This window comes from Polynucleobacter sp. MWH-Creno-3A4 (assembly GCF_018881885.1).
Classification (GTDB): domain Bacteria; phylum Pseudomonadota; class Gammaproteobacteria; order Burkholderiales; family Burkholderiaceae; genus Polynucleobacter.
Genome location: NZ_JACXSA010000001.1, coordinates 288,357 through 401,725, shown reverse-complemented (window position 1 = coordinate 401,725; position 113,369 = coordinate 288,357). Strand labels below are relative to the sequence as shown.

The following is a 113,369-nucleotide window of genomic DNA, read 5'->3' as shown; positions in this document are numbered from 1 at the left end:
TGATGGCAAGTGTGTTTCACACACGGTTACCTTGCCAAATGGTGTTCGTAAATCTGTTGGTGTCGTATTACCGAGCACTCTGCGTTTTGATCTCAGCACTAAAGAGGTTATGGAAGTAGTTGATGGCAATGCATTTGTCAGTATTAATGGTGCACCAGAACAAGAATTTAAAGCGGGGCAGAGCTGGGAGGTAGAAAAGGGCGGTTACTTCATCATTAGGGCTGAGCAGCCAGTGCACTATGTTTGCCACTTTGAATAAACCCAGCGGCATTGAAAACAAAACGCAGACCTCGGTCTGCGTTTTTTATTGGACAAGGGGCTTATCGCTTGGGCAGTCCTGTAATCACCGTGCCAGGGGTGAGTGTACGCTCAGCAAACCATTGAGCATTCATCTCTAGAGCGTAACGGATAGCCGCTTTAGGGCAATGATTATTAGTTGTATTGGCTTGCATCTCCTCAATGTTCACAATCTTGCCATCGTCTGCAATGAATGCAATCGATAGGGGAATCTTGGTGTTATTCATCCAAAAGCAATGACCAGCTTTTTGTTCAAAGATAAAAAGCATTCCAGAATTTATTGGCATGCTCGTGCGATTCATTAAACCTATTTCTCTAGCTTGCGGTGTATCCGCAATTTCTGCTTGGATGCGATAGATCCCTGTTTTTAATTCAAGGCTTGGTAATCCTGTATTGACTTGCCCTAGAACGATTGCTGGGAGTATGAATAAGGCGGCTAGAAAAAGCTTTTGAGCTAAATATTTTTTTGTATGCATGAATGAGATTTTATGTGATGCAAATTGCGGGCGAAAAAAAACCCAGGAACGAATCCTGGGTTTTCCATAATGATCTAAGGACTATTAAGCCGCTTGGATATTGGTAGCTTGCTTGCCTTTAGGGCCTTGGGTAATGTCAAACGTTACCTTTTGGTTTTCCTTGAGGGTTTTGAACCCAGGCATAGTAATTGCGCTGAAATGCGCGAACAACTCTTCTTCACCATCATCAGGTTTGATAAAGCCAAAACCTTTTGCATCATTGAACCACTTAACAATTCCGGTCGCCATGCGAACTCCATTACATAAACTTAAAACAACCGTGATGAGGGTAAATACTTTTTAATCAGTCTCGCTCCACAACACGCCTAAATAGAACCTCTTTTGAAGCCTACCCCCCGATTGTTTGCCCTTTTTCTAGGGGTGTCAAGGAGTTATATGGGTCTACCCCCCTATAAACACCCCTTTTTTTACAGAAAAATGCCCCAATATGGGTTAAAGAGAGGTTTTTGCTGGTTTTTCACCACAAGACCTTAGTAAATTAAAGTTTAGATATCTGTGTTTAGAATGTTTCTCATGAGCCGCACACCGAAAAATCCCACTACTGGCGTACCAGCCAATCCCTATGTTGAGGACACCATTCTTCTCGAAAAGCAGGCCGAGAAGGTTAAAGCTCCCTCGATGTACAAAGTTTTGCTATTGAATGACGATTACACCCCAATGGAATTTGTAGTGATGGTCATTCAGGAGTATTTTAATAAGGATCATGAGACAGCTACTCGCATCATGTTGCAAGTTCATTTAGTTGGTAAAGGCATCTGCGGGGTATTTACTCGCGATGTTGCGGCTACGAAGGTGCATCAAGTTATTGAACTCTCCCGCGAAGCGGGCCACCCACTACAGTGCACTATGGAGGAAGCATGATTGCCCAAGAATTAGAAGTAAGTTTGCACATGGCGTTTGTTGACGCAAGGGCATCGCGACATGAGTTCATTACGGTCGAACATTTATTGGCCGCGTTGCTAGACAATGCAACCGCTGTTGAGGTGCTCAAAGCCTGCGCTGTGAATATCGCAGAGTTGCGTACTCAGCTGAAAAATTTTATTAATGACAACACCCCAGTTGTTCCCGGTAATGATGAGGTTGACACTCAACCCACACTCGGATTTCAGCGGGTGATTCAACGTGCCATCATGCACGTCCAATCCACTTCCAATGGCAAGAAAGAAGTGACGGGCGCTAATGTGTTGGTTGCTATCTTTGGTGAAAAAGATTCGCATGCGGTGTATTTCTTGCAGCAGCAAGGCGTTACTCGCTTAGATGTGGTGAATTTCATCAGCCATGGCGTTCGCAAAGATCAAGCTGAGCATGTTAAGCCCGCAGATGTTGCACAAGAAGCTGAAGAGGGTGCCTCATCTGGCAAAGAAAGCCCCTTAGATCAATACACCCAAAATCTCAATGCGTTGGCTCGTCAAGGCAAGATTGATCCCTTGATTGGGCGTGAAGGCGAAGTTGAGCGGGTGATTCAGGTGCTATGCCGTCGTCGGAAGAATAATCCGCTATTGGTGGGTGAGGCCGGTGTTGGTAAAACCGCTATTGCAGAGGGTCTTGCATGGCGCATCGTCAAGGGGGACGTCCCTGAAATCTTGGCTAATGCTACTGTCTATTCTTTAGATATGGGCGCTTTGCTTGCGGGTACTAAATACCGTGGTGATTTTGAGCAACGCCTCAAGAGCGTTCTCAAGTCTCTCAAGGACCATGCGCATGGCGTTCTATTTATCGATGAGATCCATACGTTGATCGGTGCTGGTGCTGCATCGGGCGGAACTTTAGATGCAAGTAATTTGCTAAAGCCAGCTTTGTCCAATGGCCAACTCAAATGCATTGGCGCAACTACCTTTACTGAATATCGTGGAATCTTTGAAAAAGATGCAGCTTTATCGCGTCGTTTCCAAAAGGTAGATGTTGTTGAGCCAACTGTTGATCAAACGGTGCAAATTCTACGTGGACTCAAATCTCGCTTTGAGGAACACCATAGTGTCAAATATGCTGCCGGTGCTCTAGTGGCAGCAGCAGAGCTCTCGGCACGTTACATTAACGATCGCCATTTGCCTGACAAGGCAATTGATGTCATTGATGAGGCAGGTGCTGCACAGCGCATCTTGCCGAAGTCCAAGCAAAAGAAAACCATTGGACGTCCAGAGATTGAAGAGATTGTTGCCAAGATTGCTCGTATACCGCCTCAGTCCGTCACTGTGGATGATCGCAGCAAGTTGCAAACCTTAGATCGTGATATCAAGAGTGTCGTATTTGGTCAAGATCCCGCAATAGAGGCTTTAGCAAGCGCAATTAAGATGACCCGCGCTGGTCTTGGCAAGATTGACCGTCCAATTGGTTCGTTCTTGTTCTCTGGCCCCACTGGCGTTGGTAAAACAGAGGTTGCAAAGCAGCTTGCCTACATCCTAGGAATTGAGTTGTTGCGTTTTGATATGTCAGAGTACATGGAGCGCCATGCAGTAAGTCGTCTGATTGGTGCACCCCCAGGATATGTTGGCTTTGACCAAGGCGGTTTATTAACTGAGGCTGTGAATAAAAAGCCCCACTGCGTTCTCTTGCTTGATGAAATTGAAAAGGCCCATCCGGATATTTTCAATATTCTCTTGCAGGTGATGGACCATGGCACATTGACTGATAACAATGGTCGTAAGACTGATTTCCGAAACGTCATCATCATCATGACTACTAACGCTGGTGCAGAGGCAATGCAGAAGTCAACCATTGGCTTCACTAATGCACGTGAGTCGGGTGATGAGATGGCCGACATTAAGAAGTTCTTCACTCCTGAGTTCCGCAATCGTCTGGATGCCATCGTCTCCTTTAAAGCACTCGATGAAACTATCATCATGCGGGTGGTCGACAAGTTCTTAATGCAACTAGAGGAACAATTACATGAGAAGAAAGTCGACGCTACTTTTAGTCCAGCATTGCGCGCTCATCTGGCTAAGCATGGCTTTGATCCATTGATGGGCGCTCGTCCTATGCAGCGGATTATTCAAGACACTGTTCGCAAAGCGCTCGCCGATGAGTTACTTTTCGGCAAATTGGCTCAAGGCGGTCATGTGGCTGTTGATATTGATGCTGATGGTAAAGTCCATCTAGATTTTGATGCACCAGTATTGCCGGGTAAAGCGGCTAAAGCCGATGTGGTTCCAGCAGAAGAAATTTAAACAACACAGAATTATTGATAAAAGGAAAATATGTCACATCACGATAAATTACTGGATGCTTTTGAGGTTTATAAGGCGGAGCATGAAAAGTTCGAAGGCAAAGGGATTAAAGCTTCCGCAACTCGAGCACGCAAAGCCTTACAAGAGATCGCTGGCTCTTGCAAAGAGCGTCGTAAAGAAATTACTGCTGAAAAAGAGTCACGTGAAGGTGCTGGTGCAGGAATGTCGCAAGATGCTGCTCGTAAAGCGCATATCCGCAAGTAAAATTTGAGCTGAATTTTGTTGAATAAAAAAGCCACCCGCGGGTGGCTTTTTCTTTTCTAGGTACTTGATAGTTTAGGCTCGTCCTGTGCTACCAAAGCCACCTGCGCCACGACTGCTCTCAGCGAACTCTTCAACAACTTTGAGCTCTACTTGTTGCACTGGCATCACAACTAATTGGGCAAGGCGCTCCATGGGCTCTAGTTTGAATGCACTTGAACCACGGTTCCAGGTGCTCACCATCAGTTGACCCTGATAGTCAGAGTCGATTAATCCAACCAAGTTACCCAAGACAATCCCATGCTTATGGCCCAGACCCGAGCGGGGAAGAATAAATGCGGCATAGGCTGGATCTTCAACATAAATCGCTAGACCAGTAGGAACGAGAACAGTTTGGCCTGGCGCGATTTCAATGGCTTCATCAATACAGGCGCGCAAATCAAGTCCGGCGCTTCCTGGGGTGCCATAAGTTGGCAACTGATCGCGCATACGTTCATCGAGAATTTTGACTTGAAGGGCTTGCATGGTATTTCCTGAAACGTAGAGAGTAAATAAAGATGGTTTGGGTTAAATCTTTTTGGCGACCAGTTGAATGAGCTGACGTGCTAACTGAAGTTTTTCGGCTTTCGCAATTTTCTTGCTGCCAGCGTCATCCACCACAAGTAACTCATTGAGATCGCTGCCAAAGGTATCTGGGCCAATATTGCCAACAACCATTGGAATGCCTTTGCGCTTTCGCTTTTCGCTCGCATGGGCTTCCAAATCTGTGGATTCTGCTGCAAAGCCCACGCAATACGGATAGGGCTTACCGTTTTTTGTCTTTACAGCTTTAGCAACATCCATGAGGATATCGGGGTTAGCGATAAATTCGATGTTGGGCGCCTCTTTGCCTTGTCGTTTAATTTTTTCTTTAGCGGGTTTTGCAATGCCCCAATCAGCTACAGCAGCTACAGCAAAAAATATATCGAAATCTGTTGCATTCATGGTGGCAGCATGCATTTCTTTTGCGCTCGTTACGTTGGTGCGGGTGATTTTGCCGCTTGCCTCCAATGGGGTCTCCAAACTGCAAGGCCCAGCAATCAAATGAACTTGTGCGCCAGCTTCTAAAGCGGCACGTGCAATAGCAAAACCCATTTTGCCCGAGCTGTGGTTTGTAATGCCACGTACTGGATCAATTGCTTCAAAAGTAGGGCCAGCAGTAATGAGGACTTTCTTGCCTGCTAAAGATTTTTTCTGAAAGAATGCAATGACTTGTTCAGCAAGTTCTGAGGGCTCAAGCATGCGACCCATACCGACTTCACCACAAGCCTGAAATCCACTGGCTGGCCCGAGCAGCCCAACCCCATCATCATGAAGTCGCTGCGCGCTTCTTTGGGTAGCGGCATGCTCCCACATTTGTTTGTTCATTGCTGGTGCAATTAATAGCGGACAGTCTCTGGCTAAACACAGAGTACTCAGCAAGTCGTCTGCTAAACCCAAGGAAATTTTTGCCATCAGGTCAGCACTTGCAGGCGCAATCACAATGGCATCTGCCGAGCGCGATAACTCAATGTGAGCCATATTGTTCGGAATGGTGCTATCCCATTGGCTTGTATAGACAGGATTTCCAGTAAGCGCCTGCATTGTGACGGGGGTCACAAATTGGGTAGCAGCCTCTGTCATGACCACCTGAACAGAAGCGCCTTCTTGAATCAGAAGTCGTGCAAGCTCAGGCGTTTTATATGCTGCAATTCCGCCGGAGATGCCAAGAAGGATTTTCTTATTTAAAAGTGATTGCATGGCGCCAGCTTAATGGGATTGTGAGGATTTGCCAAATGACTTACGCAATTCGCCAAAAATGATGAGTACTGCACCTATGCAAATAGCACTATCAGCAATATTAAAGGCCGGCCAACGCCAATTGGCGTAATGAAAATCTATAAAGTCAATCACGGCACCACACATGAGGCGATCTAGGACATTACCTAGCGCTCCCCCCAGGATTAGACTGAGGGCCCAGCATAGTAATTTGTCGTTTTGGTTTTTACGTAGCAGCCAAATGATGTAGGCGCAGGCAATGAGCCCGAGGATGGTAAAGAACCAACGTTGCCAACCAGAGCCTTGAGCCAAGAAAGAGAAAGCTGCCCCTGGATTAAAAAGTAGCAACCAATTCAGAAAAGGGAGTACTTGCTCTGGTACGCCTAGTTGCAAATGGCTCAATGCCTGCCATTTTGTAATTTGATCAATAAACAACGTTAGCGTTGCAATGGTCATGTAGCGAAGAAAGGTGGGGCTCATCAGATTCTGCACATCAAGCAAAGAGACGATGATCGCCATTACCAAAGAGGTTGCTAATACAGCGACTACAGAGATCAGGGTGATCAGCATTGCTGCCAACATCTTTGGTGTGATGCCAGCAACGGCCACACTTTTTATATTGACTACCGCGCACTAGAACTTCTAAGCCGCCATTACTCAGTTCAATATTGGCGCTAGAAGTGATAGTGACAAAACGCAAATCATCATTGAGTGAGTGAAGGATTGCGAAATCTACATCCCCCAATTTAATGGTCAACTCCGCTTGCAAGGATGAACCTACATTGCCAGCTTCGCGTTCGATTTCAATTGCTTTGGTCACTTCAGAACGAATTTCGCGAATACGATTCCATTTGGCGAGTAATTCATCTGCGTGTTGAATTTCAGGAAAGCTAGCAAACTCTTCCATAAAAATGGACTCTGCCTGATTACCTGACATATGTGGGAATGATTGCCATGCTTCTTCTGCTGTGAAAGAGAGGAATGGCGCAAGCCACTTTAAAAGATTGCGAGTGATATGAAATAAGGCATTTTGTGCAGCGCGACGATCTGGAGAGTTCGGAGCACTGGTGTAGAGGCGATCTTTCAGAATATCTAAATAGAATCCCCCTAAATCTTCTGAGCAAAATGAAACCATACGTGCTACTGCTGGATGGAATTCATAAGCTTTGTAGTGGGCTTCGATGTCGCCTTGTAGGTGACTAGCGAGAGCTACTGCATAACGATCAATCTCGAGCCATTGATCAACAGGCATGGCATGCTTGCTTGGATCAAAGTCAGAAAGATTGGCCAGTAGGAAACGCAAGGTATTGCGGATCCGGCGATAGCTTTCAGTAACACGCTTAAGAATCTCATCAGAGATGGTCATTTCGCCAGAGTAGTCAGTCGAAGCTACCCAAAGACGAATAATTTCCGCTCCGAGCTTATCAGCTACCTGTTGGGGTGCAATCACATTACCTACTGACTTACTCATCTTGCGACCTTGGCCATCAACGGTAAAGCCATGGGTCAGCAGGGCCTTATAGGGAGGCTTGCCATCGAGCATCGCACCAGTAAGGAGTGATGAATGGAACCACCCACGGTGTTGATCTGAACCCTCTAGATATAAATCAGCCAGGCGGCCTTGAGGGGTTTGGGCTTCAGCCGTTAGCAATTCATCACGATGTGAGCCACGAATGACATGCCAGTGTGTTGTGCCTGAATCAAACCAGACGTCTAGCGTATCGCGATTCTTTTCGTATTGATTAGCCTCATCACCAAGTAACTCTGCTACTTCAAGTTTTTGCCAAGCTTCGATACCATCTTTTTCTACTCGCTTAGCCACCTCTTCTAGTAATTCCACAGTGCGGGGGTGTGGGTCACCTGTTTCTTTGTGAACAAAGAAAGCCATCGGTACACCCCACTGACGTTGACGTGACAATGTCCAGTCAGGACGGTTGGCAATCATGCTGTGTAAGCGTTGTTTGCCCCAGCTAGGGAAGAACTCAGTACTCTCAATGCCTGCTAGAGCAGTCTCTCGCAAACTTGCTTTGCCATCAGATGGCTTTTTATCCATACTCGCAAACCACTGTGAAGTGGCGCGATAAATAATGGGTGATTTATGGCGCCAGCAATGCATGTATGAGTGGGTATAGGTTTTATCATGCAACAAACTGCCAGCCTCACGCATTGCCTCCACGATCTTGGGATTGGCTTTCCAGATATATTCGTTTGCAAACAGTGGTAACCAAGAGGCATAAACCCCATTGCCCATCACTGGATTGAGAATATCTTTGTCGTCTAGTTGATTGGCTTTGCAAGACTTAAAGTCTTCCTCGCCATAAGCGGGCGCAGAGTGCACGATGCCTGTGCCTGTATCCAGCGTGACATACTCAGCGGGATAGATAGGTGAAAGTCGTTTATAGCCCTCATGCAATGAAGCTAGTGGATGCCAGAAAGAAATATTTGCTAGCTGTGCTCCTTGGCAGGTGGCAATCACATTGCCCTCTAAGCCATAATCTTGCAAACAGGTTTCAACACGATCTTTTGCCAAAATCAATAACTTATCGCCAACATCCACCAAGGCGTAAGTGAGCTCAGGATGCACATTCATCGCTTGATTTGCAGGAATGGTCCAAGGTGTTGTGGTCCAAATCACGATTTGACCAGGCTTATTGGGTAACTCAGTCAGGCCAAAGGCTTTAGCAAGTAGCGGACGCTGCGCATCATCAAAGGCAAAACCGACATCGACTGTTGGATCAGTCTTGTCCTGGTATTCCACTTCAGCCTCCGCCAAAGCAGAGCCGCAATCAAAACACCAGTTCACGGGTTTTAAGCCGCGGAAGACGTAGCCCTTTTCCCAGATCTTGCCGAGTGCGCGGATTTCATCAGCCTCATTCCGATAATTCATGGTGAGGTAGGGGTTATTCCAGTCGCCGAGCACCCCTAGGCGCTCAAAATCCTTTTTCTGCTTATCTACTTGAACTTGGGCGTAGGCACGAGCCTTAGCCTGGACTTCAGCGGTTGGCAGATTCTTGCCAAACTCTTTTTCAATCTGAATTTCAATTGGCATACCGTGGCAATCCCAGCCGGGAACATAGACGGCATCAAAGCCCATAAGCCAACGAGACTTCACAATCATGTCCTTCAAAATCTTGTTGACCGCATGACCAATATGAATATCACCATTCGCATATGGAGGACCATCATGCAAAATAAACTTCGTTTGATTGGCATGTGCTGCACGAATCTTCTCGTAAAGTTTATTTTTCTGCCACTGTGCAACCCATTGCGGTTCACGCTTGGCTAAATCTCCACGCATCGGAAATGAAGTGTCTAGCAGGTTGACGGGATAGGTGTTTTCTTTTTCAGACATATGCTTTTTTCTGGAAATAATTTCTGGCGTGCTTTGCATCTGCTGCAATGGCTTTTGTAAGAGCGTCGAGGTCATCATACTTGGCCTCGTCACGAATTTTTTCTAAGAGTTCTACGGTAATAATTTTTCCGTAGACATCTGCGTTGTAATCAAAAATATGGGTTTCTAGCAATACCCTGCCTTCATCTTCCACTGTCGGCCTAACGCCTAGGCTGGCTACGGCCGGCAGGGGCTGATCGCCTAATCCTAATACCCGAGCAGTGAAGATTCCTGTAGTCGCAGGTTTGCGATGATGCAGATGATTTGCTACTGCAAGGTTCAGTGTTGGAAAGCCGAGCTTACGTCCTAGTTGTTGTCCGTGAATGACATGACCAGAAATTCCATAAGGGCGACCTAATAATTTTTCTGCTTGACGCATATCGCCACTCGCAAGCGCGGTACGCAAAGCTGAGCTAGAAATACGTTCGCCATCTTCCAAGATGGTTTGAATGCTGGATACTTCAAAGCCGTACTGTTTGCCGGCCGCTTTCAGGGTTTCAAAATTACCTGCACGTTTTGCACCATAGCAAAAATCATCGCCAATCAAAATCCATTTGGCGTTTAGGCGCTTGACAATAATTTCTGAAACAAATTCTTCGGGTGTTAGTCGCGCAAAAGCAGAGTTAAAGTGTTCCACCACTACTTGGTCGATTCCAAGTTCTGATAGGGTTGCCAATTTATCTCGCAGGTTCAAAATTCGGGGAGGCGCTTCTTCGGGTGAAAAGAATTCTTTCGGGTGAGGCTCAAAGGTCATCACACAACTAACGAGGTCTCGAGTTTTGGCGCCCTCAACTAACTGCTTGAGCAGGGCGCGATGACCCCTGTGCACCCCATCGAAATTACCGATGGTTAGGGCACAAGCAGGTCCTGCAGAAAACTGGGTCGGGCCACGGAATACGTTCACAAAATCGCTTTCAGGGTAGCCATCAATTATATTGTGGGCATGCTTTCTATCGTTACCTTAATCTCTGGCCGCGGATCCAATTTCGAGGCCATCGTCAAAACGGCTCAAAAAGAGCAATGGCCGGTCAAATTTGTGGGGGTGATTGCGAATCACTCTGCGGCTAAAGGCCTTGATTTTGCTCGCTCCCAAGGCATTCCGGGTTTTGTGATCGAGCACAAGGAGCATGCCACCCGCGAGTCCTTTGATGCTGCCTTAATGCAGAAAATTGATGAGTTAGGGGCCGATTTAGTGGTTTTGGCGGGCTTTATGAGAATTCTGACTCCAGGCTTTATTCGTCACTTTGAGGGTCGTTTGATCAATATCCACCCAGCGCTTTTGCCTGCTTTCCCTGGGTTGCATACCCACGAGAGAGCTTTGGAGGCTGGTGTGAAGGAGCATGGGGCTACAGTGCACTTTGTGACCGAGGGGGTAGATGAGGGCCCGATTATTTGTCAGGCTGCCGTTCCAGTTCTAGAAGGTGACGATGCAGATACTTTGGCCGCGCGTGTTTTAAGTGCGGAGCATCAGATTTACCCGCGGGCCGTAAAATGGTTCCTTGATGGACGATTGCGAATAGAAGGTAATCAAGTGAAGTTACAACCCCCCGAGTCGCAATTTTTTAAACTATGAGTGCAGAACGCCCCCCACGTAAATCTGGCAACAGATTAGCACCGCACAAAAGTTACGCAGCGAAAACTAAAGATCCTCTGCGTCGCTCCGAGCGACGCAATGCTAGTGGCAATTTAATTGCACCTGAAGGTCAAAAGAATTTCTCGAATGCCAAGGCTCTTCCTCAACATGCTATTCATCTAGAGAGATTGCTGCCTGAGTTACTTAGTTTTGAGCAACCTGCAGATCGTGTAGTGAGTCGTTATTTTCGAGCCGAGCCACAACTTGGAAATCGCGATCGCGCATTAATTGCTGAGAGTGCGTTTGCCATTCTCCGTCGTAAAAATGAATTCTCCCAGTTTGCGGTAAGCGGAGAAGGCTCTCAGGCTAGACGCTTAGCCCTATTGGGTTTGCTGTCCGCTTTATCTGAGGGTGGTTTAGGTTCAGCGAACCGCGCGGAGAGTGCGATTGCGGATTTGGCGCACGTACTGAAATCTGGCGAATATGAATGGTTGCAACGTTTTCCTACGGTTGATCCTGCAGCATTGAATCCACTTGTGCGCAACAATTTGCCAGAGTGGCTATGGGATGCATTTGGAAAATATCCTGGTGAAGAAACACGTGAAGAGCTAGCTAAATCATTAATGCATCCTGCGCTCCTAGATTTGCGTGCCAACACGATGAAAACCAATCGCGAAGAATTACTCGCGCAAATGAACGCATTGGGCGGTCGATATCAAGCTATTCCAACTCCGTATGCACCTGATGGTGTGCGCATCATGGGTAAGCCTGCTTTGCAAAATACAGTTGGCTTTAAAGCCGGCATGTTTGAGGTGCAAGATGAGGGCAGTCAGCTTTTAGCTTACTTGCTTGCGCCAAAGCGTGGCGAGATGGTGGTTGACTTTTGTGCAGGTGCCGGAGGCAAAACACTTGCGATTGGCGCCTTGATGCGCTCAACTGGACGCCTCTATGCCTTTGATACATCCGAGCGTCGTTTGGCGAATTTGAAGCCAAGGCAGGCCCGTAGCGGCCTTTCTAACGTTCACCCAGTATGGATTGATAGCGAGAACGATGCCAAGATCAAGCGCTTGGCTGGGAAGATTGATCGGGTTTTGGTAGATGCCCCTTGCAGTGGCATGGGTACCCTACGCCGCAATCCTGACCTGAAATGGCGTCAAACCCCCGAAGGCGTCTTGGAGCTCAATCAAAAGCAAATGAGTATTCTGTCCTCAGCTGCTCGCTTACTAAAGCCTGGTGGCCGCTTGGTTTATGCCACCTGCAGTCTCTTACCCCAGGAAAATCAAGCGATTGCAGAAGATTTCCTCAATAAACATCCTGAATTTGAGGCCGTTCCAGCTGCTGAGGTTCTTAAACCATTGTTTCCAAAGGATAAATTGCCTTTAGGATGCTCTTCAGATAATCCATGGTGGCAACTTTGGCCACATATTCATGGCACAGATGGCTTTTTTGGAGCTGTTTTTCAGAAAAAAGGTACTAAATCTGAAAAGTCAGAAAAGCCCAAATCTGAAGAGTTAACGAAAGATAAGGTCAAAAAGACCTAAAAAGCATTAAAATAAGAGCTAATACTACTTTAGGACTTACTTTTGAATACAGTTTCTGGTTTGGATTTGTTTCTGCATTGGCTTGCTAATGGCTACTTAGATTGGTCATGGTGGCAGATTGCTCTGTTTACCTTGATAGCTACTCATATCACTATTGCCTCAGTAACCATCTTCTTACACCGCTGCCAGGCCCACCGAGCGCTTGAATTACACCCGCTTGCAGCCCATTGCTTCCGTTTTTGGCTCTGGCTCACTACTGGCATGGTTACCAAGGAATGGGCCTCTATTCATCGCAAGCATCATGCCAAATGTGAAACTGTGGATGATCCACATAGCCCGCAAATTTTGGGGATTGGCACAGTCCTTTCTCGCGGGGCAGAGCTCTATAAAAATGAAGCTGCAAACCAGGAGACATTAGAAAAGTTTGGCCATGGCACTCCGGATGACTGGGTGGAGCGCAATATCTATTCCAAGTTTTCTTGGCAGGGTGTAGCCCTGATGCTCATTATTGATGTATTTTTATTTGGGGGCATTGGCCTGACTGTTTGGGCAGTGCAGATGTTATGGATTCCAATTACTGCAGCTGGCGTTATTAATGGCATTGGTCACTATTGGGGATATCGCAACTTTGATTGTGAAGATGCCTCAACCAATATTTTCCCTTGGGGAATTTTGATTGGAGGTGAAGAGTTGCACAACAATCATCACACCTTTGCAACAAGCGCCAAACTTTCTAATAAATGGTATGAGTTTGATATTGGTTGGCTCTACATTCAGATGATGGCTCTAGTTGGCTTGGCAACAGTGAAAAAGACTTCGCCTAAACCTGTGCTTAGTGATTTGCGTCCAGCCGATCAAAATACATTGGAGGCCATCATTGCCAATCGTTATGAAATTATGGCTCGCTACAGCAAGACACTGCGCAATTTTTTCAGCAATGAAGTGCAACATATGCAAGTTCTCGCAGCGCATTTAACTGATGCCAGAACATGGTTGTCTAAGGATGAGTCTCGTTTAAGTGAGGAAGAGAAATCCAAGCTGGAGGAGCTGATGGCAAGCAATGCTCAGCTGCGCAAGATGATTGAGATGCGTCGGGATCTACAGGCAATCTGGGGGCGCTCTAGTGCCACGAGAGAGCAATTACTCTCACAGTTACACGCTTGGTGTCAGCGTGCTGAAGATAGCGGCTTAAGCAGTTTGCGCGAGTTCTCATTGAGATTGCGTCGCTACGCTTAAGCGGCCAGAATGCAGTAAGTATTTAAGGCAATAAAAAACCCGCAACTAAGCGGGTTTTTTATTTGCTGGAAGTAAATTACTTCAGCTTTGTTTCTTTATAAGCAACGTGCTTGCGAATGGTTGGATCGAATTTCATGATCTCCATTTTTTCAGGCTTTGTACGCTTGTTTTTTGATGTTGTGTAAAAGTGACCAGTACCAGCTGATGACTCTAACTTGATTTTTTCTCTGCCGCCTTTAGCCATTTCTGTGCTCCTTAAATTTCGCCGCGTGCACGGAGATCAGACAACACAGCATCAATACCGTTCTTGTCGATTACGCGCAAACCAGCATTGGTTAAGCGCAAGCTAATCCAACGGTTTTCAGATTCAACCCAGAAACGACGGTTTTGCAGGTTAGGCAAAAAGCGACGCTTCGTTTTATTGTTTGCATGGGATACATTGTTGCCAACCATCGGCTTCTTCCCAGTGACTTGGCAAACTTTTGCCATGACATAACTCCATTAATTGCGAAAAAAGAAGATTGTATCAGTCCTAGCCTATTTTGGGCTAGTCCTAAATGCCTTTTCCGATGGGGTTTGGGATTCAAGATGGTCATAAATCCCCCTATTCTCTCTATAAGTTAGTGATTACTACCTTTAATTGTCAATATTCATCAGGCCAGAGTCGGAAAATGAGAAAAATCCACTACCACTGACGATGCAGTGGTCTAAAAGGGGAATATCCACCAATTGCAAAGCATTCATGAGGGTTTTGGTGAGCTCTTGATCGGAGTTGCTCGGCAATGGATTGCCACTAGGGTGGTTGTGGGCGACGATGAGGGCACTGGCATTTCTGGCAAGGGCTTCCTTCAGGATTTCTCGGGGGTAGACCGTGGTGTGGGTAATAGAGCCTCTGAAGAGCTCTTGGCACTCAATTAAATGAAGGCGTGAGTCTAAGTAGAGGCATAGAAAGACTTCGTGAGGTAAGCGGCCAATCTTAGCCTGCAAGAATTCCCTGACATGACTAGGCGAGGAAAATATGCCGTCCTCCGACAAGCCCTCCTCAAGACTGCGTTTGACTAGCTCGTATGCAGCTTGAATCTGGGCCCATTTAGATAATCCCATGCCATGGATGCGGGTGAAATCTTCACGGGTGCATGCTAGGAGCCGTGGCAAGCTGCCAAAGTGATGGAGCAAGTCTTTGGCTAGGGCTACAGCACTTTTCCCCTTAACTCCCACCCGTAAAAATATTGCCAGTAGCTCTGCATCTGAGAGAGCTTCCGCCCCTAGGTGGCGCAACTTTTCGCGGGGCTGCTCACTTTTTGGCCAAGCTGTAATTGGGGAATTCACTACAGGCACGGGCCTAGATACAATCACCTTATGACTAAGCTTACTGTTTTGCCCAATTCCTACTTGACCCTCAACTACCGGCTCACTTTGCCTAATGGGGATGATTACATCAATACTTTTGTTGACCGTCCTGCGACGGTTTTGATGGGTTCTGGACAATTTGCTCCCTGCTTTGAAAAAGTGTTGTTGGGACTAGAGGTTGGTGAGAAAAAAAGTGCACTACTTGCGCCAGAAGAAAGTTTTGGCGAGCGTAAAGAAGATTTGGTGCAATGGGTTTCCTTGAAGGCGCTCAAAGAGGGGCGCGATGATGACATCGAATTTAATCCAGGCGATGTCATTGAGTTCAATGCTCCGGGCGGTGCGCAATATGCAGGCGTGTTGCAATCGATTGATGAAGAGGGGGCATGGTTTGACTTTAATCATCCTTTGGCCGGAAGACCGGTGACATTCGAAGCAGAAATTGTGGCTATTCTGTAAATCATGAGTACTTCAGATAACGCTGAAATTTTGATGGCTCAACCCCGCGGTTTTTGTGCGGGTGTTGATCGCGCAATCAATATCGTGAACGAGGCGCTGACGCGTTTTGGAGCGCCGATCTATGTACGTCATGAAATCGTACATAACGCTTATGTGGTGAATGAACTGCGCGAAAAGGGCGCAGTTTTTGTTGAGGAGTTGCGTGAGGTTCCTAAAGGCGGCATTGTTGTCTTTAGTGCTCACGGCGTTTCTCAAGAGGTTCGTAAGGATGCCCAAGACCGTGGCTTGCAGGTATACGACGCTACCTGCCCTTTGGTTACCAAAGTGCATCTTGAAGTAGTGAAGATGTGCAAAGAAGGCTTTACGGTTCTGATGATTGGTCATGCTGGTCATCCTGAGGTTGAAGGCACCATGGGGCAAGTCAAGGAAGGTGTATTTCTGATTGAAAAAGTTGGTGATGTTGATTCACTATCTTTCCCAAGCGGTGAAAAAATTGCCTTCGTGACACAAACCACACTATCAGTTGATGAAACCAAAGAAATTGTTGAGGCACTTACTAAAAAATTTCCCAATATTGTTCAGCCACGTAAGCAAGATATTTGTTATGCAACACAGAATCGGCAAGATGCTGTGAAATTTATGGCACCCCAAGTCGAGCTGGTTATTGTGGTTGGTAGTGCGACAAGCTCAAACTCTAATCGTTTGCGGGAGTTATCTGAAAAGCTTGGTGTTCCCTCTTACATGGTGGATGCACCAGAGCAACTAAAGCCTGAATGGTTCGCCGGTAAAAAGCGGGTTGGATTAACGGCAGGCGCTTCAGCGCCCGAAAGCTTGGCGCAAGCCATCGTTGCTCGTATTCAAGAATTTGGCCCCCGGCAGGTAAGGGCGCTTGATGGGGTAGTGGAAGACGTTACCTTCTCCCTGCCCAAAAATTTAGTTGGGTAGGACTTAGTCTACTTGCTTGAGTAGTTCGCGTAGCATGCTGCACATTAGGCGAATTTCATCATCGCTCACATTGAGGGCTGGCATAAAACGTAATAAGTTTGGTCTTGGTGAATTAATGAGGAGGCCCTCAGGGTTGCGCTCACGAGCAAGCTCCACAAGTTTTGGGCCAACATCTTTGCCCAGCATGAGGGCGCGTAACAAACCTTCGCCACGTTCACCTTCAAGCTGAAATTCTGCGCAGAGCTTTAACAACTCGGATTGCAGCAATGTTCCTTTAGCTTTAACGCTGCCTAAGAATCCTGGGGCCAATAGCTGCTCAATAACGCTGATGCCCACTGCCGTCATGAGTGGGTTACCGTTATAGGTGCCGCCCTGATCTCCGGGTACAAAGCAAGCTACTGCATCGGTGGCCAGCAGGGCGGAGAGTGGCACACCTCCGCCGATACCTTTACCTAAAGTCATAATATCTGGCTCAATACCAAACAGTTGATAGGCAAAGAGACTGCCTGTACGACCACAACCAGCTTGTACCTCATCAACAATTAAGAGAATATTGTTTTCTTGGGTGAACTTGCGCAGCTCCTGCATAAATTCTTTAGTCGCAGGGATTACGCCGCCTTCGCCTTGCACTGGCTCAAGCATGACTGCAACTGTTTTATCAGTTACCAGCTTTTTAACGGACTCTAAATCATTTAAATCTGCTTTTGGGAAGCCGGCAACTTGTGGGGCAAACATCGTATCCCAACCAGGCTTACCAGAGGCGCTCATCGTGGCTAAGGTACGACCATGAAAGCTGTGATCAAAGGTAATGATTTCAAAAGCACCATTTTTATTAAGCTGGCCCCACTTGCGAGCAAGCTTAATAGCACCTTCATTTGCCTCGGCGCCACTATTAGCAAAGAAAACTTTATCAAAGCAACTATTGTTTGTTAATAGATTGGATAAACCAATCATCGGCTCGTTGTAAAACGCAGGACTGGGATTCATCAGCTTTTTGGCTTGTGCATTTAGCGCTGCAATCATGCCAGCGTTACTGTGACCCAAACAATTGACCGCCCAACCTTGCAAGAAATCTAAATAACGTTTGCCATTGTTGTCTGTCATCCACGAGCCATTGCCTTCCACCATTACCAATTCTGGGCGTTGGGTAATAAACATCACTGAGTGGGTATCGATATCGTGGGCTGGCTTATTCATGTGAGTTAAAAGAATTGGGTTGTCAAAAGTAGTTTCTATTATCTAACGATAACCAATTTAGTTCTTAGCTAAATCCGCAGCATTGGTGAAGGAATCAGCAAAGAATTCTTCCTCAGGTAGGTGACACTGGGATGAAAAATCTGCCCGAGCAGCATTCACCATCACTGGGGCGCCACAGGCATATACCTGAAAGTCATTCATATTGGGGTGGTCAGCCATGACCGCCTGATGAACAAACCCGCTGCGGCCCAGCCAGGCATCTTCGGGTAAGGCGTCCGAAATCACGGGTACGTAGCTAAAGCCTGTAATTTCCTTTTCCCAGGTCTTGCATAAGGCATCCAAATACAGATCGCTTAGACGACGCCCACCCCAATAGAGATGAATTGGGCGTTGAATTTTCTTGGATTGCATTTGCTCAATGATGGATTTAATTGGCGCAAATCCAGTGCCTGCAGCAACAAAGATGATGGGTTTCTGAGAGTCCTCGCGCAAGAAGAAGCTGCCCAAGGGGCCTTCAAAGCGCAAAATATCTTTTTCTTTTAAGGCGGGAGTAACTGCAGCAAATACAAAATCAGTAAAGAGGCCGCCAGGTAAGTGACGAATGTGTAACTCTAAGGGGCCTTCCTGAGCTGGCGCATTCGCAATGGAGTAAGCACGTCGCTGGCCATCTTTCAGTAAAAATTCTAGGTACTGCCCCGCTAAGAACTGGAAGCGTTCCGCAGCCGGTAACTGTAGCTTGAGAATAGCGACATCACTTGTGGGCCTCTCAATGCTATTGACTCGACAGGGTACTTTTCGAATGGCGATATCACCTGCGCCCTGAACTTCTCGGGCTTCAATCAGTAGGTCGGAGTGGGGGTGAGCGCAGCAAAATAGGGTGCTGCCTGTGGTTTCATCCGCCTTACTGAGCGCACTTTCACTATGCTGGCCGTGAGTGACATGGCCCTCTACGATCTTCCCTTTGCAAGAGCCACATGCGCCATTTTTACAACCATAGGGCAGGTTAATCCCTTGACGCAGAGCTGCCTCCAAAAGTGTTTCATCTTGGCTAACCGTAAATTGTTTGCCGCTCGTTTTGAGCGTAACCTGGAAAGACACTCTCATTCCTTTCAATAAATCGTTACGATGTTACCTATGCAATCTTTTAGCAAACCTTCTATCCTCATTATTGGCTGTGGCGACATTGGCATGCGAGTGGCACAACAATTGTCCCGTAGTCATCGAGTGTTTGCTTTAACGTCTTCGAAAAATCGCTTTCAGGAGCTGAGGGATGTTGGCGCGATTCCAATTTGGGGTGATCTAGATAAGCCAGAGACACTTTGGCGACTGTCTGGATTGGCGCAAACGGTAATCCATTTAGCGCCACCTCAAAATCAAGGGAATCGTGATTATCGAACCCGCAACCTGTTGAGAATTTTAGCCCAAGGCTCTAATGCTGTCAGACGCTTCATCTATATCAGCACCACTGGTGTTTATGGTGACCACAAGGGTGCAAAAGTCAGCGAAACCACGCCAGTGAGTCCTGAGAGTGAGCGAGCGTATAGAAGGGTTGACGCAGAGCGAGTGTTGCGTTTGTGGGCGCCAGCACATGGAGTGACCTTGACGATTTTGCGTGTCCCAGGAATTTACGCAGCTAATCGTTTGCCAATTGAGCGTCTGCAGTCGCAGACTCCAGCCCTGCTTCCCGAAGAGGACGCTTATTCTAATCACATCCATAGTGATGATCTCGCCAGATTAATTTGTGCGACTGTGTATCACGGCAAACCACAACGAATTATTAATGCTTGTGATGGCTGTGAAACTAAAATGGGTGATTACTTCGATGAAGTGGCTGATGCATATGGCTTGGGCAGGCCGTCCCGCAAGCCAGCTAGTGAGCTGCAGAAATTGGTGAGTCCAATGCTGTGGTCATTTATGCGGGAATCAAGACGCGTAACCAATACTCGATTACACGAGTTGAAAACTCCGCTACGTTATCCCAGCGTAGCGGATTTTCTGAAGACTACTTCCAAGAATCCTTGAGGCCAACTGTCCGATTAAAAACGGGCTTGCCTGGTTTGGAGTCTGTTTTATCAACAACGAAGTAGCCATGACGTTCAAACTGAAAGCGATCTTCGGCTTTGACATCTTTCATGCAAGGCTCTAAATATGCGGCAATAGTTTCTTTGGAGCTTGGGTTAATGGCATCTAAGAAATTCTTATCGCCACTATCCGGATGTGGATCGGTAAAGAGGTGATCATAGAGGCGGACTTCAGTTGGGATCGCTTCAGCAGCGCTAATCCAATGAATATTGCCCTTAACCTTGTAATTATTTGAGCCGGGGGTGCCGCTCTTACTATCTGGGAAGTAGGCCACATTCACTTGGGTGACATTACCTTGGGCATCGGTCTCAAAACCAGTACATTCAACTACAAACCCGTGGCGCAAACGAACGCGGCTACCAGGTTGGTCACCGATCGGTGGATAGAGTCTAAAGAAACCTTTAATAGGTTCTTTCATAAAGTCATCAGCCTCAATCCACAGCTCACGCGTGAAATGAAATTCACGATTGCCCCATTCGGGGTGTTGAGGATGGCGTGGCGCAGAGCAAGACTCTTGAGTCGCAGCATCAAAGTTTTCAACCACCAGTTTGAGTGGCTTTAATACCGCAGTCGCACGCGGTGCTCTAGCCTCGAGGTCATCGCGCAAGGCTTGATCTAAAGTACTCATATCAATCCAACTATCTGCTTTTGAAACGCCAATGCGTTCGCAGAATAGGCGGATGCTCTCTGGGGTGTAACCGCGACGACGGATACCAACAATAGTTGGCATCCGTGGATCATCCCAACCATCAACATGCTTTTCTTCGACCAACTGCAATAACTTACGCTTACTGGTGATGGTGTAAGTCAGATTAAGCCGTGCAAATTCATATTGATGCGGTACAGGATCTTTGAAGACGCCCAATTCTTTCAGGGAGCTCACAATCCAGTCATATAGCGGGCGATTGTTCTCAAACTCAAGCGTGCAAATCGAGTGAGATACGTTCTCCAGGGCGTCAGAGATGCAATGGGTGAAGTCATAAAGGGGATAGATGCACCATTTATCACCAGTCCGGTGATGCTCGGTATGGCGAATGCGGTAGACCACAGGGTCACGCATCACAATATTTGGATGGGCCATATCAATTTTCAGGCGCAGAACATGTTCGCCATCTTTAAATTTGCCATCGCGCATCTCGCGGAATAAGGACAAATTTTCTTCAGGAGTACGATCCCGATAAGGACTATTTTTTCCTGGCTGACCAAAGTTGCCACGATTAGAGTGAATATCATCAGCGCTTTGGCTATCTACATAAGCTTTACCATTCTGAATCAGAATTTCTGCAAACTCGTAGAGGCGATCAAAGTAGTCACTAGCATGATAGAGGTGTGTACCCCAATCAAAACCAAGCCATTTAACAGCATCCAAAATACTATCCGCGTACTCAACATCTTCTTTAACGGGGTTAGTATCATCAAGACGCATATTGCAGCGCGCTCCACCAGCTAGATTGTTGTAATCAGCAGCGAGACCGAAATTAAGGCAAATACTTTTTGCATGACCAATATGTAAGTAGCCGTTTGGTTCTGGCGGAAAACGAGTGATGATGGCTGGAATGGCTTCACCAGCTAAATTGCTACGCTTGTCAAATGCTCCACTTGCTAAGTCATGATCAATGATCTGACGTAAGAAGTTAGAAGGTTCAGCAATGACACTTGCTGGAGCTTTAGAAGGTTTGCTATCTTGGGACATAGTCACATTGTAGAGAAAACCCCCGTCCCATAAAGAAAAAGCCCGCAAACTGCTGCGGGCTTGTTTCTGCAGAGGGTCAGAATCAATCTTCTACGAATGCTTCTTCGCGAGTCTTCTTCACTGCTGGTAGGGCCACAATCACAACCAAAAGGGCTGCTGCAATGAGCAATCCTAGGGAGAGTGGACGGGTTACAAAGGTGGAGAAGTCGCCACGAGATAACAAGAGCGCGCGGCGGAAATTCTCTTCCATCATGGGTCCGAGTACGAAGCCCAACAGCAATGGAGGGGGTTCGCAACCAAGCTTGAAGAAAAGATAACCAATCAGACCAAATGCAGCAGTGACGTATACATCGAATACAGTGTTATTGACTGTATAAACGCCGATACAACAGAACACCAAAATTGCTGGATACATGAAGCGATATGGAATCTTCAGGAGTTTTACCCAGATCCCGATCAAGGGTAGGTTCAGGAGAATCAGCATCACGTTGCCAATCCACATGGAAGCAATCAGGCCCCAGAACAATGCTGGGTTGCTCGTCATCACCTGTGGACCCGGCTGAATGTTGTGGATAGTCATCGCGCCAACCATCAAGGCCATCACGGCATTCGGTGGGATACCGAGTGTGAGCAGAGGAATGAATGAAGTTTGTGCAGCGGCGTTATTGGCTGATTCAGGACCAGCAACCCCCTCAATGGCGCCGTGACCAAATTCATGGCTGTACTTGGATGATTTTTTTTCTACAGAGTAGGCGCCAAATGCTGCTAGTGCTGCACCGCCGCCAGGTAGGATGCCCAAGATGGAGCCAATCGTTGTGCCACGCAAGATAGATGGAATCATGCGCTTCACATCTTGCTTGGTTGGGATCATGGTCGTCATCTTATTTAAGAAGCCCTCATCCTCATCCTTTTTCTCAAGGTTGCTCATGATCTCGGCGAAGCCAAAGACACCCATTGCAACCGCTACGAAGCCAATGCCATCACTGAGCTCTGGGATGTCAAAAGCGTAGCGCGATACACCAGAATTTACGTCGGTACCGATCAAGCCCATTAGTAAGCCAAGCACAATCATACCAATTGCTTTTACTAAGGAGCCCGAGGCCAATACCACCGCACCGATAAGGCCTAAAACCATGAGCGAGAAGTACTCGGCAGGGCCAAACTTAAAGGCGAGTTGTGAGAGCGGGGCAGCAAAAGCAGCTAAAACGAGCGTTGCTACGCAACCAGCAAAGAATGAGCCCATGCCGGCAGTAAAGAGTGCAACACCAGCACGACCATTCCGTGCCATTTGGTAGCCATCGATCGCAGTGACCACCGACGACGTCTCCCCCGGGATATTCAGAAGAATTGCAGTAGTTGAACCACCGTATTGAGAGCCGTAATAAATACCAGCCAACATAATTAATGCAGCGATTGGAGGAAGTGCATAGGTTGCTGGCAAGAGCATGGCAATTGTGGCAATTGGACCAAGACCAGGCAAAACGCCAATGAGCGTTCCTAAGACGCAGCCAATCAAGCAATACAAAAGATTTTGTAAGGTAAACGCGGTTTCAAAACCGAGACCTAAATTAGCAAATAAATCCATTTTTAGAGTCCCTGTCTATTATTGTTGTAGGAATATAGGTAGAAGTGGGAACTGAAGTTTCAGGCCCAACACGAAAACCGAGTAAGTAAAGACGACTAGAAAAGTAGCATTGACTAAAGTGCCTTTCCAGTGGAACTCATGACTAGCGCTTGCAGATACAAACACCAAAGCAAAGACAGCCACAATAAAGCCCATAGTTGGCAAAAGAATTCCGTACAAAATAACTGAGCCGGTAATCAAGCCAATCACCTTCCAATTAAATGGGGGGATTTTCTCAATGGCAGCCTTGGCGCCAAGAGACTTAATCAAGATTAAAAGGCCAAGAGCAGTCATGACTAGGCCAAGCCAAAATGGGAAATATCCAGGCCCCATTTTTGCAGCTGTACCCATTGGATACTGGGTCGCCATAAAGGTAAAAAAGAGGCCAATGACCATGTACATTAGGCCAGCCCCAAAATCTTTTTGGTTGCGGATTTTCAAGTTGCGCTCCTGGTTGTCGACTTATAAGCCGATTTTATTAATGTTCAGGGATTGTAAGGCAGGAAAAGGCTATGGGGCCTAGCGTTTGCCCTAGGCTGGTGCCGATGCGATAATTGTTGGCATGAAAGTCTCCCAAATTCGCCAGGCTTACCTGGATTTCTTTGCCCAAAAAGGCCATCAAATTGTTCCGTCTAGCCCCGTAGTCCCCGGGGATGACCCTACCCTGTTATTTACCAACGCGGGCATGAATCAGTTTAAGGATGTGTTTTTAGGTTTTGACAAACGCTCCTATCAGCGGGCTACGACTGCCCAAAAATGTATTCGAGCAGGCGGAAAGCACAATGACTTAGATAACGTTGGATATACCGCTCGCCATCATACTTTTTTTGAGATGCTGGGCAATTTTTCGTTTGGTGACTATTTTAAGAAAGACGCCATTCAATTTGCTTGGGATTTATTGACTCAAGTATTCAAGCTACCCAAAGAAAAACTCTTGGTCACCGTTTACGCGGAAGACGACGAAGCCTATGCAATTTGGAAAGACCAAATTGGCGTACCTGCCGATCGGATCATTCGCATTGGAGATAACAAAGGTGCACGGTATGCATCTGACAATTTCTGGATGATGGGTGACACTGGTCCATGTGGACCTTGTACTGAAATTTTTTATGACCACGGTGAACATATTCCAGGCGGCCCCCCTGGCAGTCCCGAGGAAGATGGCGATCGCTTCATTGAAATTTGGAACAACGTCTTCATGCAGTTCAATCGTGATGAGGCTGGCGTCATGCATCCACTGCCTAAGCCAAGCGTGGATACTGGAATGGGCCTGGAGCGTATTGCAGCTGTCTTGCAGCATGTGCACTCAAATTACGAAATCGACCTCTTTGTCAATCTGATCAAGGCCTCAAAAGAGGCTGTAGATACGGCGGGCGGTGAGAATTGTGATGCTCAGAGTCCCTCACTCAAGGTCATTGCTGACCATATTCGTGCCTGTAGTTTTATAGTTGTTGATGGCGTAATTCCTGGTAATGCTGGTCGTGGTTATGTATTGCGTCGCATTGCACGTCGCGCAATTCGGCATGGGTATAAGTTAGGGGCTCGCAAACCATTCTTTTATCAACTAGTTCCCGCACTCGTAAAAGAGATGGGTGATGCCTATCCTGAATTGCGTGCAGCACAAGATAAGGTTAGCGAAGTTCTCAAGCAAGAAGAAGAGCGTTTCTTCCAGACCATTGCGAATGGCATGGAAATTTTAGATGGTGCATTAGCTGGTGGCGCCAAAGTAGTTGATGGTGAAACAGCATTCCGCTTGCACGATACTTTCGGATTTCCTTTGGATTTAACCGCAGACGTCTGTCGTGAGCGTGGCGTCACTGTAGATGCAGAAGGGTTTGAAGTAGCAATGCAAAAGCAGCGTGATCAAGCGCGTGCAGCTGGCAAGTTCAAAGTAGCTCAGGGCCTCGATTACAAAGGGACGCCTACCCAGTTTCATGGCTATGACACTCTCAAGCATGAGGGCGCCAAAGTGATGGCTCTTTACGTCGATGGATCTGCAGTGCAATCGGTCAAAGCTGGCGATGTGGCTGTGATCGTTCTTGATAATACCCCCTTCTACGCAGAATCTGGCGGCCAGGTGGGTGATCAAGGCGAGCTTCGCAACGAGACCGTCCGTTTTGCAGTTGAAGATACCTTCAAGATCCAGGCGGATGTATTTGGACATCAGGGTGAAGTTCTTGAGGGTGAACTCAAGGTTGGCGATAGTCTAAATGCGCTTGTGGATATTCAGCAGAGAACAGATACCATGCGCAATCACAGCGCTACTCATATCTTGCACAAAGCCTTGCGTGAAGTTTTGGGTGAGCATGTGCAACAAAAGGGCTCATTGGTAGATGCTAGCAAAACCCGTTTTGACTTTACACACAATGCACCTATCACTGCTGAGCAAATTCGTAAAATCGAAGAGATCGTGAATCAAGAGATTCTGGAGAACACCGCCACTTCAGGCAAGGTCATGTCTTTAGAGGATGCTCAAAAGACTGGCGCCATGATGCTCTTTGGTGAGAAATATGGCGATGAGGTGCGAGTATTGGAAATCGGTACTTCGAAGGAGTTGTGTGGCGGCACCCACGTCTCTCGTACCGGCGATATTGGTAGTTTGAAGATTGTTTCTGAGGGCGGCGTAGCTGCTGGCATCCGTCGTGTCGAGGCGGTTACCGGAAACAATGCCTTGAAGTTCTTGCAGAGCATGGAAGACAAAATCAATGAAGCTGCCGCTATTCTCAAAACGCATCCAGGCGATTTGGTGAATCGCGTTGCACAGTTGCAAGAGAGTTTGCGTCAAGCTGAGCGCGAATTAGAAAAAGTGAACTCTAAGTTGGCGGCTAGTCAGGGTGACGAATTGGCAGGACAAGCGATTGATATCAATGGCATCAAAGTATTGGCAGCACGTTTGGACGGTGCTGATGCAGGAGTCCTGCGTGAAACTATGGATGCGCTCAAGAGTAAATTGAAAACAGCAGCGATTGTCTTGGCATCAGTACAGGGCGATAAAGTCAGTCTAATTGCTGGCGTCACTGCAGACTCAATCGGCAAAGTAAAAGCAGGCGATTTGGTGAACTTCGTGGCTCAGCAGGTTGGCGGTAAGGGCGGCGGCAAGCCAGAAATGGCCATGGCCGGTGGAAATGATCCTAGTAAATTAGGCGCTGCACTAGATGCTGTCAAAGATTGGGTAGCTAGTAAATGAGTGATGCAATTGTATTTAATGTAGAAGTGGATGCCATTGGCATGAACTGTCCATTACCGATTCTGCGGACTAAAAAGGCCTTAGCAACGATGCAGTCTGGAGAGGTATTGAAAGTAAAGGCAACAGATGCTGGTGCTGCCCATGACTTCCCTGCATTTGCCAAGCAAACTGGCAATGAACTGATTGCCAGTGCCTCTGAAGGTAATGTTCTAGTGTTCTTCTTGAAGCGAAGATAGAGCTTAGACTAGAGAGCGACTCTTTAAGTAAGCAGCGAAGTCGCTTGCCACTTCTGGGTGACGTAGAGCAAACTCAACTGATGCCTTAAGGTAGCCAAGCTTGCTGCCACAGTCATAACGCACACCCTCATACTCATAAGCAAAGACAGGTTCTTGTTTGAGCAGAGCGGCAATAGCATCTGTGAGCTGAATTTCACCACCGGCACCCGGTTTGAGATTGCGAATATGACTAAAAATATCTGAAGAAAGTACATAGCGTCCCACTACCGCTAAATTCGAGGGAGCGTCTTTAGGCTGAGGTTTCTCAACAATGCCATCAAGACGATAGATGCCTTTGGCAACCTCGGAACCTGAGACGATGCCATAGGAACCGCTCTTGGCAGGATCGATTTTTTCTACGGCAATAACAGAGCCATTTTGCTCTTCAAATACCTTCAGCATTTGTTTTAAAACAGGCGGCTGTCCATCTAATAAGTCATCTGCAAGAATGATGGCAAATGGCTCATCACGCACGAGTTTTTCAGCACATAAAACAGCATGACCAAGACCAAGAGCCTCAGGTTGTCGGACATAAACGCAATCAACATGGCTTGGTTTGACGCTACGAACAATTTCTAGAAGGGCCTGTTTATTCTTTGCCTCTAACTCTGCCTCAAGCTCATATGCTTTATCAAAGTGATCTTCAATTGCCCTTTTGCTGCGACCGGTTACGAAAATCATTTCAGTAATCCCGGCTGCAATCGCTTCTTCTACCGCATATTGAATAAGCGGCTTATCAACCACATTGAGCATCTCTTTAGGGCTTGCTTTAGTGGCTGGTAAAAAACGAGTGCCTAAACCCGCAACAGGGAAGACTGCTTTAGTAACAGCTTTAGTGGTCAATGGCATAAGGATTCCAATCGCTCAGGATTTGCTAAGGTTTTATTTCAGACGCTCTAATTGTGCAACAAGCTTCTCATGATTTTGTTCAAAACCAGCAAGACGCTGTTTTTCTTGGGCTACAACGTCCGCTGGCGCTCTGGCAACGAAGCTTTCATTACCCAGTTTGCTGCGAGCTTTGGTGATTTCATTAGCTAGACGCTCAATTTCCTTGCCAAGGCGAACGCGTTCAGCGCCTACGTCTACCTCAATTTTGAGAAGAAGCTTCAGATCGCCCACGAGTGCCATTGGTGCATCTGGCGCATCTTTTTCTAAAGCAGACTCGTCTTGATAGATTTTGACTTCAGATAATTTAGCTAGTGCGAGTAAATATGGGGTAACTTTTTGTAGGAAGGCTTCTGGCCCACTAATCCAGAGTGGTACTTTTTGACCTGGGGGGACCTGCATTTCGCCACGCAGGTTTCTGCAGGCGTCGACAATCGCTTTGATTTGTGCCACCCATGCTTCGCTTTGTTCATCGATCTTATCTGCTTGAGCAACTGGGTATGGTTGCAGTGCGATGCTTTGCTTTTCTTGTTTGGCTAAATCTTTTCCAGATTTAGGGCCAACAGTTTGCCAAAGCGTTTCAGTGATAAATGGAATCAGTGGATGCGCCATCCGCAAGATAGTTTCAAGCGCACGCAACAAGGTGCGGCGAGTTGCGCGTTGTTGTGCTGGGGTTCCAGTTTGCAGTTGTACCTTTGCTAACTCTAAGTACCAATCACAATACTCATCCCAAACAAATTGGTAGATGCTGCTCGCAATATTGTCAAAGCGATAGTTTTCAAAACCTTTGGCTACTTCGGCTTCAGTTCTTTGCAGTTGAGAAACAATCCAGCGGTCTGCTGGTGAGAAATCCAGGTAGCCATCCGGGCCACACTGTTTGTCGCACGGAGCAAAACCATTGTCTTCATCGCTACCTGGGCAGTTCATGAGAACAAAGCGTGTTGCATTCCAGAGCTTGTTGCAGAAGTTGCGATAGCCCTCGCAGCGTTTTTGATCAAAATTAATGTTGCGACCGAGTGAGGCGAGGGATGCAAAGGTAAAGCGCAACGCATCTGTACCAAATGCCGGAATACCCTCGGGAAATTCTTTTTTTGTTTTTTTACTAATACTTTCAGCTTGCTTTGGATTCATCAAGCCTGTAGTTCGCTTACTAACTAAATCATCAATCTGAATACCGTCGATCAAGTCAATCGGATCCAAGGTATTGCCCTTGGACTTACTCATCTTTTGGCCCTCGGCATCACGCACAAGACCATGAACATAGACCGTATGAAATGGCACCTTGCCAGTGAAGTGGCAAGTCATCATCACCATGCGTGCCACCCAGAAGAAGATGATGTCAAAGCCCGTTACCAACACTGATGAAGGTAAGAAGTGATTGAGCGCAGGTGTTTCTTCTGGCCAACCTAATGAGCTAAATGGGACGAGTGCAGAGCTAAACCAAGTATCCAAAACATCTGGGTCGCGGTTGAGCTTGCCGGTATAGCCTGCAGCTGCAGCCTTTGTCTTGGCTTCTTCCTCTGAACGAGCTACGAAGATTTGACCGTCATCGCCATACCAAGCAGGGATTTGGTGACCCCACCAGAGTTGACGAGAAATGCACCAGTCCTGAATATTTTCTAGCCACTGTGTGTAGGTATTGATCCAATTTTCTGGAACAAGTTTGATATCACCTTTTGTCACGGCATCTAATGCAGCACCAGCAATTGATGAACCGGGTTGATATTGGTTATCTGGGCTAGGCTTAGACATTGCCACAAACCACTGATCAGTGAGCATGGGCTCAATAATGGTTTGGGTGCGATCACCACGAGGTACCATCAGTTTATGTGGCTGTACTTTTTCTAATAAACCAGCGGCATCCAAATCAGCAACAACTTGTTTGCGAGCAGCAAAACGCTCCATGCCCTGGTAGGCGGCAGGTGCATTCTCATTAATCTTGGCGTCCAATGTCAGAATATTGATCATTGGTAATTGATGACGTTGACCTACTGCATAGTCATTAAAGTCATGCGCAGGGGTAACCTTAACTACACCAGTACCAAAGTTCAGATCAACATAATCATCTGCAATGATCGGAATTGGACGATTGCATAAGGGTAAGTTGACTGATTTTCCAATCAGATGCTTATAACGCTCATCTTCTGGGTTCACCATCACCGCAACGTCACCCAGCAGGGTCTCCGGGCGAGTGGTGGCAACGGTTAGATGACCAGAGCCATCGGTCAGTGGATAACGGATATGCCACATCGAGCCATCTTCTTCTTCGCTGACCACTTCTAGGTCCGATACAGCGGTACCCAACACAGGATCCCAGTTCACCAAGCGTTTGCCGCGATAAATCAAGCCCTGCTCATGCAAGCGCACAAATACTTCCACTACTGCTTTGGACATCTTGCTGTCCATGGTGAAATATTCTTTACCCCAATCGATTGAAGCGCCTAAGCGACGAATTTGTCTGGTAATCGTATTGCCGGAAGTTTCTTTCCACTGCCAAACTTTTTCTAAAAACTTTTCACGACCTAAGTCATGGCGAGAAACTTTTTGCGCATCGAGCTGACGCTCAACCACAATTTGAGTGGCAATACCTGCATGGTCAGTTCCAGGAACCCATAAAGTATTTTTGCCAGACATACGGGCGTGTCGAACTAGACCATCCATGATGGTTTGGTTAAAAGCATGTCCCATGTGGAGGGTGCCCGTCACATTTGGCGGCGGGAGCTGAATAGAAAAATTCTCCTTGCCCTCAAGCATCGTTGCATTGGCAATTCCCCGGCTTTCCCACTCTGGACCCCAGTAGGCTTCTATTGGGGCGGGTTCATAGGATTTAGCGAGCTCATCTACTGAACTGGTCGCTGGTGAATTAGGGGTATTTGAGGCATTTGGCATAAGAGGCAAATTATAATTGGGGCGATGTACTCAGACTTGCTCGCCAACCTTAATCCCGAACAGCGCGAGGCAGTGACCCTTCCTCCCGTAAATGAAGATGGCCAGGCCCAGTCAGCCTTGATTTTGGCTGGAGCGGGAAGTGGCAAGACCCGCGTCCTGACTACCCGGATCGCCTGGTTGATTCAGACTGGCCAAGTTTCCCCAATAGGGGTCTTGGCAGTGACTTTCACGAATAAGGCCGCTAAAGAGATGATGGTGCGCTTAAGTGCGATGTTGCCTATCAACACCAGGGGGATGTGGATTGGCACTTTCCATGGCCTCTGTAATCGTTTATTGCGGGCTCACCATAAAGAAGCTGGCTTACCATCCACTTTCCAAATTCTGGATACCCAAGATCAGCTATCGGCAATCAAGCGTCTTTTAAAAGGCTTGAAGGTTGATGATGAAAAGTATCCAGCTAAGCAGCTGCAGTACTTTATTGCTCACGCTAAAGAGCGTGGCCAACGTGCCAAGGATTTAGCGATTGGAGATGACTTTCAGGCAAAGATGGCGCAACTGTATGCGGCCTATGATGAGCAGTGTCAGCGTGAAGGAGTGGTAGATTTTGCAGAACTTCTCTTGCGTAGCTATGAACTCCTCAAACATAGCGAAGCCATTCGCACGCATTATCAAGAGCGCTTTCGGCACATCTTGATCGATGAGTTTCAAGACACTAATGCTTTGCAGTACGCTTGGTTAAAACTACTTTCAGGCCATGATGCTAGTCGTGTCAATTTGAGTGGGGCAGGAAGCAGCTCGGTATTCGCGGTTGGTGACGATGATCAAAGTATTTATGCTTTCCGAGGCGCAGACGTCGAGAATATGCGTCTCTATGAAAAACAATTTCATCCTATGTTGGTCAAGCTGGAGCAAAACTATCGCTCGCATGGCCATATTCTAGATACCGCAAATCACTTGATTGCCAACAACTCAGAACGTCTTGGTAAAAACCTCAGAACAGATGCAGGTCATGGTGAACCAGTCCGTATTTTTGATGCGCCCAGCGATCATGCCGAAGCAGCTTGGCTAGTTGATGAAATTAAAGCACTGGTAAATAGCGGAATTAAGCGTACTGAAATCGCCCTCTTATATCGTAGCAATGCACAGTCACGCATCATCGAACATGCACTATTTTCAGCTGCTATTCCATACCGCGTGTATGGCGGATTGCGATTCTTCGAGCGCGCAGAAATTAAGCATGCTCTTGCTTATCTACGACTTCTTGAAAATCCAAACGATGACACCTCATTCTCGCGGGTTGTGAATTTCCCAACGCGGGGTATCGGCGCAAGATCTATCGAAGCTTTGCAAGACGCTGCCAGAAGTCAGCAATCGTCTTTGTATACGGCTGCTTCATCCTTGGAAGGTAAGGCAGGAGCTGCGCTTGGCGGTTTTGTGCGCTTGGTGGATCATATGCGAGAAGCCACCCGACATAACACCTTGCCTGAGACAGTCGAGTTTGTGATTCAGCATAGCGGCTTAATTCAGCACTATTTATCTGAGCGCGAGGGTCAAGATCGTGTTGAAAACTTACAAGAATTAATCAATGCAGCAACGGCATTTATTGCGGAAGAGGGTTATGGCCAAGATGCTGTCGCAGCGATGCTGCCTGGTGAGAATGCGCCTGGTGTCGTCGAAGTCTCACCATTAGCCGCCTTTCTGTCCCATGCTTCACTAGAGGCTGGTGATAACCAGGCACAAGCCGGTCAAGATGCAGTGCAATTGATGACTGTGCATTCTGCAAAAGGCTTAGAGTTCACATCCGTCTTTATTACCGGGCTTGAGGAGGGATTATTTCCTCATGAAAATAGTGTGAATGAGCAAAATGGTTTAGAGGAAGAGCGGCGTCTGATGTATGTCGCGATCACACGTGCCAAAGAGCGTCTGTATCTCTCACATACCCAGTCACGTATGTTGCATGGACAAGTTCGCTACAACATGCCATCACGTTTTCTAGAAGAACTGCCCGCCGACTCCCTAAAGTGGCTCACCCCAAAAGCAAAAGACGCCCGTTGGGGCGGTAGTAATAGAGGGGGATCTACCTGGCAAGACGGTTACACGCGACAGCGGGAGTATGAGTCAAATGACTTTTTTGATTCGGGTAGTGAACAAAGGCCAGTCAAACGAGTGGGCTCTGCTGCAATGGAGGTTAAGCGTTTAGCATCTCCACCGCGTGGTAATTATCCATTTAAGATTGGTCAAAATGTATTTCACACAAAGTTTGGTGAAGGACGCGTGACCGGTTTAGAAGGAGTAGATGCTGATGCGCGCGCTCAAGTTAGTTTTAAACGCCATGGCGTGAAATGGCTACAACTGAGTATTGCAAAGCTTGCGGCTATTGACTGATAGTCACCAGGTCTTCGGTAAAGCAAGCTTTCCAAGTTGCATAGAATGAGCAGTGCATGACTGTTAAGCCCGCCATGGAAATTGGCGCAATGATGAACGATGCAACTTGCCCCAGATCGATAGCATCAAAAATCATTCCCACTGTCAGTGGGATAGCCACTAGAACTGCAGCCCAGATCGCCAGATAGATAGAAAAAGCTGCCTTATTCGTCCAACAGGCTAAGAAGCTAGAGAAGAGAGACTGTGCAATCGACATATCAGCCCATGCTACGAGTACAGGGGAAAACCACATCAACATGGCCACAGGAATATACAGAATAGCCCCAAAGAAAAGTACCCAATAAATCTGGCGAAGAGCTTCTGGGGTGATAACTTGATCACTCGTCATGAGCGGTAGCAGTAACTCAAAATCTACCAAGAGACTCAAGGCAAAGCTGAGAAGTAGTATTAGGGCTGCATAGACTAAGCCCAGTTGGAGCATGCGTCGACGCACTAAGCTACCAGACCTAAGGGCAATTAAATACACTGCTGGACTAATACGTTCTTTCTGAATTGCTTGGCGGCATGCTGTCATAAAACCCACCGCTAAAGTGGGTGTTAGTAGCAAAACAGCGAATACACCAATCACTGGCACCATCACTGCTAACTGCGCAACAAACACATACATAAAGACCAGCATGAGAAAGCCGAGGGGATTTTGTTTAAAAAGCCAAATACCCTGTTTTATCCAGGTATAGCCTTCACTTGAAGTGACGGAATTGAGTTTCATAATGAGCGGCGGCTAAGAAGAATGCGTTCAAAGTGGGCTGGATCATGAGGCGTTAACATTTGCGCATCTCTTGGGAGATAAAAATCCCAAAGACGGGATACCCAAAAGCGCAGTGCTGCAGCACGTACCATCAATGTCCAGCTAGCCTGTTCTTCTCTGGTTAGCGGGCGAACTGCTTGATAGGCCTTCATCAGTGCATCAAAGCGAGCAGGGTCTAAATCTTGTTTGTTGTCTGCGAGACACCAATCATTCACGGTTACTGCTAAGTCAAATAACCACTTGTCCGTACCTGCAAAATAGAAATCAAAGAAGCCGCCCAATTGATCTTGTGAGGTATCTGAGGATCCTTTGGGATCGAATAACACGTTGTCACGAAAAAGATCGCAGTGGCTGGCCCCTTGCGGAAGTCCATCATATGCTGCGGAGCTAAAAAATGCTTCTTGTGCAGCGAGCTCGTGTGTCAGTAAATCTTTTTGTGATCCATTTAAATGAGGCAATACCAAAGGAATGGTTTGTTGCCACCAGCCTAGACTGCGCAGATTCTCCTGGGTTTTTGGAAAATCTTTTCCAGCTAAATGCATCTTGGCCAACATCTCACCAACCATGGCGCAGTGTTTTGCTTCTGGCTCAAGTCTTGATAATCCTGGCAGCTTGCTAACAATTGCGGCCGGTTTACCTTTCAGTGAAAATAAAATTTGACCTTGACGGTTCTCAATCGGCTTAGGGACTGGAATGCCCTGGTTAGCCAAATGGCGCATGAATTCAAGGTAGTAAGGGAGTTGCTCGGCAGTGAGTCTTTCAAAAATGGTGAGAACATATTCTTGTTTTTCACCATCCTTGAGAGTGTCTAGGAAGAAGTTGGAGTTTTCAATTCCACCATGGATGCCGCGTATTCCTGTTGCTTCCCCAATATTGAATTCTTGTGAGATCCACGGTGAGATCTCAGCAAGTTCAATCGGAGTAAATACAGCCATGAAGCAACAGATTCTTATTGAATTGGAATGCTGATACTTGGCACGCTCAACAGAGAGCCATCACTAGATGGTGGTCCAGGCATGACAGAGTCAGGTGGAGACATCTCATAGGTGGTGTATTTTGTTTTTACCTGAACCTGGGTTGGGCTGTTGGCATCTTTATATTCAGTGACTTCGGTGCCACGGTCATTCTTATACTGATAGCTAGGTTTGCGAGTTTGCGGACCTTCTGCGAGGCCTGTTGGACTCACCGCAGGGGCCAACGGCTGGTTATTGATGCGGTTCAGTTCCGAGGTGCTCAAGGCCTGGCTGTTATTCTGAGCTTGTGCGGGCGTCATTCCTAGAAGTGCAAAAACCATGAAAAAGCTCATCAGAGCAAGGTTTTGATTGAGGGCGTGGCCAATTAAGTTAGTAAGAGCATGCATCATTTTTCACCTTTTTAAGCCTATTCTCGGGCGGTTCCCTAACCAGTCCTGTAGGCAATTCACAACTAGATTGTACGATTGCGGTATGACTAAACATAGACTCTTATTGGTAGACGGTTCTAGCTACCTCTACCGTGCCTTTCACGCCATGCCAGACCTGAGAAATGGGGCTGGGGAGCCTACTGGGGCTATCTATGGCATGGTCAATATGATGCGGCGCGCCAGATCAGAGCTGAAGGCAGACCATATTGCCTGTGTTTTTGATGCCAAAGGCAAGACTTTTAGGGATGAGATGTATTCCGAGTACAAGGCCCATCGCTCTCCAATGCCTGAGGATCTGGTCAAACAAATCGAGCCTATTCATGCGATTGTGAAGGCCTTGGGTTGGCCAGTTTTAATGGTGTCTGGTGTAGAGGCCGATGACGTCATTGGCACTTTGGCCTGTCAAGCCACAGAAGCAGGTTGGGAAACCATCATCTCGACTGGTGATAAAGATTTAGCGCAATTGGTCAATCCATCAGTGACTCTCATTAATACCATGACGAACGAGAAGTTGGACATCAATGGAGTCATTGAGAAGTTTGGCGTCCCACCTGAGCGTATTGTGGATTACCTTTCCGTTATTGGTGATGCAGTAGATAACGTACCCGGCGTTCCAAAGGCTGGACCAAAGACTGCAAACAAGTGGTTAGCTGAGTTTGGCGATCTTGATAACTTAATGGCCAATGCAGATCAAGTCAAAGGTGTAGTGGGGGAAAATCTACGCGCCTCTTTAACGTGGTTACCACAAGCACGTCAACTCATTACCGTGAAAACGGATTGTGATTTATCTCCGTATTTACCAGGTCTAGATGATCTTCATGCAAAGTCTGAAGATGCGACTTTGCTGCGTGAATTATTTGAGCGTTATGCATTTAAAACTTGGCTACGCGATGTAGAAAAGCAGCTCACAGAGCCAGCTGATGGGGATTCTAGGCCGGCTCCTAGTTTCGATTTAGCTGGCACGCCGATTGCCGCTGCAGGCACAGATGGAAAGATTCCCGCTAAAAGATCTACAGATATTGCAAGTGCACCAACAAAAGAAATTTCCCAGGAAGTGAGAGATTTACAAGGCGCTGTTGAAAAACATTATGAATGTATTGTTGATGAAGCCGGTTTAGAAAAGTGGATGCAGAAAATTGCATCTGCAGAACTTACTGCGGTAGATACAGAAACAACCAGTCTTGATGCTTTAGCAGCAGAACTCGTGGGAATTTCTTTATCAGTGAAGCCCGGTGAAGCTTGTTACATTCCCGTGGCACATCGTAATGGTGAAGTGCAATTGGATCGTGCTAAGGTACTTGCTCGTATGAAGCCTTGGTTAGAAAGTAAATCGAATTTAAAGGTAGGGCAAAACTTAAAATACGACAGCCATATTTTCGCAAACTATGGCATTACCTTAAATGGCATTGCATTCGATACCTTACTGGAATCTTATGTGTTGGAGTCTCACCTGCCACACAATATGGATAGCTTGGCTGAGCGCCATTTGGGGATGAAGACTATTCGTTATGAAGAGGTCTGCGGGAAGGGCGTGCATCAAATTGGATTTGATCAAGTAGACCTGAAAATTGCGACAGACTATGCGGCTGAGGATGCTGACATTACATTGCGCTTACATTTGGCACTATGGCCGCAGATTCAGGAAAATCCTGGTTTGCTATACATCTATGAAAAGATTGAAATGCCTGCAATGCGCGTCTTGGGCATCATGGAGCGCAATGGTATTCGGATTGATTCAGCCTTACTGGCTCAGCAGGGTCAGCAAGTGGGCAAACGCCTTCTAGCGCTCGAGGGAGAGATTCATCAACTAGCAGGACAACCCTTCAATATTCAATCGCCGAAGCAAATCGCCGAAATTCTATTTGGTCAGCTCGAATTACCGGTGATTAAAAAAACCCCTTCGGGCGCACCTTCAACTGACGAAGAGGTGCTGCAAAAGTTAGCTGAAGACTATCCATTGCCAGCCCGCATTTTGGACTATCGCAGCTTAGCCAAGTTGATGTCTACCTATATTGAGAAATTGCCGCGAATGGCCGATCCTAAGACGGGGCGCGTCCATACCAATTTTTCTCAAGCCACTGCGGTTACAGGGCGCCTCGCATCTAGCGATCCTAATTTACAGAACATTCCGGTACGTACTGAAGAGGGTCGTCGTATTCGTGAGGCATTTGTACCCGCAGATGGTTGTAAGTTGCTTTCAGCTGACTACTCTCAAATTGAATTGCGCATCATGGCGCATATTGCTGAAGATGAAAATTTATTGGCAGCCTTTAGGGATGGCAAGGATGTTCACCAAGCCACTGCAGCAGAGATTTTCGGTGTTCCATTGGATGAAGTCAGTTCTGAGCAGCGGCGTTACGCCAAGGTGATTAACTTTGGCCTTATCTATGGCATGAGTGCATTTGGTTTGGCTGGTAATTTAGGCATTGAGCGCTCTGCCGCACAAAACTATATTGCCAAATATTTTGATCGTTATCCAGGAGTAGCTCAATACATGGAGCGAACCCGTCTAGAGGCTCGTGAGAATGGTTACGTAGAGACGGTCTTTGGGCGACGCCTGTGGTTGCCAGAGATTAAGGGCTCCAACGGCCCACGTCGGCAAGGTGCCGAGCGAGCTGCGATTAATGCGCCGATGCAAGGTACTGCTGCAGATTTGATTAAGCTGGCGATGATTGCAGTGGAGGATTGGTTAGAAAAAGAACAGTTGAAAACTAAATTGCTTCTGCAGGTTCATGATGAATTGGTATTAGATGTCCCTGTGGATGAAATTGATCTAGTGAAATCAAAATTACCTGGGTTGATGTGCAATGTTGCCCAGCTGAAAGTGCCTTTGCTAGTGAGCATTGGGATTGGCGATAATTGGGAAGAAGCACATTAGAAAAGCAAGGAGACAAGAATGACGGAAAATATACAAAAGAGTCGCAGAGGCTTCATTAAAACTTCAGCACTGGGGGCAACTGCTCTGGGCGTTGGGTTTGTATCAGCATCTGAGCCGGTATTGGCGGCTGCCATTGAGACTGATTTCAATGGCCTTAAAGCGGGCGAGCAAATGATTCCAGTGGGCAGCTTTCAGATGCCTGCCTATGTATCACGCCCTCAAAATGCAAAAGGATCTTTGCCCATCATTATTGTGGTGAGTGAAATCTTTGGCGTTCACGAATATATTGCCGACGTCACACGTCGTTTTGCAAAGCTTGGTTATCTTGCAATTGCCCCAGAGTTTTTTGCTCGTGCGGGTGACCCCAATACTTATGGAACGATTGCTGAAATCTTTACCAACATTATTTCTAAAACCCCCGATTCACAGGTATTGAATGATCTTCAGGCTGCTTTAGTGTGGGCGGGAAAGAATGGCGGAGACCTCAAAAGAGTTGGCGTAACGGGATTTTGTTGGGGCGGTCGGATTACCTGGTTATCGGCAACATTGCCTCAAGTTCGGGCTGGTGTTGCTTGGTACGGTCGCTTGATTGGAGAGAAGACTGAGGGTAATCCTCGTCATCCCGTGGATATTGCCGCCGATTTAAAGGCACCAGTGCTTGGTTTGTATGGTGCTGCTGATACTGGTATTTCTTTAGAGAGTATTGAGCAGATGAAAGCTGCTCTAGCCCAAGCTGCACCTAAAAATCCAGCCGCTAAAGCATCGCTATTTGAGGTGTACCCAGATGCTCCACATGCATTTCATGCTGACTATCGTGCCTCTTACCGTGAGGGTCCAGCAAAAGATGGCTGGGAAAAGTGCCTTGCTTGGTTTAAGAAAAATGGTGTAGCTTAGTCCCCATGTCAGTTCTACAAAGCATTCTCTTGGTTACCGCACTAGCAGGCACTGCTAGTGTATTAGTGGCAGCTAGCTTCTCTTTATCCATGTTATCGAAGATGGTGAATAACATGGTGAGTTTGTCGGTGGGTATTTTGCTGGCCACTGCTTTGCTTCACTCCTTACCAGAAGCGTTCACCATGGAGGGTGCAAAACCTCAGCTTCTATTTGCGACCTTGCTAGCGGGCTTATTAGGTTTTTTCTTGCTCGAAAAAATTGCTCTATTGCGTCATGATCACCACCATGAAGGCGATGGCCATCATCATCATCACGGACATGATGCTGAGAATGCAGGGCGTAGCGGCTGGATGATTTTGGTAGGGGATGGCATTCATAATTTTGTTGATGGCATCTTGATTGCCGCGGCATTTATGGCTGACTTTCATATTGGCTTCTTCACTGCGATTGCCATCATTGCCCATGAGATTCCCCAAGAGATTGGCGACTTTATAGTGCTGCTAAATGCTGGTTTTTCTAGGGCACGGGCTTTGCTGTACAACCTAATTTCCGGTCTATCAGCGGTGCTTGGTGGGGTGTTGGCATACTTCTTTTTGGAGAAGGCGCATGCAGCAATGCCCTATTTACTCGTGATTGCTTCTAGTAGCTTTATCTATATTGCAGTAAGCGATTTAATTCCGCAAATGCATCGGCGCCCTCATTGGGTAGAGTCCTTGCGTCAGATTATTTTGATTGCATGCGGTGTAGGATTTGTCATCCTACTGTCTGTCCTGCGCTAAGGCTATTTATAGCTCAACCGGTCTACTCGGATCGGAACACCACTCACTCCAGCTGCCAGCATAGAGTCGAGAACCTTTTAATCCAGCAATTTCCATTGCTAACAAATTATGACAAGCAGTAACGCCTGAGCCGCATTGATGAATCACTTCAGAAGGTTTTCTAGTGCCAAGTGCTTCTACAAAGTTTTTAAATAGTTGTTCTGGTGCTTTGAATGCGGTTGCAGAAAGATTGTTTTTAAAGAAGTAATTGATAGCGCCAGGAATATGTCCACCGACCGGATCTAAAGTTTCATTCTGACCATGAAAGCGATCACTGGCTCTTGCATCAAGCACCAGATTTTTCTGAGGCTCTAGATTGTTGACAACTTCATCGACTAGGACCAAGCCAACGTAAGGCATCGGCTCGATCGATTGCTGACTTGGAGTAGCTTTGCGAGGAATGCTGCCCATGGGACCATTCCAGGCATCTAAGCCGCCGTCTAAGACGCGAACATTGGCGTGGCCAGTTGCTTTAAGCATCCACCAAAGGCGGCTTGCATAGACGGAACCTTGTTTATCGTATGCCACTACTAAGGTGTTTGAACTCATACCTAAGCGGGTTTTGGTTTTTGCCCAAGCTTCGGGTGAGGGTAGCGGGTGCCGACCATTACTACCAGATTTGATTCCAGACAAGTCTTGATCGAGATCGACATAAATCGCCCCGGGAATATGACTTTCTTCATAAGCTTTTCTGCCGGCTTCTGGATTGACTAAATCAAAGCGGCAATCACAGAGCAATACATTCTCGCCACTATTGAGGATTTCTTCTAACTGGTTTGCGGTAATTAGAGGAGACATGTGGCTTCCTATTGGTGGGCGAGACGTTATGGAGATCTTACTGAATTATGCGCCCTGAAAGTTCATCACGCGACGGTACCATTCATGAAAATGTTGCATGCCATCTTCCATTGGGCTTTGATAAGGCCCAACCTCGTTAATACCGCGGGCATAGAGGGCGGCACGACCTTGATCCATGCGCTCGCCAATTTCATCATCTTCAATACAAGTTTCCATATAGGCAGCCCGCTCTGACTCCACGAACTCCCGCTCAAATAGCGCGATTTCTTCGGGATAGTAGAACTCAACAATATTGCGAGTCTTGTTAGGGCCCATGGGGTGCAAAGTGGAGACGCAGAGAACGCCTGGATACCACTCCACCATCACATTGGGGTAGTAGGTCAGCCAGATAGCGCCGTGACGCGGGGCTTTACCATCAAATTGACGCAAGACTGCTTCATGCCAATTGCGATAAGTTGGCGAGCCTGGGGTTTGCAAGTCCTTATGAATGCCAACCGTTTGTACGCTGTGCCAATCCCCGAATTCCCAATGCAAGTCTTCACAAGAAACAAACTTACCTAGACCAGGATGAAACGGCACTACATGGTAGTCCTCAAGGTAAACCTCGATAAACGTTTTCCAGTTGTAATTGCAGTCATGTACCTCAACATGGTCGAGCATGTAACCATCAAATTTCAGGTCATCAGCAACACCAAGTTTGGCAAGATCGTTTCGTACATCACGGGGACCTTCAAATAAAAGTCCTTGCCAATTTTGCAGAGGAGATTTGCCTAAATTGAGACAAGGCTTGTCTTCAAAATGGGGCGCACCTAATAACTGGCCATTTAAATCGTAAGTCCAGCGATGCAGAGGGCAAACAATATTGTCTGCCTTGCCTTTGCCATTGAGCATGCGTGCTTGACGATGACGGCAAACATTAGAAAGCAGTTCAACGCCCGATTCATTGCGAACCAGAATGCGACCTTCATTCTCTGCGCTTAATGTTTGATAGGAACCAATTTCTGGCACCATGAGTTCGTGGCCAACATAGCCAGGACCCTGCTTAAATAGCAGTTCAATTTCCCGCTGATATAAATCAGCGTCAAAATATGCCGAAACCGGCAGTTGTAAGTTGGACGGCGCAAGCTTCTGCGCGGTAGCCAGATTAGTCATTCTCCCCACCCCCGAAAACGTCAGCCGAAGCTAAGCGGAATAACCAATCCAACCATCGACGGATCGATATTGGAAAGGAAGGGGTGGATTATACCCATCTGAGTGGCATAACGCTTTAATATGTAGGGCTATCCGTACAGGAAACACCAAGGAAATCGCTTATGCCCAGCAAAAAGTCAGAAACTCAAAAACCCGGTCTTGAGGTCCAAATTGACCCGGATTTGCGCTATGAGCAGGCTGTTAAGGAGCTTGAAAAGCTGATTTCGGACATGGAGTCAGGTAAGTTTTCCTTGGAGGAGACTTTATTGGCCTATCAACGCGGAGCTGCACTACTAAAGCACTGCCAAGGCGTGCTGGCCCAAGTTGAACAACAAGTGCGTGTTTTTGAGGCTGAATGAGCCCGGATTATCAATTTCAGGATTGGGTGCAATCGCACTCTGCGCGAACTGAGGCGGCATTAGACAGCCTGCTGGATTCTGCGCAAACAACGCCTAGTCGTTTGCATGAAGCAATGCGTTATGCAGCGCAGGGGGGTGGTAAGCGTATTCGACCCTTATTAGTTTACGCAGCAGGTTCGCTTGGGAATGCTCAAGCAGAAGTATTGGATGCTGCAGCAGCAGCCATTGAATGTATCCATGCCTATTCATTGGTGCATGATGATTTGCCTTGCATGGACGATGATGATTTACGTCGTGGTCGTCCTACTGTGCACAAAGCTTTTGATGAAGCAACAGCACTACTCGTTGGCGACGCATTGCAGACACGTGCTTTTGAGATTCTTGCTCAAGCACCCTGCGATGCTGGTACCCGCTTACGCATGATTACTGCGCTAGCAGCTGCATCGGGTTCACGTGGTATGGCTGGCGGTCAAGCCATCGACTTAGAAAGCGTTGGTAAAAAACTCGATCTTGCTGGCTTAAAGCAGATGCATGCATTAAAGACCGGCGCGCTTCTCTTTTGTGCTGTGGAGTTGGGTGGAATTGCAGCCCATCTTAATCAGGCCCAAATGATTCAATTACAAAACTATTCAGCAGCGCTAGGTTTAGCCTTTCAGATTGTTGATGATGTCTTAGATGCAACTGCGGATAGTCAAACCTTAGGTAAAACAGCAGGTAAAGACGCTGCTAACGCAAAGCCCACCTATGTGACCTTGATGGGTTTAGACTATGCACAGAAGCAAGCACAGGAGCTGCAGGTCGCTGCGCTTGCGAGCTTAGATCATTTTGGCAATCAGGCACAGGCCTTAAAAGATTTAGCTCTACTGGTGGTCAATAGAGGCAAATGAGCGAAATCAAAATAGATGAAATACCCCGAATGACTTTAGATTCCATTAACTCTCCGCAAGACTTAAAAAAACTCAGCCGCGAAGAGCTACCAGCTCTGGCTGATGAGTTGCGCCAGTTTGTGTTGGATTCTGTATCGAAGACTGGTGGGCACCTTTCTTCCAATCTGGGCACAGTAGAGTTATCGATTGCATTACATTATGTTTTTGACACGCCAGACGATCGCATTGTGTGGGATGTTGGTCATCAAAGTTATCCACACAAAATTCTGACTGGTCGTCGGGAACGCATGAATACCCTGCGTCAGTTCAAAGGCTTATCAGGATTTCCACATCGTGCTGAAAGCGAGTTTGATGCATTTGGTACTGGCCATTCATCGACTAGTATCTCTGCCGCCATGGGAATGGCTAGGGCCTTCCAAACCAAAGGTGAACGGCATGTGGCCGTTGCGGTCATTGGCGATAGCGCGATGACTGGTGGCATGGCATTTGAGGCAATGAACAACGCAGGTGTCTACGATGATTTACCGCTCGTTGTGATTCTCAATGACAACGATATGTCGATCTCGCCAGCCGTGGGCGCGCTGAATCGTCACTTAGCCAGATTGCTCAGTGGCAATATTTACTCCGCAACGAAAAAGGGTATCGATAGCGTGCTCTCGATTGCTCCACCTCTTCGAGAATTTGCAAAACGTCTTGAAGATCATGCCAAAGGCATGGTTTCACCATCAACGATCTTCCAAGAGTTTGGGTTTAATTATTTTGGTCCAATCGATGGTCATGATTTAGATGCTTTGGTGCCCATGTTGCAAAACGTGCGGCGTTTAGCGCTGGAGGGCCGTGGCCCACAGTTCTTGCATGTTGTGACCAAAAAAGGCCAGGGGTATGAGTTGGCAGAAGCGGATCCCGTCTTGTATCACGGACCAAGCAAATTTAACCCTGAAGAAGGCGTGAAAAAAGCTGCCGTCACCAAGAAAACCTTTACGCAAGTATTTGGTGAGTGGTTATGCGATATGGCTCATGCCGATCCATTGCTTGTCGGAATTACACCAGCCATGCGCGAAGGCTCTGGCTTGGTAGAGTTTGAGCAGAAGTTTCCAAAACGTTACTACGACGTTGGCATTGCTGAGCAGCATGCAGTCACCTTTGCTGCGGGTATGGCTTGCGAAGGCATGAAGCCAGTCGTAGCAATCTATTCCACCTTCTTGCAGCGTGCTTACGATCAACTCATTCATGATGTGGCATTGCAAGATCTACCAGTATTGTTTGCTTTAGACCGCGCTGGTCTCGTAGGCGCTGATGGTGCAACCCATGCTGGCGCGTATGACATTCCTTTCTTGCGCTGTATTCCAAATATGTTGGTGATGACGCCTGCGGATGAGGCAGAGTGCCGAGATTTATTGACGACTGCATTTCATCAACCACACCCCAGCGCGGTTCGTTACCCAAGGGGTGCTGGAATCGGTGCTATTCCTTCTAAAGAGTTGCGCACCCTGCCACTGGGTAAAGGCGAGATTCGACGTAAATCAACTGCATCTGCAGGACAGCGCGTTGCCATCTTGGCGTTTGGTACTTTGTTGTATCCCGCATTAGAAGTTGCAGAGAGTATTGACGCAAGTGTTGCCAATATGCGTTTTGTCAAACCACTAGATGTTGATCTGATTAAAGTTTTAGCGGCTGATCACGATTATTTTGTGACGATTGAAGACGGGGCGATTGCAGGCGGTGCCGGTAGTGCGTGCCTTGAAGCTTTATCGAATCTCGGTATTAACAAACCCCTTTTGCAATTAGGTCTTCCCGATCAATTTATTGAGCATGGCGATTACGCCTTGCTCATGAGCAAGTGTGGCTTGGATGCAGAGGGCATTCGTAATGCTATTGGGCGTCGTTTTCCTGCAATAGCAGCATTAAATTCGGTGGTTTCAGGCAAATAAGCCCGTTTTGCTTGAAAATAGAGCCATGAATGACATGAATCCCGCATTTTTAAAAGCCAGCGCCATGCCGGATGTGCAATCCACCTTGGATGAGCGTGCCTTGCCAATCGAGCAAGTAGGTATTCGCGGTGTACGTCATCCCCTAACCATTCGGAGTGCAACAGGGAACTTTCCCTCAGTAGGTACTTTTGAGATGGATGTGGCATTACCAGCTCATGTCAAAGGTACACACATGTCGCGTTTTATGGCCTTGCTACAAAAGCAAGACCATGCTGTTGATAGCACTACCGTTGTAGCACTTGTAAAAGAAATGTTGCCTTTGCTCGACGCTAAAGAAGGTCATGTGCAATTTACTTATACGCACTTCGTAAAAAAAGCTGCCCCAGTATCTGGTGTTGAAAGCTTGATGGATTATGAAGTGACTTGGATGGCTACTGCCAAACAAAATACAGCTGGTAGTACCGATGTTGAATTGGGTTTACGTGCACAAGTACCAGTGATGAGTTTATGTCCTTGCTCTAAAGAGATCTCTGAGTTTGGCGCTCACAACCAACGTTCACATGTCACGATGACGGTAGTCCTAGATTCACAAACCAAAATGACGGTTGAAGATTTGGTTGCTGCTGCAGAAAGCGAAGCATCTAGTGAGTTGTGGGGTTTACTCAAGCGCCCTGATGAGAAGTGGGTAACGGAGCACTCTTATAGCAATCCTAAGTTTGTCGAAGACTTGGTGCGCGATGTAGCTGGCAAGCTGAAGGCTGATGAGCGAATTCGTTCTTTTGTGGTTGAGGCTGAAAACTTTGAGTCTATTCATAACCACAGCGCTTTTGCGCGCATTAGTCACCAGAAGTAAACCCTTTTTTCTCCTCATTACTTGAGGTTATTGCTCTCCAAATCCCAGCGGGGTTTGATATCAAAGGCTCCAGAAGTTGTGGAGCCATTATTTTTGGCAAGCATCCGTAATGCTCCAGCAAAAGCAATCATCACGCCATTGTCAGTGCATAACTCGAGTGGGGGATAGTGCACTTCGAAGTGATTCTTGAGCGCTTTGTCATTGAGAGCGTTACGCAATTGCAAGTTTGCGCCTACGCCACCCGCAAGTACTAAATGTTTACAAGTAGTTTGCTTGAGTGCTTTTTCAGATTTACTCACTAAGACTGCAACGATGGCATCCACAAAACTTCGTGCCAGATCTGCATGAAATTGTGCGACTTCAATTGCATCTACTGTTTTTTGCTGTTCAAACTTTTTCACTTGATTGAGAACAGCAGTTTTTAATCCAGAGAAGGAAAAATCTAAATCACCAGAGTGCAGCATCGGTTTAGGTAAGTCAAATATTCCGACGCGCCCCTTTTCTGCTAATTTAGAAATCGCAGCGCCACCGGGGTAATCAAGACCTAATAGCTTGGCAGTCTTATCAAATGCTTCGCCTGCGGCATCGTCTAAGGTTTCGCCCAAGAGTTCATATTGGCCTATGCAAGAGACTTTCATCAGCTGGGTATGACCCCCAGAAACCAAAAGGGCAATAAAAGGAAATTGGGGGGCGGTTTGTCCTAAAAGCGGGGAAAGTAGATGTCCCTCGAGGTGATGAACCCCAATCGAGGGCAAATTAAGGCCTTGAGCCAGGGATTTGGCAAAGGCGCTGCCGACGAGGAGGGCGCCAGCCAATCCAGGCCCCTGAGTGAAGGCCACAGCATCAATATCTGTCAATTTGAGGCCAGATTTGGCCAAAGATTCATCCAAAAGGGGCAAAACACGGCGAATGTGGTCACGGGAGGCGAGCTCAGGTACGACACCCCCATAATCCCGGTGCATGGCGATTTGAGAGTGCAAACCTTGGCCCAGAATGCCCTTAAAGGCAGGTTTTCCCTCTTCCCAGGGGGTCGTGTTGTATAAAGCCACCCCGGTCTCGTCACAAGAAGTTTCTATGCCTAAAACAATCATTTTTTCGCTTGGTCGTGCTAGAATCGCAATTCAGTTAATTTTTTCGATATCTATCGAGCATATACGAGTTAAATAAGTATGACTACAGTCCGCCTCCGCGAAAACGAACCATTTGAAGTGGCATTGCGCCGTTTCAAGCGCACCATTGAAAAAAATGGTCTTTTGACAGACTTGCGTGCCCGCGAGTTTTACGAGAAGCCAACGGCTGAGCGTAAGCGTAAAAAGGCTGCCGCTGCTAAACGCCATTACAAGCGTATTCGCAGCCAAATGTTGCCTAAGAAGCTTTACTAATAGAATTTAAAGCTCTCCTCACCGAGAAGCTTTGAAACCCGCTGACGGTGAAACGCAGCGGGTTTTTGCTTTTTAATTGCCTGGTACATTCAACATTAGGAACAATGCAATGAGTCTGAAAGATCAAATTACCGAAGATATGAAAAATGCAATGCGTGCTAAAGAGACAGCACGTCTAGGCACCATTCGCCTATTGTTGGCTGCAATCAAGCAGCGTGAGGTGGATGATCGCATTGTGCTTGATGATGCAGCGATTATTGCCACTATTGAAAAAATGATTAAGCAACGCAAAGACTCTATTTCTCAGTTTGAAAAAGCAGGGCGTGATGATTTGGTGGCGATTGAAGCTGCTGAGATGGTAATTTTGCAAGATTACATGCCCGCTCAAATGTCTGATGCTGAGGTAGAGGCAGCAGTGGCTGCAGCGGTTGCGACTACTGGCGCAGCAGGCCCTCAAGATATGGGTAAGGTGATTGGTGTTCTCAAGGCTCAATTGGCTGGTAAGGCTGATATGGGTAAGGTTTCTGGCCTGGTAAAAGCTGCGCTCGCAAAATAAGAGAACTCATCGCATACTCCTAGCCTTATGGCGCTCATTCCACAATCCTTCATTGCCGATCTTTTAAATCGGGTTGACATCGTTGATGTGGTTGGGCAACACGTAAAGTTAAAAAAGGCAGGCGCAAACTATCAAGGTTTGTGTCCCTTTCATTCAGAGAAGTCTCCATCTTTTTCCGTATCACCCACTAAGCAGTTCTATCACTGCTTTGGTTGTGGCGCACATGGCTCAGCTATCAGTTTCATGATGGAGTATTCAGGCCTCGGTTATGTCGATGCGATTGAAGATCTTGCGAGATCTGCGGGTTTAGATGTGCCACGCGAAGAGCGCACCGCTAATGATGTGGCAAGACAGCAGCAGGCAATGGCCCTAAGTGAGGTGATGAGTTCAGCAGCAGATTGGTATCGTCAGCAACTGAAGGGCAGTACTCGTGCAGTTGAATACTTAAAAGGCCGCGGTCTTACTGGCGAAATCGCTAAACGCTATGGACTCGGTTATGCACCAGATGGTTGGCAAGGTCTTGAGGCGGTATTTGGTCCATACACCAACGATGAGGTCGCTAAGACCTTGGTGGAAGGTGGCCTAGTGATTCAGGGGGAGCAGTCTGAAGGCGCTTCTGCAGATAAACACCCGGTAAAACGCTACGATCGTTTCCGTGATCGAGTGATGTTCCCAATTCGCAATCCCAAGGGTCAAACGATAGGCTTTGGCGGCCGTATTCTCGATCAGGGTGAACCTAAGTATTTAAATTCTCCAGAGACACCACTATTCTCAAAGGGCAACACGCTTTATGGCTTGTTTGAAGCCAGACAAGCGATTCGTTCGCAAGAATATGTTCTAGTGTGTGAAGGCTATATGGATGTTGTCGCCTTGGCGCAATTGGGTTTTCCAAATGCAGTGGCCACGCTTGGCACGGCATGTACTGCAAATCATGTGCGGATGCTTTTACGTCAAACCGATAAAGTCGTGTTTTCCTTTGATGGCGACTCAGCAGGTCAGCGCGCCGCTCAGCGCGCCTTAGAAGCTTGCTTGCCACTCATGTCAGACGATAAAGAAATTCGCTTCTTATTTTTACCAACTGAACATGACCCAGATAGTTATGTTCGTGCTTACGGTGCACCCGCTTTTGAAAAAGTCATTAAAGAAGCTATGTCACTTTCAAGCTTCTTCTTTAAGGTAGTCAGTGAGGATCATGAGTTAACGACTCCAGAGGGCCGAGCCCATACCCATCATGCGGCCAAGCCTCTATTACTCTCAATGCCACCAATTGCGTTGCGTACTCAGATCCTGCGTGAACTGGCGATTCGCACCAATACTACGCCTGCAGAACTTGAGGCTTTTTGTGGCTTAACTGTAGCCCCTGCGCCAGCGCCAAGCACTTACTCAAGTAATGCGGGAAGACCACAAAATAGTTTTGTAAATTCAGGCAATCGCGCGCAAGGTGCACCATGGCAAGCATCTAAAGGTTCTGCCAAAAGAGTTGCCACACAAAATATTGAGCCACCAAAAGCCCCAATGGATTTGGCTGAGCAAATGTTGCGTGTCTTAATTCAATTCCCGCATTTGGGAAAAGCACTTGATGCTAATCAGCGGGCTCTTGCATTGAAAGCGGCTGAACAACGATCAAGCAAAGCACTAGACCTCATGCAAGATTTATTAGTGCAATGTGATCTTGTGGAGTTGGTCCAGGGTGAGAACGGCAAACCTGCGATTGTTGGTGCAGGTGCATTTGCCATGTTTCAAGATCAACTTTCAAGAAGCGCCTTAGCCCCACTTTATGAAGTGCTCAGAAAGCGGGTGATGGACTCAGATCTGGATCTAGAGGGCGCAACTGCAGATCTAGAGGGCGCCTTTAAAAAGCTAGAGCTTTCTCAGCTCAAACAAGAAATGACGGAAATTGCCCAAAAGATCGCTGGGAGCGCTGCCAATGAGCAAGATCGAGCGAGATATCGGGAATTGGGTGAAAAGCTGAAATTCTCCTAAGAATTTACTGAAGCATCCCTAGAAATTCTCTGAAATTACCCCATATTTAATACTATTAGGGGCTAAAAAAAGTCGGAATCGACTATAATCCTCTGTTCCCAAGAAAAAAATGAATTAATTCAGCCACTTGCGCTTTATTTTGATGAAATTTGGGGTAAGTGAGTTACGGGGCTGTACTTAATCAGTCGATATCTATAACAGTAATGTGAGTAAGTGCTAATCAATGCCTAATACCAAGACCAAAAAACCAGTTAAACCAGCAACAAAGGCGCCAGCTAAGCCAGCTGCCAAAACAGTTGCTAAGCCAGCCGCTAAATCTACCAGTAAGCCAGTAGCTAAAAAAGTTGCGGCTAAGCCAGTAGCAAAAACCAAGGTCATTGCTAAGCCAGCAAAAGCCCCAGTTAAAACTACAAAAGCACCTGCTAAGCCAGTAGCTAAAAAGGTGGTAGCTAAGCCAGTGGCAAAAACCAAGGCCATTGCTAAGCCAGCAAAAGCCCCAGTTAAAACTGCAAAAGCACCTGCTAAGCCAGTAGCCAAAAAAGTTGCGGCTAAGCCAGTAGCAAAAACTAAAGTGCTTGCCAGGACTGTAAAGGCAGCCAAGCCAGTTGCTAAAGTTCCTACTAAGGCTCCTGCTAAAGCGCCGGCTAAGTTGCCAGCTAAAGTTGCTGTAAAAACAGTTGCAGCTAAGGTGCCTGCAAAACCGGTCAAGGTTGAGCCAGTTAAAAAAGCAAAAGCAGCAGCTCCCGTAAAAGTTGAAGAAGTTAAAGGTAAGAAATCCAAGACTGTTGAAGCTGAAGTTCCAGCAGTCGAAGAAGAGAAAAAGACGCGCGGTCGTAAGGCTAAGGTCGATGCTCCAGTTGAGGGTGCTGAACCGGTTTTAACGGACCGTCAAAAAGCACGTGAGCGTAAAGCCAAAGAGAAAGCGCTCTTAAAAGAATTTGCTGCACAACAGCTCGGCACTGAAGAGCAACAAGAGCTCCGTCGTGCTCGCCTCAAAACATTGATCAAGATGGGTATGTCCAAGGGTTATCTAACCCATGGCGAGATGAATGACGTGATGTCTGATGAGTTATCTGATGCAGATGCATTAGAAACTTTGATCAGCTTATTGAATGACATCGGTATTACTGTTTATGAGCAAGCGCCTGATGCAGAAACATTAATTCTGTCAGATAACACAGCAGCTGCAGCTTCTGAAGAAGAGGCCGAAGAAGAAGCTGAAGCCGCACTCTCTACAGTAGATTCAGAATTTGGCCGCACTACCGATCCAGTCCGTATGTATATGCGTGAGATGGGTACCGTGGATCTTTTGACTCGCGAAGGCGAGATTGTGATTGCCAAGAAGATTGAGGCTGGTCTCAAAGACATGGTGATGGCACTGGCTGCTTGTCCAGTCACAATCGCAGAAATTCTTGCTAACGTCGACAAGATTGCTAGCGGCGAGATGGAGATCGACCAGTTTGTAGATGGCTTAGTTGATCCAAACGCAGAAGATATCAAGTTGGGACCTGAAGAGCCAGAGATCGACCCTGATGCAGAAGAGGGTGATGAGGGTGAAGAGGATGAAGGCGGCGGTGGCGGCGGTGCTGCTACAGCTAACGCTAAACAGCTCGAGGAACTCAAGCAAATCTCTTTAGAAAAGTTTGCGATTGTTCGCACGCAAGCTGACAAGATGCGTCGTGCCTTTGATAAGGATGGCTATAACTGCCCTGCTTATATCAAAGCACAAGATGCTATCCGTGGAGAGCTCCTAGGCTTCCGCCTTACTGCGAAGAGTGTTGAGAAGTTATGTGACACCATGCGCTCACAGGTTGACCAAGTGTGGAAGCTTGAGCGCGGCATCGTGAGCTTGTTAGTAGATAAAGTAGGCGTTAATCGTGGAGAAGTACTCAAAGACTTCCCTAAGATGTCTATGGATCTGACCTGGACTGAGAAGTTACTCAAAGATAACAAGCCTTACAGCGCACTCTTGCAACGTAACGTTCCTGCAATTCAAGAACTGCAGCAGAAGTTGATTGATATTCAAAAGAATGTAGTGATTCCGCTTCCTGAGTTGAAAGAAGTCAACAAGCAAATGATCGCTGGCGAGAAGCGTGCCCGTGAAGCGAAGCGTGAGATGACCGTAGCTAACTTACGTTTGGTGATCTCCATTGCTAAGAAATACACCAATCGTGGCTTGCAGTTCTTGGATTTGATTCAAGAGGGCAATATTGGTTTGATGAAGGCGGTAGATAAGTTTGAATACCGTCGTGGCTATAAGTTCTCTACCTACGCAACTTGGTGGATTCGTCAGGCAATTACCCGCTCTATTGCTGACCAAGCCCGTACGATCCGTATTCCTGTTCATATGATCGAGACGATCAATAAGATGAACCGCATCAGCCGTCAAATCTTGCAAGAAACTGGTCATGAGCCAGATGCTGCAACCTTGGCTCTGAAGATGGAGATTCCTGAAGACAAGATTCGTAAGATCATGAAGATTGCTAAAGAGCCAATCTCTATGGAGACACCAATTGGTGACGATGAAGACTCTCATTTGGGCGACTTCATTGAAGATGGCAACACCTTGGCTCCAGCAGAAGCAGCTTTGCATGAATCTATGCGTGATGTCGTCAAAGACGTGCTGGACTCATTAACACCACGTGAGGCAAAAGTATTGCGCATGCGCTTTGGTGTAGAGATGAGCACTGACCATACTCTCGAAGAAGTAGGTAAGCAGTTTGATGTTACTCGTGAGCGTATTCGTCAGATTGAGGCGAAGGCTCTCAGAAAAATGCGTCACCCAAGCCGTAGCGACAAACTCAAGACCTTCCTCGAAGAGGATTGATTGAAGGATTAACGGGCCTATAGCTCAGTTGGTTAGAGCAGAGGACTCATAATCCTTTGGTCCCAGGTTCAAGTCCTGGTGGGCCCACCAATGAAATCAACGACTTAGGGAGAAATTCCTAAGTCGTTTTTCTTTCTGTGCAACAAGGTGTGTAAGCAATCTCCACACATCTTCCGCTGCAACCCCAATAGATATATAGGTCTGCCATTAGAGCAACGAACTAATTGTTGCCCATGATTTGTAAGTGCTCAAGGACTGCTATCGGCTATTAATTGACATTTGAAAGCCGTGGGTTGCAACACTCTGTAGTGTAAAAAGAAGCCATAGACTCGGGTAATGACTTGAGTCCAGCTAATACAACTGCTTTTGAGATGGTTCAAGCTACCAAATTGATCTCTAAACAGCTCGGCCTGTTGGAGTAGTTTCAAGTAAAAATACACAGCCGAAGACTCAACCTTATTGTGTTCGACCTGGCCTCTTCATGACATCAGGAACTACTTTGAATAGATGCGCAGCACAATGTCTTTAATTATAGTCTTGTGAGCCTGGGTGCCGGCAATGGGATTTTCTTCCAAAAAAGGGGTGATTATTGCGGTTAGAGATGTTCGGTTAAGGAACGGCCACTCTTCTTCAGAAATATCGCGTATGGTTCCGGTAGTGTTGCGCTGAATACAGGCTCTAACGTACGGATACAAAACCTTAGAATAGGAGGAGTAGAACTCTGGTTTGCTTGCATTTTGATAGTACAAGGACAGAGTCTCTTTTTTAGCTGCTATTGGCTTTTGATTCCACTCAGCAAATGTTTGGTCAATCATTTTGTCAGCAGCCATATCTAGGGTCACTTCAGGCCCTAGACCTTCTAGCAATGTAATTAATGAATTTAGTCTTCGGCGAACTTTTCGTATTAACAAACTTGCAAAGATACTATCAACAGAAGGGAAGTGGTGATATATCGCTCCAACTGAGACAAAAGCCTTTTTGGCTATCGACTGGACGTCGATCTTTTTCGATGGAGTCTGGACCATTAAATCCTCAACTGCATCAAGTATTTTCTCGACGCGTACCTGGCTGCGATCTTGCTTGGATTCGTTAGTAAGGTAGTAATCAGAATTGCTCATAAATTTTAGATCTGAATGGATTTAAGTAATTCTATCGGCAAATTACAAAACATTCAGAAATTAATACCGAATGAATTCGATATATAGGTTGATAAGCCTTTACTTATATGGGTTTTTAGTAAATTCATTACCGAATAAAAATACGCTAATTTTGACCAAAAGTGTGAGTAACATCCTTACATAGAAACAGTTTGACCGGAGCGAGAATTGAAAAAAATTATCGTAGGTTTAGCAGCAATGGACATTTTTGGGCATGTAAATGCTCAAACAAAGGATGAGATTTGCAAAAACCTAGCTCAAAAGATTCAATACAGTCAATCGAACTTGCAAACAAGTTTGGCCAGAGCATCCGCGTGGCCTGTTCCATATATTGATGGTGGTAAAGCGGCTGATCTGGCAGCGGTTGATCGAATGGAGCAGTCGCAGAGAGGTACCCAAATGCAGTTAACTCAAATGTATATGCAGTACTGCCGGTAACAAAAAATGAACATCAAAATAAGTAAAGAATCTGATACTAATCCTAATGCAGACTCCAATGTCAATGCTGAGGCAAAGATAGATTCTGGTCTTTGGGCCATTCTTTCGATGGCTGCATTGCATGGCATCTCGGCTGATGCCTCCAAAATCACGCATGATTTTGGCGCCAAGCTGACAAATCAGCAAATACTGTTGGCTGCTCGTGATCTCGGTATGACTGCGAAGCTTGTTAAGCAGGATGTTAGCCGGATGAATAAAGCCCCTTTGCCAGCTGTTGCCATTAATAAAGAGGGTGAATATTTCATCGTTGCAAAGCTCATTGAAGAAAAGCTGCTGATTCAGCATCCAGGGCAGGCGCCGTTACTAATCACTTTGGATGAATTCTTTTCTCTGTGGACTGGTGAATTCATATTTTTTACGAGCAAGGCTAGCTTTGCTGGGGCGATGGCGCGCTTTGATTTCACTTGGTTTATCCCGGCGATAGTGAAGTATCGGAAATTATTAGGCGAAATTCTCATCATTTCACTTGCATTACAGCTCGTTGCCCTGATTACTCCAATGTTTTTCCAGGTCGTGATGGATAAGGTTTTGGTCAACCATGCAATGAAAACACTCAATGTCATTGCTATAGGCTTAATTTGTTCCATGGTATTTGAGGCTGCTCTCAATGGCATTCGAACCTGGGTCTTTGCGCATACCAGCTCTAAGATCGATGTGGAATTGGGTGCCAGACTGTTTCGTCATCTCCTGAACCTACCCATTGCTTATTTTCAATCGCGTAGGGTTGGCGACTCTGTCGCTCGTATTCGAGAATTAGAAAACATACGCTCGTTTTTAACTGGCAATGCCATGACTGTAGTTTTGGATATTCTCTTTTCGTTTATCTTTCTGGCAGTCATGTTCTGGTACAGCCCTTTACTGACCCTAATAGTCCTAATATCCATTCCCCTGTATGTGGTTATTTCACTTTTCTGTACTCCAATCATTCGTGATCGATTAAATGAGAAATTTAACAAAGGGGCAGAAAACCAATCTTTTTTAGTAGAAACCATCAGCGGCATTGATACGGTGAAGTCAATGGCAGTTGAGCCACGATGGGTTCAAAAATGGGATCAGCAATTGGCGGGGTATGTCACTGCAGGTTTATCGGTAACCAATGTGTCAACTGTTGCAAGTGGCACTGTCGGCCTTATTAGCAAGGTCGTTACCGCGCTCATTATGTGGATTGGTGCAGGTCTTGTCATTGATAACAAATTAACCGTGGGTGAGTTAATCGCATTTAATATGCTTGCCACCCAGGTTTCTAGTCCAATCTTGCGATTGGCTCAGCTATGGAATGACTTTCAGCAGGTGGGCATCTCTATGAGCCGCTTGGGAGATATTCTTAATACGCATACGGAGATAGATGGTCAGAAAACTCGCCTTTCTCGCCTACAAGGAGCTATTAGTTTTGAAGGCGTTTCTTTCCGTTATCGGGCGGATGGAGTAGAAGTTCTCAGGAATGTGAATTTATCAGTATCCCCGGGGGAAGTCATTGGCATTGTTGGCCGCTCTGGTTCGGGTAAAAGTACCCTCACAAAATTGGCGCAGCGTTTATATGTCCCTGATCGAGGAAAAGTCTTGGTGGATGGCCAAAATATTGCCATCATAGATACGGCCTCATTGCGTCAGCAGATCGGTGTTGTTCTTCAAGAAAATACTCTGTTTAATCGTTCCGTTAGAGACAATATTGCCTTAAGTAATCCTAGCCTACCTTTTGAGGCTATCGTAGCCGCTGCGACGTTAGCAGGTGCACACGAGTTTATCTGTGAGCTCCCCGAAGGATATGACACCATGATTGGTGAGCATGGCACAGGTTTATCTGGTGGGCAGCGGCAACGTATTGCGATTGCTCGGGCCCTAATCACCAATCCTCGCATCTTGATTTTTGATGAGGCAACCAGTGCGCTTGACTATGAATCCGAAAAAATCATTCAAGACAATATGCGGTCTATTTGTCAGGATCGAACAGTTCTTATCATCGCACATCGTTTATCAGCTGTGCGAGATGCAAATCGCATCATCGTGATGGATAAAGGGCAAATTGTTGAAATTGGTACCCATCAAGAGTTGCTGGATAACCATGAAGGCATCTACCATCATTTGCATCATCTGCAAGATGGGGGCAAATCATGAGTTTGCACCATCGTGTAGAAGCAATAAAAGAATTACTTGATCGTTATCAAGCGGCCTTTCATTTTTGGTGGGAGCGTCGTAAGCAATTAGATCTTCCGGAGCTTAAGGCGCATGAGGCAGAGTTTTTGCCTGCCGCCCTATCCTTGCAAGCTACCCCTGTCTCACCAGCGGGGCGTTGGGTAGCCCGCATTCTGATTGCTTTTGTTTTGTTGATTCTATTGTGGTCAATTTTTGGAAAGGTTGACATTATCGTCAATGGTCAAGGAAAGATCATTGCTGGGGGTTATACAAAAACCATTGCCTCAGTTGAGACAGCAAAAGTAGTGGGACTCTTTGTTGAAGAGGGGCAGCATGTTAAAGCGGGTGATCTTCTGATTGAGTTAGATGCCCGAGGTGCAGATAGTGATCGCAATAAGGCAGAAGGCGATCGTCAATTAGCGTTATTGCAAATGGAGCGCTCCAAAGCACTACTGAGCGCTATTCAAACAAATACTCCTCCAACGTTGGGGCCGATTCAGGGGGTAGATGAGGCACACTATCAAAGTGCCCTTAGTCATATGAACGATCAGTGGGGCGAATATTCTGCCAAGCGTGCTCGGATTGCATCTCAAGTAAAGCGATATAGCGCCGCACTTCCTTTAGCTACCAGACGTGCAAATAATTATGCTGAGCTAGCCAAGGATCACGATGTCTCTGAGCATGCTTATTTAGAAAAAGAGCAAGCGCGTATTGAGATATTGGGGCAACTAGATGATGCTAAAACACAATTAGCTTCACTTACCTCAGAGACGCGCAAAACTCTGCAAGAGGAACTTTATCAAGCAACTCGTATTTGGTCTGGTGCAGCACAAGATGTCAATAAGGCAGCAGCGCATAGTGAGCAGTTACGAATTGTGGCGCCTGTCAATGGCACCATTCAGCAATTAGCAGTTCACACCATTGGCGGCGTAGTACCGGCCGCACAAACCATTATGGTCCTGGTGCCAGATAGCCAGACCGTTGAATTGGAAGCCTATATTGAAAATAAAGATATTGGCTTCTTGCGAGATGGCCAACAAGCACAAGTCAAAATTGATGCCTACGAGTACACCAAATATGGCACAGTTCCAGCAATAGTGACCCATGTATCGAGAGATGCCATCGATTTTTCAAGCAATGGTTCTGGTTCGATTGCCAACAAAGATTCGCAAACCAATAAGGATGGCGCTAAAGGATTGCTGTATGCCGTTAAGGTAAATATTGATAAGCCAAGCTTATTGGTAGATGGTAAGGAAATGCCGCTAACCCCAGGCATGACAGCGAATGTAGAGATTAAAACGGGTGAGCGTCGCATCATTGAGTATGTTCTCTCTCCCTTAATTACCCATGGCCGGGAGAGCTTGCATGAACGCTAAGCTATTCGTCTTGCCATGCCTTTTGGTTTTAAGTGTTGCGCAAGCTTCGCAGGATACCGGTTTTCCTGATATTTGGGCCGACCCTTTGGGAGCTGCGCCTCCAGTGTTGGCAAGGGGGCCATTTTTACCTGATCAATCCACCATTGTTTGTCCTGCACCCGTAGATTTAAATCACCCCCTTGCTTTGAGTGAAGTGATTGATTTAGGTTTATGCAATAACCCGCAAATTAAGCAAGCTTGGGCAAATATTAAAATTCAGGCAGGGGTTGTTGGGGAGTCACGCGCAGCTTATTTACCAACCCTGAATGCTTCTATTAACCCTCAGCAGACCCAAGTAAATTATCCACAGGCTACTTATGCCAACACGATTACCAATGGACAAAGTACCTATGCAAATTTAAATTGGCGCTTGTTTGACTTCGGCGGAAGAGAGGCGAATCGCACATCAGCCAATTTATTGCTTAGGTCGGCGCTAGCTGCTCATGATGCCAGTATTCAAAAGGCGATGTCGACCATCATTGGCAATTATTTTGATGCCTTAACTGCACAGGCCACGGTTAAAAGTAAGGAGTTGTCTGTGCGGTATGCGCAGGCAGCCTTAGATGCGACCATTCGTCGTGAGAATAAAGGGGTATCTGCCAAGAGCGACACTCTACAAGCTGAAACAGCGTTGGCAAAGGCGCAGCTCGCAAGCAATCGGGCGCAAGGTGAATATCGCAAGACTCTGGCGAGCTTGATCTTTGCTATGGGTTTAAGTGCGCAAACTAAATTAACATTACAGGATCCTCAAGAGCAAACTCAAAAGCAAACTCAAAAAGATTTAGAGGAATGGTTACAGGCTGCCCAAAAAGAACATCCAGCAATTAAAGCAGCAAAAGCAAAGTGGGGATCAGCTCAAGAAAAAATTGCTACAGCACGCTCGGAAGGTCTGCCAACGATTGATTTTTCAGGTAACTTTTACAAAAACGGTTATCCCAATCAGGGTTTACAGCCTGTTAATTCCAATACCACGTCAGTCGGATTCGTTATTAACATCCCCTTATTTGAGGGTTTTAGTAGGACTTATAAAATTCGTGGCGCTCAAGCTCAGGCCGAGAAAGCTGAGGCCGAGATGGAGGAGGTCGAACATCAAATTCTGCTGGAGATTGTGAAGTCTTACGCAGATACGAGTGCATCGATTGTCAATTTGGACGCCTCTGAAAAGTTATTACAGTCTGCCAACTCTGCTGTTCAATCCTCGGTTAAGCGATACAACCTTGGAGCGGCTGATATTTTGGAGCTGCTCTCCACACAAACTGCCTTAGCAGAAGCCCAGCAAGAAAAAATTCGCTGCATCTCTGAATGGCGCTCATCACGTTTAAGGCTATTGGCTAGTGCTGGGCTACTAGGAAAGGGCGGTGTGCAATGAAACCCTCCTCATGACTTCTTCCACAAAAAGGCTTTAGTTAACTTTGTAAATATTATCTAAGGAGCATCAAATGGCTACAACAACTGCAACATACTCATCAACGGCTGTCTATACCGCTGGTATGACAGTAACGTTAAATGGAATTACGTATCAAGCAAATTATTGGGTTAGTGGTACAGACCCAGCACTAAATAGTGGCACCTCTAGTTCTGGTCAGCCTTGGACCATCATTGCTGGTGGCCCTACTAATCCTGCTTATTCAGCAACCGCTGTCTATACCGCTGGCCAAACAGTAACCCTAAACGGCGTCATCTATAAGGCTAATTATTGGGTTCAAGGAAAAGATCCCTCTAAAAATAACGGAGTGGCAAATACTGGTCAGCCTTGGACTGTTGTGTCAGGGGCTACAACTACTCCACCAGTGGTAACCCCACCGGTAGTAACTCCACCAGTGGTAACGCCACCCGTGGTGACTCCGCCTGTAGTAACGCCACCAGTAACTAGTACTACTGATCCTTTGGTTTACTCTGCGACAGCAATTTATACCGCTGGTCAATTGGTCACCTACAACGGCAATACCTATAAGGCAAATTGGTGGGTTAGTGGTGATGATCCTGCCACTCACAATGGTGGCTCCAGCTCTGGTCAGCCTTGGACGCTCGTTGGGCCTACAAAAATTACGGCTCCTAATGCGCCTATCAATTTAACGATGACTGGTGAAACAAATACCGCCGTTGGTTTATCGTGGGCAAGTGGTGGAGGTTTGCCAACAAGCTATATTGTTTTTCAGAATGGTGTGCAGGTAGCAACTACAAAAGATACAGCCATTGCAATCAATGGATTGAATCCGGGCACAACTTATAAGTTCTCGGTCGAAGCAGTGAATGCCCAAGGCGTATCCCCAAACACTACAAGTCTGACAACCACCACATTAACCGCTGCTCCAGCGGGGCCAGTATTTTCACCTTATGTTGATATGACGTTAAACCCCGGGGAAAATATTGTGCAAATGGCAGCCACTGCAGGTCTGAAAGCGCTGACAATGGCTTTTGTTCAAAGTAATGGCAAGGGCGGTGTTGGGTGGGCTGGAATAGATAGTATTGCCAATGACTCTTTTCCGAATGGCAATAGCGTGCTTGCCGATGTTAAAGGTCTTCAAGCTGCGTTAGTAAAGGTGACTATCTCATTCGGAGGAGCCGCTGGAATCGATCCTGCTTTGGTAGCTACTTCCGCCGCCCAACTGCAAGCCGAATACCAATCAGTGATTGATCGCTACGGTGTAAAGTCACTGGACTTTGATATTGAGGGCGCTGCAATCGATAACGTTGCTGCCAATAAATTGCGTGATCAAGCCCTGAAAGCATTAGAGGCTGCTAATCCTGGTTTGGAAGTGATCTACACCGTACCTGTATTACCTCAGGGCTTGGTAGATAATGGATTGAACTTACTAAAGCAGGCTAAGGCAGATGGGGTGCGTATCGATATCGTGAACATCATGACGATGGACTACGGAACAACGGTCGATAATGGTGGAAAAATGGGTCAAAATGCAATTGACGCAATTAAAGCCACCGAAACGCAGCTCAATAACTTAGGTATGCAATCTACTAAGATTGGTGCTACTGCGCTGATTGGTGTAAATGACATTGTGAGTGAGGTATTTACTCTTGCAGATGCGCAGCAATTGGCGAGCTATGCGGCGACTGATTCAAGAGTGGCTGAGCTCTCAATGTGGTCTCTAAATCGAGATAACGGTTCTGGTGCGGGGTCCCCGACATCTAACCCCACAAATAGCTCGGTTTCACAATCCCTATTTCAGTTTGCATCGATATTAGGCGGTCACAAGTAGAATTAAAGCCAGCAAATGAATGGCCCAAAGAGAAATCTTTGGGCCATTTTCTATCTGAACCACTACACAAAACGCTACACACCGATAATCAGGCGCTATAACCTCTTGAAATCCTAGAGGTTTTCTTTGGATATCTGCTCTCATAATCCTTTGGTCCCAGGTTCAAGTCCTGGTGGGCCCACCAGCAATGTCAACGACTTAGGGAGAAATTCCTAAGTCGTTTTTCTTTACATGATTAATTGAGTGAATACTTCTTGCAACGATTTTGGTTTATTCTGCGCAGAATGACCCTAGAAAAATTATGAACATCAATTCCGACTACAGTAAGAGAGTTGTCATGAATCATCATGACTTACCTTGGGTTCCTAGTCCTGAGTCAGGCATTGAGAGACGAATGCTAGATCGACTTGGCGATGAAGTGGCAAAAGCAACTTCAATAGTGCGTTATCAGCCTGGATCTCAATTTAAATCCCATACCCATGAATTCGGTGAGGAAATTTTGGTTTTGGATGGAGTTTTTAGCGACGAGACCGGTAGCTATCCTGCTGGGACTTACATCATGAATCCTCCAGGTTCTTCGCATGCCCCTTTTAGTAATCCAGGCTGCACACTATTTGTAAAACTCAGACATCTTGGATCGGATCAAGTTGTGCGGGAGATTGTTGACACTAATACTGCGCCTTGGTACCAGGGCATGGTTTCAGGCCTTACGGTCATGCCCTTGATGCAACAGGGAGGTGGGTCAAGCTTAGTTCGTTGGGCACCGCAAACCTATTTCAACCCGCATAAGCATTATGGGGGCGAGGAAATCTTTGTAGTGGATGGTGTATTTGAGGATGAGCACGGACGTTATCCGGCTGGATCATGGATTAGAAGTCCCCACATGAGTTTGCACCAACCCTTTAGCAAAGAAGGCTGTACTATTTTTGTGAAGACAGGGCATTTAATAGATTAAAAATGGAGAAAGGGGCGCTTAGCTTGTTATCTATCACAACATATATTCCATGGTGATCTCAGGTAATATCTTGTAAGGATTCAGAATCAGTCCAAAGTTTGGAGACCACTTGAAATTTTCTCAATATTTTGTAGTGCTGCTTTCAGTACTCTTAAGCGCTTGTGCCAATGATGTTGGATTGAACTTTGCACATTCCTATACCGGGGATAATGCTTTGGATAATCCGAATATCATAGTTACCAAACAAGATGTCCTTATTTCTAAAGATCAGCCGCTGTCATCAATGACATTTGCGATATCGGATCAAGTTCAAGCTAAATTACCTGAATTAGCCAAGCGGGGATTCTCTCAGGAGCAATTTGCGCAAACGATCAAGACAAGACTCATTAATGCAGGATTGCTTGATGAGGCCGGCAATAGTGGACTCAAGCTGGAGTTAAATCTAGTAGATGCCTATCTATTAACTACTACTGGATCAATCATTTTGGCTAGTCAAGGCACTGCGCTGGATTGGGCTAGATACAATTATTCACAGATCTCAGCCATCATTAAAGATGCCCAAGGGAATGTGCTCGACAATTATATGTACTCAAGATATACAGAATGTGATTACTGCGATACGAAACATAGAGCTCAGAATGTCTATGATGTTGCTGCAGCCCTAACAGTTAGAGCAATTTCTGTAAAAGGACATTGATTTTAATGTTTAGCAGAACACCCTTTTAATCAGGCACTATATAAACCAAGCTTGCTGATGAATAACCCTCCTGTACACCTCTTTAATTTCGATGTTCTATTTTTGGGAGGCGTGATTCTTCTTTTGATGCTAATTTTTCATGCTGTCTACAATTATTTTGTTACCAATACATACCAAAATATTTCTAGAAAATTGATTCAGAGTCAGAATTATCGCTATACCCTATTTCTTTTTTACGCAATGTCGTTTGTATTGGTTGGTTCTCATTTGATTGAGATCTATCTATGGGGAGTCGCTCTTTTTTATTTTAGTTTAGTGCCCAATCTAGACCAGGCTATTTTCTTTGCAGGCAGTTTCTACACAACGGTAGGGTATGGCAGCATTCCACTCCCATCCGGTTGGGATTTAATGGTCGTCATCATTGCTCTAAATGGGATGGTCGCATTTGGTTGGACGATTGCCAATTTAGCCAACATGCAGCGTACAGTACATGTTGCGCGTAGACTGGCCAAATCAGATGGCTATTTTATGTAAGTCGTCTCACTAAGTATGGCCTGATACGCCATTACTTTTTAAGGCGGTACCCGGTTTTAAAGATCCAAATGACTACCGCAATCGATAGCGCTAAAAAAGAGATCGTCATTCCTAGACTGATCCAAAGAGAGACATCCTCCATACCGTAAAAACTCCAACGGAAGCCACTAATCAAATAGACCACTGGGTTGAGTAAGGCTACTTTTTGCCAGAAGGCGGGCAATACTGAAATTGAATAAAAGCTGCCGCCCAAGAAAGTTAGGGGAGTAATGATGAGCAACGGTACGACTTGAATTTTTTCAAAGCCATCAGCCCAAACACCAATAATAAAACCGATCATGCTAAAAGTGATTGAGGTGATGACTAGGTAAAACAGCATCCATAAAGGATGATCGATCTGCAGTGGAACAAAAAAAGCGGAGGTAAATAGAATGATGAGTCCCAAGATGATTGATTTACTTGCAGCTGCACCAACATAGCCAATAACAATTTCTAGAGGGGATATGGGGGCAGATAGGATTTCATAAATAGTGCCACTAAATTTGGGAAAGTAGATTCCAAAGGAGGCATTCGAAATACTTTGGGTTAACAGCGAGAGCATGATGAGACCGGGCACGATAAATGCGCCATAAGAAATGCCCTCCATCTCCGTAATGCGAGAGCCAATAGCAGAGCCAAAAACAATAAAGTACAAGGAGGTAGAAATAACCGGGGCAATAATGCTTTGCATTAAGGTGCGCCGAGTTCTAGCCATTTCAAACTTATAAATGGCTCTGATGCCATAGTAATTAAGCTTCATGGGTAGTAGCCTCTGAATTAACAAGATTGACGAAGATTTCTTCTAGTGAACTTTGCTTGGTATGTAAGTCTTTAAAGACAATTCCCAAGTTGGCTATTTTTTGCAGTAACTGTGCAATATCAATATCTTCATCCTGAGAATCAAACTGATAGGTAAGCTCATAACCATCTTCTGAGAGGCTTAGCCCGCTTAAATCCAACTCCTTTGGAAGACTTATCAATGGATTTTGGAGGTGAAGGGTCAGTTCTTTTTTGCCCAATTTATTCATTAAAGCCAATTTGTTGTCGACCATAATCAGTTCGCCACTTCGAATGATGCCAATGCGGTCGGCCATTTCTTCGGCTTCTTCGATATAGTGGGTCGTCAGGATCACCGTAGTGCCATTGTCTTTTAGAACTTTGACTAAGTTCCACATATCCCTTCTCAAGCTCACATCAACCCCTGCGGTAGGCTCATCTAAAAAGAGAATGCTCGGTTCGTGCGATAGGGCTTTGGCAATCATGACTCTGCGTTTCATACCACCAGAGAGTGTCATGATTTTGTTGTCACGCTTATCCCATAAAGAGAGATCCTTGAGAATTTTCTCAATCAGCGCAGGGTTAGGGGGTTTGCCATAGAGACCGCGACTAAAGGTCACGGTATTCCATACCGTCTCAAAAGAATCTGTAGCCAGCTCTTGGGGTACTAGCCCAATTAACTCTCTAGCATCACGGTAATCATGAATGATGTCCTTGCCATCTACCAATACATGACCACTAGTGGGACTAACAATCCCACAAATGATACTAATCAGGGTTGTTTTTCCAGCACCATTCTGCCCAAGCAAGGCAAAGATTTGACCTTTGGGAATCTCCAAATTGATATCCTTGAGAGCCTCAAAGCCAGATTGATAGGTTTTGTAAAGATGAGAAATGGAGAGAATGTTATTCATCTGACTAATCATATTGGAAATCGCCCACCCTCTCCTGCCCAGGATCAAATGGCGGTGATTATTACCCTGAATGGTATGGTCACGTTTGGCTATCTAAAAGCCAGTGCGCGGTGCATGTGGTGCTGAAACTAGCTAAAACAGATGGCTCAATATGATTTCTGTTAGAAGTGCTTAGATGAATCTGAATATGGCAAACTATTCCCATGAACGAAATTGAAATCATACAAATTGTTAGTAACGTCATGGACGCCTTGGGGGTCGCAATCGTTTCATTAGGCGTGCTCTGGGGGCTTTATGGCTTTATTAGGGATGCAATTAACAAAACCCCTGTGGATGATTTGTATAAATCTTTCCGCAACCAGATTATTCGTGCACTATTGCTAGGCCTAGAGGTATTGGTGGCCAGCGATATTATTCGCACAGTTGCAATTAGTCCTACATTACTAAGCGTAGGCATATTGGGTGCAATCATCACATTAAGGTGTTTTTTGAGTTGGTCTCTCACCTTGGAGATGTCAGGTCGTTGGCCCTGGCAAAACCCCCAATAAATTTATTGATGCCAATCTAGTGCATGAAGTAAATGTCATGCCGAGCAATTTCATTTTGTACTTATCTAAATCAAACTAAAGGGGAAGTTTTATGAAAACCAAATTAATCGGCTTAGCCGCAGTACTAGCGTTAACAGCTTGCGCCACACCAGTGACTCAGTCTGAGATTCAGCAGGCTAAGTTTGCACCTGCACCTAAGCAAGCGGACATCGATAAGGAAGTGAATACTTATCTCAAGGCCAATATTAATGAGCCTGAAGCAGCTAAAAAAGAATGTGCGCCTCCCCGTAAGGCATGGGCAAGAGCATTTAGTTATGAAACGCCTAAATTTGGTTGGATGGTGGTGTGTGACGTGAATGCTAAAGAGAAATCTGGCGGCTATGGCCCACTCAAGGCATACATGTTTTTATTCACTGAGAATGGAAACTTCTCCTATGACCCTTCCGCTTTTGTGAATATCAATAACAACGTTCAGTTTTTAGATCTCATTAAATAAGCCATTTATTGTGCTAGAAAGCCACCTTTGGGTGGCTTTTCTTTTAGCCGAGAACTTTTCCGTGCCTTTTCATAAAAGTCATTCGGCTTGGATTTAACCCAATGAATAAATCGCTGCATTTCAGGGTGTTCTTGAAGGGCTGCAGCAGTATTGAGCTTTACGGCCAGCTCTGTTTCATTAAATAAAGCATGAATTTGGCGATGACAAATACGATGAAGATATTCGGTGCTCTTGCCGCCTTTGGATTTGGGCACTAAATGATGAGCATCCTTTTGAGACTCTGGAATCGGACGGTCACAAATCGGGCACACCATATTCACCACCTTCAGAGATGGGGTAGGAGTAAGCGCAATCAGCTTACGGCGAATTTTTCCAATCATGTGATTTTGAAATATTTGATGAGTCCCGCAAGTTTAGTAAATAAGTCATAAACTTGCAGGGTGCCAAGATTTCCTTTAAAAAACCTCTCTGAATCTGATATTTCTCGCCTGATTGAAATGGCTTGGGAGGATCGCACGCCATTTGATGCGATAGAAAAATCCTTTGGACTCTCAGAAGCGCAAGTAATTCAGTTAATGCGCCACCAATTGAAAAGAAATTCATTTGAGTTGTGGCGTAAACGCGTAACTGGTAGGGTAACCAAGCACGTTGCTCTGCGGAGTAAGTTGGTGGATAGGGCCTATTGCCCAACGCAATATAAAAATAAATGAAACCGACTAAAAAATTGGTTTTAATTCTGGGGGATCAGCTCGATTTACAGAGCGCCGCTCTTAGAGACTTTGATTTCAAGAATGACAAAGTCTTGATGGTTGAGTCTGTTCCAGAGGCTCAATATGTTTGGTCACATAAAGCCAAGATTGCATTATTTCTGTCTGCAATGCGGCACTTTGCAAGCAAGCTTAAAGAGCTCCATTACTCCCTCACTTACATTCAACAATCGCCACTCTCAATCGTTGCAACCTTAAAAGAAAAAATTGTTCGAGATCAGATTACTGATTTGATTTGCATTGAACCTGGTGAATGGCGTTTAAAGCAGCAAATAGAGGAGCTGGCTAAGGAGTTATCAATCTCATTAGAGATGCGCTCTGACGATCACTTTTACTGTACTCATCAAGAGTTTGCACAATGGGCTGCAGATAAAAAAGAGTTGCGCTTGGAGTACTTCTATCGCTTGATGCGCAAGACCCATCACATTTTGATTGATGCCGATGGGAACCCAGAAGGTGGTCAGTGGAATTTTGATCAAGACAACCGCAAGCCTTACCCTAAAAAGGGTCCTGGATTGATTGATGCACCAGTGCTATTTGAGCCAGATGCGATTACTAAGGAAGTTCTTCAGTTTGTGAATGAGACGTATGCTACGCATCCTGGGTCACTAAATGATTTTCGATGGCCTGTTAGCCGGGAGCAAGCTTTAGAGGCGCTTCATTATTTTGTGGAATATCGCTTAAGAAACTTTGGTGTCTTTCAGGACGCCATGTGGACAGATACACCATTTGGTTGGCATTCAATTCTTTCTAGCTCTCTCAATTTAAAGCTACTTAATCCCCGTGAGGTGATTGATGCTGTTCTGGATGCTTGGAAAAAATACTCCCTAGATCTTTCAACGGTTGAAGGGTTTATTCGTCAAATCCTTGGCTGGCGTGAGTTTGTTAGGGGAATGTATTACTTAGATATGCCAAAGATGGCCGAAGATAATTATTATGGCCATCAAAGAAAACTGCCTGCATGGTATTGGTCTGGAAAAACCCATATGGCCTGCATGAAAGATGCCATTGGTCAAACCCTGCAATATGGCTATGCCCACCATATTCAGCGACTGATGGTGACAGGCAACTTTGCTCTCTTAGCTGAGATCTTGCCATCAGAGGTATGTGATTGGTATTTAGCGATCTACGTAGATGCCATTGAATGGGTAGAGCTTCCCAATACAGCGGGAATGGCTTTGTTTGCCAATGGTGGCCGCTTTACCAGTAAGCCTTATATTGCGAGTGGTGCTTACATCAAGCGGATGAGTAATTACTGTGGCGACTGCCAATACAAGCCGGATGTGCGGTTTGGAGATGCAGCCTGTCCGATTACTACTTTGTATTGGAATTTTTTAATTAAGCATCGCGAGCAGTTTGAGGCTAGCCCACGTACGCGCTTGATGACGGCAAACCTCAGGAGAATTAGCCTTGAAGACCAAGATGCTATCGTGGAGCATGCAAAGCATCTATTAACTCACTTGGATGATCTGTAAGTTTTGATATGGGAACTTCTTTTAAGGGAAATAAAAGTTTTCTACCCAGCAAAATTTGTATCGTTTGTCAAAAAGAGATGACCTGGCGAAAGTCTTGGGCAAAAAATTGGGAAGCTGTTAAATATTGCTCGGATGCTTGTAGAAAAAAAGCGCCTAAGTCGCCAACATAAATCGGGTGCTAGCGATTTACCAAGGAAGTTTTTCGCCAGCATAGGTAACAAAGCTGCCAGAGTCTTCTTTTTGGATACCCTCAATTACTTTGAACATATCGGCCACTGCATCACTTGCTGGTCTACCAATTTGCTCACCCCGAAACGGTTTTGAAAGCCTTGAATTCACTGTACCTGGATGCATTGCAATTAAGGCGCTATTGGGTTTGGTACGAGCCCATTCAATCGACGCTGTCTTGATCAGCATATTGAGGGCAGCCTTAGATGCGCGGTAGCTGTACCACCCGCCAAGACGGTTATCTTCAATGCTGCCCACCTTAGCAGACAGGGTAACCATCAAACTGTGTGCTGGGTCCATCAGCTTGGAGAAGTATTTGATCGTTAATGCAGGACCAATTGCATTGATCCTCATCAGCTCCTCTAGTTGCTCTGCATTGACATCGGCAAGTCTTTTCTCAGGCATCCAATCGCCAGTGTGGAGAATGCCAATCGTATTAATTATCAGTTGAAAGGGTGCTTCTGATGTAAGTGCATCAACGCATATCTTAATAGACTCTAGATTTTGATAATCAATGGGATGTTGTGAGTAACGATGAATGCCTACAACACTAGAACATTGGGGATTGTTCTCAAGCAGATGCATAAATGCCTCCCCAATCGTGCCGGAGGAGCCAATAACAATTGCGCGAAAGGGGTTTGGAAGTAATCCCATTAAAGGTTTTTAAAGAAATCAATATCAAATGGTCTGCTAACATTATGCAATCATTGGGGGCGATGTAGCGCCCCCGCTTTATTTCTATCCCTCTATGACTAAAAATGTCATGAATAAGTGCTAAAAAGAGGTCTAAGCACTGAAATAGTCAGCAAGGATCATTCATTGAATATTGTTTTAATCGTCGGTAGTGCACCAGATGCAATCAGAATCCAGGATTGGGACCTTTCTGGGATTACCTCCTGTGTGGTGATTAATAACGCCTGGCAATTAATTGAGCATTGGGATTATTTAATTTATCCAGAAGATTTTCCAGTAGATCGTCTCCCATCCTCTGCAGTTCTCGCCCAAAAGAATGTGATTACGGCAAAAGAGTTTGTTCCAGAGCAAAATCATTTTGGCGGCTTTGTATATGCAGGCGGCACAATGGCATTTACTGCGGGTTACTGGGCTCTTGGTGCCCTCAAGCCAGATGTGATTGCATATTTGGGATGCGATATGGTTTATTCACAAGCTACTGTCAATCCCACCCATTTCTACGGCGTTGGTACACCCGATCCCTTGCGGGCTGATATTACTTTGCAGTCGCTGGAAGCAAAGTCCGTCCGCTTCATGGCGATTGCTCAAATGAATCATTGTCGTGTTGTCAATTTATCTGAATTGCCTGAATCAAGGCTCTTGTTTCAGAAAGTATCATTTTCCAAATTGATGAGCCTTACAGAAAAAAGGCAGCTAGACGATTCAGACCTCAATCTTGATGCGAATATAGTGAGCAAAGCCTTGGGCATTGAAGAGAAATTATCTTACATGGCTCCTTCTGGGCGCTATTGGGAAGTGATTGATCATTTTGATCCGATGAAGCTGAGCGAAATCGACTCGCTTTGGCTCAGTTCAGTCGCCTAAGTAAGCAATATGGCGCCCTTCAGATGGTTGGGTTTGTTATATGACCTCAAAGTGTGGGGATATTGCAATATTAGGTAGAGGAGTAACATTGCTCAAATACAGTGCAATTTAAGATCTCACAAGGCATGAACTCATGATCGATACCTTTATCTTCAGCAGAATTCAATTTGCGGCCAATATTACTTTTCATATTTTGTTTCCAACGATTAGCATTGCTTTAGGTTGGTTTCTTTTCTATTTCAAGCTCAAACATATTCGCACACAAGTATCTATTTGGAATGATGCCTATAAATTTTGGGTGAAGATTTTTGCTCTCACGTTTGCTCTTGGAGTTGTCTCCGGCATCACGATGAGTTTTCAGTTTGGAACCAATTGGCCTGGTTATATGGAAACCGTTGGAAATATAGCGGGGCCATTGCTGGGATATGAAGTACTGACAGCCTTCTTTTTAGAAGCCACTTTCTTAGGTGTCATGCTATTTGGTAAAGATCGGGTATCTCCAAAAGTCCATCTATTGGCTTGCTTTCTAGTTGCCTTTGGAACAACCTTGTCAGCATTTTGGATTATTGTGCTCAATTCTTGGATGCAAACCCCACAGGGCTTCGAGATGATTAACGGTCAAGCCCATGCAACTAGTTGGCTTGCAATTGTGTTTAATCCATCGATGCCCTATCGTCTGGCACACATGCTAACTGCTTCATTTTTGACTGCTAGCTTTGTGTTAATCGGTGTGTCTTGTTATCGAATTGCTCGAAACTCCCAATCAGCAGTGAATGGGCATGTATTGAAACTTGCTTTAACCGTTGCGGCAGTGCTGGTTCCATTGCAAATTTTTCTGGGGGATCTCCACGGACAAAATACCCTGCAATACCAGCCAGCAAAATTAGCGGCTATGGAAGGTATTTGGAATACCCAAAAGAATGTTCCTGCAGTCTTGTTCGCAATACCCGATCAGCAAACCAAAACCAATTTATATGAGATTGCTATACCCAATTTAGCCTCGGTGTATTTAACCCATACTTGGGATGGTGAGGTTCAAGGTCTCAATGCATTTCCCAATGAGACTCCACCCGTAGCGCCAGTCTTTTTTGCCTTCCGAATTATGGTGGGCATTGGCATGCTTATGCTACTGGCTGCTTGGTTGGGTAGATGGTATCTATACAAGCAAAAGCAATTACCGATGTGGCTCACCAAGTCCATGGTGTGGATGACATTTTCAGGCTGGGTGGCAGTGGTCTCAGGTTGGTATGTCACTGAGATTGGCAGGCAGCCCTTTTTAGTTGCAGGCGTGCTAAGGACTGTAGACGCAGTGACCAATCAACCCAGTGGCATCGTATTTAGTACCTTGCTCTTGTATCTCATTTTGTACCTCTGCCTTCTGAGCGCCTATATTTGGACTATTTTTTACATGGCCCGCCGTGCCGATGTTCCTCATGATGGTGTTCAGGAAAAATTTCCGAATATTTCCACTTCACCTTATTTAAAGTTGGGGGAATAGCATGAATTACGCCCTTGCCCAAAATTGGTTGCCCCTCTTTTTCTTGTTTGCGATGGGCCTATCGATCTTTCTCTATGTGATCTTGGATGGCTATGACCTGGGAGTAGGCATCCTATTAAATGCTGTCGATGATTCTGAAAAAGATCAAATGATTTCTTCGATTGGCCCCTTTTGGGATGCGAATGAAACTTGGATCGTACTGGGTGTAGGCGTCTTATTAATAGCCTTTCCGATGGCACATGGCGCAATCTTGCATGATCTCTATCTGCCTGCCGCATTCATGTTGATGGCGCTGATACTTCGTGGCGTTTCTTTTGACTTTCGGGTGAAGGTCAATGTAGAGCAAAAACCCTTGTGGAACGCCTTATTTTTTATCGGTAGCCTAGTAGCCACTTTTTGTCAGGGAGTCATGATAGGCCGCGTGATTTTGGGGCTTGAGAATAGCTTATATGCCTGGTTGTTTGCAGTTTTGGTAGGTATTTGCTTGCCGTTTGGATACTGTTTATTAGGGGCAACTTGGTTAATTTTAAAAGCAGAAGGTGAATTGCAAATTAAGGCAATTACTTGGGCGAGGAAAAGTTTGTTCATGACTGGCGTATGCATTGTCATTATTTCTGCTGCAACACCGCTGGTTAGTCATCAAATGTTTGAAAAGTGGTTTGCCTTTCCAAACATTCTGTATTTAGCCCCAATTCCCTTGCTGATTATTTTGTGTTTCAGCTTAATTATTCGCCGTCTCAAAAAAATTGCCGGTGGCCATCTGCATCGCGAGTGGAGCCCATTTCTGTTAACCGTGGCTATCTTTACTTTATCATTCATTGGCATTGCCTACAGTCTATTTCCGTATTTAGTGCTTGATAAGATGGATATCTGGCAAGCAGCTTCTGCTACCGAATCGCTGTGGGTGATTTTCATTGGAGTGGTTGTGGTGTTGCCAGCGATTTTGGCTTATACCTTCATGACTTACCGAATTTTTTGGGGTAAGACTAAGCCTCTGAGTTATTACTAAATCCGGGCATTAACCTTCATTTCAGGCCCTGGGGCTGCTGGCAAGCCGTGGTCTTTAGTGATTCCTATAGTTTTTTTGATTGATATCTCCAAAATAAAATGCCAACCTCAAGGTTGGCATTTTGTCTTTGGGGGTAGCGCTCTATTTGATCCAGCTCACAAAATTCTCCTTCGCTCTCCTTACTTTTTTAAGATTAAGCAACCAGTCTTCGTCTGCTTTTCTATAGCCAAGTGGGAGCATTACTACGCTGCGTAAGCCCCGCTCCTTAAGATTCAGAAGTGTATCTAGTGCTTGTGGATCAAAGCCCTCCATTGGGGTGCTATCCACCTCTTCATAGGCTGCTGCAATGAGAGCAGTGCCCAGGCCAATGTAGGCTTGTTTGGAAGTGTGGTTGAAATTGATTTCAGGGTCTCTGTTCGGGTAATTTTTGAGAAGCATTTGCCGGTAAGCGGTTCCGGATTCACTGGTGAAATTACGAATCTTCTCGGTCATATCAAACGCAGCATTAATGCGCTCTGTAGTGTAGTTATCCCAGGCTGCAAAGACGAGTAAGTAGCTGCAGTCTGTGATTTGAGATTGTCCGTTCGCAATCAGTTGAATCTTTTCTCGAATCTGCGGATTGCTAATGACGATTACCTCATAAGGCTGCAAGCCGCTAGAGCTGGCTGTTAAACGAATAGCCTCTAAAATCTGGTCTAGTTTCTCCGGCGGAACCGCCTTTGTTGGATCCATCTTTTTAGTGGCGTAGCGCCACTGCAGCTTATCAATGAGACTCATATTTTTCCCTAAATTTATTGCTTCAGAGATTCAATTTTAGTTTAATCTGTCATATATAGGCGAATAGTTTTGACCTGAAGAAAAGCTTATATTGTTTAATCAATTGCAGGAGTAATGATGAATCAAAAAATGGCCAAGCAATTTTTAGCGATAGCAGTTTCAAGCACATTAGCCTTTGCCCCCCTTTCAAGTAATGCATGTACTAGTTTTCTATTGAAGGGCAATGACAATGGATTTGTGTATGGCCGTACGATGGAGTTTGGCCTTCCCCTGAAATCTCAGTTAACGCTTGTCCCCAGAAATCTACCGATGCTTGGCGTCGGTGTTGATAGTAAGCCAGGTTCAGGGCTGAATTGGACTACTAAATATGCAGTCGCTGGTATGAATGGCCTAGGAATGCCAGTTTTAGTCGATGGTATGAACGAGAAGGGTCTAGTGGGAGGCTTGTTGAATGCCCCTAATACCGCGGTATATCAGGCCGTCAGCCCGGTAGACTCTGCTAATAGTATTGCTTCGATTCAGATGTTGCTTTATGCCCTAAGTAATTTTGCAAGCGTTGATGAAGTGAAGGCAGGTTTTCAGAAAATTAAAGTAAACCGCTCCATCATTCCTGCCTATAACAATCAATCTGCACCAGTGCGTATGACCTTGCATGATGCCAAAGGTAAAAGCATTGTGATTGAGTATTTGAAGGGTGAATTAGTGATTACTGATAATCCCACTGGCGTTATGACCAATGATCCTGCATTCAGAGATCAACTAAACAATATTGGGAATTATGCCAATCTCACAAGTGTTGAGAAGAATCCTATAGTCATCAATGGCGCCAGTTTTGTACCCCCAAGCTCAGGCAGTGGCCTGCATGGCTTGCCTGGAGATTATTTGAGTCCAAGCCGCTTTATCCGTGCGTTATTTTTAACAAAGTCGGTTCCCTCTAGCTACACAACAGCTCAACAAACTAATACTGCTTGGCACATATTAGGTAGTTTTGATATTCCACCAGGTGCGATTAGTTTGCCTGCAACGAATGCTTATGGTGGTGGTGCTGGCGGTATTGAAGTTACGGAGTGGAGCGTCGTTGCAGATAATAAAAATATGATCTACTACCTCAAAATGTTTGAGACTACGAATATCTATTCTTTTGATATGAAGAAGATGGATGTCAATGCAAAAGAAATCAAGTACTACAAATTAGATAAGCCACAAGCTGTTATTTCAATTAATTAAAGACTACATGAGTGACTATGATTAAGTCATTTACCCATTGTGGCTTGGAGAATGCCTCCAATATTTAATATTGCTGCTGAAAGTGCAGAGCAGTTTTAATGGTCTGGAAATGGATATCTACGGTAGATTCTATTTCCTTGCCGTAACCGCCTGCCATTGAAATGGCGATGGGTAGTTTTTGATCGAGTGCAAAAGCAAAGACTCTCTCATCTCTTAAGCGCATTCCCTCTTTGCTCAGTTTGAGTCTTCCTAAGCGGTCGCCCTCATGGGGGTCCGCACCTGCAAGGTAAATTAAGCAGTCTGGCTTGAATCTGGAGTCAAGTTGACTGAGGCTGTCCTCTAGCGCTGGTAAGTAGGTTTGGTCATCACAGCCATCAGGAAGTCCAATGTCTAAATCGCTCAACTCCTTCTTGAATGGAAAATTGTTTTCTCCATGAATCGAGAGCGTAAAGATTGTGGGATCTTGTTGCAAGATAGCTGCTGTGCCATTGCCCTGATGAACATCTAAATCAATAATGGCGACCTTTAATTTTGCATTTACTTCTTTTTGTAGGGTTCGTGCAGCAATTGCAGAGTCATTAAAGATGCAAAAGCCACTGCCGAGATCGCGATAGGCGTGATGGGTGCCGCCAGCTAGATTAATTGCAACGCCTTCTTGTAGAGCATTTTTGGCTGCTGCAACGGTAGCTCCAGCAGAGCGCCGTGAGCGCTCCACCATTTTTTCGCTCCAGGGAAAGCCAATCTCTCTTTGTTCTTCTGCGCTTAATTTACCTTCAATAATCTTGATGAGATAGGAGGGATCGTGCGCATACAAGATTTGAGTATCGCTTGCCGCAGGAGCCTCAAGTAGTTCAATGCCATTTAGGGTACTGACGCAATCTCGCAAGCGCGAATACTTTTCCATTAGGAAGCGATGCCCTGCTGGTAGCGGTAATACGAAATGATCGGTATAAAACGCCTTCAAATTTCACTCGAATATTGTTTCAAAATATCCAAAGGAACCGTCTCAAGCGCTTTAATGTGAGTGCTTTCCAGTTTAAGTAACGGTGCACAGTGGGCCTTGGCCGCTTCAACCCAACGAGTTATGCACAGACACCATTGGTCTCCTGCAACTAGGCCAGGAAATTGATATTCCGGTCTGGGGGTAATTAAGTCATTGCCTTTTTCAAGGCTAAATTGCAGAAATTCAGTAGTGACCACTGCACAAACTAAGTGACTACCCACATCCTCTTCATTGGTTTTGCAGCAACCATCACGAAAGAAGCCCGTAAGGGGGTCAAAAGAGCAGGGAATGAGTGGCTCTCCAAATACGTTTAGGGCAACTTCTTTGTTCATAACTTCCTTTGAGTGTGTTCTCAGCTAGTTTATTCAATAAGCCGTAAACTTGCTCAGCGATGACTTCACTAGAAAAACTCACTCTGTTTTACGATGGCTCCTGCCCTTTGTGCCAAGCGGAAATTCTGTTTTTGTCAAGAAGAAATCAAGCTGGCCTATTGGAGTTTGTTGATGTGAACTCGAAGCAATTTCATGCTGATGCAGTTGGTATTTCTTGCGACCAAGCATTAGCAGCGATGTACGCGCAATATGAAAGCGGTGGCTTAATAGAGGGCTCCGCTGTATTTCCAGAGGCTTATCGCAGGGCTAACTTGCCATTCTTGGCTTGGGTCTTTTCTAGAAAGGCCCTCCAGCCGTCATTGCGGCACGCATACCGATTCTTTGCTAAGAACCGACATGCAATCTCCAGTCTGTTTGGTCCACCTGCTTTATATCTAGTGAAGATTACTGCCTCGAAGGCTAGATCATGAGAATTCTGAAGATGGCTTTAGCCTGGACCATCATTTTTTGCTTTGCCTCTATGAGTTTTGCGCGCGACATCACGCATATCGATAGCGCACTCAATTCCGCAAAGTTGCAGGGTAGTGGCAAGCTCACATGGTGGGGTTTTCATATCTACGATGCGTCTTTCTATCGTTCTGCCAACCCAGCATCATCAGAGTTTGCTTTAGATATCCGCTATCACAAGTCATTTAGTGGAGTTTCAATTGCCAATCGTAGTGTTGAGGAAATGAAAAAGATTGGCGTGCCTGAGGCGCAAGCAAGCTTGTGGGGAAAAGAGTTGGCGAACTTTCTGCCAGATATAGAATCTGGCCAGACATTGACTGCAGTCTATAACCCACCCCAGGGAACCCTTTTTTATCATGATGGCAAACGGATCGCCCAAGTTCCTGGAGCAGATTTTTCAAAAGCTTTTTTTGGTATCTGGTTAGATCCAAAAACGAGCGCACCTAAATTACGTAAAGACCTATTGGGTCAAAGTTGTTCCCCACCTATTTTTAATGAGGCTTGCTAAATGATCCACTCTATTTTTAAGTTATTGGTAATTTTGGCGACAGCAATTTTCTTGCTTGCTTGTGCCGGTCCGAGTGTCCAACAATATGCCAATGAAAAACCTACTCTAGATATGAGTGAGTATTTTTCAGGGACGATTGATGCTTATGGAATATTTACAGACCGAAGTGGTGAAGTGAAGAAGCGTTTTACAGTTCTCATTAAGGCCGATTGGAAGGTAGTTGATGGTAAAAAAGTAGGCACGCTGGATGAGAGCTTTGAGTATTCGGATGGTAGCAAGCAAAAACGCGTTTGGACTCTCATTGAGCAGGGACCAGGTAAATATATCGGCCGAGCAGATGACGTCGTTGGCGATGCTCAGGGGGAGTTAGCTGGTAACGCTTTAAATTGGACCTATACCTTGGCTTTGCCGGTAGACGGCACTGTTTACCATGTGCAATTTAATGACTGGATGTATCTGGTTACGCCCAAGGTGATGCTAAATAAGGCCAAAATGAGTAAGTTTGGCATTGAGCTTGGAGAGGTAACCCTGAGCTTTTACAAGCGCTAAGCAGACCCCCTCAATTTGTGTCACACTTTACTCAAAGGTGCCAAAGAGCATTTCATAAGGCTTTAATCAACGTAGAAATATCTAGGAGATGAAGATGAATCGCAAATTTAAAATGATTTCACTGGGGTTATCTCTGGCTGGATTACTTGCCTTGGTTGCTTGTCAATCGATGGAGCATGGCACTGGTCAAAAAGCAAATGCAAGTCTAGAGTCAAAGTCAGGCTCTACTGCAAAAGGTGAAGTGACATTTGTTTGGCAGGGGAATGATGTATTGATTAATGGAAAATTTTCTGGTCTGAAGCCAAATGCAGAGCAGGGCTTTCATGTGCATGAAAAAGGTGATTGCTCTTCGCCAGATGCAGTGAGTGCAGGTGGCCACTTCAATCCTGAAACTAAAGCGCACGGAATGCCAAATAGCGGCATGAACCATGCTGGTGATTTGCCGAACATTAAGTCGGATGCGAGTGGCAATGCAAATTACACAGCCACCTTGCATGGTTTTGCGGTAAATACAGGCCCAACTGGAATTGTGGGGCGCTCTGTCGTGGTTCACCGTGACCCAGATGACTACAAATCACAGCCTGCTGGAAATTCTGGCCCACGTATTGCCTGCGGTTTAATTAAGTAAATAAGTATTTGAAGGAAATGCAGGGGCATCGATGAGAATAGAAGATACTGATCCAGCAAGACATGCTGGAATTGAATATCCCATGGAAGTTGGGGCTCCTGTATTTGCTCCCATTAAGGTAGTTGAAGAAAAAGATAAGGCTGTCAATGTTGCGCGGCAAAATGCTAAGCAAGAGTATGAGCGCATCATGGAGCAAGCCGAAGTATTAATGAAACAAGCCCGCGCCCTACAAGCACGACTTGATGCAACCGAGATGGTGCATGGTGCAAAGTTTGGTTTTAATCCCATTCACGGGAAAATCTATCACTTGTATTACGACAGCAGAAATGCAGTCAACGTACTGATACAGAATGGCCCTAAAGAATGGAGTTGCGGGATTCCAGATGGCTGGAACTACTCTATGGCCGTGAAGAAGCTGGGTGATAGTACTTGGGCTGTAGTTGAAGAAGACGCCCTTACTGTATGATTTTTTTCTATTTAATAACAAACATAGGTGACATGTGACAAAAGCTCGAGTAGTTAGTCTTTCTGCATTGGGTAGTGCCGATGTAATCCAGGTAATCGATAAAGAGTTGCCTCCGCCAGCAAAGGGTGAAGTACAAATTCGCCAAACTGCAATTGGTTTTAACTTTATCGATGTATATCAACGCTCCGGGGTTTATCCACTTGATCTTCCGACTGGTCTGGGCCACGAGGCAGTTGGTGTTGTTGAGGCCTTGGGTGAAGGAGTTACGAGCTTCAAGGTTGGTGACCGTGTGATGTATATGAATGCCGGCATTGGGGCGTATGCAAGTGCACGCAATGTCGCCGCCGATAAATTGGTTCCCGTACCAGACAATGTCTCAGATGAGGTTGCCGCCGCTGTTTTCTTCAAAGCGATGACAGCGCAATACCTGGTCCAAAAAACTTATAAAGTAAAAGCTGGCGATATTGTGTTGGTTCACGCCGCTGCTGGTGGTGTTGGTCAAATTCTGGCTGGTTGGGCCAAAGCGCTTGGTGCATTTGTGGTTGGTACGGTAGGTTCACAAGCAAAAGTTGCTGCTGCTAAAGAAGCGGGTTGTGATGCAGTGGTCGATTACTCTCAGCCGAACTGGGTCGAAGAGGTGATCAAAGCAACGGGTGGTAAGAAGGCGAATGTGGTGTATGACTCAGTGGCTAAGACTACTTTCTTGGGTTCCTTGGATTGCACAGCTCCATTTGGCACGGTTGCGTTATTTGGCGCCGCATCTGGTGCGGCTCCAGAGATTCAGCCAGAGATATTAAATAAGAAGGGCTGCCTGTTTTTAACTAGACCTTCTGTATTTCCACACAATGCGACCCCTGCACTACTGCAAGAAAATGCGAAGGCAGTGTTTGAGGCTATCGCTAAGGGAATGGTGAAGGTGCAAATTGGTGCGAAGTTTCCTCTTGAGGAAGCTGCTGATGCTCACCGTGCCGCCGAGGGCAGAAAGGTCTCTGGCGCAATCGTGATGATTCCTTAAGATGGCCTTTCTGAGATCTAAGCCCCGCTTCTGCGGGGCTTTTTATTTCAAAGCCTTCCTCGGGTTATAATTCTGTAAGTATCTGAATTTAAAGAGATTATTTTTTAAACCCGTTTTCAGTTGTTTGACAGCCTATGAGTGCTCTTGGACAATGCATGCGGTGCTTTGATTCGCACCGCAGCCTTACATGACAGCCACCATTTCCCCGACCTCTAGCAAAACTACCTTGGCACTCGAAGCCCGAGGACTGAGCTGTGTGCGTGGTGAACGGCAACTATTTTCTGGGCTCGATCTATCGGTTTCTGCTGGTCAGTGCTTACATATTCGTGGTGAGAATGGCGTTGGCAAAACCAGTCTTTTGCGTATTTTGACTGGCCTATCTAAACCTGAGTCTGGTGAGGTGCTTTGGGGGAATCAATCCATCGGGTTGGACTCTCTGGCATATCACCGTGAGCTACTATTTTTGGGGCACAGAGATGCTTTAAAAGAAGATCTCAGTGCGATAGAAAATCTGAAGATGTATGCAGAGTTAGATGATGTTGCCTTGCCCCTTGAAAAAGCATTGGCTACATTGTGGCACTTTGGTCTACGCGGACGTGAAAATTTACCAGTGCATTGTTTGTCTGCTGGGCAAAAACGTCGCCTTTTGATGGCGCGTATGTCGACCCGCCAGGCCAAGTTGTGGATTTTGGATGAACCCTTTAACGCTTTAGATTCCAAGGCAGTAAATGCCTTACAAGATTTGATTGCTGAGCATCTTTCAGATGGTGGCTTAGTAGTTCTAACAAGTCATCAGACGGTAAGCCTGCCAAGTGTTCGGGTGCTTGAGCTATGAACGCAATGTTTGCCATTATTCAGCGCGATCTTCTTTTGGTGATGCGTCGCAAGAGTGAGGTCCTGACAGCATTATTTTTCTTTGTTGTTGTGACGAGTCTTTTCCCATTGGGAATCGGTGCCGATCCTGCTTTGCTCCGAAAGGTTGCTCCCGGAGTGATTTGGGTTGCTGCTTTACTGTCAACCTTGCTTGGGCTTCATCGCATGTTTGCTTCTGACTATCAAGACGGCACTCTGGAGCAGTTAGTGTTAGCGCCACAGCCCCTAGTCTTATTGGTTTCTGGAAAAATTATGGCTCATTGGCTTGTTTGCGGCCTTCCTCTGGTCATACTGGCTCCGATTATTGGTATTCAGTTTGACTTGGATGCAGACTCCTTATATGTGCTGATGGCATCACTTTTGTTGGGTACGCCAGTGCTATCCTTGCTAGGCTCTATTGGGGCTGCACTGACTTTGGGTCTTAGGGGTGGAAGCGTATTGATGAGCCTATTAATTTTGCCTTTGTATGTTCCCGTATTAATTTTTGGTGCTGGTGCGGTCTATGCTAATAGTGTTGGTCTGAATATATCGGGGCATTTCTCATTGCTGGGCGCTTTATTGATTTTGGCTTTAGCATTTGTACCTTGGGTAAGTGCTGCCGCCATAAAGATTGCAATCGAATGAATGAAGTAAATCACCTTTCTGATAATCGCTGGATTAACTGGTTTAAGTTATCTAGCCCGAGCACTTTTTATCCTCTTGCCGGAAAGCTCATCCCGATTTTTTGGGTTCTGACTGCGATCTTTGGTGCAGCTGGCCTATGGGTAAGTTTTTTTGTGGCACCAGTCGATGCGGTCCAAGGTCAAGGCTATCGGATTATTTTTATTCATGTACCTGCTTCTTGGATGTCCATGTTTATTTATATCGTGATGGCAGCGTGGGCTGGTCTAGGTTTGGTCTTCAATACGCGCCTCTCTGCCATGATGGCGCAAGCCTTAGCTCCCATAGGGGCATGGATGGCATTCCTCTCTCTGTGGACTGGAGCATTCTGGGGCAAGCCAATGTGGGGCGCTTGGTGGGTATGGGATGCACGACTGACTTCAGAATTAATTTTGTTATTCCTCTATTTGGGATTCATTGCTCTGCAAGCATCGATTGAGAACCCTCGCAGAGCAGATAAAGCCGGTGCGATTTTGGCTTTGGTTGGGGTGGTGAACGTACCCATTATTTATTTCTCGGTAAAGTGGTGGAACACTTTGCATCAAGGTGCTTCGGTTTCTTTAACTAAGGCTCCAGCCATGGCTCAGACAATGTTGTGGGGCATGCTGTTAATGGCGCTGTGTTTCTGGATGTATACCGTTGCGGTCGGTTTAATGCGGGTAAGAGCCATCATTTTGGAGCGTGAAGCCCATACTGATTGGGTGCGACAATTGAGTGAGGTGAAGCGCTGATGTGGAATAGCCCAGCCGAATTTTTTGCCATGGGTGGCTACGCACTGTATGTGTGGAGTAGCTTTGGTGTTTGTGTTCTAGTTCTTATTTTGGAGCCTTTGTTTGTGCGTGCACGCTACAGGGCGATTGTGCGTAGACTCCAACAAGAGCTTTTAGCGGACCAGTTTGATCAAGAGAATATTGAGTGAAACCTAGACATAAGCGTGCATTATTGATTCTGGCAGCACTAGCCGTGATTGGGGTGGCTGCAGTTCTGATTTTGAATGCACTCAATAGCAATATCGCTTTGTATGTTACGCCTAGTGAAGTTGCAACTGGTAATGCACCAAAGGGCCAAGCATTTCGGATTGGTGGTTTAGTGAAGGATGGCTCTCTTAAGCGTGATGGCCTAACAGTCCATTTTGTGATCACAGATCTGGTTAAGGATATTCCCGTTTCCTATACCGGAATTCTTCCTGATTTATTTAAGGAGGGTAAGGGCGCAGTTGTTCAGGGTCGTATGAATGCTAATGGCGAATTCGTTGCGAGTGAAGTACTTGCTAAGCACGATGAAAACTATATGCCTCCTGAAGCTAAGCATGCATTGGAGCAAGCACAGAAAAACGGAAGCAAACCATGATTCCGGAGATTGGGCATTACGCATTAATTCTGGGATTGTGTGTTGCTTTAATTCAAGGTGTATTGCCTCTGATAGGTGCACATCAAGGTCGACGTGAGGGACTAATACTGGCTAGACCTGCAGCGCAAACCGTATTCCTTTTGCTGGCGATTGCATTTGTAATCTTGGCTTGGAGCTTCTATGTCAATGATTTTTCAGTTCTGTATGTAGCCGAACATTCGAATTCACAGTTACCAGTGGTTTATCGCTTAGGTGCGGTGTGGGGCGGCCATGAAGGATCTTTGCTCCTCTGGATTTTTCTACTCAGCACATGGACGATTTTGGTAGCCCAACTTTCTCAAGAGCTTGATGAGTTTATGGTTGCTCGAGTAATAGGGGTCTTGGGTTTAGTGACTAGTGGACTTTTACTTTTTGTATTAACCACATCGAATCCCTTTGCCCGCTTATTGCCCGCAGCACAAGATGGCCGCTCTCTAAATCCATTGTTGCAAGATCCGGGTTTGGTTTTTCATCCACCCATGTTGTATATGGGATATGTTGGCTTCTCGGTAGCCTTTGCTTTCGCAATTGCTTCGTTGCTCTCAGGCCGTTTAGATGCTGCTTGGGCGCGTTGGTCTCGCCCATGGACAACTGCTGCCTGGGTATTTCTCACATTAGGTATTGCTCTGGGGTCTTGGTGGGCTTATTACGAGTTAGGGTGGGGTGGCTGGTGGTTTTGGGATCCGGTAGAAAATGCCTCATTTATTCCTTGGTTAGTAGGTACGGCTTTATTGCATTCCTTGGCGGTGACTGAAAAACGTGGCAGTTTTAAAAGCTGGACTGTATTGCTTGCAATCATCGCCTTCTCGCTTTCCCTGTTAGGTACTTTCTTAGTGCGCTCAGGGGTACTCACCTCTGTGCATGCTTTTGCTACTGATCCTCGTCGCGGAATCTTCATCTTAATTTTCCTCGCATTGGTTGTGGGATCTTCATTGACCTTGTTTGCATTACGTGCACCGAAGAGTTCATCAGGAAGTCAATTTAGTGCGAGCTCAAGGGAAACTTTTATTCTTCTCGGGAATGTTTTCTTGGTAGTGTCTGCAGGCTCCGTATTGCTTGGCACTTTATATCCTTTGTTGATTGACGCTCTCCATCTGGGGAAGATTTCAGTCGGGCCACCGTACTTCAATAGCGTGTTTGTTCCCATCATGATTCCTCTGCTGGTATTGATGGGTATTGGTCCTTGGACAAGTTGGAAGAAAACAGATTTATTAACGGTGATTAAGCGTTTATGGATTGCCGGTTTAGTAGCGCTCATTGCAGGCATTGCGATTCCGTTGATCATGGGCGATTTCACCTGGTTAGCTGGTCTCGGTTTCCTATTGGCTTTTTGGGTGATTGCTTCAGGTTGTTTGCAAATTATTCGCCAAGCAAAGGTTGGTAAACCTACCCGTTCATTTATGGGTATGCAAGTTGCCCATCTTGGAATTGCCATATTCGTGATTGGTATCACTATGGTCGGTGCTTATCAAGAAGAAAAAGATGTGCGCATGTCTGCGGGTGAAACAGTTTCAGTTGGTGCTTATACAATCCAGCTGCAGGGTGTCAGCACTGTTCCGGGGCCAAATTATCAAGCGATGCGCGGCGCATTCTTGCTCATGAAAGATGGCAAATTAGAAACCACACTCTATCCAGAAAAGCGTAGTTATTTCTCATCTACCATGCCAATGACTGAAGCAGCAATTGATGCTGGCTTGACTCGGGACATTTATGTTTCACTTGGTGAAGAATTAGCCGATAAATCTTGGGCGGTTCGGGTCTATTACAAGCCTTTTGTAGATTGGATCTGGGGTGGTTGTTTATTGATGGCTTTGGGTGGTGTCTTGGCAATGTCTGACAAACGCTATCGGATGAAATTGAGAAGACAATCATGAAGGCCAAATTTTTAATTCCCTTGATGCTTTTTATTGTCTTGGTAGTCTTTTTGGCTATTGGCTTGAATCGTGACCCTCATGAAGTGCCATCACCGCTCATTAATAAAGCTGCACCGGCTTTTAATATTCCACAACTCTCAGAGCCCAATCAATCTTTCTCTCCTGCCAGTATGCAAGGGCAGGTCTGGATATTCAATGTTTGGGCATCTTGGTGTGTGGCCTGCCGCGAAGAGCACCCCGTGTTAGTTGAGCTAGCCAAATCACACATTGCCCCAGTGATTGGCTTAGATTACAAAGATAGCCGTGAGGATGCATTGGCAATGTTGGCCAAGCAGGGCAATCCCTACACGCTATCTGCTTTTGATGCCAATGGTCGCGTGGGAATTGATTATGGTGTGTACGGAGTTCCTGAAACCTACGTGATTGATAAGGCTGGAATTATCCGCTTTAAACACATTGGTCCAATAACGATTGAACTGCTCAATCAAAAAATGTATCCCTTAATTAGGGAGCTGCAAAAATCATGAAGCAGATTTTCTTGATTGCTCTTTGCCTTTTGAGTATTGGCATATCCCAAGCAAAAGATGCCGCTCCTTTGGTGGATGATCCCGTAACAGAGCAACGCCTAATTAGTATTTCTGAAGAAATGCGTTGCTTAGTTTGTCAGAATGAATCTTTGGCAGGATCTCGCTCAGACTTGGCTAATGATTTACGTGAGCAGATTCGAGTTCTGATTAAAGAGGGCAAGAGCGACGAGCAGATCAGAAATTTTATGGTTGAACGCTATGGGGATTTTGTTCTATATCGACCACCAGTAAAGCCTATTACTTGGCTGCTGTGGCTCGGCCCATTCATCATTCTTTTAATTGGAGTCGCAGGATTATTTACTTATCTGCGCCGCAGGAATGCTTCTGCAAACAATATCGCCTTGTCAGACGAAGACAATCGACGCTTAGATGACCTCCTGAAGAGTGATCGTCAGGGTGAAAAGGGTATCTAATGATCATTTTTTTAAGCTCTGCTTTTCTGTTGTTGATCTTGGTGCTGGTGTTGCTTTTGCGCCCTTTTATTTTTCCATCCAAGTTTCCAGGCACCTCCCGCCGTCAAATGAATGCTGCTATTTATCGCGAGGAACTTGATAAATTAGAAGCAGAGCGCAGTGCTGGTAATTTAACGGCGGCTGATTATGAAATCGCCCATGCTGAAATGCGTCAACGCCTCTTTCAGGATACCCATGAAGCAGACGCCCAAGCCGTAATGGGTTCAGGTAAAAAGACTGTCATAGGACTGTGTATCTTTGTTGTTTTACTGTCTTCCGGTCTTTATCTTTCTCTTGGAGATGCTAGCCAAGTTGCCGAAATGAAAGCAGCGCAACCCATGACTCGTGAGGGTGTTGAGAAAATGGTCTCGGAATTCGCTGCCAAGATGGAAAAAGACCCAACAAACCTAAAAGGCTGGGCGATGTTAGCGCGCTCATACAAGATTTTGGGTCGCAATGATGATGCCATTAAAGCCTATGAACATGCAGGTAGTTTTATTGATTCCGATCCTCAGCTTTTGGCTGACTATGCAGATGCGCTGGCAGTAAAAGCCAATGGAAATTTTGCTGGTAAGCCCTTGCAACTGATTCAGCAAGCACTGAAATTGGATCCGAATAATATGATGGCTCTCTGGCTTTCAGGAACGGCTTCCTATACATCAGGAAATTATCGGGCTGCTGTCCAGACTTGGGAAAAGCTGGCGCAACAAATACCTCCGGGAACTGAAGAAGCTCGTTCAATTGAGGGTTCGATTGCAGATGCGCGCAGCAAAGGCGGTCTTCCTGCAAAATCCCCTGCGGCAGTTACAGTTAAGAGTATCAGTGGCAAGATTGCACTATCAGCAGAATTAATATCCACAGTACAGCCCGGCGCTGTCGTAATGGTGATTGCTCGCAAGCCTGGTGAGCGCATGCCTGTGGCCGTTCTGAGGATGCCTGCTACAGAATTTCCAATGAACTTTGTATTGAACGATGCTTTGGCGATGAATCCAAGTGACCCGCTCTCAAAACAATCTGAGGTGACTATTGAAGTCAGGGTCTCCAAGACAGGAATGGCAAAACAAGAAGCCGGAGACTTAATCTCTGCTGTGCAAACTGTTAAGGTTGGCGCAAGCAATGTCCAGCTTGTAGTAAATCAAGTTCGTCCTTAAGCTTAACCTCTGCCGACAAAAGGCATATTCGTGGCCATGATGGTCATCGAAAGAATGTTGCTCTCTAAGGGAAGTTGGGCCATTTGCAGCACAGCCTCTCCTACGTGCTCAACATTCATACGCGGCTCTATCTTGATGGATTGATCGGCCTGCATAATGCCGGCAGCCATTGGCTCTGTCATCTCTGTTGCAGCATTACCGATATCAATTTGTCCGCAAGCAATATTGAATTGGCGCCCATCTAGTGCAATGGATTTAGTAAGACCGCTAATAGCATGTTTAGTCGCGGTATAGGGCGCTGACATTGGCCGTGGCGCATGTGCTGAGATGGAGCCATTATTAATAATGCGACCGCCTTGAGGTGATTGTGCTTTCATCATCCGAATGGCTTCTTGCGAACATAGAAATGCACCACTAAGATTGGCATTGACCACATTCATCCACTGCTCATATGAAAGGTCTTCCATTGGAATGGCGGGGGCCCCCATGCCGGCATTATTAAATAGCACGTCAATACGTGAAAATTTTTCTTGCAATGCGGCGAATAGTTTTTTTACGTCGCTAGGCTTGCCCACATCACATGCAGCTGCTAGACAGCTTGCTTGATCTCCGCCAATATCAATAATCGCTTTTTCTAGGCGCTCCAAGTTACGGCCGGTGAGGACGACTCGAAAGCCGCCTTTGAGTAATGATTTGGCAGCGGCTTTGCCAATCCCAGTTCCTGCTCCAGTAACCAGGGCCACTTTATTGTGCTTTGAGTCCATATTCATATTGAATAAATGTAGCTAGAAAAGGCTCATCTTATCCTGATTTATTGGGCACATTTAATTCTTTTGCCTATTATTGGGCTCAGGGCATAATGCAAAAAACAAAAGAGAATTTTATGAAATCCCTCAAAAATCATCTTTATAACCCCCAAGCAATCCTCTTGGCTTTTGTGCTACTTGTCGCATTCATTTTTGGGGTTTTATGGATTCTCACGCCTCCACCTCCAAAGGCGATCAAAATGGCTACGGGCCTTCCTCAAGGCTTGTACTACCAATTTGGAGAGCGTCTCAAGCGCGAGCTTGCTAAGGAGGGTGTTACGTTAGAGGTGCTGGAAAGTGGCGGCACAGTAGATAACTTACGTTTACTAAGCAACCCAAAATCTGATGTCGATTTTGCAATGGTCCAGGGCGGAGTAGCTGAGCTTGAGAAATATCCCAACCTCGTTTCTATTGGCGGGATGTTTTATGAGCCTGTTTGGGTTTGGTATCGCCCGGGAGCATTTAAAGCTGATGGTGGCGAATTACGGGTCTTAAGTCAAATCAAAGGCAAGCGAGTATCTGTTGGTAATCAAGGCAGCGGTACTGCAGTCTTAAGTGATGCCTTGCTAAAGCTCAGTGAAATTCAGGAAAGCGAGATTAGAGCAGAGCATTTAACACCAGATGTGGCAGTAGCAAAATTAAGCAATGGGGAAATAGATGTTGCCTTTACGGTTGTGGCAGCAGAATCTCCAATTTTAAAAAAGTTTTACAACATACCGGGCATTCTCCTCATGAATTTCGATCAAGGCGATGCATATGTACGTAATCTACCTTATCTAACTAAAGTCAATGTTCCCAGAGGTTTGTTGAGTATTGCTAATGACGTCCCAAAAAAAGATATTCAAGTGCTGTCTGCAACAGCAACTCTTGTTAGCAAGCAAGATGTAAGTCCTGCTCTATTGTCTTTGGTGCTTGGAGCCACCTACGACATCTTGCCTGCATATAGCCACTTGCAAAAGTTAGGCGAATTTCCTTCTGCGACGGGCCTTGATTTTCCGCTTCATGAAGATGCAGAAATTTATCTAAAAGATGGACCATCTTTTCTGCATCGGCATTTACCCTTTTGGACCGCAGTTTGGGTAGGGCGCTTTGTCAAGATTGTGATTCCGTTGCTAGTGATCTTTATTCCACTATTTACTTATATCTCTTCGGCGAATAATTTCTTGCTACGTCTGAAACTTGCAGGCATTTACGCTGAGTTGAATACGATTGAAAAAAATGCATCGAAGAGGGAGTTACTTCAGAAGCACTTAGAAGAGTTGGCATTGATAGAGCGTCGTGTTATGCAGATGAAAATTTCAGCATTCTCCGCAAAAGATTTTTATGATCTCAAAGGGCATATTGAGCAGGTGCGTAATCGCTTACACGCTGCAAGCTAAGGTGTCTTGCCCTAAAATCTATTGATGACCACTACCCCCTTAACGCCAATACTGACTCCTGCTAAACAGCTGGTCGATGCTTTACGAACTGATGGCTATGTTGTTGCTTCTGCAGAAACCGTGGCTGAGCTAGGTGACCTTGCTTTATCTGATCTACAGAGTTTGAGCGCATTCTGGGAAGGCTTACCTCGTGATCCCTATCTTAAGGATGGCGGTCGTTATCGCTTCCGCCGTCATGCAAGCTATGAGATTAAAGGGGATCACCTCAATTTAGTGCCACATCGTGCACATTGGCAGTCGGTGGATTACAACGCATTGCATGGCGGGATTGAGCGTTGGTTTGAGCCTATACAAACCCAATTGGCCATTCATTCCACATGGCAAGCCTTACTAATTGGTCTCGCACATGTGCTTAATAGCTTAAAACCTGTGAATACTTGGTTTGTAGAGGCGCATCAATTTCGGATTGATACCGCTGATGGCATCGGAAGACCAACCCCAGAAGGCGCTCATCGTGATGGCGTTGATTTTGTAGCAGTCTTTTTATTAAATAGAGTTGGCATCAAGGGTGGGGAAACCAGAATATTTGATGCTCAGGGTTCTGCGGGTTTACGCTTTACATTGGCCCAGCCTTGGTCCTTACTCCTCATGAATGATGAGCGCATGATTCATGAATCTACCCCAATTCAGCCGCTTGGAAATTATGGCTATCGCGATACCTTGGTTCTCACTTTTAGATCCAATGGCTTTCAGGATGCGCCCAATCGATCACAGCAATAAAAGTCCATCTTATTGGGGCGAGTAGAATGGGCTCACGTTCTCTGCACATAGTCTCTTAGAGTGTGTATTGCAGTAGAGTAAATTTGCTCCATCAATATTTTATGAATAAGCGCGCTGCCCTAAGCTGCTATCACTGCTCTAGTCCAATTTTGCCTGGCGACCTCATTGAGGCAGAATTGGGTGGGATTGTCCGAGCATTTTGTTGTTCAGGATGTATGGCTATTGCCCAAACAATCCATGGTGAAGGTTTGGAAGTCTTCTATGCGCGACGTGTCCAATCCAGCGAGAAACCTGCCGAGTATCTTGCTCGTAATGACATTCCAGAAAAGCTGAAGCCCTACGATGACCCCTCTTTATTGGGGCGGTTTACAAGACCTCATGGTGAACATGGTGACCTTGAAACGACTCTGCGCTTAGAAAAAATCCGCTGTGCAGCATGTGTCTGGTTATGTGAGCAACACTTGCGAAGAATTGATGGTGTCCAAGATGTGCAAATCCATTACGTCACACAAAAAGTGATGGTCCGATTCTCGCCCGATACAACAAGCTTAGCAAGATTGCTTTTTGAAATCGAGCGTATCGGATATGAGGCATGGCCTTTTGAGCCTTCTTTATCTGCTGATAGGGCTAAAAAAGAAAGAAGACAACTGCTCACTCGACTAGGTGTTGCCATGTTGGGGATGATGCAAGTCATGATGTATGCATGGCCTACCTATGTGGGGGCAGACATTACTCCAGAGTTTGATTTGCTTTTGGGTTGGACAAGCTGGGCATTAACTGTCCCAGTCATGGTTTATTCCGCTGGGCCGATATTTCAAGCGGCTTGGCGTAGCCTGGAGTCATTCAAAAAAACACATATGCTGGGCATGGATGTTCCGATTGCCCTTGCGCTAGCCTTGGCATTTATTGCGGGCACGATCAATTTGATCAGAGGATCTGGGCAGAGTTATTTTGATTCGATCACCATGTTTGTGGCCTTTATCTTGGCCGCTAGATATGTTGAGCTCTTAGCAAGACAAGATGCTCAGGGTGGAGCCGAGGCCCTGGCAAAGCAATTGCCTGCCACTTGCGAACGCATTCTCAATTATCCAGGCTCGCAAGATGTTCAGGTGGTGCCAGTAGTCAATTGCAATCTAGGAGAAGTATTGCGCGTTTCTCCTGGTGAAGTGGTTCCAGCAGATGGTGTCTTGATCGAAAATCCCAGTACGCTTAATGAATCTCTACTCACTGGAGAATCAAAACCGATTGAGAAAAAGATTGGTGATCGTGTTTATGCGGGTACGCATAATATTCTCAACCCACTCTTCATGAGAATAGAGGCGGTGGGGCAATCTACTCGTATTGCAGGGATTGCTTCATTATTAGATCAAGCCCTCTTAGCCAAGCCGGTGATGGTGAGTCTTGCTGAAAAGTGGGCTGGATACTTTGTGGCTTTCTTGTTGCTCAGTGCATTTGTTTCCTCAGCGATTTGGTTTTATTTCGATCCTAGTCGAGCATGGACGGTGCTGGTATCTGTCTTAGTAGCAAGTTGTCCTTGTGCACTATCCCTCGCGGTACCTACTGCGATGGCTGCAGCTCAAGGGGCTGTTACCAAGTTGGGCTTATTGATTGTGCGCAGTCATGTGATGGAAGGTTTAGTAAAAGCAACGGATCTTGTGCTAGATAAGACGGGCACCTTAACCATGGGTGAGCCGGTACTAAAAGAAATAATGCATTTGCGGTCTGACTATCGCCGCGAAGATGCACTGGCACTAGCCGCAGCATTAGAGGCTGGCCAACGACATCCCTTAGCGCTCTCTTTACTGCGTGCAGCTGAACTAGAAGACTTAGCGCTTCCCATCCTCTCTGAGCCAGTAATCAATCAATTGGGTAAAGGCTTGAGTTCGGGGGATTATTGTTTAGGCAGTGCTGCCTGGCTTGGAGTGGAACAGGATGGGCGAGCAGGGCAGTTTGGTCAGGTGCATTTACGTGATGCTCAAGGCTTGGTCGCGAGCTTCATATTTTTAGACACTCCTAGACCAGGGCTGGAGCAATTTCTCGAAACGGTTCGATCCAGAAATATTGCTGTACATTTAGTGTCGGGGGATGACCCTGCAACCGTTGCGTGGTGGGCACATCAAGTAGGTATTGAGAGTTTTCAGGGCGGCTGTACCCCTGAAGATAAATATGCGTACATTGAGCGTTTGCAAAATCAGGGGCGCTTTGTTTGGGCGATTGGCGATGGGGTAAACGATGCGCCTTTGTTAGCCCGTGCGGATATTTCGATTGCGGTTGGAGCTGGAGCTCCTTTAGCTGCTGCAGGCGCAGATGCAATTTTGACGGCTGTATCTTTAGAGGCGTTAGGAAAAACTTTGCGATTAGCTGACAAGACGCAATTAATCATTAAAGAGAATTTGCTGTGGGCCTTGATTTATAACTTGCTAGCCATTCCTGCGGCCATGATGGGTTTAGTGAATCCCTGGGTGGCTGGTATTGGCATGTCTTTATCTTCGCTTGCGGTGACTCTAAACGCATGGCGTTTGCGAAAAGCTTAGACTATAGGGATGGAAAGCTTATTTCTTCTGATCCCGATCTCGCTTGTTTTAATTGGACTTTTGGTCTGGATTTTGAACTGGTCTATTAAAAGCGGTCAGTTTGATGATTTGGATGGTCCTGGTGAAGCTATTTTGATGGATGATGATGTCCCAAAACCACAAAATGTTAGCAAACACTCTCAAAAATAGCCATATAAATTAAGACTTTTAAATACTAAGGGTTTTTCTTACGCTTCAGCCATGAATTTGACCAACCCTTTTTGATATGGATCAAACTCCCTTTACAACCTTACTTTGATAATCGACCCAGTCTATTTGGATTATGTCGCTGTTTGGTCACAAAAAAGGAGAAACCATGGGACTTACCGTGGGGAGTAATCAAGATACCTTCAATTACAAGGTTGTCAGCCAATTTGCCATTGTTACCGTACTTTGGGGAATTGTTGGCATGCTCGTGGGGGTTATTCTCGCAGCCCAATTAATTTGGCCTGAAATCACTTTTAACATTCCTTGGCTGAGTTATGGTCGTTTGCGTCCTTTGCATACCAATGCAGTGATTTTTGCCTTCGGAGGTTCTGCGCTGTTTGCCACTTCGTACTACATTGTGCAACGCACGTGTCAGGCGCGACTCTTCTGTGACAAGTTGGCGGCATTTACCTTTTGGGGTTGGCAGGCGGTTATCGTCTTAGCCGCTGTCACATTGCCATTGGGCATCTCAACATCAAAAGAGTATGCAGAGCTTGAGTGGCCGATTGATATTTTGATTACTCTGGTTTGGGTGGCATATGCAGTAGTGTTCTTCGGCACTATCATGAAGCGCAAGACGAAACATATTTACGTTTCTAACTGGTTCTTCGGCGCATACATTCTGACGATTGCCATTCTGCATATTTTCAATAACTTGGAAATGCCTGCAACATTGTGGAAGTCTTACTCTGCATATGCTGGCGTACAAGATGCGATGGTGCAGTGGTGGTATGGCCACAACGCGGTTGGCTTCTTCTTGACCACCAGCTTCTTGGGTATGATGTACTACTTCATTCCAAAGCAGGCTGAGCGTCCGATTTACTCATATCGCTTGTCTATCGTCCATTTTTGGGCCTTGAACTTTACTTATATGTGGGCTGGTCCTCATCACCTACAACACACATCATTACCAGACTGGACTCAGTCTTTGGGTACTGTGTTTTCTTTAATCTTGTTGGCCCCTTCTTGGGGTGGCATGATCAACGGCATTATGACTTTGTCTGGTGCTTGGTACAAACTCCGTCGTGACCCGATTTTGAAATTTTTGGTAGTGGCATTGTCCTTCTACGGTATGTCTACCTTTGAAGGTTCAATGATGTCTATTAAGACAGTGAATAGCTTGTCTCACTACACTGACTGGACTATTGGCCACGTGCACTCCGGTGCCTTGGGTTGGGTTGCCATGATTACGATCGGCTCTCTCTATTACTTGATTCCACGTTTAGTGGGTCAAAAAGAGATGTACAGCACTAAGTGGATTGAGTTGCATTTCTGGATCGCAACTATCGGCGTTGTTCTTTACATTGCTGCGATGTGGATTGCCGGTGTAATGCAAGGCTTGATGTGGAGAGCATTTGAGCCGGATGGAACTTTGACATATAGCTTCGTTGAGTCCGTTAAAGCAACATTCCCTTTCTATGTGATTCGTTTGATGGGTGGCTTGTGCTACTTGAGCGGCATGTTCTTGATGGCATTTAATGTCTTTAAAACTGTCCAGGGTAAAACTTTTATCAATGCGCCTATTCCAATGACCGTTGCTGAACACTAAAAGGAGAAGAAAATGTCTAGCGAAAATAAATTCTTTTCCCACGGAACGCTTGAGAAAAACGTTGGCTGGCTAATTATTGCAACGATTGTGGTTGTATCGATTGCAGGTTTAGTTCAAATCGTCCCCCTCTTTTTCCAGCACACTACAACAGAACCTAGCCCTGGTGTAGTGCCTTACACCGCATTGCGTTTAGTTGGTCGTGATATCTATCAGCGCGAAGGTTGTGTTGGTTGTCATTCTCAGCAGATCCGTACTTTACGTTCAGAGGTAGAGCGCTACGGCCCTTACTCATTGGCTGGTGAGTCTGTATATGACCATCCATTTTTATGGGGAAGCAAGCGTACTGGTCCAGATTTAGCTCGTGTAGGTGGTCGTTACTCTGATGCCTGGCATCAAATTCATTTGAATAATCCGCGTGATGTTGTGCCTGAGTCCAATATGCCTGCATATCCTTGGCTTGCAAAAAATAAGGCTGATACTGATTCTATTCAGGCGCACATGGTTGCTATGCGTCGCTTAGGTATCCCATATACCGATGAAATGATTGCAAATGCACCTGCAGAGTTAGAAGGTAAGACGGAGTTAGATGCATTAGTCGCTTATCTTCAGGGGTTGGGCATTACGCGTCGCTATATTACTGTCGAAGAAGTTGTAGCGAAGTAATTAACAAGGTTATTAATTAAAACTACTTAAATCAAATGGAACAGATTACTCCCTACCTCTCGGCATTTTCTACAGTAATAGGCCTTGTCTTTTTTGTAGGAATTGTTTTGTGGGCTTGGTCTCCTGGTCGTAAGAAAGCAAATCAGGAATCAGCAGAGCTTCCATTTGATCTTCCGGATGAATTTAGTAAGGACAAATCATGAGTGACTTTTTTAGCAGCGGTTGGAGTGCTTATATCGCCATAGTTGCATTAGTTGGAATTTTCTGGTGTATCTGGCTTTTGTTCTCCCAAAGGAAGGCTAAGGTTGTGCATACGGCCGATGGTGCTGTTGCTGATACAGGTCATGTATGGGATGGGGATCTGCGTGAGCTGAATAATCCATTGCCACGTTGGTGGATGTGGATGTTCTTGATCTCTTGCATTTTTGCATTGGTCTACTTAGTGTTGTTTCCAGGCCTGGGATCATTTCCGGGGATTATGGGCTACACCACTGATGGTGCTTTGATGAGCTCTATGACTGAGGCAAATGATGAACTAAAGCCTGTGTATGCAAAATACGTCAAGATGGACGTTGAGCAAGTAGCGGCCGATCCTAAAGCCCGCGAAATGGGTCAACGCCTCTTCCTGAATTCTTGTGCACAGTGTCATGGCTCTGATGCTGGGGGCGCCAAAGGCTTCCCGAATTTAACTGACGGTGACTGGCTTTATGGAGGTTCACCGGAAAATATTAAAGCATCTATTACCTATGGTCGTGGCGGTGTGATGCCTCCATTCCCACAACTAGATAGCAATCAAATTGTGGATGTTGCTAACTATGTACGTAGCCTCTCAGGTTTGTCGGCGGATGATGCTAAAGCAGCCCGTGGCGCACAAGTATTCGCTGCAAATTGTGTAGCCTGTCATGGTCCTGATGCCAAAGGAAATATTGCTATTGGTGCTCCAAATTTGACCGATAAAGTATGGTTATATGGCGCATCAGAAGCAACCATTGTTGAGACTGTCACCAAAGGTCGTATGGCTATGATGCCTGCTCAAGACAAAGTATTAAGTCCTGAGAAGATCCAGCTGTTAACCGCTTATGTTTGGGGCTTATCTAACAATAAACAACCAGCAACAGCCAAGTAAGATTGGTAATCAGTGCCATATATTTCGCCGGGTGGGAAACCTGTTCCGATAGAAGTCATTGAGGAGTCTCTTTATGAGGTTCGGCGAAAGATTTATCCGCGTTCAGTATCAGGACTCTTTGCCCGCTGGCGTTTCATTTTGGTATTTGCTACACAACTGCTGTTCTACGGCTTGCCATGGGTTAGTTGGAATGGTCGTCAAGCAGTTCTCTTTGATTTAATTCAGCGTAAGTTTTACATCTTTGGCCTCGTGTTATGGCCGCAAGACGTGATTTATCTCACCCTCTTATTGATTCTTTCTGCGCTCGCTTTATTTCTATTTACTGCAGTAGCTGGACGCTTATTCTGCGGTTACGCATGCCCACAGACCGTCTATACCGAAATCTTCATGTGGATCGAGCGCAAGGTAGAGGGTGACCGTTTTGCGCGGATTCGATTGGATGGCGAAGAGTGGCCTTGGGGTTTCCGTAAATGGCGTTTAAAGATTACGAAACATTTCCTGTGGTTATTGATCGCATTCTGGACTGGCTTTACCTTTATTGGGTATTTCACCCCAATTAGCACCTTAGGTTCCGCATTAATTCACCTGTCTTTGGGCCCATGGCAGACTTTTTGGTTGTGCTTCTATAGCTTTGCAACTTGGGGTAATGCAGGGTTTATGCGTGAACAGGTTTGTAAATATATGTGCCCATATGCACGCTTCCAAAGCGTGATGGTAGATAAAGATACATTCTTGGTTACATATGACAAGGTGCGTGGTGAACCCAGGGGCAGCCGCAGTAAATCTGCAGATCAAGCTTCTCTTGGTCTAGGCGATTGTGTTGACTGCAGCATCTGTGTTCAGGTCTGCCCAACGGGTATTGATATTCGTGATGGCTTGCAATATATGTGTATTGGTTGTGGTGCCTGCATTGATGCCTGTGATCAAGTAATGGAAAAAGTGGATTATCCAAAAGGACTCATTCGATATACGACTGAGCGAGCAATTGAAGATCGCGAATCGAATCAAAGTGCCATTCGCCATATTTTGCGGCCACGTGTCTTGATCTATACCGCTTTCATTACCGTTCTTACAGCCGCATTCTTGGTGTCTCTAGCAACCCGTAACCCGTTGAGAGTGGATGTGATGCGTGATCGCGGCGCCTTAGCGCGTGAGGTTGAGGGCGTTCGTATTGAGAACATTTATCGCATTCAGATTATGAATGCCTCCGAAAATAATATGAATGTACAGGTGAAGGCTCTTGGTTTAGATGGCCTAAAGATCCTGAACTCTCAAGGTCAGGTTATCACCGAGATTGAGGTAGCTCCAGCCAGTAATTTATTAATGCCAATTAAGGTTAGCACTGAAAGCGGAGTGAATCAGCCTGGTAACTACCCAATTCATTTCGATGTGATTGCCCAAGAAATTTCTGGAAATGAGATGATTACTAGAACCCGCGATGAAAAATCAACTTTTATTATTCCCCGTTGAGGCGGAAAGGAATCGAGAGGATGAATATGGCAGATCAACAAACTACAAAACCCTGGTGGAAGCAGTTATGGCCTTGGCTATTAATTAGTGGGCCAGCGGTTGCGATGATTGGGTGTGCGATTACTATTTGGTTGGCTATAAATCTTCATGCAGATAAATCGTTGCGCGATGGCGTAGTAAAGCAAGGCTTAAAGGTTGAGCAACTGAAAGATGCGCAGGTTCAAAAATGAAATACCGCCTGCTGATCTGGATTTTATGGCCATCCTTTTTGGTGGCGGGTATGGCGGAGGGTCTGTTGTTTACTGTCGTTCACCCTCAAGATTTATTGTTCTTTGGTTATCATCCTGATGTTTCCGATGAGGGTATCTATACCATTGGCTTTTTTGTGATTTGGATCTTCTGTGCAGTCTCTAGCGCCTTAACTGCCTATATTCTTCCAGGGATTGAATCTCCGGATGGCAAAGAAGTCGATCGCGGCTTAATTTAAGCCTGTTTGATTGGAATATCGGTGCTGCAGGCGTGTCTATCAGGATTTGGAATGCCCGCTAGCTCATATAGGCCGTTCATATCAATCAGTTTGATATGACGTTGCTTAATCTGAATGAGACCTGATTCAGCGAAGCGCGACAACATGCGGCTGACGGTTTCAATTTGAATGCCAAGATAGCTGCCAATTTCAACGCGACTCATTCGCAAGTCAAATTCATTATTGAGATAACCGCGAGCAGCTAAGCGTTGCGAAAGACTCAGTAAGAATGCAGCCAATCTTTCTTCAGCGCGCATCGTGCCTAAGGAGAGTAGGTGACGTTGATCTTGTGTTAGTTCGCGACTCATGATTTTGTGAAACTGGCTTTGTAGCATTGGAATCTCGCGAGCCAAATCTTCAAAAGCCTCGTAGCGAATAATACAAACTTCGCTATCTTCTAGAGCAATAGCATCTGATTGGTAGTGACCTTCACCGATTCCATCAAGACCCAAGATCTCACCAGGAAGATGAAAGCCAATCACTTGCTGGCGTCCATCTTGGAGGAAATACTCTGTTTTGAGAGTGCCAAAGCGAACGCTGTATACAGAGCTCAAGGGATCGCCATGGCGATACAGGCTCTCACCTTTCTTGAGGTGGACGCGTTCTTTAACTAGGGTGTCTACTTTAGAAACATCGCTACTGCTAAGTCCAACTGGTAGGCAAAACTGCCCCAGCACGCAGACTGAGCATTTGCTGGTAGGGGAGTCGGTAGGTGTGTAATTCATATTGAGCTTGCCTCAAAGAGCAGTTTATTCTATATGGGTGAATATCAGAACTTCTACCTATTTTTTACCATTCCAATGCTGACTACTAGCCTCTTGCTTGCGGTCTTTCTAGGGGCTCTGGTGAGCGGCTGGCACTGCGCTCTGATGTGTGGCGGTATCGCAGCTGCCATTGAACGTCCAAGCGCCACAGTAAGCCTCCTGAGGCCAAAATCAGAGCTTTTTTACCTGCAGGTAGTGATGCATTTGGGGCGTATTACGACTTACTCATTATTGGGGGCGCTGGCTGCTTGGCTTGGCTTAGTGGTCTGGCAGCAAAACATCGTACCTATTCAGCGTCCTTTGTTTGTCTTCACTTCTTTGATATTGATTTGGATGGGCTTTCGTCTACTGGGCTGGGGCAAGTCGCAAGGGGCATTGGGGGGTAAGTGGTTGAGCAGCAAAATTGCTAGCTATTGGGCTCAGTATTTGGGTCGTATGGCGAGTGGCCCTTCACGCTGGTTTAGTGGGATGCTTTGGGGTTTAGTTCCCTGTGGTTTGGTTTACAGCGTTTTACCCCTTGCCTTTTTATCAGGCGATGTCTTGACGGGTGCCTCCCTCATGTTTGCATTTGGCTTGGGAACCCTACCCAATTTATTGCTCATCTCAAAATTCTCAGCAGCACTGACGCAGTTTTCTCAGTACTCATGGGTGCGCTACTTTGCTGTGACACTCCTGTTTACTGCGGGGGGATTTGGTTTATATCGCGCCTGGGTTTTGCCGCAAGCATTATTGCAAGGCGGCTTTTGTATTTCTTAGGAATGGGTTACAGCTTCAATTCCTGAGACAATGTCAGGATAGAGACAATCGTTTGGTAATTGGTCTATGAAACCGCTGCGTTGGGCTATTTCATAAGGCTGATGATCCAGTCCGCAGATAATGAAGTTGACCTTGCGCACCTTGCATAAATGAGCAAGCTCTGCGATGGTATCCATGCCGGAAGAGTCAACATAGATCACGTTCTTCAGGTCCAGCAATAAGGTTTGAGTTGGAAGATTTGCTTCAATTTTCTCAAGCAGTTTTACGGCCCCAAAGAAGATTGCGCCATAAATACGGTAGGCATCGATTCGACCTTGGAGATTTGCGAGAGCTGGATAAGCTTGCGCATCGGCAATTTCACAGCGGGATAAACTGGATATGCGATAGATAAAGGTGATAAAGGCCAACAGCAATCCAACTTCCACTGCAACAGTGAGATCAAGCACTACTGTCAGTGCAAAAACACTTAAGATGGTAATGCGATAGGGTAAGCGGAATTGTTTGAGGTCAATAAACTTTCGCCATTCACCCATATTCCAAGCAACATACATCAAGATAGCTGCAAGACTTGCCAGCGGAATATCTTTAGCAAGGGGAGCAGCAAACAAAACGATGATGAAGAGCACAAGAGCATGAACAATACCCGCGATAGGTGTGCTGGCACCGCTTTCTACGTTGGTAACGGTGCGTGCAATCGTGCCGGTTGCTGGCATGCCGCTAAAGAAGGGTGTAACGATGTTGGCAATTCCTTGTGCCATTAACTCTTGGTTCGAATCATGGCGATCATGAATGAAGCCGTCAGCAATGCGGGCGCAGAGTAAAGACTCAATTGCACCTAGTAATGCCAGCGTGAGAGCGGGAGCCACCATAAATTGGGTAGTGCTCCAGCTCATTGGGATCCATTCAAAATGGGGTAGCCCCGCTGGAATGCCACCAAAGCGACTACCAATCGCATCAATCGGTAACTCCAGTACGGTCGTAATAACGGTTGCGACCACCATCGCAATCACGGTTCCGGGAAGATGTCTGAGGTACCCCAGTCGATCCTGAAAGAGTTTCCAAAAAATAATGAGCGCAATACTGCCGCTCGCGACAGCTAGGGCAAATAGGTTAACGGTGTCTGCAGCTTGATATAGAGTGCGTACCGCTGGAAAAAATTGTGCTGGCATCTTTTCAATGCTGAGGCCAAAAAAATCCTTGATCTGGGATAGGCCAATTAAAAACGCAATACCATTGGTAAAACCAATAATCACAGCTACTGGAATGAAGCGCACTAGAGTGCCGAGGCGAAAAGCCCCCATTAAGATTAAGAACACCCCAGATAGCGCAGTAGCAATTAATAGATTGGAGACTCCATAGCGCTCAACAATGCCATATACGATCACAATGAAAGCACCTGCAGGTCCACCAATTTGAACTCGGCTACCGCCCAGCAAAGAGATCAAACTTCCCGCAATAATGGCCGTAAAAATACCGGCTTCTGGCTTCAGTCCGCTCGCAATTGCAAAAGCCATAGCCAATGGCAGCGCGACGATACCTACTGTTAGACCTGCGAGAACATCTTTTGCAAATTGGGCTTTGTTGTAGCTCGAGAAACAATCCAGAATTTTGGGTCGAAAGAACATTGACTAGTTTCTGGTTCGTTATCTAGGAGAGTCGATTTCCGACCCAGTAAGCAATGCTGGCGGAAAAGGCGGTCACACAACTTCCCCATGCAATATCGATGAATGCCAGGCGCGTTGGAAAATCTCGAATGACAGCAAGATTGGTGAGATCGTAAGTCATATAGCAAAACAAACCAAACAAAGCACCGTATTGCACTGCATAAAGCCATGATTGTTTTGAGAGGGCTGGGAGAATGACAAAAATTGTTGCCCCAAGCGCATACAGAAGATAGAAAGCCAAACCAGCGATGAGTTTCGGTTCACTGGCCATTAAGTCACCCATCTCTTCGCGATAGAGAGTTTTAGCGACACCCAGCAACCAAACTAAATCGATTGCAATTAAGCTAATTAAAAATGAAAGATAGATACCGCAATACTTGAGCAATTCACTTACCTTTTTGAGCTTTGTTAGCCTAATAATAAGGATTATGATGGAAAGTGTCACTTAGTAGTTCAAATTAAAGGGAGTCAATATGTTTAAGCATTTATTGGTACCAGTCGATGGCTCAGACGTCAGCAAAAAATCCTTGAAGAAGGTCGCAGAGCTTGCCAAATCAGACGGGGCTGCAGTGACCTTGGTTTACGTATCCGACCCCTTGCCGCCTCTGGTGTACTCCGATAGCACCATGGGCTATGGCATTACTCAAAAAGATCACATCAAGGTCTGCGAAGCTTATGCAAAAGATGTCTTTAAAAAAGCCGCTACGGCACTTGGTGCAAGCGTGAAGGCAAAGAGCCTCCATGTTTCTAATGTCAACTTATCAGAAGGTATTTTGGAGGCTGCTAAAAAATCTAAAGCAGATGTCATTGTGATGGCCTCCCATAAGCGTACTGGCATCACAGGTGTGTTGCTGGGTAGCGAAACACATGAAGTGATTGTGCATACTAAATTGCCAGTGCTAGTGCTGGGTTAATCATTGCGGAATTAGCGCTAGAGAAAAGGGTCCGCAAGGACCCTTTTTGCATCTGTTTAATTATGTTTGATCGGACTACCCAGAAGAAGAATTTCTCTAGTGAGCTGGCCACTTTCGTTATCACGCATTGACCATAGATCAAGTTGTGTTTTTGCACCGTATGGGTCGACATACACACCATTCTTTCGTAGCTCAAAATGCAAGTGCGGACCCGTAGATCTTCCGGTTGATCCAACATAGCCAATCTCTAAACCACGGCGTACTTCATTACCAACTTCTAGCTCCACATTAAAGTTGCTCAGGTGAGCGTAATAGGTGTGATAGTTCCCTGGGTGCTCGAGAACGATTAAGTTGCCATAGGCACCGCTAAAGCCTATGTGCGCCACCTTGCCATTGGCGACGCTAAATACGGGTGTACCAATTGGTGCAGCATAGTCAATGCCCATATGGGCGCGATAACGCTGCTGTTTAGGCTGAGTTGGCTGAGTTGCAGGGACACTACTTTTACTGCGCTTGTTCGACGAGGATGCGCGCACCATGCCAACCCCCCTTGAAATACGCCGATAGCTCAGAGGATTTGTCCAAAACGAGCGCTCCAAGGACTCGCCACCGCCTGTAAAAAATCCCCCAGGAATATCGTTGCGATCAACCCAGAACGCGCTAGCGAATACTTCTTTACTGCTTGGGTCAATAATTTCAGCAGACCAGATCTGCGCCCAGCGTTCGCGGTCTCCAAAATCGACAATCAGTCGTACAACGCTATTCGTATTCTCTAAGGAGTTATTTTCTTCGGGGTAGATTTGCTTAATCAGTGAGTTCAGCTCCCAAACTAATTCCACGGGTAATTTGTCACCGACTTTGCGTGGGTCGTATAGAACCTCTCTTAATGGAATGCGGATTTCAGTCAAGTTTTTGGATTCATTTTTTAAGTAATCTTGCTGAATCAAAAATCCACCAAATGCAGAGGGCGTAAATGTCCATACCTCCGTTTTGCTATCTTGGACCGGCCCATTCATAATGCTTAATGAGTCAAAGCGGTTACGGCTTCCAAATGCTGCTGCATAGGGAATGCAATCGCCGCGCATCCGATCAAAAAATGTTTTCGTCTGATTTCTGAAAAACTCCGAAAACTGGCGATTATCGATACCAATACTGGCGGGTAAATTCTCATCGCTGAAGCTGCGACGCAGGCAGCCTTGAATGACGCGATAGTCTAAGTTACCAGCGCTATCCAATTCCAGTTCACTAGGATCTTTACGTTGAAAAAGGGCGGGGTTGAGACTCATACTGTTGGTTTTGGAGCTACCTCGTGCAGTAGTATCTTTAAAGCCTACGGACTTGGTATTTTGGACAACTACCTTTTTACGGGCTTGATTTGTCTGGGCATTCGCTATGGATACAGAGTCAGGCAAAAGACTGAGGCAGATGTATCCAAACAGAATGAGTGCCCCTCGTGACAGGAGTGAGCGACTAGTTGCTTTCTTATTCACCGGGTAATTATCTAATAATATTGGCGAGCCCACTGGAATTGATGTTGTGGCGCAGCAAAATCAGCATAAGTTTGATTAGAATCAAATCACTGCAATTCTTTTACCTTATCCTACAGAAATGAAAAAAATTATCCGTGTTTGGGATTTACCACTTCGCCTCTTTCACTGGCTCTTAGTGCTTTGTATCGTTGGCAGTCTAGTCAGCGTTAATCTTGGCGGGAATGCTATTGAATGGCATGCCTATTTTGGCTACTGCATTTTGTCTTTGCTGATTTTTCGGATTGTTTGGGGTTTTGTAGGATCAACCCATGCACGTTTTGTAACATTTTTCCCCAACATCACCAATATCATGGATTACTTAAAAGGTAGGGCACCAAAAGTATTGGGGCATAACCCAATCGGAGCGCTATCTGTATTTGCTTTACTTTTTGTACTGACTGTCCAAGCAAGCACGGGTTTGTTTGTTGATGATGAAGTTGCTTTTCAAGGGCCGTTTGCCAAGTATGTATCCAATGCAACGGTTTCATTTCTCTCTGAAATTCACGAGAGTAATCAAGTCTTAATTTATGCCTTAATTGCGATTCATATTGCAGCAATCTTCTTCTATAAGAAATTCAAGGGTGAAGATTTGATAAAACCGATGATTAGCGGCGACAAAGAAATCGACCCAAGCGAGGAAGCAAGTTACTTGCCTTCTGACTTGGGTCGGGCCTCCAAGGATGGAGGTTTGCAGCGTACTGTAGCTTTGGTGCTCTTAAGTCTAATTGCTGTGACCGTGGGCTACTTTATTACGAAGTAGATACCAAAGGGATTCACAATTACTTCTTCTTGAAATCGTCGTGACAGCCTTTGCAACTTGCTCCTGCGGCACCAAAGGTTTTCTTAATGCTTTCAAGATCACCTGATTGAGCTGCTTTATTTAAGTCAATGACAGCCAACTGCATTTTTTCAGAAGCAGCTTTGAACTTGGCGTGATCAGACCACACTTCTGATTGTGCTTTGCCACCCTCAGTGCCAGGACCAAATGCTTGCCATGGCAAAGGTGCTAGTGTTGCTACTACAGCAGCGTTCTTAGCTACTTCTTCTTTGTTGTAAGGTGCTTCACCTTTAACGACTGCACCAATTTTTGCAAACGAATTAGACATCACGGTAAATACGCTTTGACGATATTTGATTGCATCTTCGGGTTTTTGGAATTGAGCAAACGCGGTGCCTGCGCCCATTGCCAAAACAGCTGCAGTACTTGCTAAAACAATCTTTTGGAATTTCATATGAAACCTCTTGTGATGAGTGGAATAAGGACTTTTGGTTCTAAATGCACGCTGGAATCAGCATACCTCAGAACAATGTCTTTTGTTTGACCTAAAACAGCATTTGAAGTGGTAGCGTGATGAGATACAAAACCCCTCTAAAAAAGGCCATCAGCGGCTCCATCCAAAGACTGCCAATAATTCCGGTAAAGACCAAAGCAAGGACGATATAGAAGCCCCAAGGCTCCAGCCTGCCTAGAGCGATCGATTGGCGTGCGGGTAGTAAGCCAGCCAGAATACGACCACCATCGAGGGGTGGGAGAGGGAAGAGATTGAATACTAGCAGCCCCAGATTCCAAAGAATGCCAGCTTGAGACATGGCAATGAGAAACTTTTCATCAATTCCAAAGCCCACCAGAATAATGAGCAATGATGCCCAGATGATGGCTTGAATGAAGTTCGACCCAGGGCCCGCTAAGGCCACCCAAATCGAGTCAATTCTGGGGTTTCGTAATCGGCCAAAGTTCACCGGTACCGGTTTGGCGTAGCCGACTAAAAAAGGGGATCCAGCCAAAATGAGCATCAGTGGAATCAATAGGGTCCCTACCGGGTCTATATGTTTGGCGGGATTCAGGCTGACGCGGCCAAGCATGTATGCGGTGTTGTCCCCGAATTTTCGAGCAGCGTAGCCATGGGCTGCCTCATGGATGGTGATGGCAAAAATCAGGGGAATCGCATTAATGGCGACAGCTTGGATAGAATAGTCAGTAATCATGGCAATATGATATCCATAGGAGCTAAAAGTGACTGACGATAAGAAACCCGACCCCAAAAACCCGGCTAAGCCAGTACTTGCAAAGCCACCAGCACGTCCACCAGCCCCAAAAGGCCCATCCGGCCCTGCGGGCAGGCCTCAGGCAGGCTTTGGTGGTGGAAAAGGCATGATGCGTAAGGCTGGTCGCGGGCGATAGTGGATAATCTAGCCACAAATTAATGAATTTACAGAGGATTTAGCATGAACGAATGGCATAACGAATCTAAAGAAGAGATTAATAAAAAGATCATCACTTTGGTTGTCATGTTGGCTGCAGCTACTAGCTTGGCCATTTTGTTTGCATTGGTAGCAGCTCATACTGGTTACGTATTCGGTTAACTAGCATTAATGACTAGCCATCGCCAACCTGCAGTATTTGCTGGCCATGGCAGTCCGATGTACGCCATCGAACCCAACCGCTATACCACAGCATGGGCCGCTCTTGGCAAGTCATTAAAGCGCCCAGATGCGATCTTAGTCATCTCCGCACATTGGGTTACTCGTGGCGTGTGGCTCACGGCAATGCCCAAACCCAAAACCATTCACGACTTTGGCGGCTTTCCGCAAGCACTCTTTGACATTGAATATCCTGCACCTGGTAGTCCTGCACTCGCAGATCGCGTTCAAGAATGCATTAGTGAGCCGGTGGTGATGGAGGAAAACGAATGGGGGATCGACCATGGCGCCTGGTCTGTCCTCAAATATATGTACCCTCATGCAGATGTGCCAGTGGTACAGCTAAGCCTAGATGGCTCTAAATCCGCCAGACAGCATTACGAGCTTGCCAAGCAGCTGCGACCTCTGCGTGATGAAAATATTCTGATTTTGGCTAGCGGGAATGTTGTCCATAATCTTCGGACAATGCATTGGCAAGAAGATGCCCAGCCTTATCCTTGGGCTAAAGACTTTAATCATTTCTTCATCTCAGAAATGATTGCCAATCATCATGAGCCACTGATTGACTGGCAAAAATATGGTGAGCCTGCTCAGATGTCTATTCCGACGGCAGAACATTATTGGCCTGCTTTGTACACTTTGGCTTTACAAGAGACGGGTGAGCATGCGACAGTCTATGCAGACGGCATTGAGATGAGTTCTATTAGCATGCTTGGTTTTTCTATTCAATAAGTACAAATTATGTGGATATCCATTTTCGCGATCTTCTTTGGAGCAGGCTTTGGCGCTCTTTTGCGGGCAGGATTTAATTTCCTGATGGTGGGGAGCGGCTCAATTATTCCTTTAGGCACTCTGCTGTCGAATATGGTGGGTGGCTATCTCATCGGCATTGCCGTTGCGTTCTTTGGTAATAACCCCCACCTCTCACCCGAGTGGAAGCTATTTGTTATCACTGGCTTTCTGGGCGGTCTAACAACTTTCTCTAGTTTTTCTGCTGAGGTCGTGGGGATGATGCAGCGGAGTGAGTTTAGTTGGGCAATGGGCACTGCTTTAATACATTTAGCGGGCTCACTCATTCTTACCTTCTTAGGTATTCTGACCTATCAAGCTCTAAAGTAATTTTTACTCAGGCTTAATGTTCGCTGTCTTCACAACAGCGCTCCATTTGCTGGCCTCTGCTTTAATCAAAGTTGCAAATTCTGCTGGAGTGCCTCCACCAATTTCATTCCCTTGCGAGAGCATTAATTCGCGCAGAGCCGGGTCTCTCAGGGCCTGATTGGCTGCAGCATTTAATTGCTCAATAATTGCCTTGGGTGTGCCTTTTGGAGCGATGAGTCCCTGCCAATTCAATACCTCGACTTTGGGGTAGCCTAACTCTGCAAAGCTTGGCACCTCAGGTAGCAAGGGTGAGCGTTTCTTGCTGGTAATGGCAATAGCACGTAACTTGCCGGCTTTAATGCTAGGAACAGCAGAATACATTTGATCAAACATGAGGTCGACATTGCCACCCATCAGATCTGTTAAGGCAGCAGAGCCACTTTTGTATGGCACGTGAATCATGCTGATGCCAGCATTGAGTTCAAAAAGCTCAGCAGAGAGTTGATGACTACCACCAATCCCGCCCGAAGAAAATGTCAGGACGCCAGGTTTCGCTTTGGCAGCAGCCACGATGTCGCCAATGGTTTTGTACGGTGAGTTTGGATTGACTACCAAAACAAGCGGCCCTTTTTCTATCAAGATGATGGGACTTAAATCTGTTTCAGGGTCGTAACGCAAATTTCCAAACAGTGTTTTATTCACAGCCATGGGTGCAAAGTTACCCATGCCAATGGTGTATCCATCTGGCGCAGCTCTGGCTATAAATTCAGTCCCAATATTGCCGCCTGCACCAGGTTTGTTATCAATGATTATGGGTTGCTTGAGAATGACACTCATCTTTTGGGCAATCTGACGACTGCGAGAGTCAGCACTGCCACCAGCACCATAGGGTACGATAAAGTTGATCGGCTTATTGGGATATCCGTTTTGTGCAAAAGCAGTGGGGGAGAGGAGTGCCGCAAGGCTCAGTGCCCTAATCAATATTTTGTGAATACATTGCATATTTAATCACTCACTTATATGAACCCCAGAACTCCTAATACAGCACCAATCACAATGAGATAGAGTGGGTGCCAACGGCTTAGTAGCATTACAGCAATTGCTAGCAAGGTTAGGGCAAACGCTGCCAGACTATGATTAATTTGCTGTGAGATATCCCATGCGGATCCGAGCACCAAACCAACCGCTAACGCGCTAGCAGCAAACTGAATAGTTTTCTTGGTGATTGGGTTACGTAGGTTACTGATATACCTTTGCAAAAAGAAGACCATGATCGATGACGGCCAGCAAATGGCAATCGATGCAACGATAGCGCCAATCACTCCACTCACATGCCACCCAATGAGGGTCACTGTCATCAGGTTGGGTCCAGGCGCTGCTTGCGCAATTGCAAAAAAATCTGCAAAGGTTTGCGTATTGAGCCAATGCTCTTGATTGACTGAGAGGTCATACAGTGCAGGCAATAGCGCATTAATGCCGCCAAAAGCCAAAGCCGAGAACGCCGAGAGTTTGATAAATAGGCTCAGCAGTGCACTCATGTTTGCTTCGCCTTTTTCCATGCCAGAAAAGTCGCCAGAGGGGATGCAATGAGCACAACCCATCCTAAATTGAGGTGAAAAAATCCTGCTGCAATCACGGTGAGTACTACCACCAACAGCATGGGTGGGAAGCTAAACTCATTGCGCATCATCTTAAAACCCGTTGCTGCAATTAAGCCGATACCTACCGCTGAAATACCACGCAACATTCCTTGAACTGCTGGCAAATAGCTATAGTGTTCATAAAGCATTCCAAGGAGGATGACGATCACGCTGGGCCCAAGCATTAAACCTAGAACAGCTGCTAGCGCTCCAAAGACGCCTGCAAAGCGGCTTCCTACGCAGACTGCCAAGTTAACAATATTCGGCCCGGGAACAATTTGGCAAATACCGAGTAGGGCATTAAATTCTTCAGCGCTGATCCATTTTTCTTGCTCAACAAGTGAGCGACGAGCCCAGGGCAGTACTCCACCAAAGCCCGATATACCAATCTTGCTAAAGCCAATGAAAAGTTGCTTGGGGGTTGGTGTTTTTAAAGTCACTGCGGCTTAAATGGATGGGGTACTGGCTTCTGATGGAGCCAAGCTTCTAAGGTTTCTGTAATCCCTTTAGAAAAAGTTGCAAAGATAGGTTCCGCAATAAATCCAAGATGGGGCGTTACCAAAAGATTGGGTGTGTTACGCAATACATCTTTTTCAGGAAGTGGTTCGATATCAAATACATCCACTGCTGCTTGGCCAGGCCTGCCTGCAGCAAGCGCTTTTTGGAGATCAACCATATTGATCAATGCTGAGCGGGAAGTGTTCACCAAAATCGAATCCGGACGCATCAAAGCAAGTTGATCTGCACTAATGAGTCCCTTTGTTCCAGGTCCTGCTACCAAGTGCATCGTAACAATCTTAGAGGTCTTCAATAATTCTTCCAGGCTAACTGCTTTCGCATTTTCAGCGGCAGCACGTTCTGGCGTCATGCGTGGACTCCAAGTCACCACTTCCATGCCAAAAGCAGCTCCAACGCGAGCTACGCGACTACCAATAGATCCCAAACCCATGACGCCAAGGCGCTCTCCAGCGAGCATTGGCAATACCGACAATCCATCACGCCAGCCACCAGAAGAAATCAACTGGTTCTGTTCTATGAGGCGTTTTGATGCCCCCAAAATTAATGCCCAAGTGAGTTCTGTAGTGGTTTCTTTAGAGGGACCGCCTGGTGTGCAAGCCATTGGAATATTGCGAGACACTAATGCAGCAGCTTCAAGAGTACCGTTGCGCTCGCCAGTAAACATCAGAAATTTCAGTTTCGGTAGTCGGGCAATCATGGCCTCATTAAAGGGCGAACGATCGCGCACAATGGCGATAGCATCAGCATCTTTCACAGCTTCATACAGCGCTTCATCGCGCAATGGCTCATGATGAATTGTTAGATGAGATTGTTGATCTAATTGATCCCAGTTTGAAAAACGCCGCAGGGCGCGTTCGTAATCACCTAAGACGACAATGTTTGGAAGTGAGGCCATGCGGAATACTTTCGATATAGATATGTGTGGGTAAAGTAGTTGGTTTAAATATTAGTCAGCTTTAAGCTTTTTTCGTATCGAGCGCTCGATAGGAATGGAGTCCAAATTGGGTTCTAGTGCTTCACGCTCATCAAATACGAAGCAGCTGCCTTGGTAGTGTGCTGAGCCAACCTCTTCAAAATACTTCAAGATGCCACCTTCTAATTGGTAGCTATGCTGCATACCAATTTCGCGCATATAGAGTCCAGATTTTTCACAACGAATGCCACCAGTACAAAAGCTCACCAGTGTTTTGTCTGCCAGTGCTTCTTTGTGAGCGGAAATCGCTTGTGGAAATTCGGTAAACTTTTCGATATTGAAGTGCAAGGCATTTTCAAAGCTGCCATATTCCACTTCAAATGCATTGCGTGTATCTACCATTACGACAGGGCGGCCTAAGTCATCAGTACCGCGATCAAGCCATTCTTGTAATTTTTTTGGGCTGATGAAATTTGCGCGACCTTCTTCAGGGCGAATAGCTGGGTGATTCATCCGAATAATTTCATTTTTGAGCTTGATCAGCATCTTTTTGAAAGGCTGCTCTTCTGACCAGCTTTCTTTGGCTTCAAGAGGTTTAAAGCGGGGGTCCATCCGCAACCAATCCAAAAAGCCACGCAACTCGGGGGCTGAACCAGCCAAAAAGAGGTTAATGCCTTCGCCGGTAAGCAGAATAGTCCCCTTCAGATTGCGGGTATTGCATTCCTCAAGCATTTTTACCCGCAGATCTGCCAAGCCGTCGAGGCTGACAAATAAATAGGCGGCAATGTTCAAAATCGACTTCATCTCTTCTCTCATCAAGCTACTGCCATATTATCGAGCAAACAGGCTTATGGGGTGGTAATCTTAAGCCTTATTCAAAGGAGACCGATCTATGCTGTATTTAGCAAAAATGGCCAAAAGAGCCCTATTGATAACCCTAATGTCCTTTGGGGTAAGCGGCATGGTGTTTGCCCAAACTGCTGGCGTTGGAAGCTGGCCAAGCCAAAAACCCATCAAATTGATAGCAGTCTTTCCAGCTGGTGGATCAGTTGATCAGGTTGCCCGAGTCTTGGCACAAGCCTTGCAAACAGAGCTTAAGCAAAATGTGATTGTTGAAAATATTGGCGGTGCTTCAGGTGTGATTGGTACTGCTGCGCTAGCAAGAGCGGATGCGGACGGTTATACCTTTGCAGTGGTATTTGATACCCACGGCGTCAATCCTAGCCTCAAAGACAAACTTCCCTACGACACCATTAAAGATCTGGCACCTGTGATTTTGGTGGGAACCTCACCAATGGTATTGGTAGCAAGTAAAAATTCTGGAATTAAGAGCTTTAAGCAATTGACAGAGATGTCTAAAGCCGGAAAGCCATTTAGCTATGGCTCCATCGGAATTGGTAGTCTTGGACACCTATCGATGGCACGTCTTGCTAAGCAAGCAGGCTTTGATTGGAACCATATTCCGTATCGTGGCGGCGGTCCTTTGATGCAGGATGCTTTGGGTGGTCAAGTGCCATTGGCTGTTGGTTCAGAGTTCTTGGTGAAGCCCCATGTTGATAGCGGTGGTGTGATTCCTTTGGTGATTACTACAGCAAAGAGAACTTCAACAATGCCTAATGTGCCTACAGTGGCTGAGAGTGGTTATCCAGGCTTTAGCGCACCAGCATGGTGGGCAGTGATTGCTCCAGGAAAAACGCCACCTGCGATTATTGATGCCATGAATAAGGCCTTGAATAAGGCCTTAAAAACTCCCTTGGTTGCGGAGAAGTTTAAAGCTCAAGGAATTGAGATTGTGGGTGGTAGCCCAGAATCTGCCCGTGAATTTATCGGTAAGCAAATTGGTATTTGGGGCAAGTTCGTCATTGAGAACGGCATTAAAGAAACTGCTCAGTAAGCGCACATGACTGAACGTTCGATTCCGTATCAACCCATTGATTTAGCAGAGCCAGCTGAGCTGGTTTCTGCTATTCGTAAGAGACGTGGCGGGCAGTTTATTAACTTGGATCGAATGCTCTTGCATAGCGTACCGATTGCTGAGGGCTGGAATCACTTTATTGGAGAGATTCGCAATAATTTGTCCCTAGATCCCAAGTTAAGGGAATTGGCAATGTGCGGAGTCGCAGTGCTCAATGGTGCTGAATATGAATTTTTTCATCATGCACCTCCCTTTAAAAAGGCTGGTGGCACCGAAGAACAAGTACAAGCCCTCAGATTGATCGGTCAGCCCAACTTCCCGCGGAACGAATTTACTCCGTTGGAAAATGATGCTGCTGACTTAACCTTGCAGATGACGCGCAATATTCAAGTCGATCCCGAACTCATGAAACGTCTTCAAAAAGCATTGGGAAATACGGATACAGTGGAGCTAGTAACAGTCATCGCTGCCTACAACATGGTATCTCGCTTCTTAATTGCTTTGGATATTCACCCCGAAGATCATCCACCCACTTCATGAACTCATGATTCATTGGAGCGAAGGCGAACAATCTTTTTCTGCTAAATGGCGCTCCGAAAATGGCATTGCGCCACATCAGAAAGTCATCATTGCTGATGACACCTTAACGGCCGACATAGCATACCGTTCAGCTTGTGAAGGCACTGCAATGCTTTACAAAGGCGACTTTCAAAATGCTCGCCAGCTACTGCAGGCCCTTGTAAGAAGGGTTGATAAGCCTTCTAAGAAATCAACTAGGGCTGATCGGGTTGCAAAAGAGAAAACCAAAAGTCCTTTAGACACCTTCAATTTACACCGCTTAGCGCAATCGCAAAGGGCGCGTATTCTGGGAATGTTGCTGATTCCTATTCATGCAGACCACAGCATTTCATTGCGACGTGCGCCTGATGTTGCGCAAGCCTGTATGGAGGCTTATGGAAAGCAGAGTGAAGACTATGTTGTCTCTTTACGAGAATTGCTAGGGGTCATTAGCGCGCATGAATGGCGTAAAAAAGGTGTTCCCGTGCTAGCGAGGGATGATGAGGAGATTCGGATTCATCCACACTACGGTGTTTTTTCACCGATTCGCGGTGAATACATTGAACTGGTTCTCAAAGCGCCGCTACCCGCTGCGATTCAAAAAAACTCCATAGCATTTGACATTGGGGTGGGCACTGGGGTGCTGTCCGTTGTATTGGCAATTCGAGAGATCAAAAAAATCATTGCTACTGATCAAGATGATCGTGCTATTGCATGCGCCCAAGACAATATTGATCGTTTGGGTCTCAATCACCAGATAGAAATTCAGAAGACCAATTTGTTTCCAGCAGAGAAAGCGGCATTGATTGTATGTAATCCTCCCTGGTTGCCAGCGCGTCCCAGCTCTTCTCTTGAGTATGCAATATATGACCCGGAGAGCCAAATGTTAAAAGGCTTTCTAGGAAAATTAAAAGAGCATTTATTACCCGGTGGCGAGGGTTGGTTGATCCTTTCTGACCTTGCTGAGCATCTCGGCTTGCGATCAAGAGAGCAATTGCTCGATTGGATTGATCAGTCCGGACTGAAGGTTGTGGGACACTTAGATACCAAACCTCAGCATCACAAAGTATTTGATAAAGCTGATGCACTTCATGCGGCAAGATCTCAAGAGATCACTTCTTTGTGGCGGCTAGTAGTGAAATAAAAACAGGACCACAAGTTGGTAAAGCAAACCCCTCCAAAATTCAGAGGGGTTTGCTTTATATGGTGGAGTCGGCGGGAATCGAACCCGCGTCCGCAAATCCTCCACAACAAGTTCTACATACTTAGTCATATCATTTAATTTAATCAGTTAGGCACAGATTGACACGTTCCTCGCTGACGATTCACTAAGTTTTCGTACTATTCTTCGTGAC

At 46.0% G+C, this 113,369-nt stretch carries 120 protein-coding genes, 1 tRNA gene and 1 other RNA gene (2 of these 122 cut by a window edge); 78 read left to right on the top strand and 44 right to left on the bottom strand.

Annotated features, from left to right (window positions below; all coding sequences use genetic code 11):
* Positions 1-259: the 3' portion of a pyrimidine/purine nucleoside phosphorylase gene (locus IEN92_RS01920; protein WP_071466051.1), read on the top strand. The gene continues 47 nt to the left of window position 1, outside the view; 259 of the gene's 306 nt are visible here — the last part of the coding sequence; its start codon lies beyond the left edge, outside the window; its stop codon occupies positions 257-259.
* Between the two features lie 61 nt (positions 260-320).
* Here IEN92_RS01920 and IEN92_RS01915 read toward each other — a convergent pair whose 3' ends face one another.
* Together IEN92_RS01915 and IEN92_RS01910 are read right to left on the bottom strand one after the other, a co-directional pair.
* Entirely contained in the window at positions 321-773 is a 453-nt protein-coding gene (locus IEN92_RS01915) for a DUF192 domain-containing protein (RefSeq protein WP_216160077.1), read from the bottom strand.
* An 84-nt stretch (positions 774-857) separates the two neighbouring features.
* Complete coding sequence (locus IEN92_RS01910) at positions 858-1,061, bottom strand: cold-shock protein (protein ID WP_011903586.1); 204 nt, start codon at positions 1,059-1,061, stop codon at positions 858-860.
* Positions 1,062-1,337: 276 nt separating this feature from the next.
* On the opposite strand from IEN92_RS01910, the gene clpS reads away from it, so the two are divergent.
* The 3 genes from clpS to IEN92_RS01895 are packed head-to-tail and all read left to right on the top strand — an operon-like array spanning position 1,338 to position 4,261.
* Complete coding sequence (gene clpS / locus IEN92_RS01905; protein WP_216863886.1) at positions 1,338-1,694, top strand: ATP-dependent Clp protease adapter ClpS; 357 nt, start codon at positions 1,338-1,340, stop codon at positions 1,692-1,694.
* Complete coding sequence (clpA, locus tag IEN92_RS01900; protein WP_216160074.1) at positions 1,691-3,997, top strand: ATP-dependent Clp protease ATP-binding subunit ClpA; 2,307 nt, start codon at positions 1,691-1,693, stop codon at positions 3,995-3,997. The genes clpS and clpA overlap by 4 nt, the downstream gene beginning before the upstream one ends.
* A gap of 30 nt (positions 3,998-4,027) precedes the next feature.
* The gene (locus IEN92_RS01895) at positions 4,028-4,261 is read left to right on the top strand and encodes a hypothetical protein (RefSeq protein ID WP_216160071.1); all 234 of its coding nucleotides are present in this window, start codon (positions 4,028-4,030) and stop codon (positions 4,259-4,261) included.
* Positions 4,262-4,333: 72 nt separating this feature from the next.
* Here IEN92_RS01895 and dut read toward each other — a convergent pair whose 3' ends face one another.
* From dut to IEN92_RS01870, 5 genes are read right to left on the bottom strand one after another with little or no spacing between them, the layout of a single operon-like run.
* Positions 4,334-4,783 (bottom strand): dUTP diphosphatase, encoded by a 450-nt coding sequence (gene dut / locus IEN92_RS01890; protein WP_216160068.1) that lies wholly within the window; start codon positions 4,781-4,783, stop codon positions 4,334-4,336.
* Positions 4,784-4,825: 42 nt separating this feature from the next.
* Positions 4,826-6,037, bottom strand: a complete 1,212-nt coding sequence (gene coaBC, locus IEN92_RS01885; protein ID WP_216160065.1) for a bifunctional phosphopantothenoylcysteine decarboxylase/phosphopantothenate--cysteine ligase CoaBC — start codon at positions 6,035-6,037, stop codon at positions 4,826-4,828.
* 9 nt (positions 6,038-6,046) lie between these two features.
* Positions 6,047-6,535: a signal peptidase II gene (gene lspA, locus IEN92_RS01880; RefSeq protein WP_216162096.1), complete on the bottom strand. Its 489-nt coding sequence runs from the start codon at positions 6,533-6,535 to the stop codon at positions 6,047-6,049.
* 13 nt (positions 6,536-6,548) lie between these two features.
* Positions 6,549-9,425 (bottom strand): isoleucine--tRNA ligase, encoded by a 2,877-nt coding sequence (gene ileS / locus IEN92_RS01875; RefSeq protein ID WP_370623896.1) that lies wholly within the window; start codon positions 9,423-9,425, stop codon positions 6,549-6,551.
* Entirely contained in the window at positions 9,400-10,350 is a 951-nt protein-coding gene (locus tag IEN92_RS01870; RefSeq protein WP_216160059.1) for a bifunctional riboflavin kinase/FAD synthetase, read from the bottom strand. The genes ileS and IEN92_RS01870 overlap by 26 nt, the downstream gene beginning before the upstream one ends.
* A 39-nt stretch (positions 10,351-10,389) precedes the next feature.
* Between IEN92_RS01870 and purN the strand changes: the two genes are divergently transcribed.
* Genes purN through IEN92_RS01855 form a run of 3 tightly spaced genes read left to right on the top strand, consistent with a single transcriptional unit; the run spans position 10,390 to position 13,796 of the window.
* Positions 10,390-11,019, top strand: a complete 630-nt coding sequence (purN, locus tag IEN92_RS01865; protein WP_215373846.1) for a phosphoribosylglycinamide formyltransferase — start codon at positions 10,390-10,392, stop codon at positions 11,017-11,019.
* A complete protein-coding gene (locus tag IEN92_RS01860; protein WP_216160056.1) occupies positions 11,016-12,560 on the top strand; it encodes an RsmB/NOP family class I SAM-dependent RNA methyltransferase in 1,545 nt (514 codons plus the stop codon). The genes purN and IEN92_RS01860 overlap by 4 nt, the downstream gene beginning before the upstream one ends.
* A gap of 42 nt (positions 12,561-12,602) precedes the next feature.
* Positions 12,603-13,796: an acyl-CoA desaturase gene (locus tag IEN92_RS01855; RefSeq protein ID WP_216160053.1), complete on the top strand. Its 1,194-nt coding sequence runs from the start codon at positions 12,603-12,605 to the stop codon at positions 13,794-13,796.
* Positions 13,797-13,872: 76 nt separating this feature from the next.
* On the opposite strand, the gene rpmG is transcribed toward IEN92_RS01855, so the two are convergent.
* The 3 genes from rpmG to radC form a co-directional block, all read right to left on the bottom strand.
* Positions 13,873-14,040, bottom strand: coding sequence for a 50S ribosomal protein L33 (gene rpmG, locus IEN92_RS01850; protein WP_015421876.1), 168 nt, complete (start codon positions 14,038-14,040; stop codon positions 13,873-13,875).
* Between the two features lie 11 nt (positions 14,041-14,051).
* Positions 14,052-14,285: a 50S ribosomal protein L28 gene (gene rpmB / locus IEN92_RS01845; RefSeq protein WP_011903570.1), complete on the bottom strand. Its 234-nt coding sequence runs from the start codon at positions 14,283-14,285 to the stop codon at positions 14,052-14,054.
* Positions 14,286-14,432: 147 nt separating this feature from the next.
* A complete protein-coding gene (radC, locus tag IEN92_RS01840) occupies positions 14,433-15,125 on the bottom strand; it encodes a DNA repair protein RadC (RefSeq protein WP_251366727.1) in 693 nt (230 codons plus the stop codon).
* Positions 15,126-15,155: 30 nt separating this feature from the next.
* Here radC and IEN92_RS01835 point away from each other — a divergent pair, with 30 nt between their 5' ends.
* Both IEN92_RS01835 and ispH read left to right on the top strand, forming a co-directional pair.
* Positions 15,156-15,602 carry a peptidylprolyl isomerase gene (locus IEN92_RS01835; protein ID WP_215373839.1) on the top strand — a complete coding sequence of 149 codons (447 nt, stop codon included), beginning with the start codon at positions 15,156-15,158 and terminating at the stop codon, positions 15,600-15,602.
* A 3-nt stretch (positions 15,603-15,605) separates the two neighbouring features.
* Positions 15,606-16,547: a 4-hydroxy-3-methylbut-2-enyl diphosphate reductase gene (ispH, locus tag IEN92_RS01830; RefSeq protein ID WP_216160050.1), complete on the top strand. Its 942-nt coding sequence runs from the start codon at positions 15,606-15,608 to the stop codon at positions 16,545-16,547.
* A 3-nt stretch (positions 16,548-16,550) separates the two neighbouring features.
* On the opposite strand, the gene IEN92_RS01825 is transcribed toward ispH, so the two are convergent.
* Positions 16,551-17,744 carry an acetylornithine transaminase gene (locus tag IEN92_RS01825; RefSeq protein ID WP_216160047.1) on the bottom strand — a complete coding sequence of 398 codons (1,194 nt, stop codon included), beginning with the start codon at positions 17,742-17,744 and terminating at the stop codon, positions 16,551-16,553.
* 57 nt (positions 17,745-17,801) lie between these two features.
* Entirely contained in the window at positions 17,802-18,842 is a 1,041-nt protein-coding gene (locus IEN92_RS01820; RefSeq protein WP_216160045.1) for a 2Fe-2S iron-sulfur cluster-binding protein, read from the bottom strand.
* 27 nt (positions 18,843-18,869) lie between these two features.
* On the opposite strand from IEN92_RS01820, the gene IEN92_RS01815 reads away from it, so the two are divergent.
* Positions 18,870-19,766 (top strand): SDR family oxidoreductase, encoded by an 897-nt coding sequence (locus IEN92_RS01815; RefSeq protein ID WP_255539736.1) that lies wholly within the window; start codon positions 18,870-18,872, stop codon positions 19,764-19,766.
* Here IEN92_RS01815 and IEN92_RS01810 read toward each other — a convergent pair.
* The 3 genes from IEN92_RS01810 to IEN92_RS01800 form a co-directional block, all read right to left on the bottom strand.
* Positions 19,747-21,519, bottom strand: coding sequence for a glutamine--tRNA ligase/YqeY domain fusion protein (locus IEN92_RS01810; protein WP_216160042.1), 1,773 nt, complete (start codon positions 21,517-21,519; stop codon positions 19,747-19,749). The two genes, IEN92_RS01815 and IEN92_RS01810, sit on opposite strands and share 20 nt — an antisense overlap.
* A gap of 82 nt (positions 21,520-21,601) precedes the next feature.
* Complete coding sequence (locus IEN92_RS01805) at positions 21,602-23,104, bottom strand: tripartite tricarboxylate transporter permease (RefSeq protein ID WP_215373829.1); 1,503 nt, start codon at positions 23,102-23,104, stop codon at positions 21,602-21,604.
* An 18-nt stretch (positions 23,105-23,122) separates the two neighbouring features.
* A complete protein-coding gene (locus tag IEN92_RS01800) occupies positions 23,123-23,584 on the bottom strand; it encodes a tripartite tricarboxylate transporter TctB family protein (protein WP_215373827.1) in 462 nt (153 codons plus the stop codon).
* Positions 23,585-23,705: 121 nt separating this feature from the next.
* Between IEN92_RS01800 and alaS the strand changes: the two genes are divergently transcribed.
* Both alaS and IEN92_RS01790 read left to right on the top strand, forming a co-directional pair.
* Positions 23,706-26,330, top strand: coding sequence for an alanine--tRNA ligase (gene alaS / locus IEN92_RS01795; protein WP_216160039.1), 2,625 nt, complete (start codon positions 23,706-23,708; stop codon positions 26,328-26,330).
* 8 nt (positions 26,331-26,338) lie between these two features.
* Positions 26,339-26,566, top strand: coding sequence for a sulfurtransferase TusA family protein (locus IEN92_RS01790; RefSeq protein WP_216162091.1), 228 nt, complete (start codon positions 26,339-26,341; stop codon positions 26,564-26,566).
* Positions 26,567-26,569: 3 nt separating this feature from the next.
* Here the strand turns inward: IEN92_RS01790 and galU are convergent, their stop codons facing one another.
* Both galU and IEN92_RS01780 read right to left on the bottom strand, forming a co-directional pair.
* Positions 26,570-27,454, bottom strand: a complete 885-nt coding sequence (gene galU, locus IEN92_RS01785; protein WP_215373824.1) for a UTP--glucose-1-phosphate uridylyltransferase GalU — start codon at positions 27,452-27,454, stop codon at positions 26,570-26,572.
* Between the two features lie 33 nt (positions 27,455-27,487).
* Entirely contained in the window at positions 27,488-30,379 is a 2,892-nt protein-coding gene (locus IEN92_RS01780; RefSeq protein ID WP_216160035.1) for a valine--tRNA ligase, read from the bottom strand.
* 24 nt (positions 30,380-30,403) lie between these two features.
* Here IEN92_RS01780 and IEN92_RS01775 point away from each other — a divergent pair, with 24 nt between their 5' ends.
* Positions 30,404-32,764, top strand: a complete 2,361-nt coding sequence (locus IEN92_RS01775; protein WP_216160031.1) for a UvrD-helicase domain-containing protein — start codon at positions 30,404-30,406, stop codon at positions 32,762-32,764.
* On the opposite strand, the gene IEN92_RS01770 is transcribed toward IEN92_RS01775, so the two are convergent.
* The 3 genes from IEN92_RS01770 to IEN92_RS01760 are packed head-to-tail and all read right to left on the bottom strand — an operon-like array spanning position 32,754 to position 34,935.
* Complete coding sequence (locus IEN92_RS01770; RefSeq protein ID WP_216160029.1) at positions 32,754-33,533, bottom strand: BPSS1780 family membrane protein; 780 nt, start codon at positions 33,531-33,533, stop codon at positions 32,754-32,756. The genes IEN92_RS01775 and IEN92_RS01770 overlap by 11 nt on opposite strands.
* The gene (locus tag IEN92_RS01765) at positions 33,530-34,507 is read right to left on the bottom strand and encodes a homoserine kinase (RefSeq protein WP_216160026.1); all 978 of its coding nucleotides are present in this window, start codon (positions 34,505-34,507) and stop codon (positions 33,530-33,532) included. The genes IEN92_RS01770 and IEN92_RS01765 overlap by 4 nt, the downstream gene beginning before the upstream one ends.
* Before the next feature lie 14 nt (positions 34,508-34,521).
* Positions 34,522-34,935 carry a hypothetical protein gene (locus IEN92_RS01760; RefSeq protein WP_216160023.1) on the bottom strand — a complete coding sequence of 138 codons (414 nt, stop codon included), beginning with the start codon at positions 34,933-34,935 and terminating at the stop codon, positions 34,522-34,524.
* 82 nt (positions 34,936-35,017) lie between these two features.
* Between IEN92_RS01760 and polA the strand changes: the two genes are divergently transcribed.
* Genes polA through IEN92_RS01745 form a run of 3 tightly spaced genes read left to right on the top strand, consistent with a single transcriptional unit; the run spans position 35,018 to position 39,525 of the window.
* Complete coding sequence (gene polA, locus IEN92_RS01755; RefSeq protein ID WP_216160020.1) at positions 35,018-37,852, top strand: DNA polymerase I; 2,835 nt, start codon at positions 35,018-35,020, stop codon at positions 37,850-37,852.
* A gap of 18 nt (positions 37,853-37,870) precedes the next feature.
* The gene (locus IEN92_RS01750) at positions 37,871-38,746 is read left to right on the top strand and encodes a dienelactone hydrolase family protein (protein WP_216160017.1); all 876 of its coding nucleotides are present in this window, start codon (positions 37,871-37,873) and stop codon (positions 38,744-38,746) included.
* Between the two features lie 5 nt (positions 38,747-38,751).
* The gene (locus IEN92_RS01745) at positions 38,752-39,525 is read left to right on the top strand and encodes a ZIP family metal transporter (RefSeq protein WP_216160014.1); all 774 of its coding nucleotides are present in this window, start codon (positions 38,752-38,754) and stop codon (positions 39,523-39,525) included.
* A 6-nt stretch (positions 39,526-39,531) separates the two neighbouring features.
* Here IEN92_RS01745 and IEN92_RS01740 read toward each other — a convergent pair whose 3' ends face one another.
* Entirely contained in the window at positions 39,532-40,362 is an 831-nt protein-coding gene (locus IEN92_RS01740; RefSeq protein ID WP_216160012.1) for a sulfurtransferase, read from the bottom strand.
* Between the two features lie 45 nt (positions 40,363-40,407).
* Positions 40,408-41,514 carry an SRPBCC family protein gene (locus tag IEN92_RS01735; protein WP_215373805.1) on the bottom strand — a complete coding sequence of 369 codons (1,107 nt, stop codon included), beginning with the start codon at positions 41,512-41,514 and terminating at the stop codon, positions 40,408-40,410.
* A gap of 161 nt (positions 41,515-41,675) precedes the next feature.
* Between IEN92_RS01735 and xseB the strand changes: the two genes are divergently transcribed.
* From xseB to folE2, 4 genes are read left to right on the top strand one after another with little or no spacing between them, the layout of a single operon-like run.
* A complete protein-coding gene (gene xseB / locus IEN92_RS01730) occupies positions 41,676-41,912 on the top strand; it encodes an exodeoxyribonuclease VII small subunit (protein ID WP_215373804.1) in 237 nt (78 codons plus the stop codon).
* The gene (locus IEN92_RS01725) at positions 41,909-42,799 is read left to right on the top strand and encodes a polyprenyl synthetase family protein (protein ID WP_216160009.1); all 891 of its coding nucleotides are present in this window, start codon (positions 41,909-41,911) and stop codon (positions 42,797-42,799) included. The genes xseB and IEN92_RS01725 overlap by 4 nt, the downstream gene beginning before the upstream one ends.
* Before the next feature lie 29 nt (positions 42,800-42,828).
* Positions 42,829-44,730, top strand: a complete 1,902-nt coding sequence (gene dxs, locus IEN92_RS01720) for a 1-deoxy-D-xylulose-5-phosphate synthase (RefSeq protein ID WP_216160006.1) — start codon at positions 42,829-42,831, stop codon at positions 44,728-44,730.
* Between the two features lie 25 nt (positions 44,731-44,755).
* Positions 44,756-45,583 (top strand): GTP cyclohydrolase FolE2, encoded by an 828-nt coding sequence (folE2, locus tag IEN92_RS01715; protein WP_216160003.1) that lies wholly within the window; start codon positions 44,756-44,758, stop codon positions 45,581-45,583.
* Positions 45,584-45,600: 17 nt separating this feature from the next.
* On the opposite strand, the gene tsaD is transcribed toward folE2, so the two are convergent.
* The gene (tsaD, locus tag IEN92_RS01710; RefSeq protein WP_216160001.1) at positions 45,601-46,674 is read right to left on the bottom strand and encodes a tRNA (adenosine(37)-N6)-threonylcarbamoyltransferase complex transferase subunit TsaD; all 1,074 of its coding nucleotides are present in this window, start codon (positions 46,672-46,674) and stop codon (positions 45,601-45,603) included.
* A 78-nt stretch (positions 46,675-46,752) separates the two neighbouring features.
* On the opposite strand from tsaD, the gene rpsU reads away from it, so the two are divergent.
* From rpsU to IEN92_RS01685, 5 genes are all read left to right on the top strand, one after another.
* Positions 46,753-46,965 carry a 30S ribosomal protein S21 gene (gene rpsU, locus IEN92_RS01705; protein ID WP_011903537.1) on the top strand — a complete coding sequence of 71 codons (213 nt, stop codon included), beginning with the start codon at positions 46,753-46,755 and terminating at the stop codon, positions 46,963-46,965.
* A gap of 109 nt (positions 46,966-47,074) precedes the next feature.
* Entirely contained in the window at positions 47,075-47,521 is a 447-nt protein-coding gene (locus tag IEN92_RS01700) for a GatB/YqeY domain-containing protein (protein ID WP_215373795.1), read from the top strand.
* Positions 47,522-47,548: 27 nt separating this feature from the next.
* Positions 47,549-49,504 (top strand): DNA primase, encoded by a 1,956-nt coding sequence (dnaG, locus tag IEN92_RS01695; protein ID WP_216159998.1) that lies wholly within the window; start codon positions 47,549-47,551, stop codon positions 49,502-49,504.
* A 223-nt stretch (positions 49,505-49,727) separates the two neighbouring features.
* Positions 49,728-52,331, top strand: coding sequence for an RNA polymerase sigma factor RpoD (gene rpoD / locus IEN92_RS01690; RefSeq protein WP_216159995.1), 2,604 nt, complete (start codon positions 49,728-49,730; stop codon positions 52,329-52,331).
* 13 nt (positions 52,332-52,344) lie between these two features.
* Positions 52,345-52,421 (top strand) — tRNA-Ile (locus IEN92_RS01685).
* 404 nt (positions 52,422-52,825) lie between these two features.
* On the opposite strand, the gene IEN92_RS01680 is transcribed toward IEN92_RS01685, so the two are convergent.
* Positions 52,826-53,449: a TetR/AcrR family transcriptional regulator gene (locus tag IEN92_RS01680; protein ID WP_215383292.1), complete on the bottom strand. Its 624-nt coding sequence runs from the start codon at positions 53,447-53,449 to the stop codon at positions 52,826-52,828.
* Positions 53,450-53,656: 207 nt separating this feature from the next.
* Between IEN92_RS01680 and IEN92_RS01675 the strand changes: the two genes are divergently transcribed.
* The 8 genes from IEN92_RS01675 (at position 53,657) to IEN92_RS01640 (ending at position 62,938) form a co-directional block, all read left to right on the top strand.
* Positions 53,657-53,926: a hypothetical protein gene (locus IEN92_RS01675; protein ID WP_216159993.1), complete on the top strand. Its 270-nt coding sequence runs from the start codon at positions 53,657-53,659 to the stop codon at positions 53,924-53,926.
* Positions 53,927-53,932: 6 nt separating this feature from the next.
* Complete coding sequence (locus IEN92_RS01670; RefSeq protein ID WP_216159990.1) at positions 53,933-56,101, top strand: type I secretion system permease/ATPase; 2,169 nt, start codon at positions 53,933-53,935, stop codon at positions 56,099-56,101.
* Complete coding sequence (locus IEN92_RS01665) at positions 56,098-57,495, top strand: HlyD family type I secretion periplasmic adaptor subunit (protein WP_215279205.1); 1,398 nt, start codon at positions 56,098-56,100, stop codon at positions 57,493-57,495. The genes IEN92_RS01670 and IEN92_RS01665 overlap by 4 nt, the downstream gene beginning before the upstream one ends.
* Positions 57,485-58,903 (top strand): TolC family protein, encoded by a 1,419-nt coding sequence (locus IEN92_RS01660; protein ID WP_216159987.1) that lies wholly within the window; start codon positions 57,485-57,487, stop codon positions 58,901-58,903. Before IEN92_RS01665 ends, IEN92_RS01660 begins: the two co-directional genes overlap by 11 nt.
* Before the next feature lie 70 nt (positions 58,904-58,973).
* Positions 58,974-60,752 (top strand): carbohydrate-binding protein, encoded by a 1,779-nt coding sequence (locus tag IEN92_RS01655; RefSeq protein ID WP_216159985.1) that lies wholly within the window; start codon positions 58,974-58,976, stop codon positions 60,750-60,752.
* A gap of 301 nt (positions 60,753-61,053) precedes the next feature.
* Positions 61,054-61,707 (top strand): cupin domain-containing protein, encoded by a 654-nt coding sequence (locus IEN92_RS01650; protein ID WP_216159982.1) that lies wholly within the window; start codon positions 61,054-61,056, stop codon positions 61,705-61,707.
* Between the two features lie 109 nt (positions 61,708-61,816).
* The gene (locus IEN92_RS01645) at positions 61,817-62,404 is read left to right on the top strand and encodes a hypothetical protein (protein WP_216159979.1); all 588 of its coding nucleotides are present in this window, start codon (positions 61,817-61,819) and stop codon (positions 62,402-62,404) included.
* A gap of 57 nt (positions 62,405-62,461) precedes the next feature.
* Positions 62,462-62,938, top strand: a complete 477-nt coding sequence (locus tag IEN92_RS01640; protein WP_255539792.1) for an ion channel — start codon at positions 62,462-62,464, stop codon at positions 62,936-62,938.
* Between the two features lie 31 nt (positions 62,939-62,969).
* On the opposite strand, the gene IEN92_RS01635 is transcribed toward IEN92_RS01640, so the two are convergent.
* Both IEN92_RS01635 and IEN92_RS01630 read right to left on the bottom strand, forming a co-directional pair.
* Positions 62,970-63,737, bottom strand: a complete 768-nt coding sequence (locus IEN92_RS01635) for an ABC transporter permease (protein WP_216159973.1) — start codon at positions 63,735-63,737, stop codon at positions 62,970-62,972.
* Positions 63,727-64,668, bottom strand: a complete 942-nt coding sequence (locus IEN92_RS01630; protein ID WP_216159970.1) for an ABC transporter ATP-binding protein — start codon at positions 64,666-64,668, stop codon at positions 63,727-63,729. The genes IEN92_RS01635 and IEN92_RS01630 overlap by 11 nt, the downstream gene beginning before the upstream one ends.
* Positions 64,669-64,871: 203 nt before the next feature.
* Here IEN92_RS01630 and IEN92_RS01625 point away from each other — a divergent pair, with 203 nt between their 5' ends.
* Both IEN92_RS01625 and IEN92_RS01620 read left to right on the top strand, forming a co-directional pair.
* A complete protein-coding gene (locus IEN92_RS01625) occupies positions 64,872-65,216 on the top strand; it encodes a DUF1622 domain-containing protein (protein WP_216159968.1) in 345 nt (114 codons plus the stop codon).
* A 91-nt stretch (positions 65,217-65,307) separates the two neighbouring features.
* On the top strand, positions 65,308-65,712 hold the full coding sequence (locus IEN92_RS01620; protein ID WP_216159965.1) for a hypothetical protein: 405 nt from the start codon (positions 65,308-65,310) through the stop codon (positions 65,710-65,712).
* A 5-nt stretch (positions 65,713-65,717) separates the two neighbouring features.
* Here the strand turns inward: IEN92_RS01620 and IEN92_RS01615 are convergent, their stop codons facing one another.
* Entirely contained in the window at positions 65,718-66,092 is a 375-nt protein-coding gene (locus tag IEN92_RS01615; protein WP_216159961.1) for an HNH endonuclease, read from the bottom strand.
* A gap of 60 nt (positions 66,093-66,152) precedes the next feature.
* On the opposite strand from IEN92_RS01615, the gene IEN92_RS01610 reads away from it, so the two are divergent.
* From IEN92_RS01610 to IEN92_RS01600, 3 genes are read left to right on the top strand one after another with little or no spacing between them, the layout of a single operon-like run.
* Positions 66,153-66,422 (top strand): TIGR03643 family protein, encoded by a 270-nt coding sequence (locus tag IEN92_RS01610; protein WP_216159959.1) that lies wholly within the window; start codon positions 66,153-66,155, stop codon positions 66,420-66,422.
* Positions 66,419-67,954, top strand: coding sequence for a cryptochrome/photolyase family protein (locus tag IEN92_RS01605; RefSeq protein WP_216159956.1), 1,536 nt, complete (start codon positions 66,419-66,421; stop codon positions 67,952-67,954). Before IEN92_RS01610 ends, IEN92_RS01605 begins: the two co-directional genes overlap by 4 nt.
* 8 nt (positions 67,955-67,962) lie before the next feature.
* Positions 67,963-68,124: a DUF2256 domain-containing protein gene (locus tag IEN92_RS01600; RefSeq protein WP_216159953.1), complete on the top strand. Its 162-nt coding sequence runs from the start codon at positions 67,963-67,965 to the stop codon at positions 68,122-68,124.
* A 16-nt stretch (positions 68,125-68,140) separates the two neighbouring features.
* Here the strand turns inward: IEN92_RS01600 and IEN92_RS01595 are convergent, their stop codons facing one another.
* Positions 68,141-68,836 carry an SDR family NAD(P)-dependent oxidoreductase gene (locus IEN92_RS01595; protein WP_216159950.1) on the bottom strand — a complete coding sequence of 232 codons (696 nt, stop codon included), beginning with the start codon at positions 68,834-68,836 and terminating at the stop codon, positions 68,141-68,143.
* A gap of 165 nt (positions 68,837-69,001) precedes the next feature.
* Between IEN92_RS01595 and IEN92_RS01590 the strand changes: the two genes are divergently transcribed.
* The 3 genes from IEN92_RS01590 (at position 69,002) to IEN92_RS01580 (ending at position 72,246) form a co-directional block, all read left to right on the top strand.
* A complete protein-coding gene (locus IEN92_RS01590) occupies positions 69,002-69,739 on the top strand; it encodes a hypothetical protein (protein WP_216159947.1) in 738 nt (245 codons plus the stop codon).
* Between the two features lie 133 nt (positions 69,740-69,872).
* Positions 69,873-71,237, top strand: a complete 1,365-nt coding sequence (locus tag IEN92_RS01585; protein WP_216159945.1) for a cytochrome ubiquinol oxidase subunit I — start codon at positions 69,873-69,875, stop codon at positions 71,235-71,237.
* A gap of 1 nt (position 71,238) precedes the next feature.
* Positions 71,239-72,246, top strand: coding sequence for a cytochrome d ubiquinol oxidase subunit II (locus IEN92_RS01580; protein ID WP_216159942.1), 1,008 nt, complete (start codon positions 71,239-71,241; stop codon positions 72,244-72,246).
* Between the two features lie 141 nt (positions 72,247-72,387).
* On the opposite strand, the gene IEN92_RS01575 is transcribed toward IEN92_RS01580, so the two are convergent.
* Entirely contained in the window at positions 72,388-73,023 is a 636-nt protein-coding gene (locus tag IEN92_RS01575) for an NAD(P)H-dependent oxidoreductase (protein WP_216159939.1), read from the bottom strand.
* Between the two features lie 114 nt (positions 73,024-73,137).
* Between IEN92_RS01575 and IEN92_RS01570 the strand changes: the two genes are divergently transcribed.
* On the top strand, positions 73,138-74,250 hold the full coding sequence (locus IEN92_RS01570) for a linear amide C-N hydrolase (protein WP_216159936.1): 1,113 nt from the start codon (positions 73,138-73,140) through the stop codon (positions 74,248-74,250).
* 64 nt (positions 74,251-74,314) lie between these two features.
* On the opposite strand, the gene IEN92_RS01565 is transcribed toward IEN92_RS01570, so the two are convergent.
* Both IEN92_RS01565 and IEN92_RS01560 read right to left on the bottom strand, forming a co-directional pair.
* Complete coding sequence (locus IEN92_RS01565) at positions 74,315-75,214, bottom strand: histone deacetylase (RefSeq protein WP_216159933.1); 900 nt, start codon at positions 75,212-75,214, stop codon at positions 74,315-74,317.
* Positions 75,211-75,585, bottom strand: coding sequence for a DUF2237 family protein (locus IEN92_RS01560; protein WP_216159931.1), 375 nt, complete (start codon positions 75,583-75,585; stop codon positions 75,211-75,213). The genes IEN92_RS01565 and IEN92_RS01560 overlap by 4 nt, the downstream gene beginning before the upstream one ends.
* Positions 75,586-75,644: 59 nt before the next feature.
* Between IEN92_RS01560 and IEN92_RS01555 the strand changes: the two genes are divergently transcribed.
* The 15 genes from IEN92_RS01555 to ccmI all read left to right on the top strand — a co-directional run bounded on the left by IEN92_RS01555 (position 75,645) and on the right by ccmI (position 86,244).
* Positions 75,645-76,055, top strand: coding sequence for a thiol-disulfide oxidoreductase DCC family protein (locus IEN92_RS01555; protein ID WP_216159928.1), 411 nt, complete (start codon positions 75,645-75,647; stop codon positions 76,053-76,055).
* Positions 76,052-76,600: a chalcone isomerase family protein gene (locus IEN92_RS01550; protein WP_216159925.1), complete on the top strand. Its 549-nt coding sequence runs from the start codon at positions 76,052-76,054 to the stop codon at positions 76,598-76,600. Before IEN92_RS01555 ends, IEN92_RS01550 begins: the two co-directional genes overlap by 4 nt.
* A complete protein-coding gene (locus IEN92_RS01545; RefSeq protein ID WP_216159922.1) occupies positions 76,601-77,149 on the top strand; it encodes a DUF3833 domain-containing protein in 549 nt (182 codons plus the stop codon). It begins immediately after the preceding gene.
* A gap of 94 nt (positions 77,150-77,243) precedes the next feature.
* Positions 77,244-77,777, top strand: coding sequence for a superoxide dismutase family protein (locus IEN92_RS01540; protein ID WP_370623857.1), 534 nt, complete (start codon positions 77,244-77,246; stop codon positions 77,775-77,777).
* A gap of 31 nt (positions 77,778-77,808) precedes the next feature.
* Positions 77,809-78,243 (top strand): DUF2452 domain-containing protein, encoded by a 435-nt coding sequence (locus IEN92_RS01535; protein WP_216159916.1) that lies wholly within the window; start codon positions 77,809-77,811, stop codon positions 78,241-78,243.
* Between the two features lie 34 nt (positions 78,244-78,277).
* Entirely contained in the window at positions 78,278-79,258 is a 981-nt protein-coding gene (locus IEN92_RS01530) for a zinc-binding dehydrogenase (RefSeq protein ID WP_216159914.1), read from the top strand.
* A 187-nt stretch (positions 79,259-79,445) separates the two neighbouring features.
* Entirely contained in the window at positions 79,446-80,093 is a 648-nt protein-coding gene (gene ccmA, locus IEN92_RS01525) for a cytochrome c biogenesis heme-transporting ATPase CcmA (RefSeq protein ID WP_216159911.1), read from the top strand.
* Entirely contained in the window at positions 80,090-80,755 is a 666-nt protein-coding gene (gene ccmB, locus IEN92_RS01520; protein WP_215373759.1) for a heme exporter protein CcmB, read from the top strand. The genes ccmA and ccmB overlap by 4 nt, the downstream gene beginning before the upstream one ends.
* Complete coding sequence (locus IEN92_RS01515; protein WP_216159908.1) at positions 80,752-81,522, top strand: heme ABC transporter permease; 771 nt, start codon at positions 80,752-80,754, stop codon at positions 81,520-81,522. The genes ccmB and IEN92_RS01515 overlap by 4 nt, the downstream gene beginning before the upstream one ends.
* Entirely contained in the window at positions 81,522-81,710 is a 189-nt protein-coding gene (ccmD, locus tag IEN92_RS01510; RefSeq protein ID WP_215373756.1) for a heme exporter protein CcmD, read from the top strand. Before IEN92_RS01515 ends, ccmD begins: the two co-directional genes overlap by 1 nt.
* Positions 81,707-82,141 (top strand): cytochrome c maturation protein CcmE, encoded by a 435-nt coding sequence (ccmE, locus tag IEN92_RS01505; protein ID WP_215373754.1) that lies wholly within the window; start codon positions 81,707-81,709, stop codon positions 82,139-82,141. The genes ccmD and ccmE overlap by 4 nt, the downstream gene beginning before the upstream one ends.
* On the top strand, positions 82,138-84,054 hold the full coding sequence (locus IEN92_RS01500; RefSeq protein WP_216159905.1) for a heme lyase CcmF/NrfE family subunit: 1,917 nt from the start codon (positions 82,138-82,140) through the stop codon (positions 84,052-84,054). The genes ccmE and IEN92_RS01500 overlap by 4 nt, the downstream gene beginning before the upstream one ends.
* The gene (locus IEN92_RS01495) at positions 84,051-84,581 is read left to right on the top strand and encodes a DsbE family thiol:disulfide interchange protein (RefSeq protein WP_215373751.1); all 531 of its coding nucleotides are present in this window, start codon (positions 84,051-84,053) and stop codon (positions 84,579-84,581) included. Before IEN92_RS01500 ends, IEN92_RS01495 begins: the two co-directional genes overlap by 4 nt.
* A complete protein-coding gene (locus IEN92_RS01490; protein WP_215373749.1) occupies positions 84,578-85,054 on the top strand; it encodes a cytochrome c-type biogenesis protein in 477 nt (158 codons plus the stop codon). Before IEN92_RS01495 ends, IEN92_RS01490 begins: the two co-directional genes overlap by 4 nt.
* Positions 85,054-86,244: a c-type cytochrome biogenesis protein CcmI gene (ccmI, locus tag IEN92_RS01485; RefSeq protein ID WP_216159902.1), complete on the top strand. Its 1,191-nt coding sequence runs from the start codon at positions 85,054-85,056 to the stop codon at positions 86,242-86,244. Before IEN92_RS01490 ends, ccmI begins: the two co-directional genes overlap by 1 nt.
* A gap of 2 nt (positions 86,245-86,246) precedes the next feature.
* Here ccmI and IEN92_RS01480 read toward each other — a convergent pair whose 3' ends face one another.
* Positions 86,247-87,008, bottom strand: a complete 762-nt coding sequence (locus tag IEN92_RS01480; protein ID WP_216159899.1) for an SDR family oxidoreductase — start codon at positions 87,006-87,008, stop codon at positions 86,247-86,249.
* A gap of 119 nt (positions 87,009-87,127) precedes the next feature.
* On the opposite strand from IEN92_RS01480, the gene IEN92_RS01475 reads away from it, so the two are divergent.
* From IEN92_RS01475 to IEN92_RS01425, 11 genes are all read left to right on the top strand, one after another.
* Complete coding sequence (locus IEN92_RS01475; protein ID WP_216159896.1) at positions 87,128-88,429, top strand: TAXI family TRAP transporter solute-binding subunit; 1,302 nt, start codon at positions 87,128-87,130, stop codon at positions 88,427-88,429.
* A 24-nt stretch (positions 88,430-88,453) separates the two neighbouring features.
* A complete protein-coding gene (locus IEN92_RS01470; RefSeq protein ID WP_216159893.1) occupies positions 88,454-89,209 on the top strand; it encodes a 2OG-Fe dioxygenase family protein in 756 nt (251 codons plus the stop codon).
* Positions 89,210-89,310: 101 nt separating this feature from the next.
* The gene (locus tag IEN92_RS01465) at positions 89,311-91,743 is read left to right on the top strand and encodes a heavy metal translocating P-type ATPase (RefSeq protein WP_216159891.1); all 2,433 of its coding nucleotides are present in this window, start codon (positions 89,311-89,313) and stop codon (positions 91,741-91,743) included.
* Between the two features lie 9 nt (positions 91,744-91,752).
* Positions 91,753-91,932 carry a cbb3-type cytochrome oxidase assembly protein CcoS gene (gene ccoS, locus IEN92_RS01460; RefSeq protein ID WP_216159888.1) on the top strand — a complete coding sequence of 60 codons (180 nt, stop codon included), beginning with the start codon at positions 91,753-91,755 and terminating at the stop codon, positions 91,930-91,932.
* A 166-nt stretch (positions 91,933-92,098) separates the two neighbouring features.
* Positions 92,099-93,538, top strand: coding sequence for a cytochrome-c oxidase, cbb3-type subunit I (gene ccoN / locus IEN92_RS01455; RefSeq protein WP_216159884.1), 1,440 nt, complete (start codon positions 92,099-92,101; stop codon positions 93,536-93,538).
* 12 nt (positions 93,539-93,550) lie between these two features.
* The gene (ccoO, locus tag IEN92_RS01450; RefSeq protein ID WP_216159881.1) at positions 93,551-94,201 is read left to right on the top strand and encodes a cytochrome-c oxidase, cbb3-type subunit II; all 651 of its coding nucleotides are present in this window, start codon (positions 93,551-93,553) and stop codon (positions 94,199-94,201) included.
* 35 nt (positions 94,202-94,236) lie between these two features.
* Positions 94,237-94,404: a cbb3-type cytochrome c oxidase subunit 3 gene (locus IEN92_RS01445; protein WP_215358288.1), complete on the top strand. Its 168-nt coding sequence runs from the start codon at positions 94,237-94,239 to the stop codon at positions 94,402-94,404.
* Positions 94,401-95,327 (top strand): cytochrome-c oxidase, cbb3-type subunit III, encoded by a 927-nt coding sequence (gene ccoP / locus IEN92_RS01440; protein WP_216159878.1) that lies wholly within the window; start codon positions 94,401-94,403, stop codon positions 95,325-95,327. Before IEN92_RS01445 ends, ccoP begins: the two co-directional genes overlap by 4 nt.
* Before the next feature lie 12 nt (positions 95,328-95,339).
* On the top strand, positions 95,340-96,797 hold the full coding sequence (gene ccoG, locus IEN92_RS01435; protein ID WP_216159875.1) for a cytochrome c oxidase accessory protein CcoG: 1,458 nt from the start codon (positions 95,340-95,342) through the stop codon (positions 96,795-96,797).
* Positions 96,798-96,823: 26 nt separating this feature from the next.
* Positions 96,824-97,027, top strand: a complete 204-nt coding sequence (locus IEN92_RS01430) for a FixH family protein (RefSeq protein ID WP_215373729.1) — start codon at positions 96,824-96,826, stop codon at positions 97,025-97,027.
* Positions 97,024-97,284, top strand: a complete 261-nt coding sequence (locus tag IEN92_RS01425; protein ID WP_215373728.1) for a hypothetical protein — start codon at positions 97,024-97,026, stop codon at positions 97,282-97,284. The genes IEN92_RS01430 and IEN92_RS01425 overlap by 4 nt, the downstream gene beginning before the upstream one ends.
* On the opposite strand, the gene IEN92_RS01420 is transcribed toward IEN92_RS01425, so the two are convergent.
* Positions 97,281-98,048 (bottom strand): helix-turn-helix domain-containing protein, encoded by a 768-nt coding sequence (locus tag IEN92_RS01420; RefSeq protein WP_216159871.1) that lies wholly within the window; start codon positions 98,046-98,048, stop codon positions 97,281-97,283. The genes IEN92_RS01425 and IEN92_RS01420 overlap by 4 nt on opposite strands.
* Positions 98,049-98,123: 75 nt before the next feature.
* On the opposite strand from IEN92_RS01420, the gene IEN92_RS01415 reads away from it, so the two are divergent.
* Positions 98,124-98,843, top strand: a complete 720-nt coding sequence (locus IEN92_RS01415; protein WP_216159868.1) for a sulfite exporter TauE/SafE family protein — start codon at positions 98,124-98,126, stop codon at positions 98,841-98,843.
* On the opposite strand, the gene IEN92_RS01410 is transcribed toward IEN92_RS01415, so the two are convergent.
* Together IEN92_RS01410 and IEN92_RS01405 are read right to left on the bottom strand one after the other, a co-directional pair.
* Positions 98,840-100,468 (bottom strand): SulP family inorganic anion transporter, encoded by a 1,629-nt coding sequence (locus tag IEN92_RS01410; RefSeq protein ID WP_216159865.1) that lies wholly within the window; start codon positions 100,466-100,468, stop codon positions 98,840-98,842. The genes IEN92_RS01415 and IEN92_RS01410 overlap by 4 nt on opposite strands.
* 22 nt (positions 100,469-100,490) lie before the next feature.
* Positions 100,491-100,892, bottom strand: coding sequence for a DUF2177 family protein (locus IEN92_RS01405; protein ID WP_215373723.1), 402 nt, complete (start codon positions 100,890-100,892; stop codon positions 100,491-100,493).
* Positions 100,893-100,980: 88 nt separating this feature from the next.
* On the opposite strand from IEN92_RS01405, the gene IEN92_RS01400 reads away from it, so the two are divergent.
* Positions 100,981-101,421 (top strand): universal stress protein, encoded by a 441-nt coding sequence (locus tag IEN92_RS01400; protein ID WP_215373722.1) that lies wholly within the window; start codon positions 100,981-100,983, stop codon positions 101,419-101,421.
* Between the two features lie 56 nt (positions 101,422-101,477).
* Here the strand turns inward: IEN92_RS01400 and IEN92_RS01395 are convergent, their stop codons facing one another.
* On the bottom strand, positions 101,478-102,911 hold the full coding sequence (locus IEN92_RS01395) for a M23 family metallopeptidase (protein ID WP_370623856.1): 1,434 nt from the start codon (positions 102,909-102,911) through the stop codon (positions 101,478-101,480).
* A 118-nt stretch (positions 102,912-103,029) separates the two neighbouring features.
* Between IEN92_RS01395 and IEN92_RS01390 the strand changes: the two genes are divergently transcribed.
* Positions 103,030-103,710 (top strand): cytochrome b/b6 domain-containing protein, encoded by a 681-nt coding sequence (locus IEN92_RS01390; protein WP_216159863.1) that lies wholly within the window; start codon positions 103,030-103,032, stop codon positions 103,708-103,710.
* A gap of 19 nt (positions 103,711-103,729) precedes the next feature.
* Here the strand turns inward: IEN92_RS01390 and IEN92_RS01385 are convergent, their stop codons facing one another.
* Together IEN92_RS01385 and IEN92_RS01380 are read right to left on the bottom strand one after the other, a co-directional pair.
* On the bottom strand, positions 103,730-104,182 hold the full coding sequence (locus IEN92_RS01385) for a cytochrome c (RefSeq protein ID WP_215373720.1): 453 nt from the start codon (positions 104,180-104,182) through the stop codon (positions 103,730-103,732).
* Positions 104,183-104,273: 91 nt separating this feature from the next.
* Complete coding sequence (locus IEN92_RS01380; protein WP_215373719.1) at positions 104,274-104,936, bottom strand: site-2 protease family protein; 663 nt, start codon at positions 104,934-104,936, stop codon at positions 104,274-104,276.
* Positions 104,937-104,964: 28 nt separating this feature from the next.
* Between IEN92_RS01380 and IEN92_RS01375 the strand changes: the two genes are divergently transcribed.
* From IEN92_RS01375 to crcB, 4 genes are read left to right on the top strand one after another with little or no spacing between them, the layout of a single operon-like run.
* Positions 104,965-105,132, top strand: coding sequence for a hypothetical protein (locus IEN92_RS01375; protein ID WP_215373718.1), 168 nt, complete (start codon positions 104,965-104,967; stop codon positions 105,130-105,132).
* Between the two features lie 44 nt (positions 105,133-105,176).
* On the top strand, positions 105,177-105,314 hold the full coding sequence (locus IEN92_RS01370) for a hypothetical protein (protein ID WP_169709848.1): 138 nt from the start codon (positions 105,177-105,179) through the stop codon (positions 105,312-105,314).
* A gap of 9 nt (positions 105,315-105,323) precedes the next feature.
* Positions 105,324-106,103 (top strand): 4,5-DOPA dioxygenase extradiol, encoded by a 780-nt coding sequence (gene ygiD / locus IEN92_RS01365; RefSeq protein ID WP_216159860.1) that lies wholly within the window; start codon positions 105,324-105,326, stop codon positions 106,101-106,103.
* Positions 106,104-106,112: 9 nt separating this feature from the next.
* Positions 106,113-106,490 (top strand): fluoride efflux transporter CrcB, encoded by a 378-nt coding sequence (crcB, locus tag IEN92_RS01360; RefSeq protein WP_216159858.1) that lies wholly within the window; start codon positions 106,113-106,115, stop codon positions 106,488-106,490.
* 3 nt (positions 106,491-106,493) lie between these two features.
* On the opposite strand, the gene IEN92_RS01355 is transcribed toward crcB, so the two are convergent.
* From IEN92_RS01355 to IEN92_RS01335, 5 genes are read right to left on the bottom strand one after another with little or no spacing between them, the layout of a single operon-like run.
* Positions 106,494-107,471 carry a tripartite tricarboxylate transporter substrate binding protein gene (locus IEN92_RS01355; RefSeq protein ID WP_216159855.1) on the bottom strand — a complete coding sequence of 326 codons (978 nt, stop codon included), beginning with the start codon at positions 107,469-107,471 and terminating at the stop codon, positions 106,494-106,496.
* A gap of 14 nt (positions 107,472-107,485) precedes the next feature.
* Positions 107,486-108,007 (bottom strand): chromate transporter, encoded by a 522-nt coding sequence (locus IEN92_RS01350; protein ID WP_255539734.1) that lies wholly within the window; start codon positions 108,005-108,007, stop codon positions 107,486-107,488.
* The gene (locus IEN92_RS01345) at positions 108,004-108,549 is read right to left on the bottom strand and encodes a chromate transporter (RefSeq protein WP_216159849.1); all 546 of its coding nucleotides are present in this window, start codon (positions 108,547-108,549) and stop codon (positions 108,004-108,006) included. Before IEN92_RS01345 ends, IEN92_RS01350 begins: the two co-directional genes overlap by 4 nt.
* Positions 108,546-109,523, bottom strand: coding sequence for a D-2-hydroxyacid dehydrogenase family protein (locus tag IEN92_RS01340; RefSeq protein WP_216159846.1), 978 nt, complete (start codon positions 109,521-109,523; stop codon positions 108,546-108,548). Before IEN92_RS01340 ends, IEN92_RS01345 begins: the two co-directional genes overlap by 4 nt.
* A 51-nt stretch (positions 109,524-109,574) precedes the next feature.
* Positions 109,575-110,345 carry a sulfurtransferase gene (locus IEN92_RS01335; protein ID WP_255539733.1) on the bottom strand — a complete coding sequence of 257 codons (771 nt, stop codon included), beginning with the start codon at positions 110,343-110,345 and terminating at the stop codon, positions 109,575-109,577.
* 88 nt (positions 110,346-110,433) lie between these two features.
* On the opposite strand from IEN92_RS01335, the gene IEN92_RS01330 reads away from it, so the two are divergent.
* Genes IEN92_RS01330 through IEN92_RS01320 form a run of 3 tightly spaced genes read left to right on the top strand, consistent with a single transcriptional unit; the run spans position 110,434 to position 113,158 of the window.
* Entirely contained in the window at positions 110,434-111,435 is a 1,002-nt protein-coding gene (locus IEN92_RS01330; RefSeq protein WP_215373710.1) for a tripartite tricarboxylate transporter substrate binding protein, read from the top strand.
* A gap of 6 nt (positions 111,436-111,441) precedes the next feature.
* A complete protein-coding gene (locus tag IEN92_RS01325) occupies positions 111,442-111,996 on the top strand; it encodes a carboxymuconolactone decarboxylase family protein (protein WP_215373709.1) in 555 nt (184 codons plus the stop codon).
* Between the two features lie 4 nt (positions 111,997-112,000).
* Positions 112,001-113,158, top strand: a complete 1,158-nt coding sequence (locus IEN92_RS01320; protein WP_216159840.1) for a class I SAM-dependent methyltransferase — start codon at positions 112,001-112,003, stop codon at positions 113,156-113,158.
* Positions 113,159-113,218: 60 nt separating this feature from the next.
* Here the strand turns inward: IEN92_RS01320 and ssrA are convergent.
* Positions 113,219-113,369, bottom strand: a transfer-messenger RNA (tmRNA) gene (ssrA, locus tag IEN92_RS01315); it runs 208 nt beyond the window's last position.

Coding starts and splice junctions, on each gene's coding strand:
- rpmG (WP_015421876.1), bottom strand. CDS start 14,040: ATGGCTAAAGGCGGCAGAGAAAAAATCAAGTTAGAGTCATCAGCTGGT.
- IEN92_RS01620 (WP_216159965.1), top strand. CDS start 65,308: ATGAAAACCAAATTAATCGGCTTAGCCGCAGTACTAGCGTTAACAGCT.
- IEN92_RS01725 (WP_216160009.1), top strand. CDS start 41,909: ATGAGCCCGGATTATCAATTTCAGGATTGGGTGCAATCGCACTCTGCG.
- purN (WP_215373846.1), top strand. CDS start 10,390: ATGCTTTCTATCGTTACCTTAATCTCTGGCCGCGGATCCAATTTCGAG.
- tsaD (WP_216160001.1), bottom strand. CDS start 46,674: ATGATTGTTTTAGGCATAGAAACTTCTTGTGACGAGACCGGGGTGGCT.
- IEN92_RS01740 (WP_216160012.1), bottom strand. CDS start 40,362: ATGTCTCCTCTAATTACCGCAAACCAGTTAGAAGAAATCCTCAATAGT.
- IEN92_RS01555 (WP_216159928.1), top strand. CDS start 75,645: ATGACTTCACTAGAAAAACTCACTCTGTTTTACGATGGCTCCTGCCCT.
- IEN92_RS01400 (WP_215373722.1), top strand. CDS start 100,981: ATGTTTAAGCATTTATTGGTACCAGTCGATGGCTCAGACGTCAGCAAA.
- IEN92_RS01350 (WP_255539734.1), bottom strand. CDS start 108,007: ATGAGTGCACTGCTGAGCCTATTTATCAAACTCTCGGCGTTCTCGGCT.
- ccoN (WP_216159884.1), top strand. CDS start 92,099: ATGGGACTTACCGTGGGGAGTAATCAAGATACCTTCAATTACAAGGTT.
- IEN92_RS01635 (WP_216159973.1), bottom strand. CDS start 63,737: ATGAAGCTTAATTACTATGGCATCAGAGCCATTTATAAGTTTGAAATG.
- IEN92_RS01860 (WP_216160056.1), top strand. CDS start 11,016: ATGAGTGCAGAACGCCCCCCACGTAAATCTGGCAACAGATTAGCACCG.
- IEN92_RS01380 (WP_215373719.1), bottom strand. CDS start 104,936: ATGATTACTGACTATTCTATCCAAGCTGTCGCCATTAATGCGATTCCC.
- IEN92_RS01545 (WP_216159922.1), top strand. CDS start 76,601: ATGATCCACTCTATTTTTAAGTTATTGGTAATTTTGGCGACAGCAATT.
- IEN92_RS01370 (WP_169709848.1), top strand. CDS start 105,177: ATGAACGAATGGCATAACGAATCTAAAGAAGAGATTAATAAAAAGATC.
- IEN92_RS01655 (WP_216159985.1), top strand. CDS start 58,974: ATGGCTACAACAACTGCAACATACTCATCAACGGCTGTCTATACCGCT.
- IEN92_RS01810 (WP_216160042.1), bottom strand. CDS start 21,519: ATGTCCCAAGATAGCAAACCTTCTAAAGCTCCAGCAAGTGTCATTGCT.
- IEN92_RS01745 (WP_216160014.1), top strand. CDS start 38,752: ATGTCAGTTCTACAAAGCATTCTCTTGGTTACCGCACTAGCAGGCACT.
- IEN92_RS01700 (WP_215373795.1), top strand. CDS start 47,075: ATGAGTCTGAAAGATCAAATTACCGAAGATATGAAAAATGCAATGCGT.
- xseB (WP_215373804.1), top strand. CDS start 41,676: ATGCCCAGCAAAAAGTCAGAAACTCAAAAACCCGGTCTTGAGGTCCAA.
- IEN92_RS01390 (WP_216159863.1), top strand. CDS start 103,030: ATGAAAAAAATTATCCGTGTTTGGGATTTACCACTTCGCCTCTTTCAC.
- IEN92_RS01775 (WP_216160031.1), top strand. CDS start 30,404: ATGTACTCAGACTTGCTCGCCAACCTTAATCCCGAACAGCGCGAGGCA.
- IEN92_RS01340 (WP_216159846.1), bottom strand. CDS start 109,523: ATGGCCTCACTTCCAAACATTGTCGTCTTAGGTGATTACGAACGCGCC.
- rpoD (WP_216159995.1), top strand. CDS start 49,728: ATGCCTAATACCAAGACCAAAAAACCAGTTAAACCAGCAACAAAGGCG.
- dxs (WP_216160006.1), top strand. CDS start 42,829: ATGACTTTAGATTCCATTAACTCTCCGCAAGACTTAAAAAAACTCAGC.
- IEN92_RS01835 (WP_215373839.1), top strand. CDS start 15,156: ATGACTAAGCTTACTGTTTTGCCCAATTCCTACTTGACCCTCAACTAC.
- IEN92_RS01895 (WP_216160071.1), top strand. CDS start 4,028: ATGTCACATCACGATAAATTACTGGATGCTTTTGAGGTTTATAAGGCG.
- IEN92_RS01780 (WP_216160035.1), bottom strand. CDS start 30,379: ATGCCAAATGCCTCAAATACCCCTAATTCACCAGCGACCAGTTCAGTA.
- IEN92_RS01585 (WP_216159945.1), top strand. CDS start 69,873: ATGATCGATACCTTTATCTTCAGCAGAATTCAATTTGCGGCCAATATT.
- IEN92_RS01680 (WP_215383292.1), bottom strand. CDS start 53,449: ATGAGCAATTCTGATTACTACCTTACTAACGAATCCAAGCAAGATCGC.
- IEN92_RS01915 (WP_216160077.1), bottom strand. CDS start 773: ATGCATACAAAAAAATATTTAGCTCAAAAGCTTTTTCTAGCCGCCTTA.
- IEN92_RS01495 (WP_215373751.1), top strand. CDS start 84,051: ATGAAGGCCAAATTTTTAATTCCCTTGATGCTTTTTATTGTCTTGGTA.
- IEN92_RS01815 (WP_255539736.1), top strand. CDS start 18,870: ATGTTACCTATGCAATCTTTTAGCAAACCTTCTATCCTCATTATTGGC.
- ispH (WP_216160050.1), top strand. CDS start 15,606: ATGAGTACTTCAGATAACGCTGAAATTTTGATGGCTCAACCCCGCGGT.
- clpS (WP_216863886.1), top strand. CDS start 1,338: ATGTTTCTCATGAGCCGCACACCGAAAAATCCCACTACTGGCGTACCA.
- IEN92_RS01320 (WP_216159840.1), top strand. CDS start 112,001: ATGATTCATTGGAGCGAAGGCGAACAATCTTTTTCTGCTAAATGGCGC.
- IEN92_RS01445 (WP_215358288.1), top strand. CDS start 94,237: ATGGAACAGATTACTCCCTACCTCTCGGCATTTTCTACAGTAATAGGC.
- IEN92_RS01560 (WP_216159931.1), bottom strand. CDS start 75,585: ATGAACAAAGAAGTTGCCCTAAACGTATTTGGAGAGCCACTCATTCCC.
- IEN92_RS01650 (WP_216159982.1), top strand. CDS start 61,054: ATGAACATCAATTCCGACTACAGTAAGAGAGTTGTCATGAATCATCAT.
- IEN92_RS01665 (WP_215279205.1), top strand. CDS start 56,098: ATGAGTTTGCACCATCGTGTAGAAGCAATAAAAGAATTACTTGATCGT.
- ccmI (WP_216159902.1), top strand. CDS start 85,054: ATGATCATTTTTTTAAGCTCTGCTTTTCTGTTGTTGATCTTGGTGCTG.
- IEN92_RS01500 (WP_216159905.1), top strand. CDS start 82,138: ATGATTCCGGAGATTGGGCATTACGCATTAATTCTGGGATTGTGTGTT.
- IEN92_RS01385 (WP_215373720.1), bottom strand. CDS start 104,182: ATGAAATTCCAAAAGATTGTTTTAGCAAGTACTGCAGCTGTTTTGGCA.
- ccoO (WP_216159881.1), top strand. CDS start 93,551: ATGTCTAGCGAAAATAAATTCTTTTCCCACGGAACGCTTGAGAAAAAC.
- rpmB (WP_011903570.1), bottom strand. CDS start 14,285: ATGGCAAAAGTTTGCCAAGTCACTGGGAAGAAGCCGATGGTTGGCAAC.
- alaS (WP_216160039.1), top strand. CDS start 23,706: ATGAAAGTCTCCCAAATTCGCCAGGCTTACCTGGATTTCTTTGCCCAA.
- galU (WP_215373824.1), bottom strand. CDS start 27,454: ATGCCATTGACCACTAAAGCTGTTACTAAAGCAGTCTTCCCTGTTGCG.
- IEN92_RS01805 (WP_215373829.1), bottom strand. CDS start 23,104: ATGGATTTATTTGCTAATTTAGGTCTCGGTTTTGAAACCGCGTTTACC.
- coaBC (WP_216160065.1), bottom strand. CDS start 6,037: ATGCAATCACTTTTAAATAAGAAAATCCTTCTTGGCATCTCCGGCGGA.
- IEN92_RS01625 (WP_216159968.1), top strand. CDS start 64,872: ATGAACGAAATTGAAATCATACAAATTGTTAGTAACGTCATGGACGCC.
- IEN92_RS01540 (WP_370623857.1), top strand. CDS start 77,244: ATGAATCGCAAATTTAAAATGATTTCACTGGGGTTATCTCTGGCTGGA.
- IEN92_RS01600 (WP_216159953.1), top strand. CDS start 67,963: ATGGGAACTTCTTTTAAGGGAAATAAAAGTTTTCTACCCAGCAAAATT.
- IEN92_RS01760 (WP_216160023.1), bottom strand. CDS start 34,935: ATGATGCATGCTCTTACTAACTTAATTGGCCACGCCCTCAATCAAAAC.
- ccmD (WP_215373756.1), top strand. CDS start 81,522: ATGTGGAATAGCCCAGCCGAATTTTTTGCCATGGGTGGCTACGCACTG.
- lspA (WP_216162096.1), bottom strand. CDS start 6,535: ATGAGCCCCACCTTTCTTCGCTACATGACCATTGCAACGCTAACGTTG.
- IEN92_RS01630 (WP_216159970.1), bottom strand. CDS start 64,668: ATGAATAACATTCTCTCCATTTCTCATCTTTACAAAACCTATCAATCT.
- IEN92_RS01580 (WP_216159942.1), top strand. CDS start 71,239: ATGAATTACGCCCTTGCCCAAAATTGGTTGCCCCTCTTTTTCTTGTTT.
- IEN92_RS01640 (WP_255539792.1), top strand. CDS start 62,462: ATGAATAACCCTCCTGTACACCTCTTTAATTTCGATGTTCTATTTTTG.
- IEN92_RS01750 (WP_216160017.1), top strand. CDS start 37,871: ATGACGGAAAATATACAAAAGAGTCGCAGAGGCTTCATTAAAACTTCA.
- IEN92_RS01465 (WP_216159891.1), top strand. CDS start 89,311: ATGAATAAGCGCGCTGCCCTAAGCTGCTATCACTGCTCTAGTCCAATT.
- ccoP (WP_216159878.1), top strand. CDS start 94,401: ATGAGTGACTTTTTTAGCAGCGGTTGGAGTGCTTATATCGCCATAGTT.
- crcB (WP_216159858.1), top strand. CDS start 106,113: ATGTGGATATCCATTTTCGCGATCTTCTTTGGAGCAGGCTTTGGCGCT.
- IEN92_RS01420 (WP_216159871.1), bottom strand. CDS start 98,048: ATGAATTACACACCTACCGACTCCCCTACCAGCAAATGCTCAGTCTGC.
- ccmA (WP_216159911.1), top strand. CDS start 79,446: ATGACAGCCACCATTTCCCCGACCTCTAGCAAAACTACCTTGGCACTC.
- IEN92_RS01735 (WP_215373805.1), bottom strand. CDS start 41,514: ATGACTAATCTGGCTACCGCGCAGAAGCTTGCGCCGTCCAACTTACAA.
- IEN92_RS01570 (WP_216159936.1), top strand. CDS start 73,138: ATGATGAATCAAAAAATGGCCAAGCAATTTTTAGCGATAGCAGTTTCA.
- IEN92_RS01490 (WP_215373749.1), top strand. CDS start 84,578: ATGAAGCAGATTTTCTTGATTGCTCTTTGCCTTTTGAGTATTGGCATA.
- IEN92_RS01410 (WP_216159865.1), bottom strand. CDS start 100,468: ATGTTCTTTCGACCCAAAATTCTGGATTGTTTCTCGAGCTACAACAAA.
- dnaG (WP_216159998.1), top strand. CDS start 47,549: ATGGCGCTCATTCCACAATCCTTCATTGCCGATCTTTTAAATCGGGTT.
- IEN92_RS01605 (WP_216159956.1), top strand. CDS start 66,419: ATGAAACCGACTAAAAAATTGGTTTTAATTCTGGGGGATCAGCTCGAT.
- IEN92_RS01515 (WP_216159908.1), top strand. CDS start 80,752: ATGAATGAAGTAAATCACCTTTCTGATAATCGCTGGATTAACTGGTTT.
- ygiD (WP_216159860.1), top strand. CDS start 105,324: ATGACTAGCCATCGCCAACCTGCAGTATTTGCTGGCCATGGCAGTCCG.
- IEN92_RS01355 (WP_216159855.1), bottom strand. CDS start 107,471: ATGCAATGTATTCACAAAATATTGATTAGGGCACTGAGCCTTGCGGCA.
- IEN92_RS01615 (WP_216159961.1), bottom strand. CDS start 66,092: ATGATTGGAAAAATTCGCCGTAAGCTGATTGCGCTTACTCCTACCCCA.
- IEN92_RS01535 (WP_216159916.1), top strand. CDS start 77,809: ATGAGAATAGAAGATACTGATCCAGCAAGACATGCTGGAATTGAATAT.
- IEN92_RS01770 (WP_216160029.1), bottom strand. CDS start 33,533: ATGAAACTCAATTCCGTCACTTCAAGTGAAGGCTATACCTGGATAAAA.
- IEN92_RS01325 (WP_215373709.1), top strand. CDS start 111,442: ATGACTGAACGTTCGATTCCGTATCAACCCATTGATTTAGCAGAGCCA.
- IEN92_RS01475 (WP_216159896.1), top strand. CDS start 87,128: ATGAAATCCCTCAAAAATCATCTTTATAACCCCCAAGCAATCCTCTTG.
- folE2 (WP_216160003.1), top strand. CDS start 44,756: ATGAATGACATGAATCCCGCATTTTTAAAAGCCAGCGCCATGCCGGAT.
- IEN92_RS01415 (WP_216159868.1), top strand. CDS start 98,124: ATGCTGACTACTAGCCTCTTGCTTGCGGTCTTTCTAGGGGCTCTGGTG.
- IEN92_RS01595 (WP_216159950.1), bottom strand. CDS start 68,836: ATGGGATTACTTCCAAACCCCTTTCGCGCAATTGTTATTGGCTCCTCC.
- ccoS (WP_216159888.1), top strand. CDS start 91,753: ATGGAAAGCTTATTTCTTCTGATCCCGATCTCGCTTGTTTTAATTGGA.
- rpsU (WP_011903537.1), top strand. CDS start 46,753: ATGACTACAGTCCGCCTCCGCGAAAACGAACCATTTGAAGTGGCATTG.
- IEN92_RS01825 (WP_216160047.1), bottom strand. CDS start 17,744: ATGAATAAGCCAGCCCACGATATCGATACCCACTCAGTGATGTTTATT.
- IEN92_RS01335 (WP_255539733.1), bottom strand. CDS start 110,345: ATGAAGTCGATTTTGAACATTGCCGCCTATTTATTTGTCAGCCTCGAC.
- IEN92_RS01550 (WP_216159925.1), top strand. CDS start 76,052: ATGAGAATTCTGAAGATGGCTTTAGCCTGGACCATCATTTTTTGCTTT.
- IEN92_RS01765 (WP_216160026.1), bottom strand. CDS start 34,507: ATGGCTGTATTTACTCCGATTGAACTTGCTGAGATCTCACCGTGGATC.
- IEN92_RS01330 (WP_215373710.1), top strand. CDS start 110,434: ATGCTGTATTTAGCAAAAATGGCCAAAAGAGCCCTATTGATAACCCTA.
- IEN92_RS01910 (WP_011903586.1), bottom strand. CDS start 1,061: ATGGCGACCGGAATTGTTAAGTGGTTCAATGATGCAAAAGGTTTTGGC.
- IEN92_RS01470 (WP_216159893.1), top strand. CDS start 88,454: ATGACCACTACCCCCTTAACGCCAATACTGACTCCTGCTAAACAGCTG.
- IEN92_RS01670 (WP_216159990.1), top strand. CDS start 53,933: ATGAACATCAAAATAAGTAAAGAATCTGATACTAATCCTAATGCAGAC.
- IEN92_RS01425 (WP_215373728.1), top strand. CDS start 97,024: ATGAAATACCGCCTGCTGATCTGGATTTTATGGCCATCCTTTTTGGTG.
- IEN92_RS01660 (WP_216159987.1), top strand. CDS start 57,485: ATGAACGCTAAGCTATTCGTCTTGCCATGCCTTTTGGTTTTAAGTGTT.
- IEN92_RS01430 (WP_215373729.1), top strand. CDS start 96,824: ATGGCAGATCAACAAACTACAAAACCCTGGTGGAAGCAGTTATGGCCT.
- ccmB (WP_215373759.1), top strand. CDS start 80,090: ATGAACGCAATGTTTGCCATTATTCAGCGCGATCTTCTTTTGGTGATG.
- clpA (WP_216160074.1), top strand. CDS start 1,691: ATGATTGCCCAAGAATTAGAAGTAAGTTTGCACATGGCGTTTGTTGAC.
- IEN92_RS01480 (WP_216159899.1), bottom strand. CDS start 87,008: ATGGACTCAAAGCACAATAAAGTGGCCCTGGTTACTGGAGCAGGAACT.
- polA (WP_216160020.1), top strand. CDS start 35,018: ATGACTAAACATAGACTCTTATTGGTAGACGGTTCTAGCTACCTCTAC.
- dut (WP_216160068.1), bottom strand. CDS start 4,783: ATGCAAGCCCTTCAAGTCAAAATTCTCGATGAACGTATGCGCGATCAG.
- IEN92_RS01575 (WP_216159939.1), bottom strand. CDS start 73,023: ATGAGTCTCATTGATAAGCTGCAGTGGCGCTACGCCACTAAAAAGATG.